Origin of the sequence: Klebsiella sp. BIGb0138 (assembly GCF_004342285.1) — a bacterium.
In the GTDB taxonomy this organism is placed as follows: domain Bacteria; phylum Pseudomonadota; class Gammaproteobacteria; order Enterobacterales; family Enterobacteriaceae; genus Klebsiella.
Genome location: NZ_SMCV01000013.1, coordinates 1 through 111,938, shown reverse-complemented (window position 1 = coordinate 111,938; position 111,938 = coordinate 1). Strand labels below are relative to the sequence as shown.

The 111,938-nt window shown below is 56.6% G+C and carries 116 protein-coding genes, 2 tRNA genes, 3 other RNA genes and 2 pseudogenes; 84 read left to right on the top strand and 39 right to left on the bottom strand.

Going from position 1 to position 111,938, the window contains the following annotated elements; genetic code table 11:
- The first annotated feature begins 75 nt into the window (after positions 1-75).
- Together ghoS and EDF73_RS23690 are read left to right on the top strand one after the other, a co-directional pair.
- On the top strand, positions 76-360 hold the full coding sequence (ghoS, locus tag EDF73_RS23695; RefSeq protein WP_132731453.1) for a type V toxin-antitoxin system endoribonuclease antitoxin GhoS: 285 nt from the start codon (positions 76-78) through the stop codon (positions 358-360).
- Between the two features lie 105 nt (positions 361-465).
- The gene (locus EDF73_RS23690; RefSeq protein WP_132731452.1) at positions 466-1,338 is read left to right on the top strand and encodes a fructosamine kinase family protein; all 873 of its coding nucleotides are present in this window, start codon (positions 466-468) and stop codon (positions 1,336-1,338) included.
- Positions 1,339-1,356: 18 nt separating this feature from the next.
- Here the strand turns inward: EDF73_RS23690 and tonB are convergent, their stop codons facing one another.
- The gene (tonB, locus tag EDF73_RS23685) at positions 1,357-2,100 is read right to left on the bottom strand and encodes a TonB system transport protein TonB (protein WP_132731451.1); all 744 of its coding nucleotides are present in this window, start codon (positions 2,098-2,100) and stop codon (positions 1,357-1,359) included.
- A 210-nt stretch (positions 2,101-2,310) separates the two neighbouring features.
- Here tonB and EDF73_RS23680 point away from each other — a divergent pair, with 210 nt between their 5' ends.
- Positions 2,311-2,607 carry a YciI family protein gene (locus EDF73_RS23680; RefSeq protein ID WP_132731450.1) on the top strand — a complete coding sequence of 99 codons (297 nt, stop codon included), beginning with the start codon at positions 2,311-2,313 and terminating at the stop codon, positions 2,605-2,607.
- Between the two features lie 50 nt (positions 2,608-2,657).
- On the opposite strand, the gene EDF73_RS23675 is transcribed toward EDF73_RS23680, so the two are convergent.
- The gene (locus tag EDF73_RS23675) at positions 2,658-2,831 is read right to left on the bottom strand and encodes a YciY family protein (protein WP_004863385.1); all 174 of its coding nucleotides are present in this window, start codon (positions 2,829-2,831) and stop codon (positions 2,658-2,660) included.
- A gap of 143 nt (positions 2,832-2,974) precedes the next feature.
- Here EDF73_RS23675 and cls point away from each other — a divergent pair, with 143 nt between their 5' ends.
- Positions 2,975-4,435 carry a cardiolipin synthase gene (gene cls, locus EDF73_RS23670; RefSeq protein ID WP_132731449.1) on the top strand — a complete coding sequence of 487 codons (1,461 nt, stop codon included), beginning with the start codon at positions 2,975-2,977 and terminating at the stop codon, positions 4,433-4,435.
- A gap of 34 nt (positions 4,436-4,469) precedes the next feature.
- Positions 4,470-4,799, top strand: coding sequence for an HI1450 family dsDNA-mimic protein (locus EDF73_RS23665; protein ID WP_132731448.1), 330 nt, complete (start codon positions 4,470-4,472; stop codon positions 4,797-4,799).
- Between the two features lie 173 nt (positions 4,800-4,972).
- Here the strand turns inward: EDF73_RS23665 and oppF are convergent, their stop codons facing one another.
- The 6 genes from oppF to EDF73_RS23635 form a co-directional block, all read right to left on the bottom strand.
- Positions 4,973-5,977 carry a murein tripeptide/oligopeptide ABC transporter ATP-binding protein OppF gene (oppF, locus tag EDF73_RS23660; protein WP_132731447.1) on the bottom strand — a complete coding sequence of 335 codons (1,005 nt, stop codon included), beginning with the start codon at positions 5,975-5,977 and terminating at the stop codon, positions 4,973-4,975.
- On the bottom strand, positions 5,974-6,987 hold the full coding sequence (locus EDF73_RS23655) for an ABC transporter ATP-binding protein (protein WP_132731446.1): 1,014 nt from the start codon (positions 6,985-6,987) through the stop codon (positions 5,974-5,976). Before EDF73_RS23655 ends, oppF begins: the two co-directional genes overlap by 4 nt.
- Positions 6,988-6,998: 11 nt before the next feature.
- Complete coding sequence (gene oppC, locus EDF73_RS23650) at positions 6,999-7,907, bottom strand: oligopeptide ABC transporter permease OppC (RefSeq protein WP_132731445.1); 909 nt, start codon at positions 7,905-7,907, stop codon at positions 6,999-7,001.
- Positions 7,908-7,921: 14 nt separating this feature from the next.
- The gene (oppB, locus tag EDF73_RS23645) at positions 7,922-8,842 is read right to left on the bottom strand and encodes an oligopeptide ABC transporter permease OppB (RefSeq protein WP_132731444.1); all 921 of its coding nucleotides are present in this window, start codon (positions 8,840-8,842) and stop codon (positions 7,922-7,924) included.
- A gap of 84 nt (positions 8,843-8,926) precedes the next feature.
- On the bottom strand, positions 8,927-10,558 hold the full coding sequence (gene oppA / locus EDF73_RS23640; protein WP_132731443.1) for an oligopeptide ABC transporter substrate-binding protein OppA: 1,632 nt from the start codon (positions 10,556-10,558) through the stop codon (positions 8,927-8,929).
- 750 nt (positions 10,559-11,308) lie between these two features.
- A complete protein-coding gene (locus tag EDF73_RS23635) occupies positions 11,309-11,956 on the bottom strand; it encodes a YchE family NAAT transporter (RefSeq protein ID WP_132731442.1) in 648 nt (215 codons plus the stop codon).
- A 475-nt stretch (positions 11,957-12,431) separates the two neighbouring features.
- Between EDF73_RS23635 and adhE the strand changes: the two genes are divergently transcribed.
- Entirely contained in the window at positions 12,432-15,110 is a 2,679-nt protein-coding gene (gene adhE / locus EDF73_RS23630; RefSeq protein WP_132731441.1) for a bifunctional acetaldehyde-CoA/alcohol dehydrogenase, read from the top strand.
- 306 nt (positions 15,111-15,416) lie between these two features.
- On the opposite strand, the gene tdk is transcribed toward adhE, so the two are convergent.
- Complete coding sequence (tdk, locus tag EDF73_RS23625) at positions 15,417-16,034, bottom strand: thymidine kinase (protein WP_132731495.1); 618 nt, start codon at positions 16,032-16,034, stop codon at positions 15,417-15,419.
- Positions 16,035-16,719: 685 nt separating this feature from the next.
- On the opposite strand from tdk, the gene hns reads away from it, so the two are divergent.
- A complete protein-coding gene (hns, locus tag EDF73_RS23620) occupies positions 16,720-17,127 on the top strand; it encodes a histone-like nucleoid-structuring protein H-NS (protein ID WP_004863421.1) in 408 nt (135 codons plus the stop codon).
- 116 nt (positions 17,128-17,243) lie between these two features.
- Here the strand turns inward: hns and galU are convergent, their stop codons facing one another.
- The 3 genes from galU to rssA all read right to left on the bottom strand — a co-directional run bounded on the left by galU (position 17,244) and on the right by rssA (position 20,345).
- Positions 17,244-18,146, bottom strand: coding sequence for a UTP--glucose-1-phosphate uridylyltransferase GalU (galU, locus tag EDF73_RS23615; RefSeq protein WP_132731440.1), 903 nt, complete (start codon positions 18,144-18,146; stop codon positions 17,244-17,246).
- Between the two features lie 198 nt (positions 18,147-18,344).
- A complete protein-coding gene (rssB, locus tag EDF73_RS23610) occupies positions 18,345-19,358 on the bottom strand; it encodes a two-component system response regulator RssB (RefSeq protein WP_132731439.1) in 1,014 nt (337 codons plus the stop codon).
- A gap of 90 nt (positions 19,359-19,448) precedes the next feature.
- Positions 19,449-20,345, bottom strand: coding sequence for a patatin-like phospholipase RssA (gene rssA, locus EDF73_RS23605; RefSeq protein ID WP_132731438.1), 897 nt, complete (start codon positions 20,343-20,345; stop codon positions 19,449-19,451).
- A 111-nt stretch (positions 20,346-20,456) separates the two neighbouring features.
- On the opposite strand from rssA, the gene EDF73_RS23600 reads away from it, so the two are divergent.
- The 7 genes from EDF73_RS23600 to EDF73_RS23570 all read left to right on the top strand — a co-directional run bounded on the left by EDF73_RS23600 (position 20,457) and on the right by EDF73_RS23570 (position 22,700).
- Complete coding sequence (locus EDF73_RS23600; RefSeq protein WP_132731437.1) at positions 20,457-20,915, top strand: YchJ family protein; 459 nt, start codon at positions 20,457-20,459, stop codon at positions 20,913-20,915.
- Positions 20,916-20,957: 42 nt separating this feature from the next.
- Positions 20,958-21,800: a formyltetrahydrofolate deformylase gene (gene purU / locus EDF73_RS23595; RefSeq protein WP_132731436.1), complete on the top strand. Its 843-nt coding sequence runs from the start codon at positions 20,958-20,960 to the stop codon at positions 21,798-21,800.
- Between the two features lie 159 nt (positions 21,801-21,959).
- Positions 21,960-22,044 (top strand) — tRNA-Tyr (locus EDF73_RS23590).
- Positions 22,045-22,087: 43 nt separating this feature from the next.
- Positions 22,088-22,219, top strand: a non-coding RNA gene (locus tag EDF73_RS23585) — RtT sRNA.
- Between the two features lie 39 nt (positions 22,220-22,258).
- A tRNA-Tyr gene (locus EDF73_RS23580) sits at positions 22,259-22,343 on the top strand.
- A 46-nt stretch (positions 22,344-22,389) separates the two neighbouring features.
- Positions 22,390-22,522, top strand: a non-coding RNA gene (locus tag EDF73_RS23575) — RtT sRNA.
- Positions 22,523-22,568: 46 nt separating this feature from the next.
- Positions 22,569-22,700, top strand: a non-coding RNA gene (locus tag EDF73_RS23570) — RtT sRNA.
- Between the two features lie 126 nt (positions 22,701-22,826).
- On the opposite strand, the gene EDF73_RS23565 is transcribed toward EDF73_RS23570, so the two are convergent.
- Positions 22,827-23,270: an Lrp/AsnC family transcriptional regulator gene (locus tag EDF73_RS23565; RefSeq protein ID WP_132731435.1), complete on the bottom strand. Its 444-nt coding sequence runs from the start codon at positions 23,268-23,270 to the stop codon at positions 22,827-22,829.
- Positions 23,271-23,378: 108 nt separating this feature from the next.
- On the opposite strand from EDF73_RS23565, the gene EDF73_RS23560 reads away from it, so the two are divergent.
- Positions 23,379-24,275 (top strand): DMT family transporter, encoded by an 897-nt coding sequence (locus EDF73_RS23560; RefSeq protein ID WP_132731434.1) that lies wholly within the window; start codon positions 23,379-23,381, stop codon positions 24,273-24,275.
- A gap of 19 nt (positions 24,276-24,294) precedes the next feature.
- Here EDF73_RS23560 and narI read toward each other — a convergent pair whose 3' ends face one another.
- The 5 genes from narI to EDF73_RS23535 form a co-directional block, all read right to left on the bottom strand.
- The gene (gene narI, locus EDF73_RS23555; RefSeq protein WP_132731433.1) at positions 24,295-24,972 is read right to left on the bottom strand and encodes a respiratory nitrate reductase subunit gamma; all 678 of its coding nucleotides are present in this window, start codon (positions 24,970-24,972) and stop codon (positions 24,295-24,297) included.
- Entirely contained in the window at positions 24,972-25,682 is a 711-nt protein-coding gene (gene narJ / locus EDF73_RS23550) for a nitrate reductase molybdenum cofactor assembly chaperone (protein WP_132731432.1), read from the bottom strand. Before narJ ends, narI begins: the two co-directional genes overlap by 1 nt.
- Entirely contained in the window at positions 25,679-27,214 is a 1,536-nt protein-coding gene (gene narH / locus EDF73_RS23545; protein ID WP_132731431.1) for a nitrate reductase subunit beta, read from the bottom strand. Before narH ends, narJ begins: the two co-directional genes overlap by 4 nt.
- Positions 27,211-30,954: a nitrate reductase subunit alpha gene (locus EDF73_RS23540; RefSeq protein WP_132731430.1), complete on the bottom strand. Its 3,744-nt coding sequence runs from the start codon at positions 30,952-30,954 to the stop codon at positions 27,211-27,213. Before EDF73_RS23540 ends, narH begins: the two co-directional genes overlap by 4 nt.
- A 412-nt stretch (positions 30,955-31,366) precedes the next feature.
- A complete protein-coding gene (locus tag EDF73_RS23535; RefSeq protein ID WP_132731429.1) occupies positions 31,367-32,758 on the bottom strand; it encodes a NarK family nitrate/nitrite MFS transporter in 1,392 nt (463 codons plus the stop codon).
- A gap of 311 nt (positions 32,759-33,069) precedes the next feature.
- On the opposite strand from EDF73_RS23535, the gene narX reads away from it, so the two are divergent.
- Together narX and narL are read left to right on the top strand one after the other, a co-directional pair.
- Positions 33,070-34,848: a nitrate/nitrite two-component system sensor histidine kinase NarX gene (narX, locus tag EDF73_RS23530; protein WP_132731428.1), complete on the top strand. Its 1,779-nt coding sequence runs from the start codon at positions 33,070-33,072 to the stop codon at positions 34,846-34,848.
- A 10-nt stretch (positions 34,849-34,858) separates the two neighbouring features.
- On the top strand, positions 34,859-35,509 hold the full coding sequence (narL, locus tag EDF73_RS23525) for a two-component system response regulator NarL (protein ID WP_132731427.1): 651 nt from the start codon (positions 34,859-34,861) through the stop codon (positions 35,507-35,509).
- Here the strand turns inward: narL and EDF73_RS23520 are convergent.
- The 7 genes from EDF73_RS23520 to nasR all read right to left on the bottom strand — a co-directional run bounded on the left by EDF73_RS23520 (position 35,506) and on the right by nasR (position 48,065).
- Complete coding sequence (locus tag EDF73_RS23520) at positions 35,506-36,882, bottom strand: YchO/YchP family invasin (RefSeq protein ID WP_132731426.1); 1,377 nt, start codon at positions 36,880-36,882, stop codon at positions 35,506-35,508. The genes narL and EDF73_RS23520 overlap by 4 nt on opposite strands.
- 104 nt (positions 36,883-36,986) lie before the next feature.
- Positions 36,987-39,587 carry a nitrate reductase gene (locus EDF73_RS23515; protein ID WP_132731425.1) on the bottom strand — a complete coding sequence of 867 codons (2,601 nt, stop codon included), beginning with the start codon at positions 39,585-39,587 and terminating at the stop codon, positions 36,987-36,989.
- Positions 39,587-43,648: a nitrite reductase large subunit NirB gene (nirB, locus tag EDF73_RS23510; protein WP_132731424.1), complete on the bottom strand. Its 4,062-nt coding sequence runs from the start codon at positions 43,646-43,648 to the stop codon at positions 39,587-39,589. The genes EDF73_RS23515 and nirB overlap by 1 nt, the downstream gene beginning before the upstream one ends.
- 9 nt (positions 43,649-43,657) lie before the next feature.
- On the bottom strand, positions 43,658-44,446 hold the full coding sequence (locus EDF73_RS23505) for an ABC transporter ATP-binding protein (protein WP_132731423.1): 789 nt from the start codon (positions 44,444-44,446) through the stop codon (positions 43,658-43,660).
- Between the two features lie 9 nt (positions 44,447-44,455).
- Positions 44,456-45,340 (bottom strand): nitrate ABC transporter permease, encoded by an 885-nt coding sequence (gene ntrB, locus EDF73_RS23500; RefSeq protein ID WP_132731422.1) that lies wholly within the window; start codon positions 45,338-45,340, stop codon positions 44,456-44,458.
- 1 nt (position 45,341) lies between these two features.
- A complete protein-coding gene (locus tag EDF73_RS23495) occupies positions 45,342-46,598 on the bottom strand; it encodes an ABC transporter substrate-binding protein (protein WP_132731421.1) in 1,257 nt (418 codons plus the stop codon).
- Between the two features lie 270 nt (positions 46,599-46,868).
- The gene (gene nasR / locus EDF73_RS23490) at positions 46,869-48,065 is read right to left on the bottom strand and encodes a nitrate regulatory protein NasR (protein ID WP_132731420.1); all 1,197 of its coding nucleotides are present in this window, start codon (positions 48,063-48,065) and stop codon (positions 46,869-46,871) included.
- Between the two features lie 68 nt (positions 48,066-48,133).
- Here nasR and EDF73_RS23485 point away from each other — a divergent pair, with 68 nt between their 5' ends.
- On the top strand, positions 48,134-48,487 hold the full coding sequence (locus EDF73_RS23485) for a DsrE/DsrF/TusD sulfur relay family protein (protein WP_132731419.1): 354 nt from the start codon (positions 48,134-48,136) through the stop codon (positions 48,485-48,487).
- Positions 48,488-48,725: 238 nt separating this feature from the next.
- Positions 48,726-48,968 carry a DUF1883 domain-containing protein gene (locus tag EDF73_RS23480; protein ID WP_132731418.1) on the top strand — a complete coding sequence of 81 codons (243 nt, stop codon included), beginning with the start codon at positions 48,726-48,728 and terminating at the stop codon, positions 48,966-48,968.
- Between the two features lie 37 nt (positions 48,969-49,005).
- On the opposite strand, the gene EDF73_RS23475 is transcribed toward EDF73_RS23480, so the two are convergent.
- Positions 49,006-49,686: a gamma-glutamylcyclotransferase gene (locus EDF73_RS23475; protein WP_132731417.1), complete on the bottom strand. Its 681-nt coding sequence runs from the start codon at positions 49,684-49,686 to the stop codon at positions 49,006-49,008.
- A 150-nt stretch (positions 49,687-49,836) separates the two neighbouring features.
- Complete coding sequence (gene chaB, locus EDF73_RS23470) at positions 49,837-50,067, bottom strand: putative cation transport regulator ChaB (protein WP_132731416.1); 231 nt, start codon at positions 50,065-50,067, stop codon at positions 49,837-49,839.
- A 264-nt stretch (positions 50,068-50,331) separates the two neighbouring features.
- Between chaB and chaA the strand changes: the two genes are divergently transcribed.
- Positions 50,332-51,432 carry a sodium-potassium/proton antiporter ChaA gene (chaA, locus tag EDF73_RS23465; RefSeq protein WP_132731415.1) on the top strand — a complete coding sequence of 367 codons (1,101 nt, stop codon included), beginning with the start codon at positions 50,332-50,334 and terminating at the stop codon, positions 51,430-51,432.
- A 129-nt stretch (positions 51,433-51,561) separates the two neighbouring features.
- On the opposite strand, the gene kdsA is transcribed toward chaA, so the two are convergent.
- From kdsA to hemA, 6 genes are read right to left on the bottom strand one after another with little or no spacing between them, the layout of a single operon-like run.
- Complete coding sequence (kdsA, locus tag EDF73_RS23460; protein ID WP_132731414.1) at positions 51,562-52,416, bottom strand: 3-deoxy-8-phosphooctulonate synthase; 855 nt, start codon at positions 52,414-52,416, stop codon at positions 51,562-51,564.
- 39 nt (positions 52,417-52,455) lie between these two features.
- Positions 52,456-53,268, bottom strand: coding sequence for an invasion regulator SirB1 (sirB1, locus tag EDF73_RS23455; protein ID WP_132731413.1), 813 nt, complete (start codon positions 53,266-53,268; stop codon positions 52,456-52,458).
- A gap of 3 nt (positions 53,269-53,271) precedes the next feature.
- On the bottom strand, positions 53,272-53,664 hold the full coding sequence (gene sirB2 / locus EDF73_RS23450; protein WP_132731412.1) for an invasion regulator SirB2: 393 nt from the start codon (positions 53,662-53,664) through the stop codon (positions 53,272-53,274).
- The gene (prmC, locus tag EDF73_RS23445; protein WP_132731494.1) at positions 53,661-54,512 is read right to left on the bottom strand and encodes a peptide chain release factor N(5)-glutamine methyltransferase; all 852 of its coding nucleotides are present in this window, start codon (positions 54,510-54,512) and stop codon (positions 53,661-53,663) included. The genes sirB2 and prmC overlap by 4 nt, the downstream gene beginning before the upstream one ends.
- Entirely contained in the window at positions 54,512-55,594 is a 1,083-nt protein-coding gene (gene prfA, locus EDF73_RS23440) for a peptide chain release factor 1 (RefSeq protein WP_132731411.1), read from the bottom strand. The genes prmC and prfA overlap by 1 nt, the downstream gene beginning before the upstream one ends.
- 43 nt (positions 55,595-55,637) lie before the next feature.
- Entirely contained in the window at positions 55,638-56,894 is a 1,257-nt protein-coding gene (gene hemA / locus EDF73_RS23435; RefSeq protein WP_132731410.1) for a glutamyl-tRNA reductase, read from the bottom strand.
- 272 nt (positions 56,895-57,166) lie between these two features.
- Between hemA and lolB the strand changes: the two genes are divergently transcribed.
- The 4 genes from lolB (at position 57,167) to dauA (ending at position 61,564) form a co-directional block, all read left to right on the top strand.
- Complete coding sequence (lolB, locus tag EDF73_RS23430; RefSeq protein WP_132731409.1) at positions 57,167-57,778, top strand: lipoprotein insertase outer membrane protein LolB; 612 nt, start codon at positions 57,167-57,169, stop codon at positions 57,776-57,778.
- Complete coding sequence (ispE, locus tag EDF73_RS23425; protein ID WP_165905789.1) at positions 57,778-58,629, top strand: 4-(cytidine 5'-diphospho)-2-C-methyl-D-erythritol kinase; 852 nt, start codon at positions 57,778-57,780, stop codon at positions 58,627-58,629. Before lolB ends, ispE begins: the two co-directional genes overlap by 1 nt.
- Positions 58,630-58,812: 183 nt before the next feature.
- Entirely contained in the window at positions 58,813-59,760 is a 948-nt protein-coding gene (gene prs, locus EDF73_RS23420) for a ribose-phosphate diphosphokinase (protein ID WP_002910407.1), read from the top strand.
- Positions 59,761-59,884: 124 nt separating this feature from the next.
- A complete protein-coding gene (gene dauA / locus EDF73_RS23415) occupies positions 59,885-61,564 on the top strand; it encodes a C4-dicarboxylic acid transporter DauA (RefSeq protein ID WP_132731407.1) in 1,680 nt (559 codons plus the stop codon).
- A gap of 20 nt (positions 61,565-61,584) precedes the next feature.
- Here dauA and EDF73_RS23410 read toward each other — a convergent pair whose 3' ends face one another.
- Both EDF73_RS23410 and ychH read right to left on the bottom strand, forming a co-directional pair.
- Positions 61,585-62,610: a MerR family transcriptional regulator gene (locus tag EDF73_RS23410; protein WP_132731406.1), complete on the bottom strand. Its 1,026-nt coding sequence runs from the start codon at positions 62,608-62,610 to the stop codon at positions 61,585-61,587.
- A gap of 227 nt (positions 62,611-62,837) precedes the next feature.
- Positions 62,838-63,113: a stress-induced protein YchH gene (ychH, locus tag EDF73_RS23405; RefSeq protein WP_132731405.1), complete on the bottom strand. Its 276-nt coding sequence runs from the start codon at positions 63,111-63,113 to the stop codon at positions 62,838-62,840.
- Positions 63,114-63,386: 273 nt separating this feature from the next.
- Between ychH and pth the strand changes: the two genes are divergently transcribed.
- The gene (gene pth, locus EDF73_RS23400) at positions 63,387-63,971 is read left to right on the top strand and encodes an aminoacyl-tRNA hydrolase (RefSeq protein WP_132731404.1); all 585 of its coding nucleotides are present in this window, start codon (positions 63,387-63,389) and stop codon (positions 63,969-63,971) included.
- A gap of 117 nt (positions 63,972-64,088) precedes the next feature.
- Positions 64,089-65,183: a redox-regulated ATPase YchF gene (ychF, locus tag EDF73_RS23395; protein ID WP_049113556.1), complete on the top strand. Its 1,095-nt coding sequence runs from the start codon at positions 64,089-64,091 to the stop codon at positions 65,181-65,183.
- Positions 65,184-65,312: 129 nt separating this feature from the next.
- On the opposite strand, the gene EDF73_RS23390 is transcribed toward ychF, so the two are convergent.
- Positions 65,313-66,146 (bottom strand): SDR family oxidoreductase, encoded by an 834-nt coding sequence (locus tag EDF73_RS23390; RefSeq protein WP_132731403.1) that lies wholly within the window; start codon positions 66,144-66,146, stop codon positions 65,313-65,315.
- A gap of 93 nt (positions 66,147-66,239) precedes the next feature.
- Between EDF73_RS23390 and EDF73_RS23385 the strand changes: the two genes are divergently transcribed.
- Positions 66,240-67,202 (top strand): LysR family transcriptional regulator, encoded by a 963-nt coding sequence (locus tag EDF73_RS23385; RefSeq protein ID WP_132731402.1) that lies wholly within the window; start codon positions 66,240-66,242, stop codon positions 67,200-67,202.
- Here the strand turns inward: EDF73_RS23385 and EDF73_RS23380 are convergent.
- Positions 67,146-67,547, bottom strand: coding sequence for a RidA family protein (locus EDF73_RS23380; protein WP_132731401.1), 402 nt, complete (start codon positions 67,545-67,547; stop codon positions 67,146-67,148). The genes EDF73_RS23385 and EDF73_RS23380 overlap by 57 nt on opposite strands.
- A gap of 372 nt (positions 67,548-67,919) precedes the next feature.
- Between EDF73_RS23380 and EDF73_RS23375 the strand changes: the two genes are divergently transcribed.
- The 15 genes from EDF73_RS23375 to EDF73_RS23305 all read left to right on the top strand — a co-directional run bounded on the left by EDF73_RS23375 (position 67,920) and on the right by EDF73_RS23305 (position 81,201).
- The gene (locus EDF73_RS23375; protein WP_132731400.1) at positions 67,920-69,035 is read left to right on the top strand and encodes a 1-propanol dehydrogenase PduQ; all 1,116 of its coding nucleotides are present in this window, start codon (positions 67,920-67,922) and stop codon (positions 69,033-69,035) included.
- A gap of 125 nt (positions 69,036-69,160) precedes the next feature.
- On the top strand, positions 69,161-69,853 hold the full coding sequence (locus EDF73_RS23370) for a phosphate propanoyltransferase (RefSeq protein ID WP_132731399.1): 693 nt from the start codon (positions 69,161-69,163) through the stop codon (positions 69,851-69,853).
- A complete protein-coding gene (locus EDF73_RS23365) occupies positions 69,846-70,112 on the top strand; it encodes a hypothetical protein (RefSeq protein ID WP_132731398.1) in 267 nt (88 codons plus the stop codon). The genes EDF73_RS23370 and EDF73_RS23365 overlap by 8 nt, the downstream gene beginning before the upstream one ends.
- On the top strand, positions 70,109-70,864 hold the full coding sequence (locus tag EDF73_RS23360; RefSeq protein WP_132731397.1) for a flavoprotein: 756 nt from the start codon (positions 70,109-70,111) through the stop codon (positions 70,862-70,864). Before EDF73_RS23365 ends, EDF73_RS23360 begins: the two co-directional genes overlap by 4 nt.
- Positions 70,846-71,118, top strand: a complete 273-nt coding sequence (locus EDF73_RS23355) for a EutN/CcmL family microcompartment protein (RefSeq protein ID WP_132731396.1) — start codon at positions 70,846-70,848, stop codon at positions 71,116-71,118. The genes EDF73_RS23360 and EDF73_RS23355 overlap by 19 nt, the downstream gene beginning before the upstream one ends.
- Before the next feature lie 19 nt (positions 71,119-71,137).
- The gene (locus tag EDF73_RS23350; RefSeq protein ID WP_132731395.1) at positions 71,138-71,647 is read left to right on the top strand and encodes a heme-binding protein; all 510 of its coding nucleotides are present in this window, start codon (positions 71,138-71,140) and stop codon (positions 71,645-71,647) included.
- Positions 71,648-71,673: 26 nt separating this feature from the next.
- Positions 71,674-72,885, top strand: a complete 1,212-nt coding sequence (gene tdcD / locus EDF73_RS23345) for a propionate kinase (protein WP_132731394.1) — start codon at positions 71,674-71,676, stop codon at positions 72,883-72,885.
- Between the two features lie 202 nt (positions 72,886-73,087).
- Entirely contained in the window at positions 73,088-73,369 is a 282-nt protein-coding gene (grpH, locus tag EDF73_RS23340) for a propanediol utilization system shell hexameric protein GrpH (protein WP_004863596.1), read from the top strand.
- 21 nt (positions 73,370-73,390) lie between these two features.
- Complete coding sequence (gene pduB, locus EDF73_RS23335) at positions 73,391-74,176, top strand: propanediol utilization microcompartment protein PduB (RefSeq protein WP_132731393.1); 786 nt, start codon at positions 73,391-73,393, stop codon at positions 74,174-74,176.
- 44 nt (positions 74,177-74,220) lie between these two features.
- Positions 74,221-75,729 (top strand): aldehyde dehydrogenase family protein, encoded by a 1,509-nt coding sequence (locus tag EDF73_RS23330; RefSeq protein ID WP_132731392.1) that lies wholly within the window; start codon positions 74,221-74,223, stop codon positions 75,727-75,729.
- 25 nt (positions 75,730-75,754) lie between these two features.
- Entirely contained in the window at positions 75,755-76,054 is a 300-nt protein-coding gene (locus EDF73_RS23325; protein ID WP_132731391.1) for a hypothetical protein, read from the top strand.
- A 10-nt stretch (positions 76,055-76,064) separates the two neighbouring features.
- Positions 76,065-76,640 carry a DJ-1/PfpI family protein gene (locus tag EDF73_RS23320; protein WP_132731390.1) on the top strand — a complete coding sequence of 192 codons (576 nt, stop codon included), beginning with the start codon at positions 76,065-76,067 and terminating at the stop codon, positions 76,638-76,640.
- A gap of 79 nt (positions 76,641-76,719) precedes the next feature.
- Positions 76,720-79,263: a glycyl radical diol dehydratase GrpM gene (gene grpM, locus EDF73_RS23315; RefSeq protein ID WP_132731389.1), complete on the top strand. Its 2,544-nt coding sequence runs from the start codon at positions 76,720-76,722 to the stop codon at positions 79,261-79,263.
- A gap of 109 nt (positions 79,264-79,372) precedes the next feature.
- Complete coding sequence (locus EDF73_RS23310) at positions 79,373-80,290, top strand: glycyl-radical enzyme activating protein (protein WP_132731388.1); 918 nt, start codon at positions 79,373-79,375, stop codon at positions 80,288-80,290.
- Positions 80,291-80,376: 86 nt separating this feature from the next.
- Positions 80,377-81,201, top strand: coding sequence for an MIP/aquaporin family protein (locus tag EDF73_RS23305; RefSeq protein ID WP_132731387.1), 825 nt, complete (start codon positions 80,377-80,379; stop codon positions 81,199-81,201).
- A 511-nt stretch (positions 81,202-81,712) separates the two neighbouring features.
- Here the strand turns inward: EDF73_RS23305 and EDF73_RS27860 are convergent.
- Together EDF73_RS27860 and EDF73_RS23295 are read right to left on the bottom strand one after the other, a co-directional pair.
- Positions 81,713-81,976 (bottom strand): annotated as a pseudogene (locus EDF73_RS27860) (BMC domain-containing protein); the annotation flags it as partial.
- A 226-nt stretch (positions 81,977-82,202) separates the two neighbouring features.
- Positions 82,203-82,838, bottom strand: a complete 636-nt coding sequence (locus tag EDF73_RS23295) for a helix-turn-helix domain-containing protein (protein WP_132731385.1) — start codon at positions 82,836-82,838, stop codon at positions 82,203-82,205.
- 181 nt (positions 82,839-83,019) lie between these two features.
- Here EDF73_RS23295 and EDF73_RS23290 point away from each other — a divergent pair, with 181 nt between their 5' ends.
- The 42 genes and pseudogenes from EDF73_RS23290 to EDF73_RS27845 form a co-directional block, all read left to right on the top strand.
- The gene (locus EDF73_RS23290) at positions 83,020-83,244 is read left to right on the top strand and encodes a helix-turn-helix domain-containing protein (RefSeq protein ID WP_023301751.1); all 225 of its coding nucleotides are present in this window, start codon (positions 83,020-83,022) and stop codon (positions 83,242-83,244) included.
- A gap of 2 nt (positions 83,245-83,246) precedes the next feature.
- The gene (locus tag EDF73_RS23285; protein ID WP_132731384.1) at positions 83,247-85,325 is read left to right on the top strand and encodes a Mu transposase C-terminal domain-containing protein; all 2,079 of its coding nucleotides are present in this window, start codon (positions 83,247-83,249) and stop codon (positions 85,323-85,325) included.
- 28 nt (positions 85,326-85,353) lie between these two features.
- Positions 85,354-86,301: an AAA family ATPase gene (locus EDF73_RS23280; RefSeq protein ID WP_132731383.1), complete on the top strand. Its 948-nt coding sequence runs from the start codon at positions 85,354-85,356 to the stop codon at positions 86,299-86,301.
- A 4-nt stretch (positions 86,302-86,305) separates the two neighbouring features.
- A complete protein-coding gene (locus EDF73_RS23275) occupies positions 86,306-86,545 on the top strand; it encodes a hypothetical protein (protein WP_004114539.1) in 240 nt (79 codons plus the stop codon).
- Positions 86,546-86,547: 2 nt separating this feature from the next.
- Complete coding sequence (locus EDF73_RS23270) at positions 86,548-86,805, top strand: host nuclease inhibitor protein (RefSeq protein WP_132731382.1); 258 nt, start codon at positions 86,548-86,550, stop codon at positions 86,803-86,805.
- Positions 86,806-86,814: 9 nt separating this feature from the next.
- Positions 86,815-87,102, top strand: coding sequence for a hypothetical protein (locus tag EDF73_RS23265; protein ID WP_117052104.1), 288 nt, complete (start codon positions 86,815-86,817; stop codon positions 87,100-87,102).
- Positions 87,103-87,117: 15 nt separating this feature from the next.
- Positions 87,118-87,735 carry a DUF3164 family protein gene (locus EDF73_RS23260; RefSeq protein ID WP_064793984.1) on the top strand — a complete coding sequence of 206 codons (618 nt, stop codon included), beginning with the start codon at positions 87,118-87,120 and terminating at the stop codon, positions 87,733-87,735.
- Positions 87,736-87,815: 80 nt separating this feature from the next.
- Entirely contained in the window at positions 87,816-88,313 is a 498-nt protein-coding gene (locus tag EDF73_RS23255) for a hypothetical protein (RefSeq protein ID WP_132731381.1), read from the top strand.
- Complete coding sequence (locus tag EDF73_RS27855) at positions 88,306-88,719, top strand: ead/Ea22-like family protein (RefSeq protein WP_243655256.1); 414 nt, start codon at positions 88,306-88,308, stop codon at positions 88,717-88,719. Before EDF73_RS23255 ends, EDF73_RS27855 begins: the two co-directional genes overlap by 8 nt.
- A 117-nt stretch (positions 88,720-88,836) precedes the next feature.
- Entirely contained in the window at positions 88,837-89,391 is a 555-nt protein-coding gene (locus EDF73_RS23245) for a regulatory protein GemA (protein WP_132731380.1), read from the top strand.
- Positions 89,388-89,780: a Mor transcription activator family protein gene (locus EDF73_RS23240; protein ID WP_047720499.1), complete on the top strand. Its 393-nt coding sequence runs from the start codon at positions 89,388-89,390 to the stop codon at positions 89,778-89,780. The genes EDF73_RS23245 and EDF73_RS23240 overlap by 4 nt, the downstream gene beginning before the upstream one ends.
- A gap of 5 nt (positions 89,781-89,785) precedes the next feature.
- Positions 89,786-90,109, top strand: coding sequence for a hypothetical protein (locus tag EDF73_RS23235; RefSeq protein ID WP_064793990.1), 324 nt, complete (start codon positions 89,786-89,788; stop codon positions 90,107-90,109).
- Positions 90,110-90,212: 103 nt separating this feature from the next.
- Positions 90,213-90,791, top strand: coding sequence for an N-acetylmuramidase (locus EDF73_RS23230; protein WP_132731379.1), 579 nt, complete (start codon positions 90,213-90,215; stop codon positions 90,789-90,791).
- A gap of 2 nt (positions 90,792-90,793) precedes the next feature.
- Positions 90,794-91,012 (top strand): hypothetical protein, encoded by a 219-nt coding sequence (locus EDF73_RS27850; RefSeq protein ID WP_016807470.1) that lies wholly within the window; start codon positions 90,794-90,796, stop codon positions 91,010-91,012.
- A complete protein-coding gene (locus EDF73_RS23220; RefSeq protein WP_016807469.1) occupies positions 91,005-91,409 on the top strand; it encodes a hypothetical protein in 405 nt (134 codons plus the stop codon). Before EDF73_RS27850 ends, EDF73_RS23220 begins: the two co-directional genes overlap by 8 nt.
- On the top strand, positions 91,397-92,008 hold the full coding sequence (locus EDF73_RS23215; RefSeq protein ID WP_064342238.1) for a hypothetical protein: 612 nt from the start codon (positions 91,397-91,399) through the stop codon (positions 92,006-92,008). Before EDF73_RS23220 ends, EDF73_RS23215 begins: the two co-directional genes overlap by 13 nt.
- Positions 92,005-92,235: a TraR/DksA family transcriptional regulator gene (locus EDF73_RS23210; protein ID WP_064793995.1), complete on the top strand. Its 231-nt coding sequence runs from the start codon at positions 92,005-92,007 to the stop codon at positions 92,233-92,235. Before EDF73_RS23215 ends, EDF73_RS23210 begins: the two co-directional genes overlap by 4 nt.
- Entirely contained in the window at positions 92,216-92,518 is a 303-nt protein-coding gene (locus tag EDF73_RS23205; protein WP_016807466.1) for a DUF2730 domain-containing protein, read from the top strand. Before EDF73_RS23210 ends, EDF73_RS23205 begins: the two co-directional genes overlap by 20 nt.
- 12 nt (positions 92,519-92,530) lie before the next feature.
- The gene (locus EDF73_RS23200) at positions 92,531-92,818 is read left to right on the top strand and encodes an ArsR family transcriptional regulator (RefSeq protein WP_132731493.1); all 288 of its coding nucleotides are present in this window, start codon (positions 92,531-92,533) and stop codon (positions 92,816-92,818) included.
- A gap of 2 nt (positions 92,819-92,820) precedes the next feature.
- Complete coding sequence (locus EDF73_RS23195) at positions 92,821-93,105, top strand: hypothetical protein (protein WP_044348586.1); 285 nt, start codon at positions 92,821-92,823, stop codon at positions 93,103-93,105.
- A complete protein-coding gene (locus EDF73_RS23190; RefSeq protein ID WP_044348588.1) occupies positions 93,095-93,670 on the top strand; it encodes a DUF3486 family protein in 576 nt (191 codons plus the stop codon). Before EDF73_RS23195 ends, EDF73_RS23190 begins: the two co-directional genes overlap by 11 nt.
- On the top strand, positions 93,670-95,256 hold the full coding sequence (locus EDF73_RS23185) for a terminase family protein (protein WP_207896679.1): 1,587 nt from the start codon (positions 93,670-93,672) through the stop codon (positions 95,254-95,256). Before EDF73_RS23190 ends, EDF73_RS23185 begins: the two co-directional genes overlap by 1 nt.
- Entirely contained in the window at positions 95,256-96,827 is a 1,572-nt protein-coding gene (locus tag EDF73_RS23180; protein ID WP_132731377.1) for a DUF935 domain-containing protein, read from the top strand. Before EDF73_RS23185 ends, EDF73_RS23180 begins: the two co-directional genes overlap by 1 nt.
- On the top strand, positions 96,820-97,662 hold the full coding sequence (locus EDF73_RS23175) for a phage minor head protein (RefSeq protein ID WP_132731376.1): 843 nt from the start codon (positions 96,820-96,822) through the stop codon (positions 97,660-97,662). Before EDF73_RS23180 ends, EDF73_RS23175 begins: the two co-directional genes overlap by 8 nt.
- 233 nt (positions 97,663-97,895) lie before the next feature.
- On the top strand, positions 97,896-98,867 hold the full coding sequence (locus EDF73_RS23170) for a phage protease (RefSeq protein ID WP_207896676.1): 972 nt from the start codon (positions 97,896-97,898) through the stop codon (positions 98,865-98,867).
- A 2-nt stretch (positions 98,868-98,869) separates the two neighbouring features.
- Positions 98,870-99,772: a Mu-like prophage major head subunit gpT family protein gene (locus tag EDF73_RS23165; RefSeq protein ID WP_049103040.1), complete on the top strand. Its 903-nt coding sequence runs from the start codon at positions 98,870-98,872 to the stop codon at positions 99,770-99,772.
- A gap of 75 nt (positions 99,773-99,847) precedes the next feature.
- Positions 99,848-100,477: a hypothetical protein gene (locus EDF73_RS23160; RefSeq protein WP_049103043.1), complete on the top strand. Its 630-nt coding sequence runs from the start codon at positions 99,848-99,850 to the stop codon at positions 100,475-100,477.
- On the top strand, positions 100,477-100,917 hold the full coding sequence (locus EDF73_RS23155; protein WP_016807456.1) for a DUF1320 domain-containing protein: 441 nt from the start codon (positions 100,477-100,479) through the stop codon (positions 100,915-100,917). The genes EDF73_RS23160 and EDF73_RS23155 overlap by 1 nt, the downstream gene beginning before the upstream one ends.
- Positions 100,917-101,459 (top strand): phage virion morphogenesis protein, encoded by a 543-nt coding sequence (locus tag EDF73_RS23150; RefSeq protein ID WP_117044397.1) that lies wholly within the window; start codon positions 100,917-100,919, stop codon positions 101,457-101,459. The genes EDF73_RS23155 and EDF73_RS23150 overlap by 1 nt, the downstream gene beginning before the upstream one ends.
- The gene (locus EDF73_RS23145; protein ID WP_132731374.1) at positions 101,456-102,067 is read left to right on the top strand and encodes a hypothetical protein; all 612 of its coding nucleotides are present in this window, start codon (positions 101,456-101,458) and stop codon (positions 102,065-102,067) included. The genes EDF73_RS23150 and EDF73_RS23145 overlap by 4 nt, the downstream gene beginning before the upstream one ends.
- Before the next feature lie 2 nt (positions 102,068-102,069).
- Positions 102,070-102,258, top strand: a complete 189-nt coding sequence (locus EDF73_RS23140; RefSeq protein WP_132731373.1) for a DUF2635 domain-containing protein — start codon at positions 102,070-102,072, stop codon at positions 102,256-102,258.
- A gap of 1 nt (position 102,259) precedes the next feature.
- Positions 102,260-103,738: a phage tail sheath subtilisin-like domain-containing protein gene (locus tag EDF73_RS23135; protein ID WP_132731372.1), complete on the top strand. Its 1,479-nt coding sequence runs from the start codon at positions 102,260-102,262 to the stop codon at positions 103,736-103,738.
- A 9-nt stretch (positions 103,739-103,747) separates the two neighbouring features.
- Positions 103,748-104,101, top strand: coding sequence for a phage tail tube protein (locus tag EDF73_RS23130; protein ID WP_132731371.1), 354 nt, complete (start codon positions 103,748-103,750; stop codon positions 104,099-104,101).
- A 3-nt stretch (positions 104,102-104,104) separates the two neighbouring features.
- Positions 104,105-104,488 carry a phage tail assembly protein gene (locus EDF73_RS23125; RefSeq protein ID WP_132731370.1) on the top strand — a complete coding sequence of 128 codons (384 nt, stop codon included), beginning with the start codon at positions 104,105-104,107 and terminating at the stop codon, positions 104,486-104,488.
- A 98-nt stretch (positions 104,489-104,586) separates the two neighbouring features.
- Positions 104,587-106,383: a phage tail tape measure protein gene (locus EDF73_RS23120; protein WP_004114593.1), complete on the top strand. Its 1,797-nt coding sequence runs from the start codon at positions 104,587-104,589 to the stop codon at positions 106,381-106,383.
- Positions 106,383-107,639, top strand: a complete 1,257-nt coding sequence (locus EDF73_RS23115; RefSeq protein WP_132731369.1) for a DNA circularization N-terminal domain-containing protein — start codon at positions 106,383-106,385, stop codon at positions 107,637-107,639. Before EDF73_RS23120 ends, EDF73_RS23115 begins: the two co-directional genes overlap by 1 nt.
- Entirely contained in the window at positions 107,632-108,723 is a 1,092-nt protein-coding gene (locus tag EDF73_RS23110; RefSeq protein WP_132731368.1) for a phage baseplate assembly protein, read from the top strand. Before EDF73_RS23115 ends, EDF73_RS23110 begins: the two co-directional genes overlap by 8 nt.
- A complete protein-coding gene (locus EDF73_RS23105) occupies positions 108,714-109,253 on the top strand; it encodes a phage baseplate assembly protein V (RefSeq protein WP_132731367.1) in 540 nt (179 codons plus the stop codon). The genes EDF73_RS23110 and EDF73_RS23105 overlap by 10 nt, the downstream gene beginning before the upstream one ends.
- Complete coding sequence (locus tag EDF73_RS23100) at positions 109,250-109,699, top strand: phage GP46 family protein (RefSeq protein WP_132731366.1); 450 nt, start codon at positions 109,250-109,252, stop codon at positions 109,697-109,699. Before EDF73_RS23105 ends, EDF73_RS23100 begins: the two co-directional genes overlap by 4 nt.
- Positions 109,689-110,762: a baseplate J/gp47 family protein gene (locus EDF73_RS23095; RefSeq protein WP_132731365.1), complete on the top strand. Its 1,074-nt coding sequence runs from the start codon at positions 109,689-109,691 to the stop codon at positions 110,760-110,762. The genes EDF73_RS23100 and EDF73_RS23095 overlap by 11 nt, the downstream gene beginning before the upstream one ends.
- Complete coding sequence (locus tag EDF73_RS23090) at positions 110,747-111,331, top strand: putative phage tail protein (protein WP_132731364.1); 585 nt, start codon at positions 110,747-110,749, stop codon at positions 111,329-111,331. Before EDF73_RS23095 ends, EDF73_RS23090 begins: the two co-directional genes overlap by 16 nt.
- A gap of 248 nt (positions 111,332-111,579) precedes the next feature.
- Positions 111,580-111,825, top strand: a pseudogene (locus EDF73_RS27845) (phage tail protein); the annotation flags it as partial.
- Positions 111,826-111,938 lie beyond the last annotated feature (113 nt).

Genomic DNA, 111,938 nt, shown 5'->3' with positions numbered 1-111,938 from the left:
GTTAACGCAGAGGGAGTCGCCAAATCATCACCATGGTCTATGCTAAAAATTCCATGGATAACAACGGGGTGAAAAATGAGTACAGAAATTGTTACCCACGTCGTGACGGTTCACTTTCAGGAGGAGACGCTGACCGAAATTAACGAACTCAGTAATCACCTCACCCGGGTCGGATTCACGCTGGTGCTGAATGACGATCAAGGAAAGGTCCATGAGCTGGGGACCAATACCTTTGGCCTGCTCTCCCCGCAAAGCGCGGACGAGGTCCAGGCGCTATGCGCTGGGCTGGCGGAAACCGCGCTAGGTCGCCCGGTTGACGTCACCGTCAGCACATTCGCGGAGTGGCTGGAAGCTCAATAAGTGCGATTAGCGCAGCGGAAGGCGTCAGTTGTGCGTCAGTTCGAATTTTACACCGGGGTTATGGGCTAACCTTATGAAATGGTGGAAAACAAGGGGAGAGACAGCATGTGGCAAGCTATCAGCACTTTGTTAAGCGATTGGCACACTGAAGCAGCTGAAATCGAACTGCGCAACGAACTGCCCGGCGGAGAAATTCACGCGGCCTGGCATTTACGCTTCGGTGGGCGGGACTACTTTGTCAAATGTGATGAACGTGAGCTTCTGCCTGTCTTCACCGCTGAAGCGGATCAACTTGAGCTTCTTTCGCGGAGTAAAACCGTCAGCGTGCCGCAGGTTTACGCCGTCGGCAGCGATCGCGACTACAGTTTCCTGGTCGTGGAATACCTGCCGCCTCGCCCGCTGGACGCGCACAACGCCTTCTTACTTGGCCAGCACATCGCGCATCTGCATCAGTGGAGCGATCAGCCGCAGTTCGGGCTGGATTTTGATAACCACCTTTCCACCACGCCGCAGCCTAATGCCTGGCAACGCCGCTGGTCGACCTTCTTTGCCGAGCAGCGTATCGGCTGGCAGCTGGAGCTGGCGGCCGAAAAAGGGCTAAACTTCGGCAACATCGACAGCATTGTCGATAATGTGCAGCAGCGCCTCAGCAGCCACCAGCCTCAGCCATCCTTACTGCACGGTGATTTGTGGTCCGGCAACTGCGCGCTGGGGCCAAACGGGCCCTATATCTTCGATCCCGCCTGTTACTGGGGAGACAGAGAGTGCGATCTCGCCATGCTGCCGCTGCATCCGGAGCAGCCGCCGCAAATATACGACGGTTATCAGTCCGTCTCGCCGCTCCCGTCCGGATTCCTCGAGCGCCAGCCGGTTTATCAGCTGTACACGTTGTTGAACCGGGCTATTTTGTTCGGCGGCCAGCATCTGGTGACGGCGCAGAAAGCGCTGGATGAGGTCTTAATGGAAAAGGCTCCCTGAGGAGCCTTTTGTTAGCAATTAGCTAATCTGTACGCCTTTCAGGCGGAACTGAATATTCATGGTGATACCGTTCCCCGGTTTGCCGGGTTCGTAGCGCCATTTGCGCAGCGCGTTTTTCACTTCCCGCTCAAACATGTTGGCCGGCTGGGCAGAGAGAATCACCACGTTGTCCACCCGGCCATCCGGCGTCACATCAAATTTGACGCGCACATTCCCTTCGATACGCAGCGCCTGAGCGCGAGGCGGGTAGCTCGGCTCACCGCGGCTCAGCGCCCGCGGGCCGCTCGGCGCGGTTACCGTTGGCTTCGCGGTAGCCGTTGAGGTGCTGGGTGCCGTCCGCGCAGGCTGCGTATTGGTCGTTTCAAACGGCGAGGCCGGCCGCGGTTCCGCCGGTCTGACTTCACGTTTCGGCTGTTCGACCTTTTTCTCCGGCTTCGGTTTCGGTTTGGGCTTCGGCTTCGGTTTGGGCTCGGGTTTATGAATCACGACCGGCGCTTCTTTTGGCGGCTCCGGTTCGGGTACCACTTCCGGCTCAGGCTCCGGCTCAACAACGGGTTCAACGACCGGCTGCGCCGCCTGAGGAGGTTCCAGATCTGCCGGGGCCACCATGGTAACCTCGATAGGCTGAGAGGGAGACGGTCGTTCAATAACCTGATGTACCGAGGTATAAAGCAACCCCGCCACAACGGCACCGTGGATAGCCACGGACAGCAGCGTCGGCCACGGGAAGCGGCGAGGTAAATCAAGGGTCATTGCGCTCATAGTCGTTTCTGTTGAAAAATGATGCCCCGATTTTAAATGCAAATAGCAATCATATTCAATAAGCCTTGTTCGCTTGCAGCAAAATTTGCTGCGTTTTGTGGGAAAAACTCCCCAAAACAGGGCATTTTAAGCCGATGAGCATCTTTGCGTTGCAGTCCACGGCGGATTCACTTAACGTGATTCGCCTGTTTATTGATAAGGAGCCTTGCCGTGCTTTACGTTATCTACGCTGAAGACATCGCCGATTCCCTGGAAAAGCGCTTGTCGGTACGCCCCGCCCACCTGGCACGTTTACAACTATTACATGATGAAGGCCGTCTGCTGACCGCCGGGCCCATGCCTGCCGTCGACAGCAATGAGCCTGGCGCTGCAGGATTTACCGGTTCAACGGTGATTGCGGAGTTCGAATCACTGGAAGTGGCGCAGGCATGGGCAAATGATGACCCTTACATTGCCGCGGGCGTTTATCAGAACGTCTCCGTGAAGCCTTACAAAAAGGTATTCTGAGGCCACCCGGCAGCAAAATAACAGAGGCACCATAGACGGTGCCTTTTATATCAGTACTCAGTGAAGACAAACAGCAGGGAACCACGTTGTCGTTTCACCAGTTCCTTCCGGATGGAAAGGATGCGCATATTGCGGCGCGACTGGGCTTCCAGCCAGCGCGATTTACGGCGACTCACCTGTCTTAGCATGCGCCAGCGCCCTACTTCCGTTCTACTACGCTTCATTGCTACTACTCTACGAGTGAAAACAGACCACATTATAAACCGATGCATCTGGCTGACCAACGCTTTCGCTGCGTTTTTATTTGCCAGATGAATGTTGATGCGTAAACTCATGACATAAAGTCATTCAAAAGGATTTTTCATTTATGACAACCTTTTACACGGTGGTGAACTGGCTGGTCATCCTCGGTTACTGGTTACTCATCGCCGGTGTAACGTTACGCATACTCATGAAACGGCGCGCCGTCCCCTCAGCAATGGCATGGCTGCTGATTATCTATATTCTCCCGCTGGTCGGTATTATTGCCTATCTCTCCTTTGGCGAACTGCACCTCGGCAAACGCCGGGCGGAACGAGCCCGCGCGATGTGGCCTTCGACGGCCAAATGGCTCAATGACCTCAAAGCCTGCAAACATATTTTTGCCGATGACAACAGCCCGGTAGCCGAGTCGCTGTTCAAACTTTGTGAACTTCGCCAGGGGATAGCCGGCGTCAAAGGCAACCAGCTGCAGCTGCTCACCGAATCTGACGACGTCATGCAGGCGCTGATTCGCGATATCCAGCTGGCCCGCCACAATATCGAGATGGTGTTTTACATCTGGCAGCCGGGCGGAATGGCCGATCAGGTCGCAGAGTCACTGATGGCCGCGGCGCGGCGCGGCGTCCACTGCCGCCTGATGCTGGACTCCGCCGGCAGCGTCGCCTTTTTCCGCAGCCCGTGGGCGGCGATGATGCGTAACGCCGGCATCGAAGTCGTCGAAGCGCTGAAGGTCAATCTGATGCGTGTTTTCCTGCGCCGGATGGACCTGCGCCAGCATCGTAAAATGGTGATGATTGATAACTATATTGCCTATACCGGCAGTATGAACCTGGTTGACCCACGCTTCTTTAAGCAGGATTCTGGCGTGGGCCAGTGGATTGATTTGATGGCGCGGATGGAAGGCCCGGTCGCGACCGCGATGGGTATCGTTTACTCCTGCGACTGGGAAATTGAAACCGGTAAGCGTATTTTACCGCCGCCGCCGGATGTCAATATTATGCCCTTTGAGGAAGCCAGCGGACACACCATCCACACGATCGCCTCCGGCCCCGGTTTCCCGGAAGACCTGATTCATCAGGCGCTGCTGACCGCAGCCTATTCGGCCAAAGAATATCTGATCATGACCACCCCCTACTTCGTGCCCAGCGACGATCTGCTCCATGCGATTTGTACTGCGGCCCAGCGCGGTGTCGACGTCAGCATTATTTTACCGCGTAAGAATGACTCGCTGCTGGTCGGCTGGGCCAGCCGCGCCTTCTTTACCGAACTGCTGGCCGCCGGGGTGAAAATTTACCAGTTCGAAGGCGGCCTGCTTCATACCAAAAGCGTACTGGTGGACGGCGAGCTTAGCCTGGTCGGTACCGTGAATCTCGATATGCGCAGCCTGTGGCTCAATTTCGAAATCACCCTGGTGATCGACGATGTCGGGTTCGGCGGCGATCTGGCGGCCGTGCAGGATGATTATATTTCCCGTTCGCGCCTGCTGGATGCCCGCCTGTGGTTAAAACGTCCGCTCTGGCAGCGGATCACCGAGCGACTGTTTTACTTCTTCAGTCCGTTGCTGTAAAACGTGCCAATCAGATGTTTAATGGGTAGCAATCATGGATATGGATTTAAACAATCGCCTGACCGAAGATGAAACGCTTGAGCAGGCTTACGATATCTTTCTCGAGCTGGCGGCGGATAACCTCGACCCGGCCGATATCATTCTTTTCAACCTGCAGTTTGAAGAACGCGGCGGCGCCGAGCTGTTTGACCCGGCGGCGGACTGGCAAGAACATGTCGACTATGACCTCAACCCGGACTTTTTCGCTGAAGTGGTGATTGGCCTGGCCGATACCGATGGCGGCGAGATTAACGATATCTTTGCTCGCGTGCTGCTGTGCCGTGAAAAAGATCATAAGCTGTGCCACATTCTGTGGCGTGAATAAGCTTCCGCTTCAGTATCGCTGCATATAAACAATGGCTGCCGCTCATCTCCCCGGCAGCCATTTTATTTTCCTTCTCGCGCCGGCTTCGACAATTCACCGCCGCGGGCGTTGCCAAAAGTGACAACCACGTTAATCTCGCAGAAAAAAGGGCCGACCTACGTCAGCCCCGGAGATTATAACGGGTCTACCTTGAGGCAGGAAACCGCATGACGGAAACTGCCCTCCAGCACCGGCCGCGTTTTAGCGCATTCCGGCCCGGCTATCGGGCAGCGCGTGCGGAAAACGCATCCCGACGGCGGGTTAATCGGCGAAGGCAACTCGCCTTCCAGCAGCTGGATGGTTTTGTTTTTTTCCAGATCCGGGTCCGGCACCGGCACCGCGGACATCAGCGCTTTGGTATAAGGGTGCAGCGGGTTGTGGTACACCTCATCGTAGGTGCCCAGCTCCACGGCGTGGCCCAGATACATCACCAGAACACGATCGGAAATGTGCTTCACCACCGCCAGGTCGTGGGCGATGAAAATCAGCGACAGCCCCATTTCGCGTTGCAGCTGTTGCAGCAGGTTGACCACCTGAGCCTGAATCGAGACGTCCAGCGCCGAGACCGGCTCATCACAGATAATCAGCTTCGGCTCAAGGATCAGCGCGCGGGCAATCCCGATACGCTGACATTGCCCGCCGGAGAACTCGTGCGGATAGCGGTTAATCAGGTTCGGCAGCAGGCCGACTTTCATCATCATCGCTTTGACCCGGTCACGGACCTCCTGACGCGCCATTTTCGGATGATAGGTGCGCAGCGGCTCGGCAATAATTTCACCGATGGTCATTCGTGGATTCAGCGAGGCCAGAGGATCCTGGAAGATCATCTGGATATCGCTGCGCACGGCGCGCCACTCTTCCTGCTTCATACCTAACAGATCTTTACCAAGCCAGGCCACTTTGCCGTCGGTCGCTTTGACCAGACCAATAATCGCGCGGGCAAAGGTCGATTTACCACAGCCGGATTCCCCAACCACGCCCAGGGTTTCCCCTTCGTAGAGGCGCAGCGTCACCCCATCCACCGCTTTCAGCGTTTTAGCAGGCTGCCAGAACCACTGTTTACCGTCCTTGATATCGAAATGGACTTTCAAATCGGCGATTTCGAGCAGGACTTTTCTTTGTTCCGTTACGGCGTTCATAGCAGATCCCCTACTGGTTGAAAGCAGGCGCGCAAGCGGCCCGGTGCAAACTCCTCAAGAGGTGGAGCGCTATGACAAATCTCCATCGCATGCGGACAACGCGGCTGGAACGGGCAGCCTTTTGGCAAACGCAGCAGGTTTGGCGGGTTGCCGGGAATGGTCAACAGCGACTCACCTTCCGCATCCAGACGCGGAACCGCATTCAGCAGGCCGATAGAATACGGATGCGAAGGATGATAAAAGACATCCCGCGCCAGGCCGTATTCCATGGTGCGCCCGGCGTACATCACCAGTACCTTGTCGCAGATCCCGGCCACCACGCCGAGATCGTGGGTAATCATCACGATCGCGGTATTGAATTCGCGTTTTAGCTCGTTCAACAACGTCATGATTTGCGCCTGGACCGTGACATCCAGGGCGGTGGTCGGTTCATCGGCAATCAGCAACTTAGGCCGGCACAACAAGGCCATGGCGATCATCACACGCTGGCGCATGCCGCCGGAAAACTCGTGCGGGTACATTTTCATACGCTTCCGCGCTTCCGGCATTTTCACCGCATCCAGCATCTTCACCGACTCTTCAAACGCTTCGGCTTTGCCCAGATTTTTATGCAGCATCAGGACCTCCATGAGCTGCTCGCCGACTCGCATATACGGGTTCAGGGAGGTCATCGGATCCTGGAATATCATTGAAATTTGCTCGGCGCGCAGCTTATTCAGCTCATGTTCCGGCAGATTGAGGATCTGGCGGCCGTTAAACAGAGCCGACCCGCCGATATGGCCGTTGGAGGCCAGCAGCCCCATCAGGGCGAAAGCGGTCTGCGACTTGCCGGATCCCGACTCGCCGACGATACCCAGCGTTTCTCCCGCCCGCAGGCTAAAGTTGAGATCGTTTACCGCCGTGACATCGCCATCTGGCGTGGTAAAGGTTACGCGCAGATCTTTGACATCCAGCAGCAGCCCGGATTGTTGCTGCGCCTGCGGCGCTTTTGCCGTTTCAATTATGCTCATGACGGCGCTCCTTAGCGATCTTTCGGGTCGAGGGCATCACGCAGGCCATCGCCGATAAAGTTAAAACAAAATAGCGTCACCACCAGGAACCCCGCGGGAAATAGCAGCAGCCACGGCGAGACTTCCATCGAGTTCGCGCCATCGCTGAGTAACGCCCCCCAGCTGCTCAGCGGTTCCTGAGTCCCCAGGCCAAGGAAGCTTAAGAAGGATTCGAACAGGATCATGCTCGGCACCAGCAGCGAGGCGTAGACCACCACCACACCCAGTACGTTAGGCACGATATGGCGCACCACAATACTGAACGTTGACACCCCACCGACCTGCGCCGCTTCAATAAACTCTTTGCGCTTCAGGCTCAGCGTCTGGCCACGAACAATACGCGCCATATCGAGCCAGGAGACCATCCCGATAGCGACGAAAATCAGCAGGATATTCTGCCCAAAGAAGGTGACAAGGAGGATGACGAAGAACATGAACGGGAAGGAGTTGAGGATCTCCAGCAGACGCATCATCACCGAATCCACTTTGCCGCCCAGATAGCCGGAGAGCGAACCGTAGAGCGTACCGAGAATCACCGCCACCAGCGCGGCGGCGACGCCGACCATCAGCGAGATACGTCCGCCGATAGCCACACGGACCAGCAGGTCGCGGCCGGAAGAGTCGGTACCAAAGTAGTGACCGGACTCCATATCCGGCGCGCTGGACATCATGCCCCAGTCGGTATCGAAATAGGAAAACTGCGACACCATGGGCGCAATGGTCACGAACAGCGCGATAATCACCAGCACAATCAGGCTGGCAACGGCGGCGCGGTTATGCATAAAGCGACGGCGGGCATCCTGCCACAGGCTACGTCCTTCAACTTCCAGTTTTTCACTGAAGTTCTCCAGCGCCTCGTTGTTTTTCTTACTTAACATCATGGCGAACCCCAGCTTCAATAGCGAATCTTCGGATCGATAACGGCATACAGCACGTCGACGATCGCGTTAAACAGAATAGTCAGCGCGCCGACCAGGATAGTCAGACTCAGCACCAGTGAATAGTCGCGGTTAAGCGCGCCATTGACGAACAGCTGACCGATACCTGGAAGACCGTAGATGGTTTCGATGACCATTGAGCCGGTGATGATCCCCACAAATGCCGGGCCCATATAAGACAGGACGGGCAGCAGCGCCGGTTTCAGCGCATGACGGAAAATAATGCGCCGCATCGGCAACCCTTTTGCCCGCGCGGTGCGGATAAAGTTGGAATGCAGGACTTCAATCATCGAGCCGCGGGTAATACGCGCGATGCTGGCGATATAGGCGAGCGACAGCGCCACCATCGGCAGAATCATAAATTTCAGCGCCCCGCCGTTCCAGCCGCCACCGGGTAACCAGTGCAGGGTGATGGCGAATATCAGCACCAGCAGCGGTGCGACGACAAAGCTGGGTATCACCACCCCGGTCATCGCCACCCCCATCACCGCATAATCCCATTTCGTGTTTTGCTTCAGCGCCGCAATTACCCCGGCAGTAACGCCGAAAATCACCGCCAGAAAAAATGCCGCGGCGCCTAATTTTGCCGAAACGGGAAAGCTCCCCGCCACCAGATCATTAACGGAATAATCTTTGTATTTAAACGACGGTCCAAAATCACCATGCGCAAGCTGTTTCAGATAGCTGAAATATTGCGTGGAAATAGGATCGTTCAGATGATATTTCGCTTCGATGTTCGCCATCACTTCCGGCGGGAGCTGCCGCTCTCCGGTAAACGGACTTCCCGGAGCCAGGCGCATCATAAAGAAGGAAATCGTAATAAGAATAAATAGCGTCGGAATCGCTTCCAGACAACGACGTAGAATAAATTTTAACATTGCCCGTACCTTCTGGCGTGTGCCTTTGCACTGCTCTCAAATAAGACACTGTGGGGCAGTCACTGACTGCCCCACCTGTTGCCATTAATGCTTAATAATATAAAGATCTTTGGTATAGACGTTATCCATCGGATCTTTACCGGTGTAGCCGCCAACCCACGGTTTCACCAGACGGGCGTTCACGTAGTAATAAACTGGAACGATGGCTGAATCTTTATCCAACTGCTGCTCGGCTTTATCATACAGGGCCGTACGCTGAGCCTCGTCCGTTGCCTTAGTGCTTTCTGTCATGATCTTATCGAACGCCGGGCTCTTATAGTGCGCGGTGTTCATCGAGCTGTCGGACAGCATGGTATTCAGGAAGGAGGTTGGTTCGTTATAGTCTGCACACCAGCCCGCGCGCGCCACGTCATAGGTCCCCTGATGACGCGTGTCGAGGAAGGTTTTCCATTCCTGGTTTTCCAGCTTGACGTCTACACCAAGATTTTTCTTCCAGATGGAGGCGGCGGCGATCGCCAGCTTTTTGTGCAGATCGGACGTGTTGTACAGCAGGTTGAAGGACAACGGTTTGTCAGCCGTGTAGCCAGCTTCAGCCAGCAGCTTTTTCGCCTCTTCGTTGCGTTTTTCCTGCGACCATTTAAACCACTCAGGAACGGTCAGCTTCGCGCTGTCGGTATACGGCGGCGTATAGCCATAGGCCGGAATATCCCCCTGACCTTTTACTTTATTCGCAATAATATCGCGGTCGAGTCCCATCTTGAGCGCGGTACGCACGCGCGGATCGGTAAATGGCGCTTTCTGGTTATTAATCTCGTAATAGTAGGTGCACAGATACGGATCCACGTGCAGTTCATTTGGAATTTCTTTTTTCAGCTTCTGGAACAGCTCAATAGGCAGCTGGTTATAAGTCATATCCAGTTCGCCACTGCGGTAGCGGTTAACGTAGGTCACTTCGGAAGAGGTCGGCAGCCAGGTCACTTCATCAATAACCGTTTTGCTGTTGTTCCAGTAGTGAGTATTACGTTCCATAACGATACGTTCGTTAACGACCCAATCTTTCAGTTTATAAGCGCCGTTGGATACAATATTGGCAGGCTGAGTCCACTTCTCGCCAAACTTCTCGATGGCAGGTTTATAAACCGGAGACATGGATGAGTTGACCAGCAGCTTATAGAAATAAGGGACGGCTTCGCTGAGGGTGACCTCCAGCGTGTGATCGTCAATAGCCTTCACGCCCAGTTCGGTCGGTGCCTTTTTACCGTCGATAATCTCATCGACGTTGACAATATGGCCATACTGCGGATAGCTCGCATACGGAGAGGCGGTTTTCGGATCCACCAGACGTTGCCAGCTATAAACAAAATCCTGCGCCGTTACCGGCTCGCCGTTGGACCATTTCGCGTCTTTACGCAGATGGAAGGTCCACACTTTAAAATCTTTATTGTCCCAGCTCTCAGCGACGCCCGGAACCGGATGTCCATCGACTGGCGACGTTACCAGCAGACCTTCAAACAGGTCGCGGCTAATATTGGATTCCGGCACCCCTTCGATTTTATCGGGGTCCAGCGACTGCGGCTCTGCGCCGCTGTTACGCACAATGGTCTGCTTTGCTGCTAACGAGACACCTGCTGGCACATCTGCCGCCGCTGCGTTTCCTGCAATAAATGCAGCGAGAACACCTGCTGCAATAAGGCTTTTTCTTGTGATGATGGTCATTGCGTTGTTACTCCATTCATTATAATTACTGGCTATATAACCAGCCTGTTTTTTCCCCTTGCGGGATTCTGTACAGTGCAGGAGTTTATGCTGCTGTCAGACTTTAGTGCTTGCTATCACCGACTTATTTATTACGGCTGCTCAAACGGCAACCTTGACGTCGATTCTTTCTCCCCGCGGTCGGGGTTTTTTATTCGCAACGAGTTATTTAATAATAATTCTCATTTACGCGTATTATTCGGTTATCGAACACGCCGGAAAGTACCAAAAGGCTTTCGCCTCCGCCAATGCAATTTGCAAATATGTTACCGGATTCTCTTTTATGGCGCTTTCCGCGCCGGGATTTTGTCCACTTCTGACGCGGAAAAATCTTTAAAATCGATATTTTTCATGCAGATACGATTACCCTGTCGTTCTACATCCCGCGATATGGCATTAAGATGCTTTTTTGTACGAAAATTTAACAATAGGTTATTTTTTAGCACATTCATCTACACCGATAGTGAAATTACTAATATCATTTCAATTATCCAACGGCAAGCGCCAGAGAATGATGTGAAGAAAATAACAATGGCTGGGATGTGAGGCGCAGACAGCAGAAAGCAGGAAAACGACATAAAGAATTGATTAATAATGTTTTTTAAAACCATTACCAAAAGTTATCTTTCGCGGCTATATCACCTTTGTTAATATCTTTTGCTAATAATGAAGCAAACGCGGAGCGCTAAGCTCCGCATCGTATTCATTGGTTTAAGCCAGCAGACCAGGAAACAGCGCTTTTATTCCGGTGACGATAAACTCAATCCCCAGCGCCATCAGCAGAAGCCCCATAATACGCGTAATGACGTTGATTCCCGTTTGCCCCAGCAGACGGACCAGCCATGGCGCGATGCGGAAAATCCCCCAGCAGCACAAGGCAAAAAGAGCGATCGCCACTGAGAAGCCCAAAAGATTCGCGACCGTGTGGTAACGCGTCCCCCAGACGATAGTTGAACTGATCGCTCCCGGCCCCGCCATTAAAGGCAGCGCCAGGGGAACCACGCCAATACTTTCACGAATCGCCGTTTCTGATTTCTCCTGCTTATTTTGCTTATCTTCCCCCAGCTTGCCGCTAATCATCGACATCGCGATGGTAACCACCAGGATCCCGCCGGCAATGCGGAATGAATCAATAGAAATGCCGAAGATTTGCAAAATCGCATCACCCAGAAAGAGGGAAGTCAGCAGAATGATCGCCACCGAGAGATTGGCAGTCAGGTTAGTCTTATTGCGGATCGCTGCCGTCTGGTAGCTGGTCATACTAATGAAGACGGGTATGATGCCCACCGGGTTAACCAGCGCAAATAACCCAATGAAAAACTTGAAATAAGCTGAAAAATCAAACAACGGTTGAGTCACAGTGCGCTCCGCAGCATCATTAAAAATGGCTGTTGACAGTTAATAGCATAAAATATTCGCGCAGAAGATACGCTTTTTAATAGCATAATTCATCTCAAATATGCATATCGCTGTGACAAAATCGCATGTTATAGCGTTGCTTAACGATCGCTACCTATTCACTTATTTTGCATATCTATCGCCACACTTGATTTGATCGGTTAAAAAATAGACTGCTGAAAGGTGTCAGCTTCACGCAAACTTGATCTAAATCAGTAAATCGTACTCAGAAGTGAGTAATCTTGTTCACACCAAGAGAGTGCAATACAGCGGTACCTGAGAATTACAGATCTCAAGCTTAGTTAGTAAATCAATGAAGTCAGCGGGGCCAAAATCGATACGTTAACATTAAGATGCAAGCTGTTAACACCCTGTCTATACTGACAAATCGAGCTACTGATTTACTAAAAAAGTTTAACATTATCAGGAGAGCATTATGGCTGTTACTAATGTCGCTGAACTTAACGCACTTGTAGAGCGCGTAAAAAAAGCCCAGCGTGAATATGCCAGTTTCACTCAAGAACAAGTTGATAAGATCTTCCGTGCCGCCGCTTTGGCCGCCGCAGATGCTCGAATCCCTCTCGCAAAAATGGCCGTTGCCGAATCTGGCATGGGCATTGTCGAAGACAAAGTGATCAAAAACCACTTCGCTTCCGAATACATTTACAACGCTTATAAAGATGAAAAAACCTGCGGTGTTCTCTCTGAAGACGACACTTTCGGTACCATTACCATCGCTGAACCTATCGGTATTATTTGCGGTATCGTACCGACAACCAACCCGACTTCTACAGCAATCTTTAAATCACTGATCAGCCTGAAGACCCGCAACGCGATCATCTTCTCCCCACACCCGCGTGCGAAAGATGCAACGAATAAAGCGGCTGATATCGTTCTGCAGGCGGCGATCGCTGCCGGTGCGCCGAAAGATCTGATCGGCTGGATCGACCAACCGTCCGTTGAGCTGTCCAACGCGCTGATGCATCACCCGGATATTAACCTGATCCTTGCGACCGGTGGTCCAGGCATGGTTAAAGCGGCCTATAGCTCCGGTAAACCGGCCATCGGCGTTGGCGCAGGTAATACTCCGGTGGTGATCGACGAAACCGCGGACGTTAAACGAGCGGTCGCTTCCGTGCTGATGTCTAAAACCTTCGATAACGGCGTTATCTGTGCTTCCGAGCAGTCCGTGGTCGTTGTTGACTCGGTTTATGACGCGGTTCGCGAGCGTTTCGCCAGCCACGGCGGCTACCTGCTGCAGGGTAAAGAGCTGAAAGCGGTTCAGGACATCATTCTGAAGAACGGCGCGCTGAACGCCGCGATCGTGGGTCAGCCGGCATACAAAATTGCTGAACTGGCAGGCTTCACCGTCCCGGCTACCACCAAGATCCTGATTGGCGAAGTCACCGACGTTGACGAAAGCGAGCCGTTTGCTCACGAAAAACTGTCTCCGACCCTGGCGATGTACCGTGCGAAGAACTTCGAAGACGCAGTGGATAAAGCGGAAAAACTGGTGGCGATGGGCGGGATCGGCCATACCTCTTGCCTGTACACCGACCAGGACAACCAGCCGGCTCGCGTCGCGTACTTCGGCCAGATGATGAAAACCGCACGTATCCTGATTAACACCCCGGCTTCTCAGGGTGGTATCGGTGACCTGTACAACTTTAAACTCGCGCCTTCCCTGACTCTGGGTTGTGGTTCCTGGGGTGGTAACTCCATCTCTGAAAACGTTGGTCCAAAACACCTGATCAACAAGAAAACCGTTGCTAAGCGAGCTGAAAACATGTTGTGGCACAAACTTCCGAAATCTATCTACTTCCGTCGTGGCTCACTGCCAATCGCACTGGATGAAGTGATTACTGATGGTCACAAACGTGCGCTGATTGTGACTGACCGCTTCCTGTTCAACAACGGTTACGCTGACCAGATCACCTCGGTGCTGAAAGCATCCGGTGTTGAAACCGAAGTCTTCTTTGAAGTTGAAGCGGACCCGACGCTGACCGTTGTGCGTAAAGGCGCAGACCTGGCGAACTCCTTCAAGCCGGACGTTATCATCGCCCTGGGCGGTGGTTCCCCGATGGATGCTGCGAAAATCATGTGGGTGATGTACGAACATCCGGAAACCCACTTCGAGGACCTGGCGCTGCGCTTTATGGACATCCGTAAACGTATCTACAAGTTCCCGAAAATGGGCGTGAAAGCGAAAATGATCGCCGTCACCACCACTTCCGGTACCGGTTCTGAAGTGACTCCGTTCGCGGTCGTCACCGACGACGCGACTGGGCAGAAATATCCGCTGGCAGACTACGCGCTGACTCCGGATGTCGCAATTGTCGATGCGAACCTCGTCATGGATATGCCGAAGTCCCTGTGTGCTTTCGGTGGTCTTGATGCGGTTACTCACGCCCTGGAAGCCTATGTTTCGGTACTGGCATCTGAGTTCTCCGATGGGCAGGCCCTGCAGGCACTGAAACTGCTGAAAGAGTACCTGCCAGCGTCCTACCACGAAGGTTCGAAGAACCCGGTAGCACGTGAACGCGTGCACAGTGCAGCGACTATTGCCGGTATCGCGTTTGCTAACGCCTTCCTCGGGGTATGTCACTCCATGGCGCACAAGCTGGGTTCTCAGTTCCACATTCCGCATGGTCTGGCCAACGCCCTGCTGATTTGTAACGTTATTCGTTACAACGCGAACGATAACCCGACGAAACAGACTGCATTCAGCCAGTATGACCGTCCGCAGGCTCGCCGTCGTTACGCTGAGATTGCCGACCACCTGGGGCTGAGCGCGCCGGGCGACCGTACCGCAGCGAAAATTGAAAAACTGCTGGCATGGCTGGAAAGCCTGAAAGCTGAACTGGGTATTCCTAAATCTATCCGTGAAGCTGGCGTACAGGAAGCTGACTTCCTGGCCCACGTTGACAAGCTGTCTGAAGATGCATTCGATGACCAGTGCACCGGCGCTAACCCGCGCTACCCGCTGATCTCCGAGCTGAAACAGATTCTGCTGGATACCTTCTACGGTAACGAGTTCAGCGAAGGCGAAGCTGCCGCGAAAAAAGAAACGATAGCAGCACCGAAAGCCGATAAAAAAGCGAAAAAATCCGCTTAATCGACCCAGGTAACCACCATAAAAGCCTCATCTCCGGATGGGGCTTTTTTTATTCATCGTCTGCTGACGTGAATTTGTTTCCAGCGTTATCCCGGAGAAAAACGGGCGACGCTTTAAACACCCCATACCATTCATCCGCGATGGCGATGAGCCGATTCACCGTGGAAAGAGCCTTATGCGGCACCGGCAGCAAGAGCGCGGCATAAACGCCACAGAGAGGTGTGTCGATTGAGGAAGTGTGGGGAGTGCTACCCGGGCCTCAACAGGCGCCGTGAATGCGCCTGAGAGCCGCTGAACGGGAAGAATTCAGCCCAGGCGGTGCTTACTCTGCACGCGCGTTAAAGAGCCTTCACTTAGCGCTTCTTTATAATGCTTACGACAGACGGACACATAGCGCTCATTACCGCCAATCACCACCTGTTCGCCTTCATTGTAAGGCCGACCTTCCTGATCGAGACGCAAAACCATACTGGCTTTACGGCCGCAGAAGCAGATGGTTTTTAATTCAACCAGCTTATCGGACCACGCCAATAAATACTGGCTGCCGCTAAACAATTCCCCGCGGAAATCCGTTCGCAGACCGTAACACAACACCGGAATATCCAGCTGGTCGACAACCTCTGACAATTCGTGCACCTGCTCACGAGTCAGAAACTGGCTTTCATCCACCAGAACGCAATGCACAGGCTGCTGCGCATGCTCAGCCGCAATATCGGTAAACAGTGCTGTTTGAGGGTTAAACAGTCTCGCCGGCGATGAGAGGCCGATTCGTGAACTGACCTTGCCGGAGCCAAAGCGATCGTCAATTTCAGCGGTATAAACCAAGGCACGCATGCCGCGCTCTTGATAATTGTACGAAGACTGCAACAAGGCGGTCGACTTGCCTGCGTTCATTGCAGAATAGTAGAAATAAAGTTGAGCCATCGGCTGCATAACCCCAATCAATGTGTTTTATCGCGGCAAAATTGTAGCATATTTTCTGTTGTTATCCGCGCTTTCAAAGGGGAGATCGCGCTGAATGTTAGCCCACCGGTGGGGCGATAGATTAAGGTTCTTTATTGAATGGCGGTGGCTGCAATTTGTCCAGCTGACATATCCTCGCCACCGGCGCTGATTGTCCTTTTGTGCGAATCATGGCATTTTTCCGGCGGCTATAACGGTTGTGGCTCCGTGCGTTATATTAAACATCATCGTAACGCTACCCTAAATAATTCGAGTTGCCGTAAGCCGACAAGTGCGCGAGCGTCGATGAGTTTACTCTGGTCAGTGATTCGGGTGAACGAAGGTAGTCAACGCAGTGGTAACCTGAAGTATGACGGGTATAATACGCTAATACTGAAGGGGGATATTTATCCCTGCAAAGTATAATTTTACTCCCGCCCCGCATAGAAAAGCATACTATCTCAGGGTTTTAGCTTAAGGTTGCCACTCATCTATAAGCGAAAAAGATGTGAGGTCGCACGAAAAATTTAACTTAAATTAATTAATTGCCGCGACAAATAACAAGTAATTTTGAATTCCTTACATTCTACCCTATTGCACATCTGATTATATCGCTCTATTATTAGTTCAACAAACCACCCCACAATATAAGTTTGAGATTACTACAATGAGCGAAGCACTTAAAATTTTGAACAACATCCGTACTCTTCGTGCGCAGGCAAGAGAATGCACCCTTGAAACGCTAGAAGAAATGCTGGAAAAATTAGAAGTTGTCGTTAACGAACGTCGCGAAGAAGAAAGCGCTGCGGCTGCTGAAATTGAAGAGCGTACCCGTAAACTGCAACAATACCGTGAAATGCTGATTGCTGATGGCATCGATCCAAATGAACTGCTGAGCACAATGGCGGCAGTAAAAGCGGGTACCAAAGCTAAACGCGCTGCGCGTCCGGCTAAATACAGCTACGTTGATGAAAACGGCGAAACCAAAACCTGGACGGGTCAAGGCCGCACTCCGGCAGTGATCAAAAAAGCAATGGACGAGCAGGGTAAAACCCTCGACGATTTCCTGCTTTAATCGATCTGTATTTGAAAAAAATCCCGCCGCGGCGGGATTTTTTTTATCTACGACTCAGGCATAAAAAAACCGGGAAACGATACTCGCTCCCCGGCTATCATGGCTATTGAAAACGATTACTTCGCTACCGCTTTTTCCAGCCAGGCTTTAAAATCCGGGCCGAGGGATTTATGACGAATGCCATATTCCACGAAAGCCTGCATATAACCCAGTTTATTACCGCAGTCATGGCTCTTGCCTTTCATATGATAGGCTTCAACCGTTTCCTTCTCGATCAGCATATCGATAGCGTCGGTCAGCTGGATTTCATCACCGGCTCCCGGAGGCGTTTTTGCCAGCAGCGGCCAAATATCCGCGCTCAGCACATAGCGGCCAACGACGGCAAGATTAGACGGCGCAACATCCGCTTTCGGCTTCTCGACCACGCCAACCATCGGCACGCTTTCACCCGGCTGCAGTGACTCGCCTTTGCAGTCAACCACGCCATACGCGGTCACGTCAGCGACAGGCTCAACCATGATCTGGCTGGATCCCGTTTCATCAAAGCGCGCGATCATTTCCGCCAGGTTATCGCGGGAAAGATCGGATTCGAATTCATCCAGAATAACGTCTGGCAGAATAACCGCAACCGGCTCATCGCCCACCACCGGATGCGCGCAGAGAACCGCGTGGCCGAGACCTTTCGCCAGCCCCTGACGAACCTGCATAATGGTGACATGCGGCGGGCAAATAGATTGTACTTCTTCCAGCAGCTGGCGTTTAACACGTTTTTCCAGCATCGCTTCCAGTTCAAAACTGGTATCAAAATGGTTTTCGATAGAGTTTTTTGAAGAGTGGGTCACCAGGACAATTTCAGTAATCCCGGCCGCAATACATTCGTTAACAACGTACTGAATTAAAGGCTTATCTACCAGTGGCAGCATTTCTTTCGGAATAGCCTTGGTGGCGGGTAGCATCCTGGTGCCTAATCCCGCAACCGGGATAACAGCTTTTCTTACTTTAGAATTAAGGGCAGCCATTGAAATCTCCTGGACTGTTCGTTTTTTAAACTTTCCGTTAATATTAACGCATCGAGTATATCAGCCCACTCAGGCAAACCTGGTCTGAAAAGGTTTGGATGCCCGCGAATTAGGACTTTTACTTATAAATCTCAACGATAGTACCACTGCAAAACAGAGGCTGGTAATCCTACCAGCGTAAAAATAACCCCCAACTGTTCATTCCGCAGACAACATCAGGCGTAAACGCCCGCCTCCCCCCCAAATTTGGCACTGCCATGATGCGCAGCGTTGACTAATTTGATTGAGATAGGCATTACCCAATGTGCCTAACGGAACGCCATTGCTAATCTGCACCTGATGTTCCCCGGTATTGAGGGTGCCATTCAGGCCCGCAGAAACCAATATCAAATTTTTCAAACCGCTATGGTAATAGCCCACCAGCAACGGAAATTGCCCGGGTAAATTCGCCTGGCGCAGTAATTGGTTGACCTGTTTTAACAGGTTGCCCATTTCAGGTAAACGCTGCCCCTGATGGGCGAGCTGTTCTTGCAACAAACCATTAAACAGCGCCCGCAGCAATAACGCGGCAAGCACCCCATTATCACCGGCGCGTGTGACATCCAGACAATAAAAGGCCAGATCGTTTTCTGATAATGGCGCAATATCCAGCACCAGGCCGGGCTTATCGGCTGACACCAGCTGGCGATAATGAATCCGGCACTTCGATATTTCCTGCTGTACCGGGGGCTGTAGTTCCTGCAGCAGTCTCGACGCGGCCTTCGGGTCGCTCACCAGCGCATCCCAGTCCTCAAACAACCGCTCTTCTTCTTCTACCCGCGAATTGAACATATTGGGGTACAAACAGGCATACACCGTTTCGCGCAGGCGATTAAAATCCTTTACCGGTTTTAACAGCACATCCTGAACGCCAAGACGCAGCGCTTTGGCGATGTCCGCCATATTTTCCGTCGCCGAAATCATCAGAATCGGCAGCTGTTCGCCCTGGCTACGCAGATACTCCACCAGCTGGAGGCCATTCATTCGCGGCATCGATATGTCGCAGATCATCAGGTCGGGTTTTGACTCGGCCATCTTCTGGAGAGCTTCAACGCCGTCCTCCGCCTGCACGGTTGTCGCACCCAGCGAAGTGAGCCAGGAGTGCAAGAGCGAGCGGAAAACGGCTTCGTCTTCAACTATCAGAATCTGTTTTCCCGCCAATGGCTGCGTCATGGTCTCTCCTCTGGCTGACGATAATTAAATAGTGGCATGCAATTCACACTATCGCCCGTCAGAATTTACTTAAGTCTCAGACAAAGGGTGTCACACCGCGGTGCGCACCAGAGGTAATAGTTCATCCATTTTCTTTTCAACCGCCAGATGCCCGGCAGCAATGGCCTCACCGGCCCGATGAAAATCAAGCGTGGAGATCTGTGGGCAAAAGGGTTGTAGCAGAATGTCGGGGGGATCGCCCGCCATGCGATTGCGTTTCAGGCGATTTTCCAGGACCTGAATAGAGGTCGACATAATCTCCATCGCCGTCGGCGTCGCCGCACGCCGGGAGGTCATGCCGGTCAGGCGCGCGCGAATTCGCGAATGCCAGGAGAAATCTTTGTCCTCTTCGGGCTGTGGCTTTTCAATGGACCACATATCCTGCTGCATCAGATGCGCGTCATGCTGCAGGTCTACGGCGATGACGATATCCGCGCCCAGCGCACGCGCCAGAGAAACCGGAACGGGATTCACCACCGCGCCGTCAACCAACCAGTAGCCATTGTGCATCACCGGCGACATCAGTCCGGGCATACTGCAGGAAGCGCGTACGGCCTGGTGCAAATCGCCCTCGGTAAACCACAGCTCCCGGCCGGTACTTAAATTGGTTGCCACCGCGGCAAAGCGCCGGTCGCAGTGTTCAATCCCGGAGATGGGTAATACCTGCCGGTACTGATTGAAGACGCGCTCACCGCGCAGCAAACCACCGCGACGCCAGGAGAGATCCATCAATCGCAGTACATCCCAGTTACTAAAAGAGGAGACCCATTTCTCAAGAACCGGAAGACGATTACAGGCAAAAGCGGCGCCAACCAGCGCCCCAATAGAACATCCGGCGACGATATCAACTTCAATCCCCGCGCGTTGTAGCGCTTTGATCGCACCGATATGCGACCACCCGCGGGCGGCGCCCGCACCTAACGCCAGGCCAATCTTAAGCTTTCTCATTATTACCGATATACTTCCTTCCACTGCGAACATAGCATCATTGCCACAGCTCAGTTAACATAAAACACTTTGGCGCCAAGGCGCCGTGATACATTTTCCATGGAGGCCAACTTGTCGCCATTATGCCCCTGTGGCAGCGCTCTGGAGTATAGCTCATGTTGCCAGCGATATCTGAACGGCTCGCTGCTTGCGCCGGATCCGTCACACCTGATGCGCTCCCGCTACAGCGCGTTTGTCATGAAAGACGCCGATTACCTGATCAAAACCTGGCACCCCTCTTGCCAGGCGCAGCAGTTTCGTGCCGATCTGGAAAAGGGTTTCGTGAAAACGCAATGGCAAGGCTTAACCGTATTTGCCGCCGATACGGGCAGCCATCCAGACGAGGGCTTTGTCGGTTTCGTCGCGCGATTTAGCGACGATAACCGCCCCGGCGTGATTATTGAACGTTCCAGATTCTTAAAAGAAAACGGACGGTGGTACTATATCGACGGCACGCGACCGACAATCGGTCGTAACGACCCCTGCCCTTGCGGCTCAGGTAAAAAATTTAAAAAATGCTGCGGCCAATAAAACGGCGCCAGCAACTGCAAACACTACAGGATTTTCCTCGCGATGCATTCATTACAACGTAAAGTACTACGCACCATTTGCCCTGACCAAAAAGGACTCATCGCGCGTATCACCAATATTTGTTACAAGCACGAACTGAATATTGTGCAAAACAACGAGTTCGTCGACCATCGAACCGGCCGCTTCTTTATGCGTACCGAGCTCGAAGGTATTTTCAATGACGCCATCCTGCTGGCCGACCTTGATAGCGCCCTCCCCGAGGGTTCCATTCGCGAACTGACGCCAGCCGGTCGCCGTCGGGTGGTTATTCTGGTGACGAAAGAAGCGCACTGCCTTGGCGATCTGCTGATGAAAGCCAACTACGGCGGCCTGGATGTCGAGATTGCTGCCGTCATCGGCAACCATGAAACGCTGCGTTCGCTGGTTGAGCGTTTTGATATTCCGTTCCAGCTGGTCAGTCACGAAGGGTTAACGCGCGAAGAGCACGATAAACAGATGGCCGATGCGATTGAATCCTATACGCCGGATTATGTGGTACTGGCGAAGTACATGCGCGTGCTGACGCCGGAGTTTGTTTCCCGCTTCCCGAATCAAATCATCAATATTCACCACTCATTCCTGCCGGCCTTTATTGGCGCCCGCCCTTATCATCAGGCCTACGAACGCGGCGTAAAGATTATCGGTGCGACCGCCCACTACGTTAACGATAACCTGGATGAAGGTCCGATCATTATGCAGGATGTGATTCATGTCGATCACACCTACACCGCGGAAGATATGATGCGGGCGGGTCGTGACGTTGAGAAAAATGTACTGAGCCGCGCGCTGTATCAGGTCCTCGCCCAGCGGGTATTCGTCTACGGCAACCGGACGATTATTCTTTAATCGATAGAGAAATGAACTGGTTAGGTTTACGCCTTTACGCGTAAAATTCAGGCAACCAGTTTATTTTTATCAACTGAATGCTTTACAGGGGCGCGTCATTTGATATGATGCGCCCCGCTTCCCCAGAAGGAAGCAGGCCAGTACGAAGCATTGCCCCGTGGTGGGGTTCCCGAGCGGCCAAAGGGAGCAGACTGTAAATCTGCCGTCATCGACTTCGAAGGTTCGAATCCTTCCCCCACCACCATTATTTACCACTGCACGGTGGTTACCCCGATGAGTGTTAATGATATTTGCACATATCGGGAAGGGTAAGAACCTTCGCTTAAGGTTCGACTCGAGCGACAGCGAGAGAACGTTGCCACCGGCAACGTCCCGAAGGGTGAGGAGCGAAGCGACGAATAATCCTTCCCCCACCACCATTCATTTTACTGAATGACCTACAATTTGATTCTACCCCTGGTGGGGTTCCCGAGCGGCCAAAGGGAGCAGACTGTAAATCTGCCGTCATCGACTTCGAAGGTTCGAATCCTTCCCCCACCACCATCCTTTTTTGATTACCCGTTACTCCCCAAAAATTCCGCCATCTTATACTCTGCCCATACGGGGAAGGATGAGAAGCTTCGACCAGGGTTCGGCTCGAGCGACAGCGAGAGAACGTTGCCGCAGGCAACGGCCCGAAGGGTGAGGAGCTTTAGCTCCGAATAATCCTTCCCCCACCACCATCCTTTTTTGATTACCCGTTACTCCCCAAAAATTCCGCCATCTTATATTCTGCCCATACGGGGAAGGATGAGAAGCTTCGACCGGGTTCGGCTCGAGCAACAGCGAGAGAACGTTGCCGCAGGCAACGGCCCGAAGGGTGAGGAGCTTCAGCTCCGAATAATCCTTCCCCCACCACCATCCTTTTTTGATTACCTATTATTCCTCAAAAATTCCGCCATCTTATACTCTGCCCATACAGGGAAGGATGAGAAGCTTCGACCAGGGGTAGCCCGGATAAGGCGTTTACGCCGCCATCCGGGGCAGTTACATCGGCGGCAGGCGCCGCGCTACCGGCGAGCTTTTGACCACCGAGGTATTACACTGGGCATGTTCCGCCAGACCATCCAGCAGCGTATCGAGCTGGGCGATATCGCGCACCACCAGCCGCATCACGAAGCAATCCTCCCCCGTGACCTTGTCACATTCAATGCATTCCGGCAGCGCCTGAATATATTTATCGACCTTCTGCAGCAGTCCCGGCAAGGGTTTGACGCGCACCAGCGCCTGCAGGGTATAGCCCAGCGCCGCCAGATTAACCCGGGCGCCGTATCCCTGAATGACCCCACGTTCCTCCAGCCGTTTCACCCGCTCGGCGGTACCCGGAGAGCTCAATCCCACCCGCGCGCTCAGCACCTTGAGCGAAATCCGCGCGTCTTCCGTCAGACAGGCCAGAATGGCGCGGTCGATATTGTCAATTAAGCATTCCATCCTCTTTACCTTATAAATAAAAGCAATATAGCCACTTTACCTTAGATCATGCATTTAAACCTGTCATCTGATTAACGACAATATCGGCATAACACTGGAGGGGGAAAAATGACACACAAGCTGACAGGCGTCTGGCAAATGAGCCTGGCGATGATCATTTCCGGTTCGGTTGGCGTATTCGTCTTACTTTCCGGTTTGCCGGTTATCGATGTGGTATTCTGGCGCTGCCTGATTGGCGCCCTGAGTTTATTCGGCTTTATCTCTCTCGGCCGGCGGCCTTTCCCCCCGTTAACCCGCCTGACGTTGCTGCTGGCGGTACTGGGCGGGATGGCCCTGGTCATCAACTGGCTGCTGCTGTTTGCGGCCTACGCGCGCATCTCCATCGGCATGGCTACCGTGGTCTACAACACGCAGCCGTTTATGCTGGTATTAATGGGCATATTAACTGGCGAACGGGTCAAGCCAATCAAATGGGCGTGGCTGGGGTTAGCGTTTATCGGCGTGGTGGTTCTGTTGTCGAGCGAGCTGGCGCAGCCGCACGGCGCTCAGCTGCTGGCGGGGATTGTTTTAGCCCTCGGCGCCGCCTTTTTCTATGCGTTGACGGCGATAATCACCCGGAAGCTGCACCCTCTTCCACCGCAGCATATTGCCTTTATTCAGGTGGTCGTCGGGACGATAATGCTGCTGCCGCTAGCGCACGTCCCGGATTTTTCTACCGCCTTCCCCTGGCACTATCTGTTGATTCTCGGCGTGGTCCATACCGGTATCATGTACCAGCTGCTGTATAGCGCGATTCAGAAACTCCCCACGCCCGTGACCGGCTCGCTCTCATTTATCTATCCGATAGTGGCGATTGTCGTCGATTATCTGCTCTTTGACCATGCGCTGGCGCCGGTGCAGTTCGCCGGCGGCGCGTTGATCCTGTTGGCGGCGGCGGGAAATAACCTGGGCTGGGGGGAAACGCTCTCGTTAAGTCACAAAAAACCCCGCCGTAGCGGGGTTTGATCGCCTGCAAGCGGCACCATTAGCGGCGGGCGCGCGCAATCTGGTATTTACGCGTCAGGTATTCTACCGGCGCGCTCCAGATGTGGACCAGGCGGGAGAACGGGAACAACAGAAACAGCGTCATCCCCAGCACCAGGTGCACGCGGAAGATAAACGCCACGCCATCCAGATGCTGCGACGCCCCGCCGTGGAAGGTCACCACAGATTGCGCCCAGCCGACAAGTTTCATCATTTCACTGCCGTCCATATGCTGGGCAGAGAACGGAATCGTCAACAGGCCCAGCGCACACTGCACCATCAGCAGAGAGAGGATCAGGATATCCGCGCCGGTGGTCGTTGCGCGAACGCGCGGGCTGAACAGACGGCGTTTCAGCAGCAGCAAACCGCCCACCAGCGTCATCACGCCGCAGGCGCCGCCGGCAAACATCGCCATCTTCTGCTTAACATCGATCGGCAGGAACGATTCATACATCCAGTGCGGCGTCAGCATCCCAAGGAAGTGGCCGGCGAAAATACCCAAAATCCCGATGTGGAACAGATTAGACGCCAGGTTCATCCCTTTGCGGTCCAGCATCTGGCTGGAGGCCGCGCGCCAGGTATACTGGCCGTAGTCATACCGCAGCCAGCTGCCAATCAGGAACACCGACCCGGCAATGTACGGATAGATGTCAAAGAAGAACATATTCAGGAAGTGCATTATTGCTGTCCTCCGTTAGAGATATCTAAATATTGCGGGGCAACGGCTCCGGCAAAACGACGCTGGTGAGCGGCGATTTCTGACTCGCCGCAGCCCTTATCGGCAAAGAATTTCACCTGTTCTTCTTCCCACACCGCATCCAGCGCCTGCGGCGTATCGTCGCGGACCTCGTCGGCGATTTTTTCCGCCACTTTCTGGCTGTCGACCTGCGTCCTCGCCAGCTTCAGCAGCAGCTCAAACAGCACCGCATAGCGGCTGGCACGCTGCTGCAAACGCGCGCTGAGCAGACCGAGGATCGGCGCCACATCCTGCAGCCCGGCGATGGCTTCGCCCTCCGGCAGCTGCGCCAGATATTCCAGATACAGCGGCAGATGGTCCGGCAGTTCGCGGCTGTCGAGTTCTAAACCGTGGCGCTGGTATTGCGCCATCAGATCCACCATCGCCTGGCCGCGATCGCGAGATTCACCGTGGACGTGTTCAAACAGCAGCAGCGAGGTGGCGCGTCCGCGATCGAACAGTTCGCTGTAGGATGACTGGGCGTCGAGAATGTCCAGAGCGGTCAAATCGCGCAGGAAAACGCCCAGGCTCTGGGCATCTTCTTTGCTCAGCCTTTCCGATGTTGCCAGCGCCTCGAACATCTCCTGTTGATGCTGCCATAAGGCAGCATCAGGATACTCAAGCAGGCGCGACACGATGACGAGTTCAATCATGGGTGCGGCTCCGTTTTGCTGGTGACGTCGATAGCATCGATACGACGGCTGTTGAACAGGTTGAACTGGCTATCCGACCCGTGGCACCCATCGCCAAAGGTAAAGCCGCAACCGCTTTTTTCCGGGAAGGCGTCGCGGGCCTGTTCGCGATGGCTGCTCGGTACCACGAAACGATCTTCGTAGTTGGCAATCGCCAGGTAGCGGTACATCTCCTGCGCCTGGGCTTCGGTCAGACCGACCTCCTCCAGCGCGCGGGTATCCACGACGCCATCAACGGTTTCCGCACGCTTAAAGTGACGCATCGCCAGCATACGTTTCAGCGCCAGCAGTACCGGCTGGGTATCCCCTGCGGTCAGCAGGTTCGCCAGGTACTGTACCGGAATACGCAGGCTTTCCACGTCCGGCAGGATCCCGTTGCTCCCCAGTTCCCCGGCATCCGCGGCCGACTGAATCGGTGACAGCGGCGGCACATACCAGACCATCGGCAGCGTGCGGTATTCCGGGTGCAGCGGCAGCGCCAGCTTCCAGTCCATCGCCATTTTGTAAACCGGCGACTGCTGGGCGGCTTCGATAACCCCCTGCGGAACGCCGTCTTTCAGCGCCTGCTCGATAACTTTCGGATCATGCGGGTCAAGGAACACATCCAGCTGACGCTGGTACAGGTCTTTCTCATTTTCGGTACTTGCCGCATGTTCAATCGCATCCGCGTCATACAGCAGGACGCCGAGGTAACGAATACGACCGACGCAGGTTTCAGAGCAGACGGTCGGCATCCCGGACTCGATGCGCGGGTAGCAGAAAATGCACTTCTCGGACTTGCCGCTCTTCCAGTTGAAGTAGATCTTTTTGTACGGACAGCCGGTAATACACATCCGCCAGCCGCGGCACTTATCCTGGTCAATCAGGACGATCCCGTCTTCTTCCCGCTTGTAGATCGCCCCGCTTGGGCAGGTGGCGACACACGCCGGGTTCAGGCAATGTTCACACAGCCGCGGCAGATACATCATGAAGGTGTTTTCGAACTGGCCGTACATCGCTTTCTGCATGTTTTCGAAGTTCTGGTCTTTGGCGCGTTTTTCAAACTCGCCGCCCAGAATCTCTTCCCAGTTCGGACCGCTGGTGATCTTATTCATGCGCTGGCCGGTGATCAGCGATCGCGGACGGGCGATCGGCTGATGCTTGCTTTCCGGCGCGGTGTGCAGGTTCTGGTAGTCGTAGTCAAACGGCTCGTAGTAATCATCGATCCCCGGCAGATGCGGGTTGGCGAAGATTTTACCCAGCAGCATCGCCCGGTTCCCCATGCGCGGCTGCAGCTTGCCGTTGATTTTACGGATCCAGCCGCCCTTCCATTTTTGCTGGTTTTCCCAGTCGTTCGGGAACCCCACGCCGGGCTTACTTTCAACGTTGTTGAACCAGGCGTATTCCATCCCTTCACGACTGGTCCAGACGTTTTTACAGGTGACTGAGCAGGTGTGACAGCCGATGCATTTATCGAGATTCAGCACCATGCCGACTTGTGAACGAATTTTCATTTTACGCTCTCCTGTACCTGGTCATTACCTTCGCCGTCTAACCAGTTAATGTTCTTCATCTTCCGCACCACCACGAACTCATCACGGTTAGAGCCGACGGTGCCGTAATAGTTAAAGCCGTAAGCCAGCTGCGCATAGCCGCCGATCATATGCGTCGGTTTCGGCGTAATGCGGGTGACCGAGTTATGGATCCCGCCGCGCTGGCCGGTAATTTCCGATCCCGGCAGGTTCACGATACGTTCCTGGGCGTGGTACATCATGGTCATACCGGCCGGAACGCGCTGGCTGACGACGGCACGCGCGGTCAGGGCGCCGTTGCTGTTAAAGACCTCGATCCAGTCGTTATCCTCAATCCCCAGATCGTTAGCATCGGCTTCGCTCATCCAGACAATCGGCCCGCCGCGCGACAGCGTCAGCATCAGCAGGTTATCGCTGTAGGTCGAGTGGATCCCCCATTTCTGGTGCGGCGTCAGGAAGTTCAGCGCCTTCTCCGGGTTGCCGTTGGACTTCTCGCCCATGACCGCTTTCACCGAACGGGTATCGATCGGCGGACGGTAAACCAGCAGGCTTTCACCGAAGTCGCGCATCCACTGGTGATCCTGATACAGCGACTGGCGACCGGACAGGGTGCGCCACGGGATCAGCTCATGTACGTTGGTATAACCGGCGTTATAGGAGACGTGCTCATCTTCGAGGCCAGACCAGGTCGGGCTGGAGATGATTTTGCGCGGCTGAGCCTGAATATCGCGGAAGCGGATTTTTTCCTCTTCTTTGTTTTTCGCCAGATGGGTGTGATCGCGGCCGGTAAACTCGCTCAACGCCGCCCAGGCTTTCACCGCCACCTTACCGTTGGTTTCCGGCGCCAGGGTCAGGATCATCTCGGCGGCATCAATCGCCGTATTCAGCATCGGCTGGCCTTTCGCCGGGCCGTCCGCTTTGGTGTAGTTGAGCTTACGCAGCAGATCCATTTCGCTCTGGGTATTCCAGGCGATGCCTTTACCGCCGTTGCCGATGGTGTCCAGCAGCGGGCCAATCGAGGTAAAGCGTTCCCAGGTTGCCGGGTAGTCACGTTCAACCGGAATGATGTGCGGCGCGGTTTTCCCTGGGATCAGGTCGCATTCGCCTTTCTTCCAGTCGACAACGCCCATCGGCTGCGCCAGCTCTGCCGCCGAGTCGTGCTGAATCGGCAGCGTCACGACATCGGTCTCTTTACCCAAATGACCGACACAGACTTCGGAGAATTTCTTCGCGATGTCTTTATAGATTTCCCAGTCGCTTTTCGAATCCCACGCCGGGTCTACGGCAGCAGACAGCGGATGAATAAACGGATGCATATCCGAGGTATTCATGTCGTCTTTTTCATACCAGGTGGCGGTCGGCAGCACGATGTCGGAATAGAGGCAGGTGCTCGACAGACGGAAGTCCAGGGTCACCACCAGATCCAGTTTGCCTTCCAGGCCATTATCGCGCCATTCCACCTCTTCCGGCTTCAGGCCGCCCTGCTCGCCCAGATCTTTGCCCTGAATACCGTGCTCGGTACCCAACAGGTACTTCAGCATGTATTCGTGACCTTTACCGGAAGAGCCCAGCAGGTTGGAGCGCCAGATAAACAGGTTACGCGGATGGTTTTTGCCGTTCTCCGGCTGTTCGGCCGCAAAACGAATCGCGCCTTCTTTCAGCGCTTTGACGGTGTAATCCACCACGCTCATGCCCGCTTTCTTCGCCTCTTGTGCAATCCGCAGCGGGTTGGTCCCCAGCTGCGGCGCAGACGGCAGCCAGCCCATTCGTTCAGCACGGACGTTGAAGTCCAGCATATGGCCGCTGTAGCGCGATTTATCGGCCATCGGCGACAGCAGCTCCTGCGCGGTCACGGTCTCGTAACGCCACTGGCTGGAGTGGTTATAGAAGTAGGAGGTGCTGTTCATGTGGCGCGCCGGGCGCTGCCAGTCAAGGGCAAACGCCAGCGGCTGCCAGCCGGTCTGCGGACGCAGTTTTTCCTGGCCGACATAGTGCGCCCAGCCGCCGCCGCTCTGCCCCACGCAGCCGCAGAAGATCAGCATGTTGATCAGGCCGCGGTAGTTCATGTCCATGTGATACCAGTGGTTCAGACCGGCGCCGACGATGATCATCGAACGACCGTGGGTCTTATCGGCGTTATCGGCAAATTCACGCGCGGTACGGATGATGTGGGCGCGGGAAACGCCGGTAATCTGCTCCGCCCAGGCCGGCGTGTAGGCTTTCACATCATCGTAGCTGGCGGCGCAGTTCTCATCACCCAGGCCACGATCCAGGCCGTAGTTAGCCATGGTCAGATCGTAAATGGTGGTCACCAGGGCGGAAGACCCGTCGGCCAGCTGCAGGCGTTTGACCGGCAGTTTGTGCAGCAGAACATTTTCCAGCTCGACCTTATTGAAGTGCTCGCTACCGTCGCCGCCAAAGTATGGGAAGCCGACGTTGGCGATATCATCATGGCTGCCCAGCAGGCTCAGACGCAGCTCGATATCTTCGCCGGTTTTACCGTCGCGCTGCTCGAGGTTCCACTTACCTTTATCGCCCCAGCGGAAACCAATCGACCCGTTCGGTACGGTCATTGCGCCCTGCTCATCAAAGGCGACGGTTTTCCATTCCGGATTCTGCTCCTGGCCCAGCGCATCCACCAGATCGGCGGCGCGCACCATGCGGCCGGCGGCATAATAGCCGTCACGTTCTTCGAGCATAACCAGCATCGGCATGTCGGTGTAGCGGCGTACGTAGTCGGTAAAATAGTGGCTCGGTTTGTCGAGGTGGAACTCGCGCAGCATCACGTGGCCCATCGCCAGCGCCATCGCCGAGTCGGTCCCCTGCTTCGGCGCCAGCCACAGATCGCACAGCTTGGCGATTTCCGCGTAATCCGGCGTTACGGCCACGGTTTTGGTGCCTTTGTAGCGCACCTCGGTAAAGAAGTGGGCGTCCGGCGTACGGGTTTGCGGGACGTTGGAACCCCAGGCGATGATGTAGCTGGAGTTATACCAGTCGGCCGATTCCGGCACGTCGGTCTGCTCGCCCCAGGTCATCGGCGAGGCCGGCGGCAGATCGCAATACCAGTCGTAGAAGCTCAGGCAGGTGCCGCCAATCAGCGACAGGTAGCGCGCGCCGGAAGCGTAGGACACCATCGACATCGCCGGGATCGGCGAGAAGCCGGCAACGCGGTCCGGGCCATAGGTTTTCACGGTATAGACGTTGGATGCCGCAATCAGCTCATTGACTTCCTGCCAGGAAGAACGCACGAAGCCGCCGCGGCCACGCGCCTGCTTAAAGCTTTTGGCTTTATCGGCATCTTCAATAATGGAGGCCCATGCGGCAACCGGATCGCGATGCTGGACTTTCGCTTCACGCCACATTTTCATCAGGCGTTTACGCATCAGCGGATACTTGAGGCGGTTAGCGCTGTACAGGTACCAGGAGTAGCTGGCGCCGCGCGGGCAGCCGCGCGGTTCGTGATTGGGCATATCCGGGCGCGTACGCGGGTAGTCCGTCTGCTGGGTTTCCCAGGTGACGAGACCATTCTTAACATAAATTTTCCAGCTGCATGAGCCGGTGCAGTTTACACCGTGAGTGGAGCGCACAACTTTGTCGTGCTGCCAACGCTGGCGGTATCCATCCTCCCAGTCCCGGTTGGTTTTTAGAAGCTGGCCGTGCCCATCGGCAAAGGTTTCACCCTTCTGTTTGAAGTAGCGAAACCGGTCCAGGAATTTACTCATCGGGTTTCTCCTGTGTGGAGCCTGACGGCTCTCTGATAAATCGACATTGCTGGATTTGCAGCGAAGGTAACGCTATGAAAGAGGGCGAGAATTGATAACGATCAATGCGCTATGGCTTATAAAAAGCGGGAGAAATAGCAAATACCACCGAAGTGGTAGTGATTTCTATTTTTTATCATTTTGTTTTTAAAGAAATTTTATAAATTACCGGCAAATAAGATGCGTCTTAGAGGCTCACCAAGGTATTAAGGGGTAGATATCCTTGTCGGTAGATAATTTCGCTACATGTCGGCGGCTGCCCGCTGAGCCTGCGGTGACTGATTAATGGGGCAAAACGTTTATCGCATTCAGCGCTAAAGCGATAAAAAAGGGCGCAATAAAAATTGCGCCCTGATATGGCTAAGGGTGCTGCTTAAGCGTTCTGTTTACGCCCGTAAACCGCCCAGGTAATGATCACGCAGGCGACGTAAAAAACGAAGAAAACCTTCATCGCGCCGGCCGGAGAACCGGTCAGATCCAGCGAAATACCGAACGCTTTCGGGATAAAGAAGCCGCCGATGGCGCCAATCGCCGAGATAAAGCCCAGCGCTGCCGCCGTATCGGTCGCCGCTTCACGCATCGCCTGCTCTTCGCTCCCTCCCTGCGCCTTGACGCGATCCAGCGTCATTTTACGGAAGATGACGGAAATCATCTGGAAGGTTGAAGCGCTCCCCAGACCGGCGGTCAGGAACAGCACCATAAACACGCCGAAGAAGGCGGTAAAATTCCCCCCCACGCCATGCGTCGGCAGGGTCAGGAACAGCAGGCCGCTGAAGATAGCCATGACCACGAAGTTCACCAGCGTCACGCGGGTGCCGCCCAGACGGTCGGAGATAGCGCCGCCCATGGAACGCGCCAGCGCGCCGATAAACGGGCCGAAGAAGGCGAAATGCAGGATCTGGACGTCCGGGAACTGGGTTTTCGACAGCATGGCGAAGCCCGCGGAGAAACCAATAAACGAACCAAAGGTCGCCAGATACAGCAGGGCCATGATCCACAGGTGCGCGCGTTTCAGGACCGGCAGCTGTTCGCTCAGCGAGGCTTTAGAGGCCGAGAGATCGTTCATAAAGAACCACGCGGCCAGCGTCAGAACAACCAGGAACGGTACCCAAATCCAGGCGGCGTTTTCCAGATACAGAACGGAGCCGTCCGGCTGCACGGTGCCGGTGCCGCCGAAGACGGCAAAAATTGACAGCGAAACCACCAGCGGCGCAACCAGCTGCATCACGCTGACGCCCATGTTGCCGAGGCCGCCGTTAATGCCCAGAGCGCCCCCCTGCTTCTGCTTAGGGAAGAAGAAGCTGATGTTGGCCATGCTGGAGGCAAAATTGGCCCCGGCAAAGCCGCAAAGCAAAGAGATAATGACAAAGGTGCTAAACGGCGTCGAGGTATCCTGCACCGCGAAGCCCAGCCATACGCAAGGTACGATCATGATGCCGGTACTGAATGCGGTCCAGCGACGGCCGCCAAACAGCGGTACCATAAAGGCATAAGGAACGCGCAATAACGCCCCCGACAGCGCCGGGAGCGCCGTCAGCATAAACAGCTGGTCAGTGGTAAACTGAAAGCCGACCTTATTCAGGTTAACCGCCACCGCACTGAACAACATCCAGACGCAGAACGCCAGCAAAAGACAGGGAACGGAGATCCACAGATTTCGGCTCGCCACGCGGTGGCCGCGCTGTTGCCAAAACTCGGGATCTTCAGGACGCCAGTCGGTAATGACTGAAGTACTGGCCTTCTCCGGTAGGGAAGATTGACGCATAAATACCTCTGATTATTCATATATCCTGCCGCTACATTAGGGGTTACCGGTGGCGGTAAGTTGATATAAATCAAAGGAAAAGGGGTCATTAAATTGCTTAAAAAAAAATCATTATCCGAAGTGAGTAGTCTTTTTCGCCAAAAAAAGTGTGGTTTTTCACATGGCTGCCGGGTTTAGACGATCGCCGCCTGCTCAACTACCCACCACCGACAATTAAGGGGTAATCCCTTATGGGTATGGGTATACTCCATGGGATATCCGAGAATAGTCGCCACTCCCGGATGGTTTGCCGGTCAGGAGCCACGCATTGTATGTTAAAACGTCTTTTTACCCCGCTTACGTTGGTCAATCAACTGGCGTTAATCGTGCTGCTATCGACGGCGATTGGCGTAGCAGGCATCGGTATCTCCGCCCGCCTGGTGCACGGCGTGCAGGGCAGCGCCCATGCGATCAATAAAGCCGGGTCGCTAAGGATGCAAAGCTATCGTCTGCTGGCAGCCGTCCCCCTTAACGCGGGCGACAGCAGATTACTCGATGAGATGACCGCCACCGTATTCAGCGAAGAGCTGCAAAATGCCGCCCTGAGGGACGGCCAGCAGAACCAGCTTAAATCCCTGCAGCAATACTGGCAGCAGGAGCTGGCTCCGGGCATGAAGCGCGCGCAGAATCAGGCCAGCGTGGCGACCGATGTCGCCGGTTTTGTCAATCGGATAGACCACCTGGTCACCTCTTTTGACCATACCACCGAGCAGCGCATCCGCTACGTCGTCTGGCTGCAGAGGGTGATGGCTATCGGCATGGCGCTGCTGTTCCTGTTTACCATCGTCTGGCTGCGAGCGCGGCTGTTGCGCCCGTGGAAACAGCTGCTGGCGATGGCTCGGGCGGTCAGCCATCGTGATTTTACCCAGCGCGTCCATATCAGCGGCCGCAATGAGATGGCCAGCCTCGGTATGGCGCTGAATAACATGTCGGAAGAGCTGGCGGAAAGCTATTCCGTGCTCGAACGGCGGGTGCAGGAGAAAACCGCCGGGCTGGAGCAGAAAAACGAAATCCTCGCCTTTTTGTGGCAGGCTAACCGTCGCCTGCACTCCAGCGCGCCGCTGTGCGAGCGCATTTCGCCGGTGCTCAACGGCCTGCAGGGATTGACCCTGCTGCGTGATATCGAAGTTCGGGTTTATGACTGCGAAGATGAAGACAATCACCAGGAGTTTGCCTGTCATTCGGACATCCAGTGCGATGACAAAGGCTGCTATCTCTGCCCGCGCGATCTGCCGCCGCTGCCGGACGCCGGCGCCACGCTGAAATGGCGGCTGTCCGATGCCCACAATCAGTATGGGATCCTGCTGGCCACGCTGCCGGCGGGTCGCCACCTGAGCCACGATCAGCAGCAGCTGGTCGATACCCTGGTCGAACAGCTGACCTCCACGCTCGCGCTGGACAGACATCAGGAGCATCAGCAGCAGCTGATCGTGATGGAGGAACGCGCGACCATCGCCCGCGAACTGCACGATTCCATCGCCCAGTCGCTCTCCTGCATGAAGATGCAGGTCAGCTGTCTGCAGATGCAGGGCGAAAATCTGCCGCCGGAGAGCCGCGAACTGCTGGGCCAGATCCGCAACGAGCTGAACACCTCCTGGGCGCAGCTGCGGGAGCTGCTGACCACCTTCCGGCTGCAGTTAACCGAAGCGGGGCTGCGCCCGGCGCTGGAAGCCAGCTGCCAGGAATATAGCGCGCATTTCGGCTTTACGGTACAGCTGGATTACCAGCTGCCGCCGCGTTTTGTCCCGTCTCATCAGGCGATCCACGTGCTGCAAATCGCCCGTGAGGCGCTGAGCAATGCGTTAAAGCATGCGCAGGCAACGGAAGTCACCGTCACCGTCTCGCTGCGGGATAATCAGGTCCGGCTGGTGGTGGCGGATAACGGCCGCGGCGTGCCGGACCATGCTGAACGCAGTAACCATTACGGCTTAATCATTATGCGGGATCGCGCCCAGAGTTTGCGCGGAGACTGCCAGGTCCGTCGCCGGGAAACGGGCGGCAGCGAAGTGGTCGTCACCTTTATCCCGGAAAAAACGTTTTCAATCCAATAAGGAGAACCCTATGAGTCAACAGGAACGGGCAACCATCCTTCTCATTGACGATCACCCGATGCTGCGCACCGGCGTCAAACAGCTCGTTAGCATGGCCAATGATATTCAGGTCATTGGCGAGGCCAGCAATGGCGAACAAGGCATCGCGCTGGCGGAGACGCTGGATCCCGACCTGATCCTGCTGGATCTCAACATGCCGGGGATGAACGGGCTGGAGACCCTCGATAAGCTGCGGGAGAAATCACTCTCTGGCCGGGTGGTCGTCTTCAGCGTCTCCAACCACGAAGAGGACGTGGTTACGGCGTTAAAACGCGGCGCCGACGGCTACCTGCTGAAGGATATGGAGCCGGAAGATCTGTTAAAAGCGCTGCAGCAGGCGGCCGCGGGCGAGATGGTGCTCAGCGAAGCCTTAACGCCGGTGCTGGCGGCCAGCCTGCGCGCCAACCGCGCCACCTCCGATCGCGATATCAGCCAGCTAACGCCGCGCGAGCGCGATATTCTCAAGCTGATTGCCCAGGGGCTGCCGAACAAAATGATCGCCCGTCGTCTGGAGATCACCGAAAGTACCGTGAAGGTGCACGTGAAGCATATGCTGAAGAAAATGAAGCTCAAATCGCGGGTTGAAGCCGCGGTATGGGTACATCAGGAGCGGATTTTCTAAGGCGTCCCCTGCCAGGTGACGCCGTCGGCCGAGAATTTTACCAGCGGCTCGGTCAGCGCCAGGGCGATCTCATTGGATGAGACGCGCTGACCCGTTTTATCTTCCACCACCACCGACAGATGCCACACGTTGCTTGCGCCCGGCTCGCTGTTCCACACCGGTAGAATCACGCTCCAGCCGTCCGGGCTATTGGCATCCACCGGCGATGTTAAGCTCAGCTGCCGGGTATCGCCCTGCCATTTCAGCGACTTTATGCCATGCAGACTGCGAATTTGCAGCTTCAGCTGTACCGTTTCCCCTGACTGCAAATCCCACGGCGGCGTCGCCAGGTAGACCGAGAGCGATTTACGCTGACGATATTCGACCACCGGCAGATTATCGCGTTCCGGGCTGTCGTAACGGCTGCCGCGCAGAGAGCGGCTGATCGCCACCTCATCGGCCGCCAGCTGCTGCTTGAGCGGCACGCCAAAGCGGTAATTCAAATTCAGACCGACGTTGTTCTGACTCAGCCCGCTTTCACCCTGCTTATGCTTGGCCGTGACCGTCACCAGCGGGACCGGCGTGTAGTTCAGCCCTACCGAGACCGCAACCGGGTTATGGTAGCCGGTACCCGAGTGGAACAGATCGACGCTATCGCCAAAATATTGCTCAACGCTGACGCTGGTATTGATATGCTGGTAGAACGGCAGTCGCGCCTGGGCGGTGACATCGTAACCGGTCGCCATACGCTGCTCCTGGGTCAGGCTATCGCCGCGTTGCCAGCTCCCCAGAGGATGGTAATAGTTGGCCGACAGACGCAAATACTCGCCCCACGCCTCGGCGCCGAGACTACCCCGCGCCAGGCTCTCGTCCAGCACTTTGTCGTAGAACGAGTTGTAGCCAAGCAGCCACTCCCCCATTCGCCAGCGCTGCCCCAGGCCGATATTCCCCACCAGGTCTTTTTCCCGCTGGGTCACCGAATACTGATTCCAGGTCAGATAATCGCCGTTATCCTGTAACGGGACAAACCAGCTGCCTTTGCTGCCGGTAAAGTTACCCGCTTTATCGACCAGCAGATCGACATTGGCGTTGCCCCACGGCGATAGCCAGCTTTCCAGCTGGTGGCTCACCTCGCTGCCAAGCTTGCCAATCGCCAACATCCGCGCCTGTTCACCGGTGGTCAGGCCATTATCGCTCATACTGGCCTCACCAAATTTTTTGGCCATTTCGGCAAAATGCCGGGCGTCGTCGTCAACCTGCGGAGCGATACCGAGATCCGGCAGCGCCGCCTGTTTTTCACTGAACGCATTGCTGTCCTGCAGGGCGCGTACGGGTCCCCCTGCCAGCAGCAAGAGGAGGGGAAGGGTTGGAATAACGCGGGACGACAAAAACATTAAATGGGTTACGTTAACTCACGACGAATGGTCACAAACGCTAAGTTTACCGTTTTTTGCCCGCCCCCGCAGTCCTTGGGCCAATTCCAGGAATATACCGAACGTTACACCCGCGCGTTGTTCTCCGCCAGCAGCGCCTTCAGTTCCGGGATACAGGAGCCGCAGTTGGTCCCGCATTTGAGCGCTGCCCCCAGCTCGCCTGGCGTGCGACAGCCGCCGGCGATAGCCTCGCTGATGGCCCGTTCACCGATGCTAAAGCAGCTACAGATAATCCGCCCGGCCGGGACGACGTCGCCGCCCTTCCTGCCGCTCAGCAGCGCGTGACGAAGCGCCGGGTTTGGCGGCGGCGTACGAAACGCGTCGGCGATCCACTCCGCGTCGATCGTCGGTGCGCAGGCGTCGCTCCACCAGCCCAGCATCAGCGTCCCCTGGCGCCAGGCCAGCAGGTTCCACACCGCTCCAGCCTGCGCGACCTGAAGTTGCCACCCCTGCTGCTGACACCAGGCGGTGAGCCATTCGCGTGGATTTTTCTCTCCGGCTAAAGAGAGATGGCTCACTCCCGCCGCCGCCCGACGCCGCCAGTGGACCGAGGCGGACAGCGGAACCGGCTGGCGACAAAACAGCTCCCCCTGCCAGGCGGGGCGCCACGGCGCGATCGCCACCGCCACCTGTTTGCTCTCCGGCTGCCCGGACCAGGGATCGGTCACCGCGGTCAGCAGGTCGTTTACCCGCCCCTGGCGAGCAAACTGATTATTCCAGTGCATCGGTACAAACAGCGAACCGGGACGCTGTCCGCTGGCAACGATCACTTTAGCCACCATCACCCCGTTAGGCGACCAGATCCGCGCCAGCGCCCCCTCCTGCAGCTGCAGGCGCCGGGCGTCCGTGGGGGCGACTTCCACCACCGGTTCGGCGATATGCTGCATCAGACGCGGAACGGCGCCGGTACGGGTCATGGTGTGCCATTGATCGCGGATGCGGCCGCTGTTGAGGATCAGCGGGTAAAAAGCATCGGGTACGGCCCGCGTCCCCTGCGGGGTTACCGGCACCATGCGTAATTGGCCATCGCCATGCCAGCCTCGCTGTAAATTGAGCTCCGCGCCGCTGCGGCTGACCGGCCAGCGTACCGGCGCCAGCCGATCCCACGCCTCGCGGCTGAGCTCCGCCAGCCCGCCGATATCAAACGCCCGCTGGCCGTGGTTTTCAAACCCCGAGAGCGCCGCATGTTCGCTGAACACATCGTGCGGGTGCTGCCAGGCAAAGGCCGCGCCGAAGCCCAGCTGTCGGGCGACGCGGGAGATAATCCACCAGTCGGCTTTCGCCTCCCCCGGCGGCGGTAGAAAGCTGCGCTGGCGGGAGATACGTCGCTCGGAATTGGTCACGGTGCCGTTTTTTTCGCCCCACGCCAGCGCCGGAAAGCGAATATGCGCGAAACGCCCGGTATCCGTTGCGGCGGTAACATCGGAGACCATCACCAGCGGGCAGGCGGCCAGCGCCTGGCTCACCGCGTGGCTGTCCGGCAGAGAGACCACCGGATTGGTCCCCATTATCCATACCGCTTTCACCTCGCCGCGACCGATGGCGGCAAACAGATCCACCGCCGTCAGCCCCGGCGTCTGCGCCAGCCGTTCGGTACCCCAGAAACGCGCGAGGCGCTGCAGATCCTGCGGCTCAAAATTCATATGGGCGGCGAGCATCGTCGCCAGCCCCCCCACCTCACGGCCGCCCATGGCATTTGGCTGTCCGGTCAGCGAAAACGGCCCGCAGCCCGCGCGGCCATATTTGCCGCTGGCAAGATGGACATTAATGATGGCATTGCACTTGTCGCTGCCGCTGGCCGACTGATTGATCCCCATGGTGTACAGGGTGATGGCGCGCGGCGCGGCGATAAAGTCGCGGTAGAACGCCGCAACCTGATGCGCCTCAAGGCCGCAAAACTCCGCCACTTTGTCGATGCTCCATTCCCCCGCCGCCGCCAGCGCCTGCTGCTGGTCGCGAAAGCCGCGGGTCAGCTCGCCCGCGCCGGCGATAGCGTGGAGTAAGCCGACAAACAGCCCGCCATCGCTGCCGGGCGCCAGCGCCAGATGGGTATCGGCAATATCGCAGGTGGCGGTCCGCCGGGGGTCAATCACCACCACCTTCAGCTGCGGATTATCCCGCTTTGCCTGCACCAGCCGCTGGTAGAGCACCGGATGGGCCCAGGCGGCGTTCGACCCCACCAGCACCACCAGATCGCTGTTTTCCACATCCTCATAGCTGCACGGCACCACATCGGCGCCGAAGGCGCGCTTGTAGCCGGTGACCGCCGAGGACATACACAGTCGAGAGTTGGTATCGATATTGGCCGCGCCGATAAACCCCTTCATCAGCTTATTCGCCGCGTAATAGTCCTCGGTTAACAGCTGACCGGAGGCATAAAACGCCACCGCCTGCGGCCCGTACCGATCGATAATCTCCCGCAGCCGCGAACCGGCAGCCGCCAGCGCCTGCGGCCAGCTGACCGCCACGCCATCCAGCTCAGGCGTCAGCAGGCGTCCTTCCAGAGCGGTGGTTTCCCCGAGCGCCGCGCCTTTAACGCACAGGCGACCAAGGTTCGCCGGATGCTGCTCATCGCCCCGAACGCTGACCTGACCGTCGGCCTCCACGCGCGCCAGCACGCCACAGCCCACCCCACAGTAGGGGCACGTGGTCCGGGTTTCCGTCATCAGGAAGCCTCCGCCCGCGCCAGCAGCGCCTGGTTGCCGACCCACACCTTGCCGTTTTCCACCTTCACCGGCCAGGCGCGTACCGCCGGTTCACCGCCGTCACACGGGCGGCCATCGCGCAGGCGGATGCGGTGTTTATACAGCGGGGAGATCACAATCGGCTCGCCGCCGGCATCGCCCAGAATACCGCGCGACAGCACGTTGGCCTCGCTGCCCGGCTCCAGGTTATCGAGGGCGTAGACCTGCTCGCCAAAGCGAAACAGCGCAATCTGGCGTTCGCCGAGCCGGGCGCCGATCCCTGCCTGCGCGGGAATCGACTCAAGATCGCAAATGGCCTGCCACGGGCGATTTGATGGTGCGGCATCATGATTCGGGGACGCGGCGATGAGCTGCGGCTGACCGCGTAAGGTTTGCCGCTGCACCGCTTCGTCCGGCTGCTCGCTGTTGACATAGGAGCGGAACAGCGCCAGCCGCTGCGGATCGTTAAGAGTGGTCTGCCATTCGCACTGGTAGCTCGCCACCACCCGCGCCATCTCCTGCTCCAGCTCCTCGCCGATCCCGAGGCGGTCTTCAAGGATCACCTCACGCAGATAGTCGAGCCCGCCTTCGAGATTATCCATCCAGGTGCTGGTGCGCTGCAGACGGTCGGCGGTGCGGATATAAAACATCAGCAGGCGGTCGACGGTGCGGATCAGCGTCGCCTCATCCAGATCGCTGGCGAACAGATCGGCATGTCGCGGCTTCATGCCGCCGTTGCCGCAAACGTAGAGATTCCAGCCTTTTTCGGTGGCAATCACCCCGATATCCTTCCCCTGAGCCTCGGCGCATTCGCGGGTACAGCCGGAGACCGCCATTTTGATCTTATGCGGAGCCCGCAGCCCCTTGTAGCGATGCTCGAGGGTAACCGCCAGCCCCGTCGAATCCTGGACGCCATAGCGACACCAGGTCGACCCGACGCAGGATTTCACCGTGCGCAGCGATTTGCCGTAGGCGTGACCGGTTTCAAAACCGGCTTCCGCCAGTTCGCGCCAGATAGCCGGCAGCGTCTCCAGCCGGGCGCCAAACAGATCGATACGCTGACCGCCGGTAATTTTACTGTACAGCTGATAGCGTTTAGCAATCTGTCCGATGGCGATCAGCCCGTCCGGGGTCACCTCCCCGGCCGCCATCCGCGGGACGACCGAATAGGTGCCGTCTTTCTGGATATTGGCGAAGTAGCGATCGTTGGTATCCTGCAGCGGCAAATGCGCCGGTTTGAGCAGATATTCATTCCAGCAGGAGGCCAGCACTGAGGCCACCAGCGGCTTACAGATTTCGCAGCCGTGCCCCTGTCCATAGCGGCTAATCAGCTGTTCAAAGCTGCGGATATGGTTCACCCGCACCAGGTGATAAATCTCCTGGCGCGACCACGGGAAGTGTTCGCAGATATCTTTTTTGACCTCCACGCCCTGCGCCGCAAGTTGATACTCCATGACCTGTTTGACCAGGGCGCTGCATCCCCCGCAGCCGGTCGCGGCTTTGGTGCCGCTTTTTATCGCCGCGATATCGCCGGCGCCCGCGCTGACCGCCTGACAGATATCGCCTTTGCTGACGTTGTGGCACGAGCAGATCTGCGCGCTGTCCGGCAGCGCCGCCACCCCCAGCGTTTTCGGCGCGCTCCCCTCCAGGGCGGGCAGTATCAGGCTTTCCGGGCGCGCAGGCAGCGCCATCGCGTTAAGCATCATCTGCAGCAGCGTGGCATAATCGCTGGCGTCGCCCACCAGGACGCCGCCCAGCAGCGTTTTACCATCCTGGCTGACGACGATTTTCTTGTAGATTTGTTCCGGGCCATGGGTCCATTGATAGCTCTGGCAGCCGGGCGTACGCCCCTGCGCATCGCCGAAGGAGGCCACATCGATACCCAGCAGCTTCAGCCTGGTACTCATATCGGCCCCGCTGAAACTCGCCTCATCCCCGGCCAGTTCCGCCGCCGCCGTTCTCGCCATCTGGTAGCCCGGGGCCACCAGGCCATAGATTTTGTTCTCCCACAGCGCGCACTCGCCAATCGCCAGCACGTCCGGATCAGAGGTCCGACACTGATTATCGATGCGGATCCCGCCGCGCTCGCCAAGCGCCAGCCCGCTGGCGCGCGCCAGCGTATCCTGCGGGCGAATGCCGGCGGAGAACACCACCATATCGGTAGCCAGCGATTCGCCATCGGCAAAATTCAGCACCAGGCCGTCAGCCTGGCGCACGATAGCCTGCGTCGATTTGCTGGTGTGCACCCCGACGCCAATATCGTTGATTTTTTCCCGCAGCATCGCCGCCCCCGGTCCGTCGAGCTGAACCGCCATCAGGTTCGGCGCAAATTCCACCACATGGGTTTCGAGCCCCAGCTGCCTGAGCGCATTAGCGGCCTCCAGTCCCAGCAGACCGCCGCCAATCACCACCCCGCGTTTTGCCGTGCTGGCACAGGCGGCAATGCGGTCGAGGTCGTCCAGCGTGCGGTAGACAAAGCAGCCGTCCAGGTCATGGCCCGGCACCGGCGGCACGAAGGGGTATGACCCGGTCGCCAGCACCAGCTTGTCCCAGTGCGTCTCATGCCCATAAGCATCACGGACGACCCGCGCCTCGCGGTCAATGGCGGCGACGGGTGCAGACAGACGCAGTTCAATCCCGTGCTGGCTGAAGAAATCGCCCTCCACCAGCGACAGCGAGGCTGCGCTGCGGCCGGCAAAATATTCCGATAAATGCACCCGGTCGTAGGCGGCATAGCGCTCTTCGCCAAACACCACGATCCGAAACTGTTGATGCAGGTTCCGGCTGACGCATTGCTCAAGAAAATGGTGGCCGACCATGCCGTGGCCGACCAGCACCAAAGTAGGTTTTGTCATAGTGGGTTGTCCTGCAGCGCGTGGCTGCGTTGAAGAAGGGTCGAAAAGCCAGTCTGTCGGCGCATTGGCCCCCAGCTGAGCCGTTAGCGGCGCCGCGTTTGCGCAGTCGCCAAACAGTAAAACGCCGCGCAGTTTGCCGTCGCGGACCAGCAAGCGACGGTAGTGGTGAGCCAGCGGATCCCAGCTGGTCCACAGTTCATCCCGCTCCGTCGCCTGCAGCTCACCGGCGCTGAACAGCGCAATGCCGGTGACCTTCAGGCGGGTACCGCTGTCCTGCCAGCTAAAATCCTCGTCCGGCGTGCCGCATAGCCGCCCGGCCAGTACCTCGGCCTGACGCAGGCAGGGGGCGACCAGTCCCCAGGTCTGGCCGTCAATTTCGCAACATTCGCCAATGGCGCTGATTCCCGGCAGCGCGGTCGCCATCTGGCGATCGACGACGATGCCGCGGCGGCACGCTATGCCGCTGCGCTGCGCCAGCTGAATATGGGGGCGTACCCCGGTCGCCAGCACGACGCGACGGGCGGCAAACGTCCGGCCGTCCTCCAGCACGACGTCATGCTCGCGGATGGCGGCGATAGCGCAGCCCGTCACGCACTCAATCCCCCGCTCTGCCAGCTGCTGCCGGAGCTGCTGCCCGGCAAACTCATCGGTTTGCTGTTCCATCAGCCAGCCGCCGCGATGAAGTAACGTCACCTTGTCACCCTGGCGCTGTAATGCCGCCGCCGCCTCGACGCCCAGCACCCCGCCGCCGATCACCACCGCCGGCCCGCCGGTCGCCAGAATGGCGGCCACGTCGCTAAAGGTACGAAAGCCATAGACGTGCGGCAGCTCAGCTCCGGGTAGCGGCGGAATGAAGGCCTGCGAGCCGGTGGCGAAGATCAGCTCGTCCCAGCGCAGTTCGCCCCGGGTCGTGCGCAGAGTGCGTTCCTCGACATCAACCTCCCGCGCCGACTCCCCAAGCCGCACCGTCACGTCGTGCTGCTGATACCACCGGGCGGGCAGCAGCAGCGTCTGGTCCAGCGTTTTTTCCCCGCCTAACACCGGCGACAGCTGGATACGGTTATAGGCCGGGTACGGTTCATCGCCGATGATGGTTATCTGAAATCGCCCCTCCCCCCGCGCCACCAGCGTTTCCGCCAGCCGGGTAGCCGCCATACCGTTGCCGATAATCACCAGGTGCCGCTTCATCCCTGCCCCCTACGCCGCTTTCGGCTGCTTTTCGTAGAGGAAATGCAGGATCTGCTGGCGCAGCTGGTGATAACGACTATCGTCCGCCAGCTGGACGCGATTGCGCGGCCGGGGGAGATTGACGCCGAGGATTTCCCCTACCGTCGCCGCCGGACCGTTAGTCATCATCATGACGCGGTCGGAGAGCAGCACCGCTTCATCGACGTCATGGGTAATCATCACAATGGTGGTATTCAGCGCCTGCTGAATCTGCATCACCGCGTCCTGCAAATGGGCGCGGGTCAAGGCGTCGAGCGCGCCAAAAGGCTCGTCCAGCAGCAGCACCTTTGGCTTCATCGCCAGCGCCCTGGCAATCCCCACCCGCTGCTTCATCCCGCCGGAGATCTCCCCCGGGCGTTTATGCAAGGCGTGGCCCATCTGTACCCGTTCAAGGTTGTGCTCGATCCACTCTTTACGCTCAGCTTTACTCATGGTGCGGCGAAACACCCGATCGACCGCCAGCGCCACGTTGTCAAAACAGGTCAGCCACGGCAGCAGCGAGTGGTTCTGGAAGACCACCGCCCGCTCCGGCCCCGGCCCGGCGATCTCCCGGTTATCGCACAGTAGCCCCCCTTCGCTGGGTAAGGTGATCCCGGCGATCAGGTTCAACAGCGTCGATTTGCCGCAGCCGGAGTGGCCGATCAGGCTGACGGTTTCCCCTTCATAGATGTCGAAAGAGACGTTTTGCAGCGCCAGAAACTCGCCGCTGGCGGTATTGAAACGCTGGCTGACGGCCTGGACCTGAATTAATGGTTTCATAGCGACTCCCTATTTTTCCTGCCAGCTAAAGCGGCGAGCGATCAGCATCAGTCCCTGCTCAAGCAGCAGGCCGACGACGCCGATAATGACGATGGCGATGATGATGTTTTCCACGTTGAGGTTGTTCCATTCGTTCCAGATCCAGAAACCGATCCCCAGCCCCCCGGTCAGCATTTCGGCGGCGACGATCACCAGCCAGGCAATACCGATGGAGAGGCGTACGCCGGTCAGCACCGCGGGCAGTACGGCCGGGAAGAGGATGCGGCGCATCACCGTCCATTCAGAAAGCTGTAAGACGCGGGCGACGTTGAGATAGTCCTGCGGAATACGCCGTACCCCTTCGGCGGTGTTGATCACCATCGGCCAGATGGAACAGATAAAAATGGTCCAGCTCGAGGCGGGTTCCGCCTTCTGGAACAGCAGCAGGCCGATAGGCAGCCATGCCAGCGGGCTGACCGGGCGCAGTAGCGCAATCAGCGGATTGAACATCCGGGCGAAAAACAGCGAGCGGCCGATCAAAAAGCCCAGCGGAATGCCGGCCAGCGCCGCGAGACCGAAGCCTACCGCCACCCGCTGCAGCGAGGCCAGCACGTTCCAGCCGATGCCCATATCGTTCGGCCCGTCCCGGTAAAAAGGATCGGCAAACAGGGTCAGCGCCGAATCGAGCGTGCTCAGCGGCGTCGGGAAGCCTTTACCGTTGATCGCCGCCAGCTGCCAGCAGAGCAGCAGCAGACCCAGCCCCAGCATGGGCGGCAGCAGGCGCTGCACGCCGTCGCGCAGCCAGCGCCTGACGGGCGGCACCGAACGCCGGACCTGCACCGGCGGTAGAATAATCACTTCACCCGGCGTCTTTTCTGCCCTGACGGCAGGTTGCGTATTGTGCGCGTGTTTCATTTCATGCCCCCTTACGTTGAATCGCGAAGCCGCGGGCGTAACCTTCCGGATCGGCCCCCGTCCAGACCGTACCGTCAATCAATGTGCTGCTGCGCAGCGCCTGGGTCGGGACGGCGATCCCGCCGACGGCCTGCGCCGCCTCTTTCCAGACGTCAATGCGGTTGATGCGCCGGGCCACCGCCTGATAATCCGGCACCGTTTTCAACAGGCCCCAGCGGCGAAACTGGGTTAAAAACCACATCCCGTCCGACAGCCATGGGAAGCTCACCTCCCCCTGGTCGTAAAAGCGAATCGGGTGCGCATCCTGCCAGCGGCGTCCCAGTCCGTTGTCGTACTCACCGAGCATCCGCCCGGTGAGGTACTGTTCTTTGGTATTCAGCCAGGCGCGTTTTGCCAGAATGCGCGCCGTTTCGCGTTTGTTCTCTGCTGAAGCCTCAATCCAGCGCGCGGCGTCCAGTACCGCCGCTACCAGCGCTCGCGCAGTGTTAGGGTTGCGCTCGACCCATTCGCTGCGGGTGCCGAGAATTTTTTCCGGATGTTCCGGCCAGATATCCTGTGAAGTGGCGGCGGTAAAACCAATGCGATCGTTAATGGCCCTTGCGTTCCACGGTTCGCCGACGCAAAAACCGACCATGTTGCCGATGCGCATGTTCATCACCATTTGCGGGGGCGGGACCACCACGGTACGCACATCTTCGAACGGGTTAATGCCGCCGCTGGCCAGCCAGTAATAGAGCCACATGGCATGGGTCCCGGTGGGAAAGGTATGAGCGAAGGTATAGCTGCCCGGCGCGCTCTGGCCAATCAGCCGTTTCAGCCCGGAAAGATCGCTCACCCCCTGACTTTGCAGATCCTGCGATAAGGTGATGGCCTGGCCGTTACGGTTGAGCGTCATCAGGTTCGCCATCGACTGCGGTTTACTGGCTATCCCCAGCTCCAGTCCGTACAGCAGGCCATACAGAATATGTGCCGCATCGAGCTCACCGGCGATTAGCTTGTCGCGCACCGCCGCCCAGCTGGCCTCTTTCGTCGGCACGAGGGTAATGCCGTATTTTTTATCGAACCCTTTCAGCGACGCGATCGCTATTGGCGCGCAGTCCGTTAGCGGAATAAAACCCACCCGCACGGTGGTTTGCTCCGGCTTATCGGAGCCTGCTGCCCACGCGCTTTGCATCACGCCAGGCAACAGCATCGCGCCGCCCAGCGCGGCGCCTGCCTGCAGAAAATGCCGCCGTGAAATCGAAAATTTATCGCCCATACCCGCTCCAGAACGCGCAAAAAAAAAAGCGCCCGACAGTGCTTATGCACTGCAGGACGCCTTTATCCATGGGCCATCAGACCGCCGTTGGCCTGTTGCCCAAAATTGTCTACTGACCCGAACTTGCGCTTTCGCGCTGATATATTGAATATTGCAAAACGGATGCCAATATTCAGAAAGGCCTTTTACCGCCCTTTTCCTCGCGCAATGAACGCTGGCTATGCCGAAATTGCACCGTCGACAGGCAGCAAATGCCCACACATCGTGCAACTACTCCTTTGGGGTTACTGACCACAGCGACTTCACCGTCAGCAGCGCGCGGGCGATCTCCACCATCCGCTGATTCTTATCCATCGCCATTTTGCGCAAGGTCTGCCAGGCCTGCTCCTCCTGCATTCCCTGATGGGTCATCAGCACGCTTTTCGCTTTATCAATCAGCGTGCGCTCTTCAAGCGTATCTTTTAGCGATGCCAGCTGGCCGGAGAGCTGTTGCAGCTCGAACGCCTGCTGGCGGACCAGCGGCAGCAGCTGTTTATCCAGCCGATGTGCGAGGCTATCATCCGCCTCTTCCTGCGGCCAGCTGGCGGGCGGCATCGGCGGCTCTTCTCCGCTGAGCAGCCGATCGGCGGCGTTCAGCAGATCGCCGATCAACCGCTCTTCCAGTCCCCGCATCTGCTCCAGGCGCGCAGTCTGGGCGCAGAACCAACGCAGCGCCGCCTCACCCTCGTCCGCCGGGGGTTGCCGGGTACAGGCGATCCGCCGCAGCTGCTCGATATCGAGACTGGCCTGACACTGCGCTGTAAACAGCGCGCTCTGCGCCGCGTCAGCCAGGGCGATGAAGCTATCAAAACAGGACTGTTGGCCATCAATCCGATCCACCAGCTGCTGGCGTAGCTCAGCGCTGAACTGGCCGCGAGCAAACCCCAGCGCCCCCAGCGCGCGCTCCTGTCCCACCAGCTCTTTCCCCTGCATAAAGCTGTAGAGCGCCACCATCCGCCCGGCAATTTGCGGATCGTCGATGCTGTCATTAAGCTGCGGGACGATATTCAGCAGGTGGCGGATAATGCGGCTGAACTGATCCGTGGCCGCTTCTGCGGCAATAGCGCGACCGCGTACGGCCGCGCGCAGCGCCGGGATCTGCCCCAGATACCAGACTGCGCTGGCAATCCGCCAGCACAGGGCGCTGCTGGCGCTATCGCGTGCCGGGGCCAACGCCGTGCGAAACGCGATCAGCTGTTCGTCGACCAGCGCGCCGCCCGCACGGCATTCCGCGGCGTAGAGCCGCCCGCTGGAACATAACCAGATGTTGGACGCGCCGCGTTCGCACTGTAGCATATGCACCAGAGCGCTAATCTGGTTTGCCAACGCCCCCAGCTGAGCCAGCTGGCGAAGCTGCTGTCTCTGGCGCTGATGGGCATGGTGAAACCACTCATTCGCCTCAGGCGTTGTGCCAGCCGTATTATTCATACCCCCTCCCGGGTTAACGCTTTATACTTCAGCTAAGCAATAACCGTGCCTTATACCAAGGAGTTCTTATGCAAAGTATTGTGATTGTCGCTAACGGGGCTGCCTACGGCAGTGAATCGCTGTTTAACAGTCTGCGCCTGGCGATTGCGCTGCGCGAGCAGCAGTCGGCGCTCGACCTAAAGATTTTTTTAATGTCGGATGCGGTAACGGCCGGGCTGCGCGGGCAAAAGCCGGCGGAAGGATATAATATTCAGCAGATGCTGGAGATCCTCACCGCGCAGAACGTCCCGGTGAAGTTGTGTAAAACCTGTACCGACGGTCGCGGCATCACCGCGCTGCCGCTGATTGACGGCGTGGAAATTGGGACCCTGGTCGAGCTGGCGCAGTGGACGCTGGCGGCAGAAAAAGTCCTGACCTTCTGAATTCCCCCCTTCTGACGGGATTAAATATCAAGCTGGCAGCGTTTCTTAACGTAAAAATATGCCAGCTGAATGCTTTCAGGAACAACATCATTTTTGTTTAATCTTTATTCCTTTTGTTGATCAATATCAGCATCCGCACGTCCCCCATTTGGTGTTATGCCATGAGCAAAGTGTGAACGATATCACGCACGGGATTGAGCTGGCAGGACGCTGTGGACAGACAACAACGGGGTACAAAATGGCAATGGTAAAAGCAAGTTTGATGTTGTTTGGCGGTGATACGCTGGTGGTTCGGTGTTCCGAACGCTGCCATATTCACCTGATGAGCGCCAGGGCTGCGGGTGATAGCCGCGCGGATATTCTGAGCGTGCAGGATCGCGATAGCGCCTATTTGACCGTGCCCTACAACGGCACGTGGAATGTCCTGATCGACAGCCACAGTCAATCTCTGGAGCACTCCATCAGCTACGTTCCCGCCTGATATCATCGCCCGGGTGACCCCGGGCGCTTTTCCGTTCTCAGGCCAGCCCTGGCTGGCTGTTTTCCCCGAGCAGGTTACGCACTTTGCCGACCAGATCGTCAAGGCAAGCATCATGCATTCCCAGCTTGCGCAGCTCCTGGTCGAGCGAGAACAGATACTGGGCGTTGGTGCCCAGCGGCCCGCTGGCTCGGGCGATCAGCGGCGCAATCACCTGGGCGCTGGTATCTGACTCAAAGAGCGGGTGGCGCGGATCCATAATAAACACTAGCGCATTGACCGTCCGCCCGTCGTCAAGCTCAAGCTTGCACCAGGTCGGCAGATAGCAGCCGGTGATCATTTCCCGCTTCCACAGCAGGGTCAGCTCCTCTTCCAGGGTATCGTCGGGGAGACGGTAGGCCACACCGGTAGTGCGCCCGCCCTCTTTAAGGGCCAGCATTCGGCCAGGCTGATGCGCGCTGCCTCGCCCGGCGGTCAGCCGCAGACAAAAAGCGCGGTGCCAGCCCGGGAGCGTACCGGTACAGGATTCACGGTACTCCAGCGCCGGGTTCCACATTAGCGAACCGTAGCCAAAAATCCATACTGAGCCGGCATCCGGACGACAGGCCAGGGTGGCAGCCAATGAGGCCGCCCGTTGCTCTGCCGACCAGAGTAGCGATTCCTCAATAGCACCAAACGCCGTCTTACAATCCGCATTGATTAAGAAATCACGAGTTAACACTTTCTACTACCTCCGCCACTGCCTGCTTCCCGGCGATTATCTGATGCCATCCGTGAAATATTGCCGAATTATTATCCAGCTTTCATCGACAATAAGCAATTAACGCCACCCTGGCAAGGCGCGGGGCAGCAGATGAGGCAGCCGGAACGATTATTTTTTCTTATGCCACTTATCATCGCCTCCTTTTTGATAGTCATTCTTGACCGCAGCCCAGGCGACCTTATGCGCCGTCTCTTCACGGCTGGCGTCGTCCCGCCGGTCCTCCTGGTGCTTATACTGCTCCCAGGCGCTATTAAACGCTTCTTTATAGATCTCCTGTGCATGCGCCGGCAACACGCGCTGGACGCTATCGGGTAACTCTTGTTTACTGCGATAAGGCATATTCACCTCCGGATGGTGGTAAAAATATAAGTCTGGGACACGAATTCAGGCTTTTCAAGGCGGGATATAATCCAGAAGCGTTTTTAGTAATCATCTGAATAATAAATATAAAATCGCAATAACGATAAGTTTTGGCAATCTTAAGTAATTAGTTAACAATAGCCGTAAATTTAAGTAAAAAAACAATTCAGATAGCAAAATGTCTGTTATTTTATCTACTTACGGTATCTATAATTATAACACCTGCATCAATGGAGATGGTTCATGACACATGCACATGAGGCGGTGAAAACCCGCCACAAGGAGACGTCGCTTGTTTTTCCGATTCTGGCGCTGGCGGTGCTTATCTTCTTCGGAAGTAGTCAGTCGCTGCCAGCGGTTATCGGTATCAACATTCTGGCCTTAGTCGGTATTCTGTGTAGCGCCTTTAGCGTCGTCCGCCACGCGGACGTTCTGGCGCACCGCCTGGGCGAACCGTACGGATCGTTAATTTTAAGCCTTTCGGTGGTCATTCTTGAAGTCAGCCTGATTTCGGCACTCATGGCGACCGGCGACGCCGCGCCCACGCTGATGCGCGACACGCTCTATTCAATTATTATGATCGTTACCGGCGGTCTGGTCGGCTTCTCTCTGCTGCTGGGCGGGCGCAAATTTGCCACCCAGTACATGAATCTATTTGGCATCAAACAGTACCTGATCGCCCTGTTCCCGCTGGCGATTATCGTGCTGGTCTTCCCGATGGCGCTGCCGGGGGCGAATTTCACTACCGGCCAGGCGCTGCTGGTGGCGTTAATTTCCGCGGCGATGTACGGCGTGTTTCTGTTGATTCAGACCAAAACCCACCAGAGCCTGTTTATTTATGAGCATGAAGATGACGGCGACGACGATGACCCGCATCACGGTAAACCCTCCGCGCACAGCAGCGCCTGGCACACCGCGTGGCTGTTAATCCACCTGGTTGCGGTTATCGCGGTGACGAAGATGAACGCCAACCCTCTGGAGACGCTGCTGACCAGCATGAACGCCCCGGTGGCCTTCACCGGTTTCCTGGTGGCGCTGCTGATTCTGTCGCCGGAAGGTCTCGGCGCCCTGAAGGCGGTGTTGAACAATCAGGTGCAGCGCGCCATGAATCTGTTCTTCGGTTCGGTGCTGGCGACGATTTCACTGACCGTGCCGGTGGTCACCTTAATCGCCTTCTTAACCGGCAATGAGCTGCATTTCGGTCTTGGCGCGCCGGAAATGGTCGTGATGGTCACCTCGCTGCTGTTGTGCCAGATTTCCTTCTCTACCGGGCGCACCAATGTGCTTAACGGCGCGGCGCACCTGGCGCTTTTCGCCGCCTATCTGATGACCATTTTTGCCTGAGTCCCTTCCCCCGGCGGCGCTGCGCTGGCCGGGGAGCGCTCCCCACGCCGGCCTGGCGCATCGTGCCCGCGATAAAAAAAGCCTGCCGGTTTCACAACCGGCAGGCTTTTCGCATCACAGAACCTGTGTTTAGTGGCTGGTATCCAGCTCTTCAAAGCTCTTCACCAGATCGTCAATCGCTTTGATCTGCTTGAGGAACGGCTCCAGCTTCGCCAGCGGCAGCGCGGACGGACCGTCGCATTTCGCATGTTCCGGGTCCGGGTGCGCTTCGAGGAACAGACCGGCCAGACCGGTAGCCATACCGGCTCGCGCCAGTTCGGTCACCTGGGCACGACGACCGCTGGACGCCGCGCCAAACGGGTCGCGGCACTGCAGGGCGTGGGTCACATCGAAGATAACCGGCGAGTTGTTGGACACTTTCTTCATCACGCCGAAGCCCAGCATATCGACAACCAGGTTGTCGTAACCAAAGTTAGCCCCGCGGTCGCACAGAATCACCTTGTCGTTACCGCCTTCAATAAACTTGTCGACGATATTGCCCATCTGGCCCGGGCTGACGAACTGCGGTTTTTTAACGTTGATCACCGCGCCGGTTTTCGCCATCGCTTCCACCAGATCGGTCTGACGCGCGAGGAACGCCGGCAGCTGAATCACGTCAACCACGTCGGCAATCGGCTGCGCCTGGCTTGCTTCATGAACGTCAGTGATGATTTTCACGCCGAAGGTCTGCTTCAGTTCCTGGAAAATCTTCATCCCTTCTTCCAGACCCGGCCCGCGATAGGAGTGGATGGAAGAACGGTTAGCTTTATCAAAAGAGGCTTTGAACACATAAGGAATGCCCAGCTTCTGTGTTACGGTCACGTAGTGTTCGCAGATACGCATCGCAAGATCGCGGGATTCCAGCACGTTCATCCCGCCAAACAGGACGAAAGGCAGGTCGTTTGCTACGTTGATATCACCAATGCTAACCACTTTTTGTTTCATAAGATCGCCTTATCAGGGTGTAACCGGAATCATTCCAGATTAGTGAAGAGTAATTTGTTTATGCGAAATCGTGTTAATTTGCGCGCGGATCATTTCGCTGATCGGGTCCTCAGGACACTGCTCAACAAAATAGTTCAGATCCAGCAGCGCAACATGGTCGCACTCAAGCTGGGCGTAGATCAGCCCGCGGTCGCGAATCTCATACGGATCTTCCGGATTGAACTGCAGCAGCGCTTCGCTGGCGCGCAGGGCCAGCTCCATCTGCCGCTCTTCCATCAGCGCCGATTTCAGGGTGTCGAGCAGTTTGTGGATCACCTCGGCGTTATCCGCCTCATCGAGGTCCTCGTTGAACAGCTCGGCAACCGGACTAATATTGCCCTTCAGCCAGACTTCAAGCGTGTGCTCGTTGAGCGTTTCGCCGTTGAACGGGTTAATCAACCACATCTCTTCGCTGGTCTCAGGGTCGGCGCGCAGCAGCATCTGCGTCGGGAAGATAACCGGGACCAGCGGCAGCGACATGCGCTGGGCAATCCACAGCACGATAGCCCCTAAAGAGGCGGCGCTGCCCTGACGATTGATCAGAACTTTGTCGACCCACAGGGCATCGGACAGCCGGTAGACGCCGTGGGAATCGCGAAAGCCCCACTCGTGATAGAACAGCTCCAGCAGCCGTTCCAGCTGACGTTCCTGATCCCACGAGGAGGCAATCTCCTCCTGCGCCAGGCTCAGCAGCCGCTCCAGTTCATCCTGCACGTAGTGCGTCGGAAAATCGTCGCGGATTAATTCAGAAATGAGGACCATTCCATCGCACAATGGCGCTTTATTAAATTCGAAATCAGCTAATGACCTCATGACTTACCCCAGTAACGGTGTTCTTGTGATGGCGAGTTGTATGATGATGAACAACACCACCAAAGCCAACAGAAAAGCGATAAATCTGCTCTGCTGGCTGCGCGGACGACGACGGCCCAGCGCGATAAAACCCAATGCAATATAAATGATAACGCCAAACAGCTTTTCAGTCAGCCACGAGCCATCGTCCGTAAACGGCAGATAGCGCGTTATGGCCATTAATCCGGCGCCGCTGAGGAATAACAAAGTGTCGCTGCAGTGCGGCGCGATACGCACCCAGCGCCGGTTAAGCCGCGCGTCACCGCTGTAGCTCCACCAGTAGCGTAAGGCGAACAGGCTGACCGACACCACGACACAAGCGATATGCAGGTACAGTACCGCGCTAAACAGATTCATTCGCCAACGTCCTCCAGGCCGGGGAACCGCCCGACGGTCAGGCGGTCGTTATCGCCGTAATCACGGCAGGTGGCGATCTCAAGATAACCGGCGTCACGGAACAGCGCGCGCACCGCTTCTCCCTGCTTCCAGCCGTGCTCCAGCAGCAACATCCCGTCGGGCGTCAGGAAATGACGGCCTGCGCGGATAATATGCGCCAGGTCGGCCAGACCGTTATCGGCGGCAACCAGCGCCGTTTTCGGCTCGAAGCGCACGTCGCCCTGCGCAAGATGCGGGTCGGTTTCATCAATATAAGGCGGGTTGCTGACGATCATCGCAAACTGCTGCCCCGCCAGCGCGGCGAACCAGTTGCTTTGCAGCACGGTGACGTTGCCGATAGCGAGCCGTTCGGCATTGCGCGCGGCCAATGCCGCCGCATCGGGCATGACATCAACAGCCGTCACCTGGCAGTCCGGGCGTTCGCTGGCTAAGGCCAGGGCGATAGCGCCGGTGCCGGTACCTAAATCCAGAATCCGGCACGGCGCGGCAGGCAGACGGGCCAGCGCCTGCTCGACGAGGCACTCGGTGTCCGGACGCGGGATCAGCGTCGCCGCTGACACCAGCAGCGGCAACGACCAGAACTCCCGCTCGCCCACCAGATGGGCCACCGGTTCGCCGCGCTGGCGGCGGCTGAGCAGCGGCGCCAGCTGCGCCAGCTGTTCCTCCGTCAGGAGCGTTTCACCGAAGGCGAGAAGGTAGGTCCGCGCCTTACCGGTCACGTGCCCTAACAGGATCTCGGCGTCGCGACGCGGACTTTCGCTCTCACTCAGCCGGCTTATCGCCTGCGCCAGCCACTGTTGAAAGGTCATCATTCCTGCTCGGAAAGCGCAGCCAGCTGATCGGCCTGGTATTCCTGAACAATCGGCTCAATCAGCATATCCAGTTTCCCCTCCATCGCTTCATCCAGACGGTAGAGGGTCAGGTTAATGCGGTGGTCGGTCACCCGCCCCTGCGGGAAGTTATAGGTGCGGTTGCGATCGCTGCGATCGCCGCTGCCCAGCAGGTTACGCCGGGTTGAGGCTTCCGCCTGCTGGCGTTTAGCCACTTCCGCCGCGCGAATACGCGCGCCGAGCACCGACAGCGCTTTGGCTTTGTTTTTGTGCTGCGAACGCTCGTCCTGGCACTCCACGACGATCCCGGTCGGTAAGTGGGTAATCCGGATCGCCGAATCGGTGGTGTTAACGTGCTGACCGCCCGCCCCTGAGGAACGGAAGGTATCGATACGCAGATCGCCCGGGTTGATATCCGGCATTTCGGCTTCCGGCAGCTCCGGCATCACCGCCACGGTACAGGCGGAAGTGTGAATACGGCCCTGGGATTCGGTTGCCGGCACGCGCTGGACGCGGTGACCGCCGGACTCAAATTTCAGACGACCATACACGCCATCGCCGCTGATTTTAGCGATCACCTCTTTAAAGCCGCCATGTTCGCCTTCGTTGGCGCTCATGATCTCCACCCGCCAGCGGCGGGCTTCGGCATAGCGGCTGTACATACGGAACAGATCGCCGGCAAACAGCGCCGCTTCATCCCCGCCGGTACCGGCGCGGACTTCGACAAAGGCGTTGCGTTCGTCATCCGGGTCCTGCGGCAGCAGCAGCACCTGCAGCTGTTGCTCCATCTCTTCGCTTTTGGCTTTCGCGTCGCGCAGCTCTTCCTGCGCCATTTCGCGCATTTCCGCATCGTCGAGCATCATCTGTGCGGTTTCAATATCATCCTGCACCTGACGCCACTCGGTATAGCAGCGCGCCACGTCGCTAAGCTGCGCGTATTCACGCGACAGCGCGCGGAATCGATCCTGATCGGCGATGGTCGCAGCATCACCCAGCAGCGCCTGAACTTCCTCATGGCGTTCGTACAGAGCTTCCAGTTTGGCAACAATAGAAGGCTTCATAGGCGTGAATTCACCCTGTCCTGAAAATAGAGAGAAATGTGCGCTATTCCAGCCCGAGGCTGTTGCGCAGAATATGCAGGCGTTCATCATCCCCGTCACGGGCAGCCTGCTGAAGAGATTTGGTTGGTGCGTGGATCAGGCGATTGGTCAGCTTACGCGCCAGATCCTGCATAATTTCCTGCGCATCGCCGCCCTGCTCCAGCGCAGCCAGCGCCTTCGCCGTCAGCTCCTCGCGGACCTGCTCGGACTGGGAACGATATTCGCGGATAGTCTCGCTGGCGCTCTGGGCGCGCAGCCAGGCCATAAATTCGCTGGTTTCCTGCTCGACGATCGATTCCGCCTGTACCGCCGCGGCTTTGCGCTGCGCCAGATTGTGCTGAATGATGTTCTGCAGATCGTCCACGCTGTACAAATAGGCGTTCGCCAGCTTGCCGACTTCCGGTTCGACATCGCGAGGGACCGCGATATCCACCAGCAGCATCGGCTGATTACGCCGCGCCTTCAGCGCGCGCTCCACCATCCCTTTGCCAATAATCGGCAGCGGACTGGCGGTGGAACTGATAATAATATCGGCCTCTTTCAGCCGCTCGTCGATGTCACTCAGGGCGATAACCTCAGCGCCGACTTCCCCGGCCAGGACCTGAGCGCGCTCGCGGGTACGATTAGCTATCACCATTTTTCGCACGTTGTGTTCGCGCAGATGGCGCGCGACCAGTTCGATGGTTTCCCCGGCGCCGACCAGCAGTACCGTCACGCTGGAGAGCGATTCAAAGATTTGTCGCGCCAGCGTACAGGCGGCGAACGCGACGGAGACCGCGCTGGCGCCGATATCGGTTTCGGTACGCACGCGTTTAGCGACGGAGAAGGATTTCTGGAACATCCGCTCCAGTTCACTGACGTTGAGATGCCCCCGGCTGGAGTCGGCAAAGGCTTTTTTCACCTGCCCCAGAATCTGCGGCTCGCCAAGCACCAGCGAATCGAGACCGCTGGCGACGCGCATCAGATGGCTGACCGCATCATTGTCCTGATGCCAGTACAGGCTTTTACGCAGGTCTTCTTCATTAAGATGGTGGTAATCACACAGCCAGCGAATGAGCGCTTCCTGCAGATTATCCTGTTCCTCAACGCTGAGATACAGCTCCGTGCGGTTACAGGTCGACAGCACCACACCTCCCTGCACCATTGGCTGAGCCAGCAAGCTCTCCAGCGCCTTATCGAGCGTGTCCGGCGAAAACGTTACGCGTTCTCGCAGCGCTACCGGGGCTGTTTTGTGATTAATGCCAAGAGCTAAAAGGGTCATTGTGAGGGAGTAGTACCAGCGTTGCTAAGGTTAGTCTGCACGCATCATACAGGATGCGCGGAATCAATAAAAGAGACGCTCCCCTTTTGGAGTAATAGGCATCGGTGTAAAAGCCATTAACGGTAATTTTTTGATTTCAGACAATTTGAACGTAGACGCTATCGCCGGGCAACGCTAGCATTAAGGGTTATAATTGTAACCCGCTACACAAATCGTGTGCGTACTCCTCCGTCGCCGGATTTCACTGTAGACATCAAGGATTTGTCATCATTATGAATCGACTGCTCCGCCTGTTGCCGCTGGCCAGCCTGGTCCTGACCGCCTGTACTCTTAACGCGCCGCAAGGCCCTGGCAAAAGCCCTGATTCGCCGCAATGGCGTCAGCACCAGCAGGATGTCCGCAATCTGAACCAGTTCCAGACCCGCGGCGCCTTCGCTTACCTTTCCGACGAGCAAAAAGTTTATGCCCGCTTCTTCTGGCAACAAACCGGCCAGGATCGCTATCGCCTGCTGCTGACCAACCCGTTAGGCAGTACGGAACTGTCGCTGACCGCTCAGCCGGGCAGCGTGACGCTGATCGATAACAAAGGCCAGACCTACACCGCAAGCGACGCCGAAGAGATGATTGGCCGCCTGACCGGGATGCCCATCCCGCTGAACAGCCTGCGCCAGTGGATTATCGGCCTGCCGGGCGAGGCCACCGACTATACGCTTGACGATCAATACCGCCTCAGCGCCCTGAACTACACGCAAAACGGCAAAACCTGGCATGTTACCTACGGCGGTTATACCAGCGATACCCAACCTTCACTGCCGGCTAATATGGAACTGAATAACGGCAGTCAGCGCATCAAGCTCAAAATGGATAACTGGATTGTGAAATGATGACCCGCTGGCCTTCTCCTGCAAAGCTGAACCTGTTTTTGTACATTACCGGGCAACGCGCCGACGGTTACCATACCTTGCAGACGCTGTTTCAGTTTCTCGACTACGGCGATACCTTAACCATCGAACCTCGTGATGACGGGGCGCTGCGTCTGCTGACGCCGGTGGCCGGGGTGCCGGACGAAGAGAATCTGATCGTTCGCGCCGCCAGGCTTTTGATGCAGGCGGCATCGGCGCGCGGGCAGCTGCCGGCAGGCAGCGGCGTGGATATCAGTATCGACAAACGCCTGCCGATGGGCGGCGGCCTCGGGGGCGGCTCTTCCAACGCCGCGACGGTGCTGGTGGCGCTGAATCATCTGTGGCGCTGTGGATTGTCGGCAGAAGAGCTGGCGACGCTGGGGCTGCAGCTTGGCGCCGATGTGCCGGTCTTCGTGCGCGGTCACGCGGCCTTTGCCGAAGGTATTGGCGAGATTCTGACCCCGGTCGAGCCGCAGGAAAAGTGGTATCTGGTCGCCCATCCGGGGGTCAGTATTCCAACGCCGCTCATCTTTCGCGACCCCGAGCTACCACGAGACACCCCGATCAGGTCAATAGATACGTTGCTAAAATGTGAATTTCGCAATGATTGCGAGGTTATCGCAAGAAAACGTTTTCGCGAGGTTGATGCGGCGCTTTCCTGGCTGTTAGAATATGCGCCGTCGCGCCTGACTGGCACAGGAGCGTGTGTCTTTGCTGAATTTGACACCGAATCTGCCGCTCGTCAGGTGCTGGAGAAAGCCCCGGAATGGCTACAAGGCTTTGTGGCGCGAGGTGTTAACATCTCACCGCTCAAGCTAGCCCTACCTCAGTAATTCTGCTTATTGCACGAATTATGGTCGATACGCCGGGCAAATTGAGTAACGGTGACAACGTCACCCTGTTCCAGACGTTGCATCGTTCTCTTTAAATACACCGCCTGGATGGAATGGCGCCAGCCCGCACCGTTTTTTTGGCCCCTTTCATCCACCACTGGACGCATGCCTGAGGTTCTTCTCGTGCCTGATATGAAGCTTTTTGCTGGTAACGCCACCCCGGAACTAGCACAACGTATTGCCAACCGCCTGTACACTTCTCTTGGCGACGCCGCTGTAGGTCGTTTTAGCGACGGCGAAGTCAGCGTACAAATCAATGAAAACGTACGCGGTGGTGATATTTTCATCATCCAGTCCACTTGTGCTCCCACCAACGACAACCTGATGGAACTGGTTGTTATGGTTGATGCTCTGCGTCGCGCTTCGGCGGGTCGTATCACCGCCGTTATCCCTTACTTCGGCTATGCTCGTCAGGACCGTCGTGTGCGTTCCGCCCGTGTGCCTATCACCGCGAAAGTCGTGGCTGACTTCCTGTCCAGCGTCGGCGTTGACCGCGTCCTGACCGTTGACCTGCATGCAGAACAGATCCAGGGCTTCTTCGACGTTCCGGTTGATAACGTCTTCGGCAGCCCAATCCTGCTGGAAGACATGCTGCAGCTGAATCTGGACAACCCGATCGTGGTTTCTCCGGACATCGGCGGCGTGGTACGTGCTCGTGCTATCGCCAAGCTGCTGAACGATACCGATATGGCGATCATCGACAAGCGTCGTCCGCGCGCTAACGTTTCCCAGGTGATGCACATCATCGGCGACGTTGCCGGCCGCGACTGTGTGATGGTTGACGACATGATCGATACCGGCGGCACGCTGTGTAAAGCGGCTGAAGCGCTGAAAGAACGTGGCGCCAAACGCGTATTCGCCTACGCCACCCACCCGATCTTCTCGGGCAATGCTATCCAGAACATTAAAAACTCTGTGATTGATGAATTCGTCGTCTGCGATACCATCCCGCTGGCGCCGGAAATCAAAGCGCTGGATAAAGTGCGTACGCTGACGCTTTCTGGCATGCTGGCAGAAGCGATTCGTCGTATCAGCAACGAAGAATCCATCTCTGCTATGTTCGAACATTAATCGAGCCCGGCCAAAAAACCCGCTGCGGCGGGTTTTTTTGTCCCCGACATTTATTTGTATGATCAATGCCTCCTTCACCTGCCATTTAGTTGACAGATGATGCGCCTATGGACGAAACATTATTGTGAACAGATTATTTTCCTCACATGTGATGCCTTTCCGCGCCCTCATCGATGCTTGCTGGAAAGAAAAATATACCCTCCCACGCTTCACCCGCGATCTGATCGCCGGGATAACGGTAGGGATTATCGCCATTCCGCTGGCAATGGCGTTGGCGATTGGCAGCGGCGTGGCCCCGCAGTACGGGCTCTACACTTCGGCCGTCGCCGGTATCATTATCGCGCTGACCGGCGGTTCGCGTTTCAGCGTCTCCGGCCCCACCGCCGCCTTCGTGGTGATCCTCTATCCGGTCTCGCAACAGTTTGGCCTGGCAGGGCTGCTGGTGGCGACGTTGATGTCCGGGATCTTTTTAATTCTTTTCGGCCTGGCACGCTTTGGCCGGCTGATCGAATATATCCCGCTTTCCGTGACCCTCGGATTTACTTCAGGTATCGGTATTACTATCGGTACCATGCAGATTAAAGATTTTCTTGGTCTGCAGATGGCCCACGTTCCGGAGCACTATCTGCAGAAAGTTGCCGCCCTGGTCATGGCGCTGCCGACGGTCAACCTCGGCGATGCGGCGATCGGCATCGTCACTCTCGGCACCCTGATTATGTGGCCGCGTCTCGGGATCCGCCTGCCCGGCCACCTGCCCGCGCTGCTGGCGGGCTGCGCGGTGATGGCGATCGTCAATCTGCTGGGCGACCAGGTCGCTACCATCGGCTCCCAGTTCCACTACCTTCTCGCCGATGGCAGTCAGGGCAACGGTATTCCGCAGCTGCTGCCGCAGCTGGTGCTACCGTGGGATATGCCGGGTTCCAACTTTACGCTCAGCTGGGCCTCTTTGCAGGCGCTGCTGCCGGCGGCCTTCTCGATGGCGATGCTTGGCGCGATTGAGTCGCTGCTGTGCGCGGTGGTCCTCGATGGCATGACCGGTACCAAGCACAAGGCCAACAGCGAACTGATTGGCCAGGGGCTTGGCAACATCGTCGCCCCGTTCTTCGGCGGGATTACCGCCACGGCCGCCATTGCCCGTTCGGCAGCCAACGTCCGCGCAGGAGCCACCTCGCCCGTCTCCGCCGTTATCCACGCCCTGCTGGTGATCATGGCGCTGCTGGTGCTGGCGCCGCTGCTCTCCTGGCTGCCGCTTTCGGCGATGGCGGCGCTGCTGCTGATGGTGGCGTGGAACATGAGCGAAGCGCACAAGGTGGTGAATTTGCTGCGCTATGCGCCGAAGGACGACATTATCGTGATGCTGCTGTGCATGTCGCTGACGGTGCTGTTTGATATGGTCATTGCGATTAGCGTCGGCATCGTGCTGGCTTCGCTGCTGTTTATGCGCCGTATCGCCCGCATGACGCGCCTGGCTCCGGTCAACGTCGACGTCCCCGACGACGTGCTGGTGCTGCGGGTTATCGGCCCGCTGTTCTTCGCCGCCGCCGAGGGGCTGTTTAACGATCTGGAAACGCGGATTGAGGGTAAGCGGATCGTGGTGCTGAAATGGGATGCGGTGCCGGTGCTGGACGCCGGCGGCCTGGATGCCTTCCAGCGTTTTGTGAAAAAGCTGCCGGAAGGCTGTGAGCTACGGGTGTCTAATCTGGAATTTCAGCCGCTGCGCACTCTGGCGCGCGCCGGAGTCCAGCCCATTGCCGGACGCCTGAGCTTCTACCCCGATCGCAACGCCGCGCTGGCGAATATTTAACCACAGCGGGATGCGGGCGTTCACGCCCGCATCATCACTCCTATCGCCTGCTGGAGCCAGCTGAGCACCGGCGGCGTCATCCACGTCCCTTTCATCAGATGCGGTTCGCGCTCCATCGCGTGGCGAAACTTTTGCTGGGTCTGCGGGCTGGTTCCGGCATACGACTGGAACAGCGCCAGCCACTGCCGCGCCAGCTTTTGCCCGGCCTCGGATGCCGGATCGGTCTGCTCAGCGCAGGCCTGATGCAGCGCCGATACCAGCCCCGGCCACTCCATCAGCCGATCGAAATAGTGCTCACGGGTAAACGCCAGCTCGTCGGCGTTCAAATAGCGCGCCCAGATCGCCAGCTTGCTTTGCGCAAAGGCGTGGGTAATGTAGTCCACCACCTCGGGCGTAATCCCGGTTTGCGCGCGCATTTGCGGTTCCGCTGCGTGCATCTCATTGAGGCGGGTGAGAAACTCAGGCCGCCCGGCGGTATCAAGCTCCAGGCGCTCCATCCAGCGGGTGGCCAGCGCCATCGCCGACGGCGAGTCTGGCGGGCTGCGCTCCTCCATCAGCCGCTGCGCCTCAATGACCAGCGCCTGCCAGATTTGATTGCGCTGCTCGTCCTGTTCTGCGAACGGCAGCGCCTGTAGTTCCTGCGGACTAAACCAACGATCGTACATATTCATAAGCTCCAGGGTCTGTAGCCAGGACTCCAGATCGGGTTCATTCCCGCGACCCAACTCGTCGCGCAGCAGAGCCAGTCTTTCGCGCAGCGTTGAAATCGTGCGCAGCTGCGTATCAAGGGTGGCAATTTGCTGCACCAGCAGATCGGATAACGAAAGCGAACCGCGATCGAGATGCTCCTTAATAGCGGCGAGTTCCAGCCCGGCCTGTGCCAGCGCCTTAATCATATGCAGCCGCTGAACGGCCGCCAGATCGTACAGCCGATAACCCGCCGCGCTTCTGGCCGAAGGCGTCAGCAGCCCGGTTTGTTCATAGTGATGCAGCGTACGGACGGTTATTCCGGCGCGTTTCGCCAGTTCCCCCACCTGAATTAACATGACTGCTCCTTTTGTCTGCCAGTGGCACAACTCTGCCGCCTGACGTTACGTTAGGGTCAAGCGCATATTTATCAACGGGGGCAACAATATCAGCGGGACGGCCGTTGCGGGAGTAAAATAAGCAGGAGTAACATAGTCAGCCAGCCGATTAGATCGCGGCTGGCGGCAGTGCGGATGAATTCACAAAATTGCACCCGCCTGGCGACAGGTGCAGGCAATGGACTGGCCTAGCTGTGGCGATGCTGGTCACGACGGCAGCGTTTATCGTAGTGGCGTACCCACCAGTATTTGTCGCTGACCTGTTCATGCCCGCCGACGCGCGCCCCGGCGAGCCAAAGTACGGCGCCGACAAAAATACTTAACACCGCGCCATGAGCGAAGAACTGCGGCAGGTCAAGCTGCGGAAGCTGGTTTAAAATAGAATAACCGACGCCCACAACCATGACGACCAATCCTAAACCCATCAGTACATTACCGAGTAACGAAGCGTTTCTGCGTTTCATATGTCACCTCCGGAACCTTGGGTCATCTGGGAATATCCCCAAAACTTATAGGATTAGTATAGACAACGGGGATAAGGTTGATTGCGTCGGCGATCACATTAGTTAATATCAAACCAACAAAAACTTACAAATAACTTACTGAACAACATCAAATTCTAATGGTTCAGCAGGGAAATTATCGCCCCCTGCGCCGCTACGCTGGCAGAATTTTGTCAAGCGCCTCAGCAACCAGTACACTACGCGCCAGAGAACGACCCAAGCAGGATAGAAAACGTGACGATAAAACTGATTGTCGGCCTGGCGAACCCCGGCGCCGAATACGCGGCGACACGACACAACGCTGGCGCCTGGTACGTAGATTTACTGGCCGATCGCCATCGCGCCCCGCTGCGTGAAGAGAGCAAATTCTTTGGCTATACCGCGCGGATTAACGTTGCCGGCGCAGATGTACGTCTGCTGGTTCCAACCACCTTTATGAACCTCAGCGGTAAAGCCGTGGCGGCGATGGCGACCTTCTACCGTATTAACCCGGATGAAATTCTGGTGGCGCACGATGAGCTTGATTTACCGCCGGGCGTGGCTAAATTTAAGCTCGGTGGCGGCCACGGCGGGCACAACGGGCTGAAAGATATCATCAGCAGGTTGGGAAATAACCCTAACTTTCACCGCTTACGGGTCGGGATCGGCCATCCGGGCGATAAAAATAAAGTTGTCGGTTTTGTGTTGGGTAAACCGCCGATGAGCGAACAGAAACTGATTGACGAAGCCGTTGACGAAGCGGCGCGCTGCACCGAGGTCTGGCTGAAAGAGGGCCTCACCAAAGCGACCAACCGTTTACACGCTTTTAAAGCGCAATAACCGCTCGACGTGCGGAATTTTTAGCGCGCACCGTGTATAATGGGCGAAGCTATTTACTTTTCTGCAATCTGCTCACTGTAACAGATTGATTATCCAAAGATTAAGGTGATTTAAATCATGGGATTCAAATGCGGTATCGTCGGTTTGCCCAACGTCGGCAAATCCACCCTGTTCAATGCGCTCACCAAAGCGGGTATTGAAGCGGCCAACTTCCCCTTCTGTACCATTGAGCCGAACACCGGTGTCGTGCCGATGCCCGATCCGCGTCTGGACAAGCTGGCTGAAATCGTCAAACCGCAGCGTATTCTGCCGACCACCATGGAATTCGTCGATATCGCCGGCCTGGTGAAAGGCGCGTCCAAAGGCGAAGGTCTGGGCAACCAGTTCCTGACCAACATCCGTGAAACCGAAGCTATCGGTCACGTGGTGCGCTGCTTTGAGAACGACAACATCATCCACGTCAACAATAAAGTGGATCCGGCGGATGATATCGAGGTAATCAACACCGAACTTGCGCTGTCCGACCTCGACACCTGCGAGCGTGCGATTCACCGCGTGCAGAAGAAGGCGAAAGGCGGCGATAAAGACGCCAAAGCCGAACTGGCGGCGCTGGAAAAATGTCTGCCGCAGCTGGAAAATGCCGGTATGCTGCGCGCGCTGAAAAACCTGACCGATGAAGATAAAGCGGCCATCAAATACCTGAGCTTCCTCACCCTGAAGCCTACCATGTACATTGCCAACGTGAACGAAGACGGCTTCGAGAACAATCCGTACCTCGACAAAGTCCGTGAAATCGCCGCGGCTGAAGGCTCGGTGGTTGTCGCCGTGTGCGCCGCGGTAGAATCAGATATCGCCGAGCTGGACGATGCCGACCGTGATGAGTTCATGGCCGAGCTCGGTCTGGAAGAGCCGGGGCTGAACCGCGTGATCCGTGCCGGGTATGAACTGCTGAACCTGCAGACCTACTTTACCGCTGGGGTAAAAGAAGTTCGCGCATGGACTATCCCCGTCGGTGCTACCGCTCCGCAGGCGGCGGGTAAAATCCACACCGACTTCGAAAAAGGCTTTATCCGTGCGCAGACCATCGCCTACGAAGACTTTATCACCTACAAAGGTGAACAAGGGGCGAAAGAAGCCGGCAAGATGCGCGCGGAAGGGAAAGACTACATCGTTAAAGATGGCGATGTGATGAACTTCCTGTTCAACGTCTAATTCGTTTCTGGCCGTGCGATGGGCCCCGCGCGGGCCTCATCGCCGCTGTAACGCCGCTAAAATCCACGCCCCCGCGTGGATTTTTTTCATCCTGTCACCGTTGATCTCGCGTTTACTAATACCGCCTCATCACACCTTCTTATCCACGCTCAGCGCCACGGCGCGGGTCTCCTCCAGCACCTGCAACCGACTGTGCAGCGCCTCGCGGATAGAATGATAGGCCTTACCGCCCAGCGCCAGACGAAACGGCGGCGCGTCCTCGTCCGAAGCGGCAACGATCGCGGCGACGGTTTTTAACGCATCGCCGTTAATGGCGATTGTTCCCTGCGCCAGCCCGCGGCGAACTTCGCCGGCGGGGGTGCTGTCATAGCAGGCCATCGGCGGAGCCGTATCCAGTCCGCTCGCAAAATTCGTCGCGGTCGGACCGGGTTCAGCAATAATAAAATCGATGCCAAAAGGCGCCACCTCCTGCGCAACGGACTCAATAAATCCTTCAATCCCCCATTTGGTGGCGTGATAAAGGCTGAAATTCGGCCAGGCAATCTGCCCGCCTTCTGACGATATCTGCACAATGCGCCCGCCTCCCTGCTGACGCAGGGCAGGTAATGCCGCCCGAATCAGCTGAATCGGTCCGGTGAGATTGGTGGCAATCTGACGCTCAATCTGGCTATCGGTCACCTCTTCCGCCGCGCCGAAGAGCCCGTATCCCGCGTTACTGACCAGCACATCGATACGCCCGGCGAAGTCGAACGCCTGCCGCACCACCCGGCGTACCGCATCAGCGTCCGTCACGTCCAGCAGCAGGACATGAAGCTGCCCGCCATATTGGGCCAGCAGATCATCCAGCGCGCCGGAGCGGCGCAGGGTGGCGATCACTCTGTCGCCTCGCGCCAGCAGACGCTCGGTCATCAGGCGCCCGAGGCCGGTTGAGGTACCGGTAATAAACCAGGTTTTACTGCTCATCGTGATTCTCCTGAAAAGTTATTAACCCACCGACACAGGATATGGCATGATAATTGGTATGATAAGACTCAACAAATAGCATGAAGAGGTGAAATGAAATCACCAGTTAAAACGCCGACGCTTTCCGATCTGAAAGCCTTTATCGCCGTAGCGGAACAGCGTAGTTTTCGTCGCGCAGCGGATTTTTCCGGCGTGACCCGTTCTACGTTAAGCCATGCGATCCGCGGGCTGGAAGCGCGTCTGGGCGTTCGCCTGTTACATCGCACCACGCGCAGCGTCGCGTTAACCGAAGCCGGAGAGGCGCTGCTGCGGCGTATTTCGCCGCACCTGAACGGGCTGGAGCAGGCGCTGGAAGAGGTCGCGGAGACCCAGGGGCAGATTGTGGGCACACTGCGTATTAATGGTGGCGAAGAGGCTATTCACCTGCTGCTGCAGACGGTCGTGCCGGATTATATGGCGCGCTATCCCGGCGTGTCGCTGGATCTGGTGGTGGATGGCCGACTGGTGGATATCGTCGCCGACGGTTTTGATGCGGGGATCCGGCTGGCGGAGGATGTCCCTGCCGATATGGTGGCAGTACGTTTTGGCGAAGATGTGCGTTTCCTGGCGGTGGCGTCGCCGTCGTACCTGGCGCAGCGCCCTGCTCTCGTGACCCCGGACGATCTGGCGCACCATCAGTGCATTCGCCAGCGTTTGCCCAGCGGTAAGCGCTACCGCTGGGAGTTTTCCCGCCACGGTCAAAGCATCATGCTGGATGTCCCCGGGACGTTGACGCTCAACAGTTCGCCGCTGATGGTGGATGCGGCGATGAAAGGTCTGGGGATCGCCTATGTCCCGGACCTACACGCCCGCGCGGCGCTGGCGGATGGCCGGCTGGTCACGGTGCTGGAACCGTGGTGCCCCCCGGTTCCCGGTTTGTGCCTCTGGTTCCCGGCCAACCGGCATATGCCCGCCAGCCTGCGCGCACTGATCGATATCATTAAAGAACGGAGTCGAGACTCATCGACAAGTGGGCAGCCGGGCGGTGACCTTGATTTCAAAACGGAAGCCATATAGCCAGCTCACGCCGACGCCCGTCAGCGTCGGCCAGGGGGCTTCCCCCCAGAATTCCGGCAGCACCTTCCAGACCGTGTCGATAGTCGATTGGGCATCGACCAGATACACGGTGACATCGACCACATCCGCAAAGGTACATTCTGCGGCAGCCAGCACCGCATTAAGGTTTTCAAATGCCCGGCGGACCTCCTGCTCCAGCCCGGGTTCCGCTGAACCATCCTCGCGGCTTCCCACCTGACCGGAAACAAACAGAAAGCCCCCGGATTTGACGGCCGGGGAGTAGCGGTTTTGCTCATACAGCGCCTGGCGTCCTGCGGGGAATATCACATCTTCTGGCGTTCTCATCTTTTCTCCTGTTCTGGCCGCGGGGTGTTTACAGGGATGATAGGCGTCCGCATCTGCTGCCGCTATGCCCGCCGACTGGCATGAGCTGGTGAATATTATTCACGTAGCGAAGGTAAATTGCGCGGGATGACGGCGTCCCTTGCCGCCACTGAGGGGGGAAACCGCCATCATCTCATTAAGAGAGGATGGCGGCGGCATCGTTATCACGGCTCTGCACTTTTTTGTCAATGCGCAAAGACGACCGCAACCAAATCCTCACAGAGCACAAGCATTGCCAGCTTCTTCTCCCTCCCCTCATGACACAATACGTTCTCTTTTTACATCCGGAGTTTGCATCCCCGCAATCCGCTCACGGGATAAGGTAATCGAAAGATGGCGAGCTATTTTTTCTCTATTCCTGACGTCTATTTTGGTGAAGACGCCATTCAGGCATTGCGTCGACTGAACAATAAAAAGGTGGCCATTGTTACCGATAGTTTTATGGTGACTTCAGGTAAAACGCGCTACCTGATTAACGAAATGCCTCAGGCCTCGGTGTCTATTTTCAGCGAGGTCAAACCCGACCCGAGCGTGGAAATTCTGCATGCCGGTGCGGCGCAGTTTAAACGTTTCAGGCCGGATGCCATTATCGCGCTGGGCGGCGGATCGTCGCTTGACGCCGCAAAGGGGATCAAGGTCACGCTGGAAGAGTATTTCGCCGGTCATGCCATTGAGCTAATCGCGATTCCGACCACCAGCGGATCCGGCTCCGAAGTCACCGCTTACGCTATCATCGCCGATCCGCAAAACGGGCGAAAATACCCCCTGATTGCTGACGAACTGGTTCCGGACTGCGCCATCCTCGATCCGCAGCTGGTTTTATCCGTGCCTCGCCAGGTCGCGGTGGATACCGGTATGGATGTGCTGACCCACGCGATTGAGGCGCTGGTCTCCACGGGGGCAAATGATTTTAGCGACGCGCTCGCCGAGAAAGCCATCACGTTGACCTGGCGAAACCTGCCAGACATTTTCCACGATGAGAAGAATATTCAGGCACGCACGCATATGCACAACGCCTCCTGCATGGCCGGCATGGCGTTTAACTCGGCGGGACTGGGCCTGGTACACGGCATGGCACACGCCATCGGCGGTATGCTGCATATTCCGCACGGCAAAATTAACGCCATGCTGCTGCCCTTCATTATTGAATACAACGCCGGTCATGCCCCTCATGCCAGAGCGCGATATCTGCAATGCGCCGCCCTGATGGGCATCCGCGCCGCCACGCCTGACCAGACTTTGGATGCGCTGATAAGCGCCATCCGCGATATCAATCGCCATTTTGGTATTCCCGCCACGCTACGGGCGCTGGGCACAGACCTTGCGGAATTAACCTCCCTGCGTCAGCCGCTGATCGACGCGGCCCTAGCAGATGGCTGCACGGCCTCGAATCCCTGCCAGCCGCGCGCCGCGGATATAGACCAGTTGCTGACCGCCGTTGCCGGGTAACTCTGGACAAGTTTGTCCTCCCCCCGGCGGACGGTCAAAAAAGTCCTGCGTCACGGCAAAAAGCCCGACGCGGGAGTGAATATGCTGAATATCGCTTCTTTCATCACTTTCAGGTCGTTGACGTTATGTATGATAACCAGCAGCAAGCCGAATTGATCACCCGTCAGATTCTTCAGGAACTCGCCGCCCGTGGCCCGGGAGCCATAACCTCCCGGCCGGAGGGGACGCAGACGCTGGACATCCCCGTGGGCATCTCCAATCGCCATGTTCATCTCAGCCGGGAGGATATGGACATTCTGTTTGGCTATGGCTCCACCCTCACCCGGATGAAGGCGGTAAAACAGCCGGGTCAGTACGCCGCCGAAGAGACGGTAACCCTCCGCGGGCCGAAGGGAGAGCTCACCAGGGTGCGCGTTCTTGGCCCTCTGCGTAGCGCCACCCAGATTGAAATCTCCGTCTCCGACAGTTTTGTTCTGGGCGTGAAGGCTCCTCTCAGAATGTCGGGCGACCTGCAGCATTCGCCGGGGATAGAGATCATCGGCCCGCGCGGACGGGTCAGCAAAAGCGACGGCGCGATTGTTGCCTGGCGGCATATTCATATTTCGCCAGCGGAAGCCGAGCGGCATGCCCTGCGTGACGGCATGGAGATCGATGTGCGTATTGAAGGCCTGCGCGGCGGTATTCTCAGCCACGTGGTGGTTCGCGTCAGCGCTGACGCGGTACTGGAAATGCATGTCGATGTCGAAGAAGCCAATGGTTTTGGTCTACGTAACGGCGACTGTGTCAGGCGCGTGATGGCGGAATGCCGCTATGGCTGACAGTGCGGCAATCCGGCGGTTACCGATTCTGGCAGCGCGGCGCAGCGGCGAGGCGTTGCCAGCCGGCGTGGTCCCTGGCCAGGCCCATATCGCATTAGCCGTAGCGGATGAAAAAGGAAACCCGGTCGGCGGCGCAAACAGCTTGCGCCACTTTGCCGATGTTTCCCGGCACGCCGGCACATGCGTCATTCCGGCGATACCATCGCTGCTGGTGGCGCCGGTCGTTGCCATACACCGCCGCCGGGGAGGAGAGCGATGAACTCACAACGACTCTCTCAGCTGCTCGATACCATCATTGATAACGTGCTGGCCCAGCGCCAGCGGGCCCTCCAGTCACGCAGCCGGGTGATGCGCGTGGTGTTAAGCGGGGAGGATCTCACCACCTTGCCCACCACACTGGATTGCCTCACCGCCCTGGACCGGAGCGGCTACCTGCTGGTCATCGCCTCTTCCCACAGCGCAACGCAGTCGCCATTGCACGCTGCCTGTCTGGAAGCGCTGGCACGCCGCGGGGTGGATGTCCTGTGCGATAACCAGGCGCCCGCGCAAACGGCCGCCGCATTCAATGCGCTGTTCCTGCCCGCGCTGTCCACTAACAGCCTGAGCAAAATCGCATTGGGCCTGTGCGATAACCTGGTGTGCCGCTGGGCATTTCATGCGCTCAGCCTGAATAAACCGACGATCGTGACGCTCAACGCCGAATGCCGGGAAGACTCAGCCCACCGGCTCCCGCCGGCGTTTCGGGCACGGCAGGCCAATTACCTTGCCACCCTCGCGGAGTATGGCGTCACCGTCATCGGCCAACCCAGGGCAAACCCGCCCCCCTCGCCGTCGCCCCGCGCCGGCAGGCCGCTGATGACCCTTCGCGATGTACGCCAGCAGCCGAAAGGCGCCGTTTTACGTATCGCTCAGCGTACGCTCATCACCCCCGCCGCACGCGACGAGCTGCGCGACCGGGGTATCACCCTCGTTGAGGGGCACCAGGAGGAAATATGTATCTGGCAAAAGTAACCGGGGCTCTGGTGTCGACCACTAAACACGCCTCGCTCAATGGCGCGAAACTGCTGATTGTCGCCCGCCTGGATGAACACTATCAGCCCACGGGGACAGCGCAGGTCGCCGTGGATTTCGTCGGGGCGGGGAATGGCGAAACGGTGATTATCACCACCGGCAGCTCCGCGCGAATGAGCACCAGTAAAGAACACTCCGTTATCGATGCCGCCGTGGTCGGCATTGTCGATTCACTCGACCTGAATGGTCAGTAGGTCACCGCGAGGAAACACCATGCTCCCGACGCCGAATAACGAACTGGAACACCGTATCGACAAAGCGATTGCGCGCCAGCTCGCCCCGCGCCATGGCTCGCTGAGCCTGACGAATGCCGCATCGCTGGCAAAATATGCCGCGGATGCCGCAGAGACCGCCAATGTGCCCATCGTGTTCAGTCTGGTGGATGCCTGCGGTCAGCAGCGTTACTTCTTTAGTATGGAAAACGCCCTGCTTATCAGCCATACGCTCGCAACGCAAAAGGCCTGGACGGCGGTGGCGCTGAAGATGCCGACCCATCAGCTCGCCGCGCACGTACAGCCTGGCGCCAGCCTTTACGGCCTGCAAAGCGCGCCGGGCATCTGCTGCTTTGGCGGCGGGCTCCCCTGCTGGTCCGCGGGCGTACTGCTCGGCGCGATTGGCATCAGCGGCGGGAGCGTCGAGGAAGACATCGCCATTGCGCGTTTGACTCTCGAACGTTTCAGCCGTGAACAGTTTTCACTCACACCATGCAATGGGTCTTTTTAAAAAGACTGCTACAGACAGGGGTTATCATGTCGTCAGCTTCACTGGTTCTGGTTATTAATTGTGGTTCATCTTCTCTTAAATTCTCAGTCATGCCACGCGGCCAGGACGCACCGCTGCTTTCCGGGATTGCGGAAAAGCTGGGGCTGGAAGATGCCTGCATGACGTTTAAAGACGCGGAGGGTAACAAAACGACCGGGCGGCTTGACGATGCCAGCCATCACTGCGCGTTAACCACCCTCTTTGCGACACTCGAAAGTCAGGCATTGCTCGCCCACGTGTGCGCCATCGGCCATCGGGTGGCCCACGGCGGCAGTGACTTCAAACAATCGGTACGCCTTACCGCGGCGGTGATTAGCCGCATTCGGGAACTTTCGGCGCTGGCGCCTTTGCATAATCCCGCCAACCTGATCGGCATTGAGGCGGCCATGACGCTGCTGCCAGATCTGCCGCAGGTTGCCGTGTTTGATACCGCCTTTCATCAGACGCTACCGCCAGAAGCCTATACCTACGCCATCCCGCTTGAGTATCTGCAGCAGCATCAGGTCAGACGCTATGGTTTTCATGGCACATCTCATCGTTTTATCGCCGCCGAGGCCGTGACGCGTCTGAAACTCGATCCCGCTAACCACGGCATTTTGATTGCGCACCTGGGTAACGGCGCCTCGGTATGCGCAGTCAAAAATGGGCAAAGCGTGGATACCTCGATGGGTATGACCCCGCTGGAGGGGCTGGTGATGGGAACGCGCTGCGGCGATCTGGATTTTGGCGCCGCGGCCTATATCGCCCGCTGTACCGGGCAGACCATCGAATCGCTCTACCGCATGGTCAATAACGATGCGGGGCTGTTCGGTCTCTCCGGCCTTTCCAGCGACTGTCGCACGCTACAGGAAGCGCGCAGCACCGGCAATCCTCGGGCCACGCTGGCGATTGATGTCATGGTTCACCGGCTTGCCCGCCATCTTGGCGCCCATCTGGCCTCGTTACACCGCTTTGACGCGCTGATCTTCACCGGTGGCATCGGCGAAAACTCGGCGCTGGTGAGGGAGCTCACCGCTAAACGGCTGGCGATATTTGGGGTCCATCTCGACAGCGTGAAGAATGGGCAAATATTTGCCGGCCGGGAGGGGGTTATCTCATTGCCCGGCCATCCCATTGTCGCCGTGATACCCACCAATGAAGAACAGATGATTGCGCAAGATGCGGCCGCGCTCGCTGCCCGGTTAGAGAGCGTGGCCTGAGCAACTCGCCGCTCCGATCTTGCCGGGGAGGATTTTATTGTCCGGGTTAATAGCGAAAAACAAGAAAGTCTCTCTGGCGGGCAAAACATTTTGTCCTGAGCGCAATAACATCGTAGTGCATGAATTTATTAAGTACATGAATGCAACCCGCGCGGTTATTTCATGACTTGCTTTTACTCTCACCTGGAATATTGAGGTCGTTATGCAACAAGAAGCATTAGGTATGGTTGAAACAAAAGGTCTGGTTTCCGCAATTGAAGCCGCAGATACCATGGTTAAATCTGCTAACGTCACCCTGGTTGGCTATGAAAAAATTGGCTCAGGGTTAGTAACCGTCATGGTTCGCGGCGATGTGGGTGCGGTAAAAGCGGCCACGGATGCCGGTTCGGCGGCGGCAGGCAAAGTCGGGGAACTGGTCTCCGTACACGTTATTCCGCGCCCGCATATTGAAGTGGAAAAAATCCTGCCGAAAGCCGTCAGTTAATACAGCCAGAGGATACTGACCATGAGAGATAATCTTGTTGAACAGATTATATCTGAAGTAATGAATAAACAGACTGATGCGAGCACAAATAATAAAACGGTGGCCAGTGTTATCGGCTGCGGTTTAACAGAATTTGTCGGTACCGCCCTCGGGCATACTATCGGATTGGTTATTGCCAATGTCGACCATCAATTACATGAAGTCATGAATATCGACAAGAAATATCGCTCAATCGGTATTCTTGGCGCCCGCACCGGGGCCGGCCCGCATATCTTTGCCGCGGATGAAGCGATTAAAGCCACCAACAGCGAAATTCTCTCTATTGAGCTGGCTCGCGATACCGAAGGCGGCGGCGGCCATGGCTGCTTGATTATTTTCGGCGCTTCCGATGTGTCCGATGTTCGCCGCGCGGTGGAAGTAGCGCTGGGCGAAATTCAACGCACCATGGGCGATGTCTATGGCTCGCCGGCAGGTCATCTGGAGTTCCAGTACACCGCGCGCGCCAGCAGCGCCCTTAATAAGGCATTTGGCGCGCCGCTGGGTAAATCCTTCGGTCTGACCTGCGCCTCTCCGGCGGCGATTGGCGTCGTGGTGGCTGATGCCGCCGCCAAGGCCGCCGTCATCGAGCCGGTGGGATACGCCAGCCCGGCGCACGGCACCAGCTTTAGTAATGAGGTGATCTTCACTTTTGCCGGCGATTCCGGTGCGGTGCGGCAAGCGGTCATTGCCGCCAGGGACGTCGGGAAGCAGCTGCTGGCGACCCTCGATCCGGCCCCGCTCAAATCGACCACCACGCCGTACATTTGATGATGGGTAAAAACGCGTGCCTAGCGCAGTAAGGAATATACAGCATGAACGATCTTGAAATTACTCAGGCCGTCTCCCGCGTGCTGAGTAAATACAGCAAAACGACGGCGCCAGCGCCCGAGCAGAGCGCCCCGATCGCCGCCTCGCCTCTCGACCGGGAGAGCATCGAAGCGATTGTCGCCAGCGTGCTGGCAAGCCATGCCGGGCCCGCAACCGCCGGCGACAGCGCATCCGCGGAGGGCGTTTTTGCGACGATGGACGAAGCCATTACGGCAGCGCAGCAGGCGCAAATCCAGTATCGCCACTGTTCAATGCAGGATCGCGCCCGTTTTGTTGGCGGCATTCGCCAGTTTTTCCTGCAGGAGGACATCTTACAAACCCTTTCCACCATGGCCGTGGAAGAGACCGGGATGGGTAATTATGCCGACAAGCTGGTGAAAAACCGCGTTGCCGCGCAAAAAACGCCGGGGGTCGAAGATTTGGTCACCTCCGCACAGAGCGGCGACGGCGGCCTGACGCTGAGCGAATACTCCGCCTATGGCGTCATTGGCTCGATCACCCCCACCACCAATCCGACGGAGACCATTATCTGCAACACCATCGGCATGCTGGCGGCGGGCAACTCGGTGGTGTTCAGCCCGCATCCCCGTTCACGCCATGTTTCGCTGCACTGCGTCACCCTCATCAACCAGCAGCTGGCCCGCCTGGGCGCCCCTGACAATCTGGTGGTGACGGTCGCCAGCCCGTCGATTGCCAACACCAACGCATTAATCAGCGATCCGCGGATCAATATGCTGGTGGCGACAGGCGGACCGGCGATTGTGAAAACCGTGATGTCGTCCGGTAAGAAGGCGATCGGCGCGGGCGCGGGCAACCCTCCGGTGGTGGTGGATGAGACCGCGAATATTGAGAAAGCCGCCCGGGATATCATCAACGGCTGCAGCTTCGATAACAACCTCCCCTGCGTGGCGGAAAAAGAGGTCATTGTCGTCAATGAAGCGGCTGACTACCTGATCCATTGCATGAAAAAAAGCGGCGCCTGGCTGCTGTGCGACCGGCAGCAGATTCAGCAACTGCAGGCGCTGGTGCTGAATGAAAAAGGGACCGGCCCGAACACCGCGTTTGTGGGCAAAGACGCCCGCTACATTCTGCAGCAAATTGGCATTAGCGTGCCGGAAGAGATCAAAGTGGTGCTGATTGAAACCGAACGCGACCATCCCTTCGTGGTACACGAATTGATGATGCCGATTCTGCCGGTGGTCCGGGTAGAGAATGTCGATGAAGCGATCGATCTGGCGGTAAAGGTCGAGCATGGCAATCGCCACACCGCCATGATGCACTCTACCAACGTCGAAAAACTCACCAAAATGGCGCGACAGATCCAGACCACGATTTTTGTAAAAAACGGTCCCTCATATGCCGGACTTGGCGTCGGGGGCGAGGGGCACGCCACGTTTACTATTGCCGGCCCGACCGGTGAAGGGCTGACGTCGGCGCGCAATTTCGCCAGACATCGCCGGTGCGTGATGGTTGAAGCGCTCAATATTCGTTGACAGCAGCACAGTGGGTGGCCCAGCCATGAAAAAACGCATTATCAACGCGCCGATGCCGGAAACGCTGGCCATGCTAAAACGGCGGATGCCTTCAGAATCGCGCAACCGGCTGGAAAGCATCCGCATTGACGCGATCGGGTTGGTGATGCTGCCGGTAGCGGATCTGTACTTTTACGCCGATCTGGCAAGTAAAAGCGCGCACGTTGCGGTATCGGAGATCTTCGGTAGCTGCCCGCAGCATATCACGACGCTGGCCATCTTTGGCGAGATCGCCGCGGTGCATGAGGCCATGCGTATTATTGAGGATGATGACAGTACATTCTGAGAGTTCGCTTATGAAAAGAATTTTGCTGCTCGCAGGCGATTTCTCTGAAGACTATGAAGTCATGGTGCCATGGCAGGCATTAAGCATGTTAGGTTTCAGAGTTGATGTCGTTTGCCCCGGGAAACGCAGCGGGGAATATATTAAGACCGCGATTCATGACTTTGAAGGCGATCAAACCTATACCGAAAAACCGGGTCACTTATTCCGCTTAACCGCTTCGTTTGATGAAATCAGGATGCAGGAATATTGTGGCATTTATATAACCGGCGGTCGTGCGCCAGAATATTTACGTCTCAACAGAACGGTATTAAATATTATTCACTATGCGGATAATATTGCGCTACCTATTGCGGCAATTTGTCATGGGCCGCAAATTCTGGTGGCCGCCGGCGTATTAAAAGAAAAGAAGCTGACGGGATATTTCACCTTAAAGCCTGAAGTTGAACTGGCCGGTGGCATCTGGATCAACGCGGCGAATCATGAAGCCGTCCAGGACGGTAACCTGGTCACCGCCGCCACCTGGATGGGGCACCCGGAAATATTACGTCAATTTATTCGTTTAATCGGCAGCAACATTATTAGCTAGCGTACCCGTCACTGCCGTCAGGTAACACAACTCAGGTGTGGTTAATGAATCACGCTTATATTATTTCGGGAGTTATTGTATGTTAGAGAAAGGCTTTACTCATCCGACCGATCGTGTGGTAAGACTGAAAAATATGATTCTGCAGGCTAAACCTTATGTGGAATCTGAACGTGCGGTACTGGCAACCGAAGCTTATAAAGAGAATGAACACCTTCCCGCGATTATGCGGCGGGCAAAAGTCGTTGAGAAAATATTCAATGAACTGCCGGTGACCATCCGTCCTGATGAATTAATTGTCGGCGCGGTCACCATCAACCCGCGTTCGACGGAAATTTGCCCTGAATTTTCCTACGACTGGGTCGAAAAAGAGTTCGAAACCATGGCGCAACGGGTTGCCGACCCGTTTATCATTGAGAAGAAAACGGCCGACGAGCTGCGCCAGGCCTTTCAATACTGGCCGGGTAAAACCACCAGTTCGCTGGCGGCGTCCTATATGTCCGCAGGGACAAAAGAGAGTATGGGCAACGGCGTGTTCACCGTGGGTAACTACTTCTTCGGCGGAGTCGGACACGTCAGCGTTGACTATGGCAAAGTGCTGAAAATCGGCTTTCGCGGAATCATCGATGAAGCGACCCGCGCGCTGGAAAACCTCGATCGCGGCACCTCGGATTACATCAAAAAAGAGCAGTTTTATCACGCCGTTATTCTGAGCTATCACGCGGCAATCAATTTTGCTCACCGCTATGCCCAGGAAGCCGCTCGTCTTGCCCGCGAAGAGCGCGACCCTGCACGCCAGCGCGAGCTGGAGCTCATTGCGCAAAACTGTACCCGCGTGCCGGAATACGGCGCGACGACGTTCTGGGAGGCCTGCCAGACGTTCTGGTTTATACAGAGCATGCTGCAGATTGAATCCAGCGGCCACTCTATTTCTCCCGGCCGTTTCGATCAGTATATGTATCCCTATCTGGCGGCGGATAAATCCATCAGCAGCGAATTTGCCCAGGAGCTGGTGGACTGCTGCTGGATCAAACTGAATGATATCAACAAAACGCGCGATGAGATTTCCGCCCAGGCCTTCGCCGGCTATGCCGTGTTCCAGAACCTGTGCGTTGGCGGTCAGACCGAGGACGGTCGCGATGCCACCAACCCATTGACCTATATGTGCATGGAAGCGACGGCCCACGTCCGTTTGCCGCAGCCCTCCTTCTCCATTCGCGTCTGGCAGGGCACGCCGGATGAGTTTCTCTATCGCGCCTGCGAACTGGTGCGGCTTGGTCTTGGCGTTCCGGCGATGTACAACGACGAGGTGATCATTCCGGCGCTGCAAAACCGCGGAGTATCGCTGCATGACGCCCGCGACTACTGCATTATCGGCTGCGTGGAGCCGCAGGCGCCGCATCGTACCGAAGGCTGGCATGACGCGGCCTTTTTCAACGTGGCGAAGGTACTGGAAATCACCCTCAACAACGGCCGTTCTGGTCGTCAACAACTCGGCCCGGTCACCGGCGAGATGACGCAGTACACCAGCATCGACGACTTCTACGCCGCCTTCAAACAACAGATGGCGCACTTCGTCCACCAGCTGGTGGAAGCGTGCAACAGCGTCGATATCGCCCACGGCGAACGCTGCCCGCTACCGTTCCTGTCGGCGCTGGTCGATGACTGTATTGGTCGCGGCAAATCCCTGCAGGAAGGCGGCGCGATTTATAACTTTACCGGTCCGCAGGCCTTCGGCATCGCAGATACCGGCGACTCCGTCTATGCCATACAGAAACAGGTCTTCGAAGATCGGCGTCTGACGCTGCAGGAGCTGAAAGGGGCGCTGGATGCTAACTTCGGCTATCCGTCAGGAGGGAACCCTCATGCCGGGTCGGCGAAAGCCTCTTTGGACGAGCAGGATATCTACGACGTGGTCAAACGTATTATCGACCAGCACGGCTCGCTCAATCCGGCAGCGATTAAAAATGAAGTTTACCGCCAGCTCTCCAGCGCCGGCTCAGCGCCGGCCACGGACAGCTCCCGCTATCAAGAGATCCGTCATATTCTGGAAAACACCCCGAGCTTCGGTAACGACATCGACGACGTGGACCTCGTCGCCCGTCATTGCGCGCTGATTTATTGCCAGGAAGTGGAGAAGTATACCAACCCACGCGGCGGCCGTTTCCAGGCCGGGATCTACCCGGTATCCGCTAACGTTCTGTTTGGTAAGGACGTCGGCGCCCTCCCGGATGGCCGTCTGGCGAAAGAACCGCTGGCCGACGGCGTCTCTCCGCGTCAGGGGAAAGATACCCTTGGCCCTACCGCAGCGGCCAACTCGGTGGCGAAACTGGATCACTTCATCGCCTCGAACGGCACCCTCTATAACCAGAAATTCCTGCCCTCCTCTCTGGCGGGCGAAAAGGGTCTGCGTAACTTCGGCGGGCTGGTGCGCAACTACTTCGATAAGAAAGGGATGCACGTTCAGTTCAACGTGATTGACCGCAACACGTTGCTGGAAGCGCAGAAAAACCCGCAGCAGCATCAGGACCTGGTAGTACGCGTCGCCGGCTATAGCGCTCAGTTCGTGGTGCTGGCTAAAGAAGTTCAGGATGACATTATCAGTCGTACCGAGCAGCAATTCTGATTTTGCCCTACCGATCGGGGCCGTACTGGTACGCATGGCCCCTTATCAGACCCGATTTTAGCGGCTGACTTGCTGTTGCCTGATGGTCGCTTTTTTGACGAGTGATGTTATGAACAGAGTCGAATACGATACCGAAGGCGTTTTATTTAATATTCAACGCTATTCCCTGCATGATGGTCCCGGCATCCGCACCATCCCTTTTTTTAAAGGCTGCCCGCTGGCCTGCAGGTGGTGCAGCAATCCGGAATCGCAGCGCCCGCAACCTGAGTTAATTTATAAAAAGAGCGATTGTATCCGCTGTGGAAAATGCGTCGATGTTTGTCAGCAGCATGCGCTCTCCCCCGGCAATCCCTTTTTCATCGACCGCGAGCGCTGCATTCAGTGCGGTAAATGCACGCAAGTCTGCCCGACTCGGGCGTTGGAAATGAAAGGGAAACGCATGACCGTCAGCGAGGTGATGCGTGAATTACAGAAAGAGGAGAACCTGTTTCGTCGTTCAGGCGGGGGAATTACCCTGTCAGGCGGCGAACCGCTGGCACAAGCGGAATTTGCCCGTGAGCTTTTAAAAGCCTGTAAAGCAAAAGGGTGGCACACGGCGATGGAAACCACCGGGATGGCCAGCAAAGAGGTGATTGAGGAGGTCTTTCCGTGGGTTGACCTGGCGCTGACGGATATTAAAGCCATTAACCCGGTGGTTCATGAACAAAATACCGGCGTCAATAACGAGCGGATTCTGGAAAACCTTATCCGTATTTCCTTTATCACCCACGTTATTGTTCGCATTCCCGTCATTCCCGGCGTCAACGATAGCGCAGATGAGATTCGCAGCATTGCCGAATTTGCCCGGCTCATGTCCGGCGTTGATACCCTTCATCTGCTGCCTTATCACACCTTTGGTGAAAATAAATATAACCTGCTGGGCCGCATTTATCCCATGGGCGAGGCAAAGTCGCATCCCGAGGACAAAATGGCCAGCCTGAAAAAAGTCGTCGAATCGATGGGGTTTCACTGCCATATCGGCGGTTAACCAGCAGCATGATTTAGCTCTCTTATCCTTTGTCCCCAGCAGCGTTAAGAGATGAAACCACGCATCGCTTAATACAGGAAAAAACTATGAGTGAATCTCGTGAAGCAGTTACCGGGCCTTGTCTTGCGGAATTTCTGGGCACCGGCTTATTTATATTTTTCGGTACCAGCGTGCTGTGCGCGGCAAAACTCGCCGGCGCCAGCTTTGGTCTTTGGGAAATCTGCATCGTGTGGGGCCTGGGTATCGCTCTGGCGGTCTATCTGACGGCGGGCATCTCGGGCGCGCACCTTAACCCGGCGGTCACTATCGCGCTATGGATGTTCGCCAGCTTTGACGCCAAAAAAGTGGTGCCCTATATTCTGGCCCAGATGGCCGGGGCGTTTTGCGGCGCCGCGCTCACCTATCTCCTTTACCACAATATGTTCGCCGACTATGAACAAGCCCACCAAATGGTACGCGGCAGTCAGGACAGCCTGTATCTGGCCAGCATATTCTCCACCTATCCGGCGGCGAATATCAGCGTCTGGCTGGCGGCGCTCGTGGAAATCGTCATTACCTCAATGCTGATCGGTCTTATTATGGCACTGACCGATGATGGCAACGGTGTGCCGAAAGGGCCGCTTGCACCGCTGTTAATCGGTTTACTGGTGGCGGTGATCGGCGCCGCGACCGCGCCGCTCACCGGATTTGCTATGAACCCGGCCCGCGACTTCGGTCCGAAACTGTTTACCTTTCTGAACGGCTGGGGATCGATGGCGATGACGGGCGGTAGAGAGATTCCCTACTTCCTTGTCCCGCTGATTGCGCCGGTGGTGGGCGGGATCGTCGGGGCGGCCATTTACCGCTTTGGCATCGGATGCCATCTGCCCGCCGCCAAAGCCGGCAAGACGGTGAATAACCCCACGCCTTGATGATGCTCCCGGGACCCACAACTCCGCCAGCCCCTGCTGGCCGCGGCGGAGTTTGCCCCACGGCGGGCCTCCGATAATCCTTCCCATCGACCGTTCTTCCCTTCCCACCGCCCATTCTCATCGCGGGGTCATCCTTCCGTCGTAAAAAAGCCACCCGCAGGTGGCTCGTCAGGCAATTATCACGTTAGCGTCGGGGGCTTTTGGGACGAGGACGCGCGGGTTTGGGCGCCGCCTTTTCCGCCGGCGTACTGATGATGCGATCGCCGCCATTTTCCGTCTCATCACCCTGCTCGCTACGCTGCGGCGATTCGCTTGCCTGGGTGGCGGACTCTCCGCTTAGCGGTGCCTCAGCGCACACGCTGTCGCTTAGCTCACCGCAAGAGGCCGCCGTCATATCAGATTCGACATTAACCACCGGAATGGCGACCGCTTTCTGTTCCGCCGCCGGGGGTTGCACTGTCGCGGCGGCCGCCACAGGGTCGGGAGCAATACCGCAGGTTTCCGTGGAGGCAATCAGGCTATCGATGCCGGTTGCGGTACGGGCGATGATTTTCCACGCGTAGACGCTCCCCACCCGGCTGGCCGCAGCCACACCGGCAGCGACGGCGGCGTTCATGGCGCCAACCTCACCGCTAAACTTTACCGTCACCAGTCCCCCGCCTTTCGTCAGCTCGTATCCGATCAGGCCGACATTAGCCGATTTCATTGCGGCATCGGCGGCTTCTACCGCCACCGTTATGTGAAGAACGAATAGATTTGATACTTCCGGGAACATGAGGAATTAAGCGGAAACTCGCGGGATTGTAGGGGTCGGCTCAAAATTGGATTTGATACCGGTTTGAAGAAAATGAAGCCGATCGGCAAATCATTTGATACTGCTACTTTCTGGACTTTAAAACTACAAAACCATCGTTCAAAATCAATTCTAACATACTTCTAAAAAACAGGCCGGTTAAATGCGGCTGGTGTATACCGCGATAAAATGAAGGTGGAGAACCGCATTAACTGGCCTTCTTGCTGGAACTTGACGGGCCTGGCTTGGCTACGTCTTCACCAGTCTCAGATGACCCTTTTTTGATTTGCTCATTCATGTGCATTAAGCGTCTTTGCTCCTCTGGTGAAAGGTTAAGTAATTCTGTGGTAGAACCATTGACGTTACTAAGCAATGCCAAAACGCCTTTAGCTCCAATTTTTGCGTAAATATCAATTAGATGTGATTTCTCCTCATGGTTCAATGCCTCGAAAAACATTGACCATGTAAGGGACATAAACTTGTCATCTTTCAGCGGGGTTGCTGTTGCCCCAGCAAGGATTTCATTATCCTCTGCATATCTAGCCATATCCGTTCGTATGCGACAGTCTTGGGTACTATCGGACTCATCTAGGGCTAGGGTGTCCTCGCGACCTGTTGCAAGCCAGTTTAGGCTCACATTCTCAATATCAGAAATTTTAACTAACACGTCCACGCTTGGAGTCGCTGAGCGTGCAAAGTAATTATTGAGCGTGGAGTATGGGAGGTCCCAATCGAGAGATACTCGCCTTAAGCTTCTTCCCTTAAAAAGACTCTTTATCCTATCGCGAATACTTTCCTTTCCATATTGAGTAAAAGAAACTTCTATTTCTTTTGCTTTATTCATTTTCCTTTCCGCCTAACAAATTGAAATTCATGATAAAAATAACTCACTCGCGCCAAGTATCTCAATTGAGAAAAGAAAGCTGGTCTTTTGCTTTACATTAACTCACATTGGATCAATACTTACTCCAACGGATAACCCCGCAGGATTATTCCGGCGGATAACTTTTAAGAGTAAACGAACTATGGAAAGAAATGAAGTGCGTGACTGGCATCGCATTGACATTGTCGCCGAGCTTCACAAGCGCGGCGTGACAATGCGCAGCCTTTCCACCAGTGCGGGGTTAAGTCCCGACACACTGAAAAATGCGCTGGCTCGTTCATACCCTAAAGGTGAGCGCATCATCGCGAATGCTCTCAATCTGGAGCCGTCATCCATCTGGCCCAGCCGCTACAGCAAGGACTTGTGATCATGTTTGCCACGGTGAATGAATTAGCGGGCCTGCCGGGTTTACCGGGAACGCCACAGGGCATCAGAGCCATGATGGGCAAACTGGTCAAACAGAATCAGACTCTGGTCCGTAAGCGTCAGGGAAGTAAGGCGTTTGAGTATCACATTGACAGCCTTCCTCTGGTTGCTCAGAAAGCGCTGCGTGACCGTCAGGTTAAAGAGCTGATGAACAATCAGGATGCAGCGTTGCCTGCTCCTGAACGTTCAGCGGTGACGGAAAAGAGTGATACCCGGTTATCGCTTTACCGTGATCACCCCGTGCTGATGGAGCAAAAGCTTACTGGCTTAACCAGCGACCAGCAAAAGATTGCTGATGCCCGTATTGCGCTGGTATCGGAAGTCATGAAACTGGGGGAAATACCGGGATTCAGCTGCGCCAAAGCCATCAGGGAAATCGTCCGACGGTCCCGCAGCGGCGAGTTACCTGAGCATCTGGCCACACAGGTGACGTTAGCCAATGCCAAAAAAGGTTCATCACGCACCCTGAGCGAGATCTCCCTTAAGCGCTGGATGGCTGATTTCAAAAAAGCCAGAACATCGACTGAGCGTCTGGTGCTCCTTGCACCTGGCAAGCGCCAGCGCGTGGAGCCTGAGGAAATTGCGTGGTTGCCTGATTTTCTGGCGTATTACCGTAATCCCAATGGTGTAACGATGGCTGAGGCATACGAGGATTTTATTCATGGCTGGTATTCGCGATATTCGGATCAGCCGGAGATGCTTTTCTCTGCTCCGACCTATAACACAGTGCGCTATGCGATGGATAAACTCCCGGAAGTGGTGAAACAGCATCGCCGGATCACCGGCAGTGAAGCCCGTCAGATTGAGGGATTTGTACGCCGTGACTGGCTTTGCCTGCCGGTTAATTACGTCTGGATCGGGGATGGCCACGGCATGAAGATGAAAGTCGCCTCTCCTGAACATGGTAACCCTATCACACCAGAAGTGACGTTCATTCTGGACGGGAGTTGCCGATATATTGTGGGCTGGAGTCTGGCTCTGTCAGAAAGCGTTATTGCCGTTGCTGATGCCCTGCGTCACGGCATTAAGAATAACGGGGTGCCTTATATCTATTATTCCGATAACGGTGGCGGTGAGACCAATAGCACGCTTGACGCTAATATCACCGGTATTTTACCGCGTCTCGGGGTTGACCACCGTCTGGGTATTCCTGAGAACCCGCAAGGGCGCGGCATCATTGAGATCCTTAACAAAACGCTGGGGATGCGTATATCCCGCCAATTTGCTACCTACTACGGAACTGGCGCGGATAAAAGCACCACACGTAAGGTATCAAAATCCCTCATCGCCGCGCTGAACGCGGTGGATAAAGGGCGTGAGCTGACAGCTAAGCAGGAGCAGACCCTTCGCGATTTCCCGTCATGGAATGAGCTTATTGGGGAAATTGAAGCCGGGGTTCACTGGTACAACAACCGCGCGCACGAGTCACTGCCACTGAAAGCTAATGGCGAGCATTTCACTCCAGCGCAATTTCGTAAGTACAAGCTGGAAAAAGAAAAAACTGAAATTGAATGGCTCTCCGATATTGAACTTCGTCATATGTTTATGCCGGAGACTGAGTGCTCAGTCAGGCGTTGCGAAATCCAGCTTTTCAATAACCTTTATTATTCCGAAGCGCTTCGCGAAGAGCATGGCCGCAAGGTCCGTGTTAGTTACGACATTCACGATGCTACGAAGGTTATCGTTCGTCGTATGGATGGTTCACTGATATGTGAAGCCATCTGGGATGGCAACAAGAAAGCAGCATTCCCTGTTACGGCAGAATACTGGCAGAAACAGAAACGTATCAAAGGTATGCGCGAGCGTGGTGAGAAAAAAGTCCGTCTGGCCGAGGCCGAAAATGTGCTCACCCTCTCTGAACCAGCAGGGCCGGACTGGCTGGACAGCAATGTCTATCGCCCTGTCAGCCGGGCGGTTCCCGCTATGCAGGTTGTGTCTGAAGAAGAGGAATACAGCGAGGATGAATTTCTGAATAACTCGCTGGATATGCTGGAATCAAATAAACGTAAAAACGCTATTTAAGGCCGTTTATCAAATAATGGAGTGAATTATGTCTGAGGTGAATATTTCCGATATTCGCGAGGTTCTGCGCAACCTTGTTGATGGTGCCCGTTTTACTTTTGCTCAGGTTGCCCGTGAAACCGGCTTATCAACCGGTGTGGTCAGTGGCTTCATGAACAATAAATATGCCGGTGATAACGACCGCGTCGAGAAAGCTCTGCAGCGCTGGGTCAATAAACAGCATTCTGCCGCAGAACTGCCGGAGCCCCCGCGCTTTATTGAAACCCCGACCGTTAAACAAATCTGGACAGCCTTTCGCTATGCCCACCTGACGGAGTGCATCGGCGTGGTTTGTGGTAACCCTGGCGTCGGGAAGTCAGAGGCGGCACGTGAATATCGCCGCAGTAACGATAACGTCTGGCTGATAACGATCACCCCGTCTTGCGCCAGTGTGCTGGAGTGCCTGACCGAACTGGCCTATGAGCTGGGGATGAATGATGCGCCGCGCCGTAAAGGACCGCTTGCCCGCGCTCTGCGCCGCCGTCTTGATGGTACTCAGGGACTTGTCATCATTGATGAAGCTGACCATCTGGGCGCGGAAACTCTCGAAGAGCTGCGCCTGCTGCAGGAGGCCACCCGCGTCGGGCTGGTGCTGATGGGTAACCACCGCGTCTACAGCAACATGACCGGCGGTAACCGCACCGTCGAGTTCGCCCGCCTGTTCTCACGTATTGCCAAACGTGTGGCGATTAACAAGACCAAAAAGGCGGATGTGGAAGCGATTGCTGACGCCTGGCATATCGACGGCGAAAAAGAGCGCGATCTGCTTCAGAAGATTGCGCAGAAGCCCGGCGCACTGCGCATCCTCAGTCATTCCCTGCGGCTTGCAGCAATGACGGCTCACGGCGCAGGTCAGGCTGTCAGCGAGAGCTACATCCTCAAGGCACTGCGTGATCTGGATCTGGATGTTGATGTTTCAACGTTACTGAGGGGTTAGCACCATGATTACTGAACGTATTGCTGAACATGTTGGTATGGCCACCGCTGCGCAGGCATGGCTGCAGGCGCGCGGTAGTCGTGTTACGGAGATGCGGGTGTGGATGCGCCGCCCGTGTCTGGAAATCACCTGTCCGCCGACTGAACTGGTGAACAGGGCTAATCATCTGATTGAACGCTGCCCCACCGGGACACGCTCCGTGTGGATGGCCACGCTCGAAGGTTGTCATGTTATCTGGAGGTAATCATGGAAACAAAAATTACAGCTTATGCCTGGGCTTCGGGATTAATCGAGTTTGGCGAAACTTTCCCTGATGGTGCTTTACCCATTATCACCGGTGAAGAAAAAAGAGTTCGGGAAATAATTGATGTGCGGGCGAGGCACTCCCGGACACATGAGCAATTGCTTGTTCCTGGTGTTCCCGAAGCTGATAACCAACATGATGCCTGTGATGCATTAATTCGCTTCACAGAAATTATTACTAAAGAGTACGTGGAAAAATAAGGGGTAATCATGGAAAAGCGTCGTAAGTGGACCAAGTACGAAATTCAGTTTGTCTGTGAGAATGCCGGGAAAATGACGGCGGCGGAAATGGGCGAGAAACTCAACCGCACCCGTCAGGCCATTCAGTCTCAGGCTAACCGCTGGGGCTTGTCCGTTCTGGTTAAACCATCGGATGATCATGATATCTACCTTTGCCGTGAGCTTTATAAAGAGGGCCTGACCATTCCTGTTATTGCCGAAAAAATGGAATTAAGTCGCCGTGTTGTTTCGAATATTGTTTATTCAGATTGCTATTAATTCAGTGAGGACTTTATGAATACTGCAAATACCATTCCGGACGGTTACCGGATTAACGCTCAGGGTCATTTAGTTCCTGAGTCACAGATTAAACCGCTGGATAAACTGCGTGATGAAGTGGTGCTCGGCATCGTTGAGGCAGCTCGTCTGCAGCGTCAGTCTCTGGTCGAGTTCAAGCTCGGTTCTATGGCTAAAATCGGTGATTTTATCGACCTTTCAGCAGCGGAATACGGCGTGGAATATGGCGGTGCCAAGGGCAATGTCACGCTGGTCAGCTTTGATGGCCGTTATAAGCTGGTTCGCGCCGTGGGCGAGCATCGCATCTTTGATGAGCGTATTCAGGCGGCAAAGAAGCTGATTGACGACTGCATCAGAGAATGGTCTGCCGGGGCTAACGAAAAGATTATGGCGATGGTCGATCATGCCTTCCGTGTCAATAAACAGGGCCGGATTGATATCAATCAGGTTCTGGGTCTCCGCTCACTGAATATTGACGATGCCAAATGGAATGAAGCGATGGACGCCGTGGCCGATGCTATCCAGGTCACGGGAACCAGCCAGTATCTGCGTTTATATGAGCGTCAGGATGATGGCACTTATAAACAGATATCGCTGGATTTAGCCAAACTCTGAATATTCGTTAATTAACTTTGTTTTATTTCCGGCGTCAGCGCCGTGGGGTTGCTCACGCCGAAAATCAGTAAGGACATATTATGAATCCGAAAACGAAAGGTATTTTTGAGGCTGCGTTTGCTAAATGGGGATTTGAATCTCAGGTGCTGGTTCTTTCCGAAGAAGCCAGCGAATTATCAGCCGCCTGCTCGCGTTTTCTTAACCACAAAACCGACAGCAGCAAAGTGGCCGAAGAGGCGGCGGACGTCGAGATCATGATTGAGCAACTGCGTCATAACGGGATGGGCCCCATGATAGACCATGAAAAGAATCGCAAGATGGCACGGCTGGCGCAGATTGTAGGCGTGGAGTCACAGCCTCTCAGCCCCTTTGGTCCGTCAGTTATGGGGCTTCTAGAGGAAGCGACCGAACAACTGGGCCTTGCCGAAACGCTCTATCGCGACACCAAAACCAGTAACCGCTATGCCGCTGCCCGCGCCCGCATGGCCGTCAGTCTGTTGATGCAGGCCGCGCAGAAGATGATGCGCGAGCAGCAGTATGCCGAACGTATGCGGGCTGAGGATAAAGCTCATGATTAATTTAGAGCAGATTAAAGCTGATATTGCGGCCCGCAAGGCGATGCCAGCATGGGGGCCTCAGACGTCTATCGAGCGCATCAAGACTATCAATGCCACGCTTCCCAGCTTTTCGCTGAAAACGGTCGAGGCGCTGGTAGAGGTGCTGGATAAGACCCAGAGTGCTAATGCCGCTCAAAACGACCATATCAATCAGCAGCAAGACCGCATTGATCAGTTGGAGAAGAAAAACGCCGAACTTGGTAAATACGCCAAGGAGCTGGAGTCCAGGACCGTGAAGCTGTCGCAGCCTATTAGCGTTTTGCATCGCCGTGATTTCATTGATTCGCACCGCGCGATATATGCATATCCGGAAGCAGAGGTTAACGCAGCATTAGCCAGAGCTGGCATCAAGTTGGAGGCTGAGTAAATGATTGCAATAATCGGCACATTTCTGTTCTGGGGCGTTGTCATCGTTGTGGGCGCTGTCGCTGTGATTTGCGCGTTTATCGGCTTTATGTTCCTCGTCAACTACAGGAGGTAACCAATGACCCGCTCAAACGCAATCCAGATTATCCATATCGCCAAAAGCCAGCTGGCGCTTGACGATGACACTTACCGCTCCCTGCTGGGGGCGGTAGTTCCGGGCAAGTCGAGCTGCCGCGAGATGACCATCATCGAGCTGCAGAATGTTATCCAGGCACTGGAGGCTAAGGGGTTCAAAAGCAAACCTGTGCGCCGTTCTAAGCGCCGCATGTCTGCCCCGTCAGATGTGAGCCTGAAAATCCGTGCAATATGGAAAACGATGTTTAAAGAGGGGTTTATCCGGGACGGTAGCGATATTGCGCTCGACCATTTTGTCCAGCGCCAGACTCGCATCCGTAATGGCGGTGCTGGCGTCTCCAGCCTTGAATGGTTACGAGCCGACGCCGAGGACAACCTGCTAGAGAGCCTGAAGCAATGGCATATCCGGGAGATGAAAAAAGCCATGCTGGCACACCATGCCCGACTCCCCGAAAACCCGGTCACCGGTGACGAAAGCCGGGACTATGACACAATCTGCAGCGCTTACGCTGTCGCAGCCAGAAGGTGGAAAAAATGAGTGACGATCTCTTTGGTGATGTTCAGGACGACAGCATTCTGGACCATATTGATGATGAGATGGAGAGTTCCCGCTTTCCGTCGTTGTTGGCCGAACTGAATGCTTTATTGCGTAAGGAGCTTGAGCGCTTTGGTTATGACCCGCGTCACTCCATTGAACTGGTCGCAGCCATCAGCAGTAAAATCGGCGGGATGCAGGTTTACTTTCCACGCGGTCAGGTGCTTGAGCAGCTCGTCAGGGATATGCGTATCTGGCGTGATTTTCAGGGTAACAACATCCCGGAACTGGTTGAGCGCTACCAGGTGACCTATAAAACAGTGTATAAAGCTATCAGGCGTATGCGCAGGCTGGAAGTAAGTAAACGCCAGTATTCTCTGGACATGGAGTGATAATAATGGTCGGTGGTATTTTAATAAACCTAGTGGTTGTTGTATGTTGCTTCTGGGTGTTTTTTGATGCAGCAAACAACCATATTGGAATGCATACAGTTAAAGATGGTATTAACAAAGGTTACAGAAGTGGTTTATCCCCTATTGTTTGGGGGGCTGGTTCTTTATTGATTTTTCCATTCATTATCTATCTTTACAGGCGAAAAACACTGCTTTCTATTGCTAAGGAATACCCTGTGCAAACGGATAAAAGCACTGGCTTTATAATTGTTTTTTTGATTGTATCTGCGGTGATGATTTACTCATTCAAAGATATTTTATTTATCTAGTAGAATCAAACTTAAAGGAAGCCGGTTAATCCGGCTTTTTTTATGCCTGCCACAAAATGAGAAGGAACCCACATTTACCTTCTTCCTTGTAAAAGGTGCAGGCATGACAACAGCATTCTCCCCCGCGTTTTTACACGCACTCTCTTTCATTCGCGCCCGCGAAGGTGGTTACGTTAATGACCCCACCGACAAAGGCGGCGAAACCAAATACGGTATTTCCGACAAGCGCGATGGTCTTGCCGATGGCAAAACCGACGTTGATGGCGACGGTAAACCCGATACCCGCATTAAGGACCTGACCGAAGAACAGGCCGGGCAGATCTATTTCCGCGATTACTGGTATCCGGCTTATTGCACTGACTGGCCGGACGGTATCTCACTCTTTGTCTTTGATTCCTCCGTTCAGCATGGCGCTAAAAAAGCGATCCAGCTCCTGCAGGATGCGGTCGGTGTCACCGCTGACGGCATTGTCGGCCCTAAAACCACTAAAGCGGTTATCGGCGCTGATGCTGAATGGCTGCTGACTCGCTGCTTCCTGCGCCGCTCCCGCTATTACGCCGACATCATCAAATCCAATTCTTCTCAGGGTAAATACCTTAACGGCTGGTTTAACCGTCTCGATGAGCTGGCGAACGCCTGTCAGGAGGTCATTGGCGGTCAGGTCTCGGTTCCCCGGAGTTGAGCATGGGTAAAGGCTGGGATTCATCGTTACGCGCGGGGCGGCGCGATCGCCTCCGTCAGGAGGTGCTTCACCGGGTTGCCGGTGGCCCTCCACCCGTTCCTCGCGATTACAAAGGCTGCGACGGCACTCATGCCAGTTATTACCGCAGGGGCTGGGACTCCGTCGATACACGAGACATCGTCTGGCAGTGCCAGCGATATAAGGAAAAGCATAATGTTTAAATTAAATACCGACGGGCTGATTCAGGCGTTGATCCGGGTATTTCAGTCCGGCTGGTCTGTGGTCGTTCTCGCCGGTTTATCGCTGCTGCTCTGTTGTTTCTATGGCCGTCAGGCATTTGTTGTCTGGTGGCTGACGTTCTCCGGTGCCCTGTTAATAGCGGCAAGTATCTGGCTCGGCAACCTGCCTTATCGTTTACGTCAGCCTGACCGCCCGGCCCGAAAGTGGGTACGTTGTGTCTCGTGGCTGATCTGGGCTTTCGGCGCTTTTCTGCTGGCCTTTGCCCCCGTCTTTGCAACCAGTCCGGTCGTCATGCTGCTTAACCCTCTCGCCGGTCTGACCGTGGTCATTCTGTATGCCTGGCTGGTTCGTAAGGAGGTAATAAATTGGATCCTGTAACGCTTTCCACTATTGCCTCCGTCCTGCTGAAGGCCGGACCTTCTCTGGTTCGTACCGTCGGCGGCTGGTTCGGCAGCGACAGTACCACGGCGAAAGCCGCTGATTCGGTGGCCAGCATTGTCGAGACTGTCAACGGTGCGATTAATCCCGCCGACCAGCAGCGCGTGCTGGAGCAGAAGCTGGCGCAGCTGCCGCCCGAGCAGCTAGTCCAACTGGAGGGCCTCAAGGTACAGCTGCAGCAGTTCCAGCTGGAGCGGGACAAGGCGCAGATGGCCGACCAGCAGGCTGCGCACCACGAACAACAGGAAACCATCCGCAACGGCGACAACGCCACGGACGAATATGTCCGCCAGACCCGTCCGCTGATGGCCCGATTATCCCTCTACAGCAGCATTGCTTACGTGATGATCATGTCTCTGGGCCAGCAGGCTGGCGCGGTGGCCGGTGCTTTTGGCCATGCTTTTTCCATGCCCGCCCCTGACTGGGATATTTCGCTGATGCTGGCGACTCCTGCGCTGGGTTATCTGGGTTTCAGGACGCTGGACGGCTTCGCCCGGTACAGTAAATCCAGCAAACACAAGGTCATGGTGGGTAAATGACGAAAGCATTTGATCGCGCCAGCGACCTCGAAATGGAAGAGCGCGAACGGGCTTTAAACAACCATTTAAACCGGGTTAAAGAGCTGCCGGAGAATTACGGATTTTGTAACGACTGCGGTGCGGCTATTCCCGTAGCCCGACTTCAGGCGCTGCCGTATGTCGCGACCTGTTTCACCTGTCAGTCCATCAGAGATATCAGGGGGACGCATGGGCTGGGAAATTATTAAGGGAAACTGGGCGATCATCTGGGCGTTGTTTATGTCTGCCGTGAACGTCATTCAGCTCCTCCTGGCCAAAACCTATGTCAAACGCGAAGAACTGGAGCTGATGCGCACCCGACTGCAGAGCATTGAGAACACTATCGCCGGGCTACCTAGTCAGAAAGACCTGCACCAGCTGCAGCTGGAAATGAGTAATTTGCGGGGTGACCTCCGCGAACTGGGCCCGGCGATTCGCCAGGTGAAACATGTCAGCGATCTGCTTCTGGAAAATGAGCTGAAGGAAAAATAAGAGGTGACGACTATGCGTGACATTCTCGACCAGGACCAGCGACTGGTTATTCTGCGATCCCTTGTCGAATGCGGCGACAGTGCCAACGAGTCGATTTTGCAGACCTGCCTGCACACGTATGGCCATCGCGTTTCCCGCGATACGGTGCGCACGCATCTGGCGTGGCTGCGTGAGCAGGGTCTGGTCAGTCTGACGGATGTTTCCGGCTGTTATGTGGCTGAAATCACCGGTCGCGGTGATGACGTCGCCAGCGGTCTCGCCACAGTTCCGGGGGTGAAAAAGCCCCGCGCGAGGGGGTAACGATGGCTAAAACTAAACCTTACACCGAGGCACAGCGGCGTATTTTTTATCAACTGGCCGCAGTGATGGTTTGCTCAGAGATTGAGTCTCAGGTTATCGCGCCGTTTAGTGAGAAAGAGACCGGAAAACCTTATGACCGCAGCGCCCCTGATAGTTTTACCAACACGTTTCTGAACAAGAATCCTGAGTTCAGACGTGCATTCGAAACGCTGGGCCGTGCCATCACCAGAGAGCGGAAAAACCAGCTGCAGCTGGCAAAGGCGACAAGGAGCAAACATGGCAGTTGAGAAACCGACCCGAGGGCGCCCGTCGAAAATTGACCTGCTGCCGGATGGCGTCCGCGACCAGCTGCATCAGATGCTGCGTGAGAAACGTCATACCCAGGAAGAAATCCGCGAGGCCATCAACGAACTGATTGACGGCCATAACCTGCCTGATGATATGAAGCTCAGCCGTACCGGCCTGAACCGTTACGCCAGCAAAATGGAAGAGTTCGGCGCAAAAATCCGGGCTTCCCGTGAGATGGCGGAAATCTGGGCGGCAAAGCTGGGTTCTGCGCCATCTTCTGACGTGGGTAAGCTGCTGCTTGAGTTCGTCAAAACGATGGCCTTTGAAACCTCCATGTCCCTTGCAGACGGTGCGGACCCTGTAGAGCCGAAGGCCCTCGGCCAGCTGGCACTGGTTGCTCAGCGTCTGGAAGCGGCAGCGATGGCCAGCCACAAACGCGAGAAAGAAATCCGCCGGGCATTCGCCGAAGAAGCCGCCGCGCAGGCGGAGAAAATCACAAAAAGCGCCGGGCTTTCTGCGGAAACCGCCGCTGATATCCGTCGCCAGATTCTGGGGATCGTGTGATGGGTGAACATCTTTCAGCGCCGGAAAAGTTACGTAATCAGTCCGCCAGCGCCATTCTTTCGGGCGAATTTGACGAAGAACAGGTGCTGCTGCCATATCAGCGCCGGTGGATTGCCGATAAATCTCAGCTCAAAATTGCCGAGAAATCCCGCCGTACCGGTCTGACGTGGGCGGAAGCGGCTGAGTCTGCGCTCAATGGTGCAATGTCTGTCGCTGCCGGTGGTTGCGACACCTTCTATGTCGGCACCACCAAAGATATGGCGCGTGAGTTTATTGACGCCGTGGCTATGTGGTCTAAGGCCTATGGACTGGCGGCAGGCGAAGTCGGCGAAGAAGTTCTGAAAGATGAAGACAAAGATATCCTTGTCTATGTCGTCAACTTTGCCAGCGGCTTTAAAACAAAAGCTCTGTCATCCAATCCGTCAAACATGCGTGGTATGGACGGCAATATTGTTATCGATGAGTCGGGCTTCCAGAGCGATCTGGCCGCCGTTCTCAAGGCCGCTCTGGCGCAAACCATGTGGGGGCATAAGGTTCGTCTTATTTCCACCCATAACGGCATTGAGAATCTGTTCAATACCATCATCACCGACAGCCGTGCGGGCAAAAAACGGTACTCCGTTCACCGTATTGATATTGAGCTGGCCATCAGCGAGGGGTTGTATCGTCGTATCTGCCAGGTGACGAAAAAGCCGTGGTCACCAGATGCCGAAGCGGAGTGGCTGGCGAATCTGCTGAGCGATACCGCCACTGAAGAAGACGCCCGCGAGGAATACTATTGCGAGCCGAAGAACGGCGGCGGCACCTATCTGGCCCGCTCCATCCGCGAGCGTGCCGCGCGGGGCTCCGGTCCCGTTCTGCGTTTCACCGGCACGGCAGAATTCAATGCCATGCCGGAAATCATCCGCGCACTGGATATGCAGGAGTGGCTGGATAAGGTGGTGCTGCCTGTGCTGAACACGCTCCCGCAGAACCTCCGCCACTGTCTCGGCGAGGACTTCGCGCGGTCGGGTCACCTGACGGTCTTTGCGCCGATGACCGTCAACGACGACACCACGCGTACCGTACCGTTCCTTGTCGAGTTGGCCAACGTTCCCTACAAGCAGCAGGAGCAGGCGCTGTTCTTTATCTGCGACAGGCTACCGCGCCGCGACGGTATCAAGTTGGATGGACGGGGGAACGGTAACTATCTTGCCGAACAGGCGGCGGAGAAGTACGGCGCAGAGGTGGAGGTTGTCATGCCTTCCGTCGCCCACTACCGCGAGAACATGCCGCGCTTCAAGGCTGCGTTCGAAGACGATGAGCTGGTCCTGCCGAAGCATGAAGATGTCATCAGCGACCTCGGGCAGATTGTCGTTCAGCGCGGGGTGCCTGGAATTGATGACCGGGAGAATACCGGCAGCGATGGCCACAAGCGTCACGGCGACAGCGCGTATGCGATCTTCCTTGCCTTTCTCGCCAGCAAAGAAGACTGCCAGCGCTATGAGCTGCATCGGCTTAACAAATCCCAACAGCAGCGCAATAGCGACAGTCGCCGCCAGTTGCGCATCACACGTGGCCTTAAAAATCAGCGAGGACTGCTTTGATGCTGAAGAAACTCTCCGGTGCGATCCGACGCCTGCTTAACCCGGCAACCGATGAAACCGTCTCCGTTAATGAAACCGATATGACCCAGCCCGAAGCGCGGGCCAGAAGCGCCAGCGTCAGGTCGCCCTCTGCGGGCATCAGCGTGGCGAGCACCTTATCCCCGGCGAGATTAGCCGGGGTTCTGCGCAATGTGACCGAGGGAAACGCACGGGACTACTTCATCCTTGCGGAAGAGATGGAAGAGCGTGACCTACACTACGCAAGCGTACTGCGTACCCGCAAGCTGACTGTGGCCGGTATCCCTCCTGCAGTAGAGGCGGCCAGCGACGATGAGCATGACGTATTGCTGGCTGATGCTGTTCGCGATCTTGTCGAGCAGCCGCAAATCCCGGAGCTGTTATTTGATCTGCTCGATGGCCTCGGTAAAGGTGTTGGGGTCTGCGAAATCCTGTGGAGTACCCGTGATGGCTGGATGCCGCGTGATTATGAGTGGGTTGACCCGCGGTTCCTGAAACCCGATAGCGACACACTTCGTGAGTTCCGTCTGCTGACGGACGAGCAGCCAGTAGACGGTATCCCCCTGACGCCGGGAAAATATGTGATGCATTATCCCCGCCTGAAGTCTGGTTTGCCGCTGCGTAATGGTCTGGCCCGTCTGGTCGCGGTGATGTATATGCTCAAGTCCTTTACCGTCCGTGACTGGTGGGCGTTCGCCGAGAAGTTTGGCCTCCCCATCGTCGTCGGTAAGTACGGGAATAATGCCACCGATGAGCAGATTGGGACCCTCATCGATGCTATCGCCTCCATTGCATCGGATGCAGGCTGCGCCATCCCGCAAAGTATGCAGCTGGAGATGCAGGAAACTGCCAGCCGCAACGGTGGCGGCGCATTGTTCAAGGAAATGGCGGAATGGTGCGACGCCCAGACCAGTAAGGCCGTACTGGGGCAGACCATGACCACCGACGACGGCAGCTCGCGATCTCAGGCCGACGTGCATGACCGGGTGCGCATGGATATTGCCCGCTGGGATGCCCGTCAACTGGAGAACACTCTAAATGAGTTTCTGGTACGCCCGTTTATCCAGTTCAACTATGGGCCGCAGGAAAAGTACCCGCGTGTGAAGCTGACAATCAGCGAACCGGAGGACCTCAAAGCTTTTGTCGATGCGCTTATCCCCCTGGTAGATCGTGGTCTGCGGGTGCAGGAGTCTGAAGTCCGGGACAGGTTCGGTCTGGCTGAGCCGGAGAACGGCGCGGCGGTACTCTCACCCTCTAACAGCTTCTCTGCCTTCAGCCCTGCACCGGCACTCAACCGTGCGCAGCTTGCGCTCAACCGTTCGCAGGAAGATGAGATTGATGTGATGGCCAGCGAGGCGCTGAAAGACTGGGAGCTGACCGGTGATGCGTTCACCAGTCCGGTGCTGCAGCTGGCGAAAGACGCAGGCAGTTTTGAAGAATTTCTGGCACGTCTGCCGGACCTGCAGACGACGCTGGAGCCAGCCGCGTTCGTCGAGCAGCTGGCGATGTTGAGCTTTAAGGCGCGGACGCTGGGAGATGCGAACGATGGCTAAGGCTCCCGATATTATCCCCAAAGAGGCGCTGGCCTGGCTGAAGTCGAAAAAGCTGGCGCCGGGCTTCGATTACCGTGATGTGTGGAAGCAGGAGCACAGCATCGGTTTCACTGTGGCGAAGATGACGCAGCTCGATCTGCTCTCTGACGTCAAAGCATTGGTCGAAGACGCAATGGGCAGCGGCCAGTCGTTCGCCGAATTCCGCGAGGTGCTGAAGCCCCTGCTGGTGAAGCGTGGATGGTGGGGTCAGCAGCTGATGGATGACCCGCTGACAGGTGAGACAAAGCCGGTGCAGCTCGGCAGCGATCGTCGTCTGCGTACCATCTACGATACCAACATGCGTACTGCCCGCAGCGCCGGTCAGTGGGACCGCATCCAGCGCACTAAGCGCGCGATGCCCTATCTGCTCTATACGCTGGGTCCGTCACGCGAGCACCGCGCCGAGCACCTGAAATGGGCTGACCTCTGTTTGCCCGTTGACGCCCCGTTCTGGCTGACTCATTTCTGCCCCAACGGCTGGGGCTGTAAATGTATGCTCCGTCAGGTCAGCAAATATGAGTACGATCAGTTGCTGAAAAATGGCGTCCCGCGCAACGTGCAGCAGCTCGACGACAACGGCCAGCCTACCGGCCACGTTATCCGCCAGACCGTACCGGTCCGTACCGAAGCCCCGCCCGTCAAACGGGTGAAGTGGGTTAACAAGCGCACCGGCGAAGAGGAGATGGTGCCGGAGGGGATTGATCCGGGCTGGGACTACAACCCCGGCATGCGCCGTCAGGCCGAACTTGAGCGCCAGCTGGCCGCGAAGCAGAGCGCCTTCGACAGTGATAACTAAACAAGGCGGTAATCCGCCTCAAACGCGCTCAGGGACTTTACCGGCATTTATGGTACGATGATTCGCTGAAAAATTCTTAAACGCGCCACGGCGTTTTTGAACGGGGTTTGAACGCGGTTCCCCGCTGCGTTTCCCGCAACTCTTCCTTTATATACAGGGAAAGCGGTTAATCTACTTTCTTCTCCCGCATCGCCGACACTGTCCGTCAGTTACCTTTAACGACGGACAGCACCATGCCAAAGCCTGCAACACAACTCGAATTTCTGGCCCTGTGCTTTGAGCTTCCCGACCTGTCGGATGCCAGCATGCCGCTGCCGGAATGGTTGCCGATGATCCCTGCGGGTACATTCACTGGCCGGGATGGCCGTTCCTGGGTAAACGACAATCCGCAGGCCTTCATTGCCACGTCCTTTCGTTACCCGACGTTGCCGTTTGATGCCGAGCATTCCACCGAACTGCTTGGCCCTAAAGGTGAAGAAGCTCCGGCCTATGCCTGGATTGATGCCATGCGCGTCAACGCTGACGGCAGCATTGACGGTCATATCGAGTGGACGCCTGACGGCGAAGCGCTCGTTCGCGGTAAGAAGTACCGCTATTACAGCCCGGCTTTCCGTCATTTCCCTACCGGTCAGGTCTCGCATCTGTCCAGCGCTGGCCTGACCAACAAACCCAACCTGTATTTACCCGCACTTAACTCGGAGAACACCATGACTGTACCTGTGCAAATTGCCACGGTGCTGGGACTGGCTGCAACTGCGTCGATTGATGACGCTGTATCAGCTATCCAGACCATCAAAAACAGTGAATCGCTTGCGCTGAACCGTGCTCAAAACCCGGACCTGTCGAAGTTTATTCCGCAGGAGACGTACCAGTTGGCGCTGAACCGCGCTCAGACAGCAGAGGACCGCCTGAAGACGCTGGATGAGAAAACGGCTACCGCGCTGGTTGATGATGCCGTGACCGCCGGGAAAGTCGCGCCCGCTAACCGCGATATGTACCTGGCCCTTTGCCGCACTGAAGATGGTCGCCAGAAGTTTGAAGCGTTCGTAAAAACTGCGCAGCCACTGGTTAATCTGGACCCGTCCAAAGGCAAAGAGAACAACGGTCAGCAGACCACGCTTAACGAAACTGAGCTGGCGATGTGCCGCAGCATGGGTATTTCGCAGGAAGAGTTTCTCGCCGCTAAACCGAAACAGGAGCAATAACAATGCCAGCACCGTCAGCTGAAATTCTGCACGCGCTCTCAACGTCCCTGAGCGCCGCCTTTACCAAAGGTCTTGCGGGCGTCAAGTCGCAGTACCTGCGCATCGCTACTGAAGTGCCGAGCGGCTCTGCATCCAATACGTATGGCTGGCTCTCGGACCTGCCGACCATCAAAGAGTGGGTCAGCGCCCGCCAGTTCGCGCAGTTGTCTCAGTACGGCTACACCATCTTCAACAAAACCTGGGAAAACTCGATCAAGGTCAAGCGTGAAAATATCGAAGACGACCAGATTGGTCAGTACAGCGTGATTGCGCAGGCATTCGGTCAGCAGGTCGCCGAGTTCCCGGATACGCTGAGCTTCCCGCTACTGGTTGCCGGTTTCAAAACCCTGTGCTTTGACGGCCAGAACTTCTTTGATACTGACCATCCGATGGCGGGCGGCACCTACAGCAACGTTGTAGGCGATATCGCGACCGACACCGGCGAGCCGTGGTTCCTGATTGATGAGAGCCAGGTACTCAAGCCGATCCTTTATCAGAACCGCCGTCCCTTCAATTTCCAGGCACTGGATGACCTCAGCAATGACCACACCTTCAAGAACAATGAGTTCCTGTATGGCGTGGATGGCCGCTGCAACGTCGGTTTTGGCTTCTGGCAAACCGCCTGCGGGTCCCGCGCACCACTGACTGTCGCCAACTATGAGGCGGCGGTGAAGGTTCTGCAGGGGATGAAACGTGATTCCGGTAACCCGCTGGGTATCCGCCCGACCACGCTGGTCGTCGGTCCGAACAACCGCGCAGCAGCGAAGAAGATCATCGACGCGATGCTGGTCGATGGCGGTAATTCCAACATCTATTACAAGGATGTGGAAATCGTCGACAGCCCGTTCATCACCACCCCGGCGTAATAGTCAGTCTCCGTTTTAATACCGTTACAGCGGGCTTTAAACCCGCTGTGACCCACCTTTAAAGAGGATGGAACAGTGAGTGGAACGAAAGAAAAAACAGCGGGTAAGCAAAGCACTAAAGGTCGCGCTGGCAAGGTTTCAGCGCAGGAAGTGGCACAGACTGATGCATTTGACCTGCCGGGAGCTGAACGGTCAGTCACATTGCCAGGGCATTACGTTGCGGTGGGTGCGTCCCCCATCCGTGTAACCCTGGGTGAAGCCGATGAATCACTGACGCCTGAAGGTCTGGCCGCCGGTGACGGCAGTGAGAATCTTATCGTAGCAACCCAGCTACAGACAGAATCTCTGAATACCAGTCAGGGCGAAATGCGGTCTGCGCTAACTGCAGAAGGGCTGGCTTCAGGTGCTGATTTATCGCCTCTCAGCATGAACATTACACCCAATCCTGCTACCGACGATGTTGTGGTGCTGGAGGTTCGTGCCCGGTCTGAGCGTGGGTTCTGGCGCTGCGGTCGCTTCTGGCCGCGCGAGCCCGTCCATGTGTTTGTCAGCGACGACCCCGATGGCGATAACGAGGCCAATGCGCTGGAGGGTGATGTGGTGGTGGAATGTTTCATCAGCCATGAAACCGCCGAACGCCTGAAAGCTGAGCCTCATCTGGTGGTGGCGATAGTGCCGGTTCTGCAGGTGGCGGAGAAAGACTGATGGGAATTTACGTTACCCGTGATGACCTGCTGGCTGCGGACGGGTCGCTGGTCTGGACTATGGCCATCGACAAAGCGACTAACCAGCTCGACGAGACGAAGATAGCCACGGCCATCGAGGATGCCGACGCGGAGATCAACTCGTTTCTGTCAAAGCGTTATCAGCTGCCGCTGAACATCACCACCGTTCCGCGCCCGCTGCACCGGGTAGCCGTATCCATCGCCATTTACTGGCTGTCCGAGCGTGACAATCAGATCACTGACCTGATTCAGAAACGCTACGACAGCGCGATCCAGACCCTGAAAGAGATGGCGAACGGCACCCGTGACCTCGGCCTGCCGACCGACACGCCAGCCCCGGAGACCGATAACGGCAGGATGATTGTTGTCTCCGATAACAAACGCCTGTTCACCCGTAACAACCTCAAAGGGGTGTTGTGATGGGGATTTCGGTTGAGGTTATCGGCGCTGAGAAGCTGCAGCAGATGCGACTGGCCATCGAGAAACTCTCTGACAGCTCGCTGCAGCAGGAACTGCTGGAGAGTATCGGCGCTGTCGTTGAATCGCAGACCCGCCGCCGCATCAGCGACGAGAAAACCTCACCGGCTGGCGAGCGCTGGGAGGAATGGTCCGAAGGTTACCGCAAGACCCGCAGCGGGAATCAGAGCCTGCTGCAGGGGAATGGCGATCTGCTCGACAGCATCCAGTACATCGTCGAGCGTGGCCGCGTTCGTGTGGGTTCGCCGCTCAGCTACAGCGGCGTTCATCAGGACGGCTTTGCAGGCAGCGTCCCGGTCAGCGCTCATAAGCGTCTCATTCATCAGGCGTTTGGCCGGGCGCTGAAGCATCCGGTCTGGCAGACCGTCGGCTCCCATAATCGCATGATGGATATTCCACAGCGCGAGTATCTCGGGCTGTCCACCGCAAACAGTGATGAGCTGATGCACGTCATCGGCGACTTCTGGAAAGAGGTATTACCGTGACTAACGAACGTCCATCCTTGTTGACCACCGGCTCCACGGTCTCCGCCGCTGAGAACATTGTGGCGTGGCTGAAACCGGAGCTGCTGAACGAACCTCAGCAAAACAAGCCTGACCGCGTCAGTGTTATCGAGCGCCACATCGGCCAGTTCAGCACCCCGGTAGAGGTCAAAACCTACCTGACGGATCGTGATGGTTGCATCCGTCTGGCCGCACTCCGCGTGCGCAATGTCCGCGCTCAGGCAGGCGGCACCGTCGGCGATATCACCTGGGCGGCGTATGTCATGGCCACCGATGCATGGGGCTATACGCGCGATACCCGCTGCGAGGTGCTGGTCGGGAAGCTGGTGCGCCGTATTGTCCAGCGCGGAGCCGCTAACGGGATGAAAGCTGAGCGTCTGGCCACCTCCGTCAGCGCCGACAATATCTATTCCGGCGGGCTGAACGATCTGGGGCTGACCATGTGGGCCGTGACGTGGGAACAGGAGTTCCGCCTGGATGATGAAATCGACCTTGCCACCCTCCCGGACTTCCTGCGACTGGGGGCCACGCTGCAGGTCAGCGACGGCACCGACCCCATTAAAGGCGTTATTAACGTAAGAGAGCCGTAACGATGAAAAAACAGATTAAGCCCGCCCGCGAGGGCCTGAAGGTGCGTAAACCCGGCGGCGAGCACCTGAACCCCAAAGGGGAAGCGCTCCTCATGAGTGCATGGTGGCACCGTCGTGCAGCCGAAGGCGATGTGATCATCGCTGATATTCCGGCTACCTCCCCTCAGACCCGTGCAGTTAAGGAGAAGTGATATGTCACTAGGCAATATCCCTGATGATTTTCGTGTCCCGCTGGTTATTATCGATATCGATAACTCCCAGGCACTCGACAGCGCCCCGGCGCAGTCCCGCAAAATTATTGTGATCGGCCAGCAAAGCGCGACCGGTACAGCAACGGCTCTGACGTCAAACCGCATCACCAGCGACGGCACCGCTGACCAGCTCTACGGCAAAGGCTCCATGCTGGCCGGGATGCTCAAAACCCTGCGTAAGGCCAACAGCTATACCGAAGTGTGGGCGATGGGCCTGGCTGATATCGCTGCCGGTGCTGCCGCAAAAGCAGAGCTGGCCATTACCGGCCCGGCCACCGCTGCAGGTACTCTGGCCCTGTTGGTGAACGGTGTCTCGGTGCAGGTGGGTGTCAGTGCTGACGATACCGCCGATACTATCGCTACAGCCATTATCGCCGCCGTGAATAAACTCCCGGACACGCAGGTCATCGCCGCGCTGAAAGCTGCATCAACAACGTCAGTCACTCTGACCACCAACTGGAAAGGCGTGACCGGCAATGCGATGGACGTTCGTCTCAACTACTACCCCGGCGAGCAGACACCGGCAGGCGTTGCGGTGGCTGTGACTGCGTTCACCGGCGGCACCGGCACCCCGGATATTGCGGCTGTCGTCGCGGCGCTGGGCGATGACTGGTACACCGATATCGTGTTCCCGTATAACGACATGCAGAGCCTGAACGCCATCCGGGATGAGCTGCTCGAACGCTGGGGTCCGCTCCAGATGATAGAGGCGCAGCTCTGGACGGCGCTCCGGGGCACTCATGCCGAGTCGGGAACCTTTGGTGAAACCCGCAACGACTGGCTCATCTCCTGTCTCGGAACCAACATCGCACCGCAACCGCACTGGCTGTGGGCGGCATCCTACGGCGGCATCGCGGCGTACTATCTTGCGAACGATCCGGCCCGACCGCTGCAGACACTGGTGCTGCCAGGTATCCTCCCTCCGGCGAAGGATGTGCGCTGGGATATGCCGGAACGCAACCTGCTGCTGCATGACGGCATCGCCACCCATAACGTCGACGCGGGCGGGAATGTCTGCATCGAGCGCGAAATCACGATGTACCGTGTCAATCAGTACGGTGACGCCGATACGTCGTACCTTAACGTGCAGTCTCCGGCCACGCTGGGGCGTATTCGCTACGTCATCAAAAACCGCTTCAGTAACCGATATCCGCGTCACAAGCTGGCCGGGGATGATGTGCTTGACCTGCTCGATCCGGGTCAGCCGGTGATGGCGCCGAAGATTGCCCGCGCCGAGCTGCTGGATATCGCGCTGACTGAGCTGATCCCGGCGGGTCTGGTTGAGGACTTCGACGACTATAAAGACACGCTGGATGTGTATCTCGACGGTGCCGACAAAGACCGTCTGAACTTCATCTGCCACCCGAACCTGGTTAATCAGCTGCGTGTGCTGGCCGGTCTTATCCAGTTCAAACTTTAAGGAGCCTTTATGAGCATTCTGGGTATGGCGGCCATCCGTATTAATGGCCGCGAAATCAAAACCGAGGGTAAATCCACCCTCAATCCGGGGGGCTATGCCCGCACCCAGCATATGGGGGGCGGAAAGGTCTGGGGGAACTCCCGCAAGATGGCCGGTCCCTCGATCCAGATGACTATCGCGGCCGCGCAGGATATGGACGTTATCGAAATCAGCAACTGGGAAGACGTGACGGTGATGTTCGAAGGAGACAACGGTCTGACCTACATGATGACCGGTGCGGCCACCGACAACCCGGCGACGCTGGATGAAGACGCTGGCACCATCAGCGCCAACTTTATCGGCACCAAACTGGTGAAGGTATAAAGCATGGCGCAGATGACACTGACGTTAATTCACGGCTACGTCACCGGTAAAGGTACTGACGATGAGATGCAGCACCGTACCGTTACCTTTCGCGAGCTGACCTCAAAAGACGTCATCGATGCTCAGCTGGAGGCCGAGCGCGTGGTTATCGGGGAGAACGGCAAGGCCGTAGCGTACTGCTCTGAGGTGCTGATGGGGCTGGGTATGCTGCGGCGTCAAATTGCCTCTGTGGGTGAGATTCCGGGGCCATTGTCCCTCAAGCAAATCTACGCCTTTCACCCGGAGGACCTGGAGTTACTCAGCAGTAAAGCTGCCGCACTCGATGACCTGCTTTCGGAGACCGCATCGCGGGGGCGACCTGGTGCCGCTGGCGACGGCGCTCAGTAATCTCATCGTCAATTTGTCCCAACGTTTTGATATGTCCTACCTGCAGCAGTTGCCACTACGGCAGCTGCTGCGCCTGACAGAGCAGCTGAGGAAGCAACATGGCAAACCGCCTCACCACTGAAATACTCATCAATCTGGCAGGTAACCTGACAGCCAAAGCCCGCCAGTACGGGGCCAACATGTCCGAGTTCGCCCGTACAAATCAGCGGGCAATGTCGGTTGTCAAAGCCACGACGGCGGCGGCTGGTCGTGGTCTGGATGCTCTGGGCAATCGCTATACCACCATGATTGCCGGTTTTGCCGGTGGTGCCATGTTGAGAGACTTTGCCGCGACAGATCGCCGCATCACACGTATGGGACTGGCAGCAGAGAAGACCAAAAAAGAAATGTCCGAGATGTTTGGCGGTATGCAGGATGCTGCGATCAAGTTTCGTGTCGATGACAGCGAAGTGGTCAGCGCGATTGAGAAAGTCGGGACGGTGACTGGTGATATTGATTACGGCTATAAGAACCGAAACATCATAGCACCGTCTATCGCTGCGTCAGGTGCTGATGGTGAAAGTATCGGGGGACTCTTCTCTCAGTTCACAAAGTTTAACCTGAGCAACGAGAAAGACACCCTGCAGGCAATGGATACCCTGAATCAGCTCGGTAAAGAAGGTGCGTTTGAACTGAAGGATATCGCCGAACGCGGCGTAAAAGCGTTCTCAATGTATGCCGCCGCAGGGGGAACAGGTGTACGGGGCGTGAAGGACGTCGGCGTGGCGCTGGAGAGCGCGGTCGATGCTACCGGTGATACGACCACTGCCTCTACTGCAGTCGAGAACCTGATTCGGGATCTGCAGCTTCCGAAGGTTGTGAAGGAGTTGCGCCGGAATGGCATAAATGTTTTCGGTAAAGACGGAAAAATGCGATCACTGCCAACACTGATGGGAGAGATTGCAAAAAAATCAGGGAATAAAGGAGCGGAAACTCAGAGCGCACGCTTACTGGGGGCCGGATTTAATCAGGATAGCATCCTGTTGCTTAGCAGCGTGACGTCCGGTAAAGGTGCGGAGAACCTCAAACGCTATAACGGCGTAGTGGCCGATGGTCAGGGCATTATGAAAGATGCCGAGTATGCATCTAAAGATTTCACATCAGCCGTCACTGCACTAACCACCACCTGGAAAAAATTTGCAAACAGCAATCTCGCTAAACCAGTCCAGGAGCTGGCTGATGCAATTAATTCCGTTGACCAGGAAACCGTCCAGCACTGGCTGGAGATTGGTAAAAATATCGCCATCGCAGTCGGGGGGGTTATTGCAGCCCGCAAAGCGTTTCAGTTTGGTAAAGGTGTCTGGGATGTACTTAATCCAAATAAAGGTAAGGGTATACCTAATGGTATCGCTGATGTGTTTGGTTCAGGTGTAATGCCAGTTTATGTGACCAACTGGCCAGCAGGTGGGCTGGGTGGAACAGGAGAAGATAAGGTTAACGATCTTCTTGATACTACCGCCGACCTTCCAGGTTGGCCTGGAATGCTTGCCCGGGGTGGGTTAATTGCCAGTAAGTTGATGGGGTTAACTGATATGGACCCTTTTTCGGACGAGGGACGCGAAGAACTCCTTAAAAGGGTTCAGCAGAACAATGAGCGTTCAACGATGTGGGAGGACATCAAAAACTTTTTCACGTCTTCCTCGCCGTCACCTGCGGGTTACCAAGACCCGTCGCCGTGGGCGTCTATGCAGCCGCAAAACCAGCCGGGCTACCCGTTCCTGCAGCAGCCTGAGCTAAAAGGCAGTATCGAGGTCTCCGTAAAAGATGATCGGGTACAGGTGACCAGCGTTAAGGTCAATGCCCCCGGTGTCACCATGAGTGCATCCAGCGGTGTTCGTAATATGGAGCAGCAGTAATGGCCACTAAATGGGAAGACCTCCGCGATGCCTCATTCCGGGGCGTCCCGTTCTTTTTCCGCGACGTCGAGGGCGCTGGCGGTCGTCGTGCTATCCCTCACGCCTACCCCAAAAAAGAGGTGGGCTGGACGGAAGACCACGGCGCGGCACTGACTCAACAGCAGATTAACGCGATCCTGCTCGGCAGCGCCTACATCGACCAGATGAACCGTCTGCTGGCGGCGCTCAATACTGCCGGTCCCGGTGAGCTGGTGCATCCGTGGTTCGGCGTGCAGAAGGTTCAGGTTGGCCGCGTCACGCATCGTCTTTCCACCGAGGAAGGCGGTATTGCCTACATTTCCTTTGAGGTGTACGAGGCTGGCGAGAAGCTGTTCCCGTCCGGCACCGAAGACACCAGCGCCACCACGCTCAGCGCGGCGGATAAGGTCAAGGAAGCGCTGGCCAGCGGTGATTATTTCGCGGCGCTCGACGGTGTCGGCAGCATGGTGGATACCCTGCTGGATGATATGCAGAACCTCATCAGCAACCTGCCGACACTCCCCGGAGAGCTGAATGACTGGATGGACAGGCTCAACCGGTTTAAGGATCTGACCGGCATTGCCGCAGCCGCGCCGGGGGAAATTATCCGGGATGTGGTTGACCTCATCAGTGATATGAAAGACCTAGTATCAGAGCCACCGTTTGCCCTGCGTGTTTACGATCAGTTACATGACCAGTGGGAAGGCGACCGCGCCGCGCAGGCAGCAACGAAATCGCTGGCTGATAACGTCAGCGTGAACGCCTCTACCGGTTTTGCAAGCAGTGTTACACCCGTTGCGACGCAGAAAGCGACCGAAGCGATGCAGACCAATATTGAGGACTTCAGACAGCTGGTGCTTGTCTCCACGCTGGTTGCACAGGCAGAAACTGTGGCCACTGCGCTCTTTGAGACCAGTCAGGATGCTCAGACGACGGGCGACCAACTGGCTGAACAGCTCGGTGAAATGGCGACTGATGCCGTCGAGAGCGGCCAACGTGATCTATGGCGTTCCCTGCGTGAGTTGCGATTTGCCGTGGTAAACGATGTTCGTATCCGTAGCGTCCAGTTGCCAGAGCTGCGCCGCGTCACCCCGGCCCGGACAGTGCCGGTGATGCTGCTGGCGTACCGCGAGACAGGCGATGCTGAGAACCGTGACAAGCTGGTGACCCGCAACCGGCTGCGTTATCCCTCGTTTATTACGCCTTCACAGACGATTGAGATCATCAGCAATGACTGAAGAGTTAACCCTGAACGTTAACGGTCAGATCTGGGGTGGCTGGACGGACATGACCATTAATCGCTCGCTGGAATCCGTAGCGGGTGAGTTTGACCTGACCGTCTCCGCCCGATGGTCATCTGCCGCGCCGCGCTCCATCAAACCCGGTCAGTCCTGCACGGTCTCCATCGGCAGCGACCGCGTCATGACCGGCTACATCGACGACTTCATTCCCAGCTATGACGCGGATAACGTCTCCCTGCGCGTTATGGGCCGCGACAAGACCGGCGATCTTGTGGACAGCTCGGTGGTCGATCAATCCGGACAATGGAAAGGTCAGAAGCTGGAGCAGCTTGCCGCCACCATTTGCAAACCCTACGGCATCGAGGTGGTTAACGAGACCGACACCGGCGACGCTTTTGGCAGCATCACCCTCGAACAGGGTGAAACCGGCTTTGAACTGCTCGACCGTCTTGCCAAACAGCGCGGCGTTCTCGTGACCTCAGATGCTTACGGTCGGCTGGTTATCACCCGCGCATCAACCCAACGGGCCGGGGTGGCGCTCACCCTCGGCGACAATATTCTGGCTGCACGTGGACGCTTCAGCTGGCGCGAACGGGCCAGTCAGTACATCGTCAAGGGCTCCGCCAGTGCGGGTGGTTCAACATGGGATGACCAGCCAGTGAAAATGGTCGGCGGTCGCCAGACAGTGGTCAGCGACCCGGAGATCACCCGCTATCGTCCGAAGATTCTGGTCAACGAGGACAGCCTGACGGTCGGCGGTGCCAGCGCCCGTGGTGAGTGGCATAAGGCTTATGTGCTGGGAGAATCCAACACCACCGAAATCACCGTGGCAGGCTGGCGGGAGAACGGCATCAGCAGTCCGCTGTGGCAGACCAACCGGCTGGTGAAGGTAACCGACGCCATCCAACAGCTCGACGTCACCTGGTTGATTAAGGCTGTTTCCTTCATGGAAGGTGACAGCGGCCGTCTGACGGTACTGACCCTGGCCCCGCCTGAGTCGCTGGATATGCCGTCCCAGAAGGCTAAAGCGAAAGGGAAAAAAGCGAAGTCGAAAACGACCGTGGGGGCGACATGGGACTGAAAGACGCGAATATCGGACGCTCGTTTGCTGAACTGGGCCGACGTCTGCGCCTGATGGTGGACCGGGCGCTGGTCCGTATCGTGACGGACAGCCTCGGACGGCAAAACCTGCAGGTGCAGTCGCTGGCCGATGAGACCAATGACGACGTCGAACGCTTCCAGAACTATGGCTTTTCCAGCGTCCCGCCTGCTGGGTCTGAGGCCATTGTTGTTGCTGTGGGTGGCCGTCGCGGCGGTCTGGTGGCCATCGCCGTCGAGGACAAAGGGAGTCGCCCTCGTGGCGGCGAGGAAGGCGACGTTATTCTTTATCATCAGGAAGGTCATATTATTCGTCTGAAAAAGAATGGCGTGATTGAAATAACAGGGAAGACGGTAAATGTGGTTGCCGAAGAGAGCTGTGACATTATCGGTAAACAGATAAATATCACCGGCCCAACTTCTTTTAGTGAAGATATTCAGGTTAAAGGAAAAAGTTTCCTTGACCATATTCATAAGGATGGTGACGGTGAAGACACGACTAAACCCTTATGACCATCAGAATAAACTGGCACCTGCCCGCAGGTGGAGATATAGAGATTGAACACAATGGCCTTTCGTTTGACGAGGGCCTTGTTTCTTTGGTGTATATCTGCCTGTTTACTGATGCGCGGGCCGATACCAGCGACGAGATACCCGATGGCACTGATGACCGTCGCGGCTGGCCCGGCAATACCTTCAGCGATTTTGCGTGGGGTTCAAAACTCTGGCTCATTGACCGCGAAAAACTGACCGAAGAAATCCGCATGAAGGCTGAGAATTACGCTCAGTTAGCGATGCAGCCTTTATTGCGTTATGGCTATGCCAGAAATGCAAAGGTAACTGCGACTATTCCGCGAATGAACTGGCTGGCATTAAATATCATTCTGACCCGGCCGGATAAAACCCAACTCACCGTAGAAATTAAAAAACGCTGGGAGGCGGTCGAGAATGCCATTTAATGTACCCACGTTACGACAGTTAATTAAAACCGGTGAGCAGGATATAGAAATCGGTCTTGATGAAAAGCTCCCGCCTGTAGGGGTTGAGCGTGCGCTGAATACCTCATTCAGTAGCGCAGTACGCGATGTTTACGATTACCAGTCGTGGATTGCGGATCAGGTTGTTCCCACCGTTAAATCCGACGATCAGACCATTATTAATATTGCCAACTCTGAAGGGGTTATTCGTAAAGCAGCGACCTCCGCCGCCGGACTGGTGACCTTTAAAGGCTCCCGGCCCATTCCACTGAACACGGAAATGCAGTTCAGTAACAATGCGGGCTATCACGTGATTAAAGCCGGTGCGCCGGTGAACAATATCCAGACCGTTACCATTCAGGCCGACGACGTCGGCGCATCAGGCAATCTCGATGCAGGGACTGAGCTAACGCTGGTGTCACCGATTCCGGGTGTTGAGAGCGTAGGAACAGTCGCGGCCAGCGGTATTACCGGCGGGACAGATATTGAGCCAATCCACGAACTGCTTGACCGCCTGCTGTTTCGTAAGCGTAACCCGCCAGTGGGCGGCGCGGTTCACGATTACGTTATCTGGGCGCGTGAGATGCCTGGTGTTTCACGTGCGTGGTCGTGGGACTCGTGGCACGGGAGTGCCACTGTCGGGCTGGCGTGGGTCTATGACAGCCGCCCCGATATCACTCCGACCGCGACAGACCGGGAACAGATGAATGAATATCTGTTCCGTCATCCTGACCCCGCCACGGGAAATTTTGTCGGGAAGCCGGGCGGTATTGAGGCCTGGATTATTACCCTGACGCTTAAACCGGTTAATCCTTCGATCCGACTTATACCTGACACGTCGGAGACGCGCCAGGCCACTGAGGCCAACCTGATTGCGTTGCAGCAGACGCTGTCACCGAACGCGACCTTACTGCTGTCGAGCCTGCGAACGGCCATCGGTACGGCGACGGGCGTCACCGATTATACGCTGGACATCAGCGCCGATATCACCAGTGAGAATAACGAACTCATCACTATCGGGGATATCACATGGCTCACAGCGTAACGGAATGGCAGGACGTCCTGCAGCAAAATATGCCCCGAGGTCGCGCATGGCCCCGTGATGAGAACGCGGATTTAACGGCACTTATAAAGGCCCTCAGCCCACGTTTAAACCGCCTTGAAGTAAATGCGGACCTCCTGCTGCAGGAGATGCGCCCGGAGACGACGGTCCAGCTGTTGCCCGAATGGGAAACCTATCTGGGGCTCCCGGAGTGCAATATCCCCAATGATGATTTTCTGGTTCGCCGGGCAGCTGTCGTCGAGAAATATCACCGCAAAGGCGGTCTGGCTCCGTGGCAGATTGAGGGCGTAGCCGCTGCGCTGGGCTTCAACATCGAAGTGAAACAGGTTTTACCTCATCACTGTCTGCGTAATTGCATGGCCAGAATATGGCCTAAACGCTACCGGTTTTTACTGGTTGTGACGGTAAAAGATACGCCGGTTACTCGTTTCACAGTCATTGAGGATGTGCTGACGCCATTAATTGAATATCACACCCAGATGCTGGAATGCGTATTAACGAAATATCGACTCTCCGGAACCGGGTACGAATATATATTTGAGGTGAATTAATGTATCACATCGATAATTTAAGCGCGGCTGCTGAGATGCCGCCAACCCTCCCCGTGATGTTTACCCAGCCCCGGTGGTTTACCGAAGGGGGGGAAGGTATTGAGCCGACGTATCCCGGCGCAGACTGGTACAACATTATTCAGGCTGAGATGTTGAATGTCTTATCTCTCGCCGGTATCACGCCGAATAAAAACGAGCTGGATCAGTTTGCTCAGGCCATTCGTTTAATGTCCACAGACTATATGATGCCGGTCGGCATCCCCTATCCGTGGCCCGGTTCGACAGCACCTGCCGGATTCGGCCTGATGGTCGGCCAGTCGTTTGACGGCGTGACGTACCCTAAACTCGCGGCAGCGTATCCGTCTTTAGTGCTCCCCGATATGCGTGGACAGACCATTAAAGGCTTACCGTCATCCGGTCGTGCGCTGCTGAGTCTTGAAGCGGACAGCGTGAAATCGCACGCACACAACGCCTCTTCGACTGCAACCGACCTCGGCACTAAAGAGACCCAGGAAGCCGGTGACCACGTCCATAACGGCGTTCCAAGTCGCGATAATCCGTGGGAAATCGGCGGGGACATCAGTCAACGATTCAACCCGGCGAATCT

Excerpts from the sequence above, each read along its gene's own strand:
- EDF73_RS23240 (WP_047720499.1), top strand. The coding sequence starts at position 89,388 with ATGAGTGACGATCTCTTTGGTGATGTTCAGGACGACAGCATTCTGGAC.
- EDF73_RS27855 (WP_243655256.1), top strand. The coding sequence starts at position 88,306 with ATGATTAATTTAGAGCAGATTAAAGCTGATATTGCGGCCCGCAAGGCG.
- oppC (WP_132731445.1), bottom strand. The coding sequence starts at position 7,907 with ATGATGTTAAGTAAGAAAAACAACGAGGCGCTGGAGAACTTCAGTGAA.
- chaA (WP_132731415.1), top strand. The coding sequence starts at position 50,332 with ATGACACATGCACATGAGGCGGTGAAAACCCGCCACAAGGAGACGTCG.
- EDF73_RS23280 (WP_132731383.1), top strand. The coding sequence starts at position 85,354 with ATGTCTGAGGTGAATATTTCCGATATTCGCGAGGTTCTGCGCAACCTT.
- EDF73_RS23115 (WP_132731369.1), top strand. The coding sequence starts at position 106,383 with ATGGCCACTAAATGGGAAGACCTCCGCGATGCCTCATTCCGGGGCGTC.
- EDF73_RS23495 (WP_132731421.1), bottom strand. The coding sequence starts at position 46,598 with ATGGGCGATAAATTTTCGATTTCACGGCGGCATTTTCTGCAGGCAGGC.
- grpH (WP_004863596.1), top strand. The coding sequence starts at position 73,088 with ATGCAACAAGAAGCATTAGGTATGGTTGAAACAAAAGGTCTGGTTTCC.
- EDF73_RS23655 (WP_132731446.1), bottom strand. The coding sequence starts at position 6,987 with ATGAGCATAATTGAAACGGCAAAAGCGCCGCAGGCGCAGCAACAATCC.
- EDF73_RS23210 (WP_064793995.1), top strand. The coding sequence starts at position 92,005 with ATGACGAAAGCATTTGATCGCGCCAGCGACCTCGAAATGGAAGAGCGC.
- EDF73_RS23375 (WP_132731400.1), top strand. The coding sequence starts at position 67,920 with ATGGCGAGCTATTTTTTCTCTATTCCTGACGTCTATTTTGGTGAAGAC.
- EDF73_RS23235 (WP_064793990.1), top strand. The coding sequence starts at position 89,786 with ATGGTCGGTGGTATTTTAATAAACCTAGTGGTTGTTGTATGTTGCTTC.
- ghoS (WP_132731453.1), top strand. The coding sequence starts at position 76 with ATGAGTACAGAAATTGTTACCCACGTCGTGACGGTTCACTTTCAGGAG.
- EDF73_RS23560 (WP_132731434.1), top strand. The coding sequence starts at position 23,379 with ATGACACACAAGCTGACAGGCGTCTGGCAAATGAGCCTGGCGATGATC.
- EDF73_RS23120 (WP_004114593.1), top strand. The coding sequence starts at position 104,587 with ATGGCAAACCGCCTCACCACTGAAATACTCATCAATCTGGCAGGTAAC.
- EDF73_RS23385 (WP_132731402.1), top strand. The coding sequence starts at position 66,240 with ATGAAATCACCAGTTAAAACGCCGACGCTTTCCGATCTGAAAGCCTTT.
- EDF73_RS23325 (WP_132731391.1), top strand. The coding sequence starts at position 75,755 with ATGAAAAAACGCATTATCAACGCGCCGATGCCGGAAACGCTGGCCATG.
- EDF73_RS23505 (WP_132731423.1), bottom strand. The coding sequence starts at position 44,446 with ATGAAACCATTAATTCAGGTCCAGGCCGTCAGCCAGCGTTTCAATACC.
- EDF73_RS27850 (WP_016807470.1), top strand. The coding sequence starts at position 90,794 with ATGGGTAAAGGCTGGGATTCATCGTTACGCGCGGGGCGGCGCGATCGC.
- EDF73_RS23675 (WP_004863385.1), bottom strand. The coding sequence starts at position 2,831 with ATGAAGCGTAGTAGAACGGAAGTAGGGCGCTGGCGCATGCTAAGACAG.
- EDF73_RS23665 (WP_132731448.1), top strand. The coding sequence starts at position 4,470 with ATGGATATGGATTTAAACAATCGCCTGACCGAAGATGAAACGCTTGAG.
- EDF73_RS23360 (WP_132731397.1), top strand. The coding sequence starts at position 70,109 with ATGAACTCACAACGACTCTCTCAGCTGCTCGATACCATCATTGATAAC.
- prfA (WP_132731411.1), bottom strand. The coding sequence starts at position 55,594 with ATGAAGCCTTCTATTGTTGCCAAACTGGAAGCTCTGTACGAACGCCAT.
- EDF73_RS23565 (WP_132731435.1), bottom strand. The coding sequence starts at position 23,270 with ATGGAATGCTTAATTGACAATATCGACCGCGCCATTCTGGCCTGTCTG.
- nirB (WP_132731424.1), bottom strand. The coding sequence starts at position 43,648 with ATGAAGCGGCACCTGGTGATTATCGGCAACGGTATGGCGGCTACCCGG.
- kdsA (WP_132731414.1), bottom strand. The coding sequence starts at position 52,416 with ATGAAACAAAAAGTGGTTAGCATTGGTGATATCAACGTAGCAAACGAC.
- EDF73_RS23195 (WP_044348586.1), top strand. The coding sequence starts at position 92,821 with ATGGCTAAAACTAAACCTTACACCGAGGCACAGCGGCGTATTTTTTAT.
- grpM (WP_132731389.1), top strand. The coding sequence starts at position 76,720 with ATGTTAGAGAAAGGCTTTACTCATCCGACCGATCGTGTGGTAAGACTG.
- EDF73_RS23270 (WP_132731382.1), top strand. The coding sequence starts at position 86,548 with ATGGAAACAAAAATTACAGCTTATGCCTGGGCTTCGGGATTAATCGAG.
- EDF73_RS23105 (WP_132731367.1), top strand. The coding sequence starts at position 108,714 with ATGGGACTGAAAGACGCGAATATCGGACGCTCGTTTGCTGAACTGGGC.
- EDF73_RS23155 (WP_016807456.1), top strand. The coding sequence starts at position 100,477 with ATGGGAATTTACGTTACCCGTGATGACCTGCTGGCTGCGGACGGGTCG.
- EDF73_RS23380 (WP_132731401.1), bottom strand. The coding sequence starts at position 67,547 with ATGAGAACGCCAGAAGATGTGATATTCCCCGCAGGACGCCAGGCGCTG.
- EDF73_RS23190 (WP_044348588.1), top strand. The coding sequence starts at position 93,095 with ATGGCAGTTGAGAAACCGACCCGAGGGCGCCCGTCGAAAATTGACCTG.
- narH (WP_132731431.1), bottom strand. The coding sequence starts at position 27,214 with ATGAAAATTCGTTCACAAGTCGGCATGGTGCTGAATCTCGATAAATGC.
- lolB (WP_132731409.1), top strand. The coding sequence starts at position 57,167 with ATGAATCGACTGCTCCGCCTGTTGCCGCTGGCCAGCCTGGTCCTGACC.
- EDF73_RS23370 (WP_132731399.1), top strand. The coding sequence starts at position 69,161 with ATGTATGATAACCAGCAGCAAGCCGAATTGATCACCCGTCAGATTCTT.
- EDF73_RS23100 (WP_132731366.1), top strand. The coding sequence starts at position 109,250 with ATGACCATCAGAATAAACTGGCACCTGCCCGCAGGTGGAGATATAGAG.
- EDF73_RS23320 (WP_132731390.1), top strand. The coding sequence starts at position 76,065 with ATGAAAAGAATTTTGCTGCTCGCAGGCGATTTCTCTGAAGACTATGAA.
- EDF73_RS23520 (WP_132731426.1), bottom strand. The coding sequence starts at position 36,882 with ATGTTTTTGTCGTCCCGCGTTATTCCAACCCTTCCCCTCCTCTTGCTG.
- EDF73_RS23295 (WP_132731385.1), bottom strand. The coding sequence starts at position 82,838 with ATGAATAAAGCAAAAGAAATAGAAGTTTCTTTTACTCAATATGGAAAG.
- EDF73_RS23310 (WP_132731388.1), top strand. The coding sequence starts at position 79,373 with ATGAACAGAGTCGAATACGATACCGAAGGCGTTTTATTTAATATTCAA.
- EDF73_RS23390 (WP_132731403.1), bottom strand. The coding sequence starts at position 66,146 with ATGAGCAGTAAAACCTGGTTTATTACCGGTACCTCAACCGGCCTCGGG.
- ychF (WP_049113556.1), top strand. The coding sequence starts at position 64,089 with ATGGGATTCAAATGCGGTATCGTCGGTTTGCCCAACGTCGGCAAATCC.
- oppB (WP_132731444.1), bottom strand. The coding sequence starts at position 8,842 with ATGTTAAAATTTATTCTACGTCGTTGTCTGGAAGCGATTCCGACGCTA.
- EDF73_RS23090 (WP_132731364.1), top strand. The coding sequence starts at position 110,747 with ATGGCTCACAGCGTAACGGAATGGCAGGACGTCCTGCAGCAAAATATG.
- ntrB (WP_132731422.1), bottom strand. The coding sequence starts at position 45,340 with ATGAAACACGCGCACAATACGCAACCTGCCGTCAGGGCAGAAAAGACG.
- EDF73_RS23130 (WP_132731371.1), top strand. The coding sequence starts at position 103,748 with ATGAGCATTCTGGGTATGGCGGCCATCCGTATTAATGGCCGCGAAATC.
- galU (WP_132731440.1), bottom strand. The coding sequence starts at position 18,146 with ATGGCTGCCCTTAATTCTAAAGTAAGAAAAGCTGTTATCCCGGTTGCG.
- EDF73_RS23350 (WP_132731395.1), top strand. The coding sequence starts at position 71,138 with ATGCTCCCGACGCCGAATAACGAACTGGAACACCGTATCGACAAAGCG.
- rssB (WP_132731439.1), bottom strand. The coding sequence starts at position 19,358 with ATGACGCAGCCATTGGCGGGAAAACAGATTCTGATAGTTGAAGACGAA.
- hemA (WP_132731410.1), bottom strand. The coding sequence starts at position 56,894 with ATGACCCTTTTAGCTCTTGGCATTAATCACAAAACAGCCCCGGTAGCG.
- oppF (WP_132731447.1), bottom strand. The coding sequence starts at position 5,977 with ATGAACGCCGTAACGGAACAAAGAAAAGTCCTGCTCGAAATCGCCGAT.
- EDF73_RS23135 (WP_132731372.1), top strand. The coding sequence starts at position 102,260 with ATGTCACTAGGCAATATCCCTGATGATTTTCGTGTCCCGCTGGTTATT.
- EDF73_RS23245 (WP_132731380.1), top strand. The coding sequence starts at position 88,837 with ATGACCCGCTCAAACGCAATCCAGATTATCCATATCGCCAAAAGCCAG.
- chaB (WP_132731416.1), bottom strand. The coding sequence starts at position 50,067 with ATGCCTTATCGCAGTAAACAAGAGTTACCCGATAGCGTCCAGCGCGTG.
- rssA (WP_132731438.1), bottom strand. The coding sequence starts at position 20,345 with ATGAGAAAGCTTAAGATTGGCCTGGCGTTAGGTGCGGGCGCCGCCCGC.
- prmC (WP_132731494.1), bottom strand. The coding sequence starts at position 54,512 with ATGACCTTTCAACAGTGGCTGGCGCAGGCGATAAGCCGGCTGAGTGAG.
- EDF73_RS23305 (WP_132731387.1), top strand. The coding sequence starts at position 80,377 with ATGAGTGAATCTCGTGAAGCAGTTACCGGGCCTTGTCTTGCGGAATTT.
- EDF73_RS23185 (WP_207896679.1), top strand. The coding sequence starts at position 93,670 with ATGGGTGAACATCTTTCAGCGCCGGAAAAGTTACGTAATCAGTCCGCC.
- EDF73_RS23165 (WP_049103040.1), top strand. The coding sequence starts at position 98,870 with ATGCCAGCACCGTCAGCTGAAATTCTGCACGCGCTCTCAACGTCCCTG.
- EDF73_RS23095 (WP_132731365.1), top strand. The coding sequence starts at position 109,689 with ATGCCATTTAATGTACCCACGTTACGACAGTTAATTAAAACCGGTGAG.
- tdcD (WP_132731394.1), top strand. The coding sequence starts at position 71,674 with ATGTCGTCAGCTTCACTGGTTCTGGTTATTAATTGTGGTTCATCTTCT.
- EDF73_RS23355 (WP_132731396.1), top strand. The coding sequence starts at position 70,846 with ATGTATCTGGCAAAAGTAACCGGGGCTCTGGTGTCGACCACTAAACAC.
- EDF73_RS23265 (WP_117052104.1), top strand. The coding sequence starts at position 86,815 with ATGGAAAAGCGTCGTAAGTGGACCAAGTACGAAATTCAGTTTGTCTGT.
- tonB (WP_132731451.1), bottom strand. The coding sequence starts at position 2,100 with ATGAGCGCAATGACCCTTGATTTACCTCGCCGCTTCCCGTGGCCGACG.
- EDF73_RS23205 (WP_016807466.1), top strand. The coding sequence starts at position 92,216 with ATGGGCTGGGAAATTATTAAGGGAAACTGGGCGATCATCTGGGCGTTG.
- EDF73_RS23140 (WP_132731373.1), top strand. The coding sequence starts at position 102,070 with ATGAAAAAACAGATTAAGCCCGCCCGCGAGGGCCTGAAGGTGCGTAAA.
- EDF73_RS23125 (WP_132731370.1), top strand. The coding sequence starts at position 104,105 with ATGGCGCAGATGACACTGACGTTAATTCACGGCTACGTCACCGGTAAA.
- EDF73_RS23275 (WP_004114539.1), top strand. The coding sequence starts at position 86,306 with ATGATTACTGAACGTATTGCTGAACATGTTGGTATGGCCACCGCTGCG.
- EDF73_RS23255 (WP_132731381.1), top strand. The coding sequence starts at position 87,816 with ATGAATCCGAAAACGAAAGGTATTTTTGAGGCTGCGTTTGCTAAATGG.
- EDF73_RS23690 (WP_132731452.1), top strand. The coding sequence starts at position 466 with ATGTGGCAAGCTATCAGCACTTTGTTAAGCGATTGGCACACTGAAGCA.
- oppA (WP_132731443.1), bottom strand. The coding sequence starts at position 10,558 with ATGACCATCATCACAAGAAAAAGCCTTATTGCAGCAGGTGTTCTCGCT.
- EDF73_RS23285 (WP_132731384.1), top strand. The coding sequence starts at position 83,247 with ATGTTTGCCACGGTGAATGAATTAGCGGGCCTGCCGGGTTTACCGGGA.
- narJ (WP_132731432.1), bottom strand. The coding sequence starts at position 25,682 with ATGATTGAACTCGTCATCGTGTCGCGCCTGCTTGAGTATCCTGATGCT.
- EDF73_RS23330 (WP_132731392.1), top strand. The coding sequence starts at position 74,221 with ATGAACGATCTTGAAATTACTCAGGCCGTCTCCCGCGTGCTGAGTAAA.
- adhE (WP_132731441.1), top strand. The coding sequence starts at position 12,432 with ATGGCTGTTACTAATGTCGCTGAACTTAACGCACTTGTAGAGCGCGTA.
- hns (WP_004863421.1), top strand. The coding sequence starts at position 16,720 with ATGAGCGAAGCACTTAAAATTTTGAACAACATCCGTACTCTTCGTGCG.
- EDF73_RS23175 (WP_132731376.1), top strand. The coding sequence starts at position 96,820 with ATGGCTAAGGCTCCCGATATTATCCCCAAAGAGGCGCTGGCCTGGCTG.
- EDF73_RS23480 (WP_132731418.1), top strand. The coding sequence starts at position 48,726 with ATGGCAATGGTAAAAGCAAGTTTGATGTTGTTTGGCGGTGATACGCTG.
- EDF73_RS23485 (WP_132731419.1), top strand. The coding sequence starts at position 48,134 with ATGCAAAGTATTGTGATTGTCGCTAACGGGGCTGCCTACGGCAGTGAA.
- EDF73_RS23410 (WP_132731406.1), bottom strand. The coding sequence starts at position 62,610 with ATGTTAATTCAGGTGGGGGAACTGGCGAAACGCGCCGGAATAACCGTC.
- EDF73_RS23200 (WP_132731493.1), top strand. The coding sequence starts at position 92,531 with ATGCGTGACATTCTCGACCAGGACCAGCGACTGGTTATTCTGCGATCC.
- EDF73_RS23170 (WP_207896676.1), top strand. The coding sequence starts at position 97,896 with ATGCCAAAGCCTGCAACACAACTCGAATTTCTGGCCCTGTGCTTTGAG.
- narX (WP_132731428.1), top strand. The coding sequence starts at position 33,070 with ATGTTAAAACGTCTTTTTACCCCGCTTACGTTGGTCAATCAACTGGCG.
- narL (WP_132731427.1), top strand. The coding sequence starts at position 34,859 with ATGAGTCAACAGGAACGGGCAACCATCCTTCTCATTGACGATCACCCG.
- EDF73_RS23260 (WP_064793984.1), top strand. The coding sequence starts at position 87,118 with ATGAATACTGCAAATACCATTCCGGACGGTTACCGGATTAACGCTCAG.
- EDF73_RS23535 (WP_132731429.1), bottom strand. The coding sequence starts at position 32,758 with ATGCGTCAATCTTCCCTACCGGAGAAGGCCAGTACTTCAGTCATTACC.
- ispE (WP_165905789.1), top strand. The coding sequence starts at position 57,778 with ATGACCCGCTGGCCTTCTCCTGCAAAGCTGAACCTGTTTTTGTACATT.
- sirB2 (WP_132731412.1), bottom strand. The coding sequence starts at position 53,664 with ATGAATCTGTTTAGCGCGGTACTGTACCTGCATATCGCTTGTGTCGTG.
- sirB1 (WP_132731413.1), bottom strand. The coding sequence starts at position 53,268 with ATGAGGTCATTAGCTGATTTCGAATTTAATAAAGCGCCATTGTGCGAT.
- EDF73_RS23220 (WP_016807469.1), top strand. The coding sequence starts at position 91,005 with ATGTTTAAATTAAATACCGACGGGCTGATTCAGGCGTTGATCCGGGTA.
- pduB (WP_132731393.1), top strand. The coding sequence starts at position 73,391 with ATGAGAGATAATCTTGTTGAACAGATTATATCTGAAGTAATGAATAAA.
- EDF73_RS23515 (WP_132731425.1), bottom strand. The coding sequence starts at position 39,587 with ATGACGGAAACCCGGACCACGTGCCCCTACTGTGGGGTGGGCTGTGGC.
- EDF73_RS23365 (WP_132731398.1), top strand. The coding sequence starts at position 69,846 with ATGGCTGACAGTGCGGCAATCCGGCGGTTACCGATTCTGGCAGCGCGG.
- nasR (WP_132731420.1), bottom strand. The coding sequence starts at position 48,065 with ATGAATAATACGGCTGGCACAACGCCTGAGGCGAATGAGTGGTTTCAC.
- EDF73_RS23180 (WP_132731377.1), top strand. The coding sequence starts at position 95,256 with ATGCTGAAGAAACTCTCCGGTGCGATCCGACGCCTGCTTAACCCGGCA.
- tdk (WP_132731495.1), bottom strand. The coding sequence starts at position 16,034 with ATGGCTCAACTTTATTTCTACTATTCTGCAATGAACGCAGGCAAGTCG.
- EDF73_RS23110 (WP_132731368.1), top strand. The coding sequence starts at position 107,632 with ATGACTGAAGAGTTAACCCTGAACGTTAACGGTCAGATCTGGGGTGGC.
- EDF73_RS23230 (WP_132731379.1), top strand. The coding sequence starts at position 90,213 with ATGACAACAGCATTCTCCCCCGCGTTTTTACACGCACTCTCTTTCATT.
- EDF73_RS23540 (WP_132731430.1), bottom strand. The coding sequence starts at position 30,954 with ATGAGTAAATTCCTGGACCGGTTTCGCTACTTCAAACAGAAGGGTGAA.
- cls (WP_132731449.1), top strand. The coding sequence starts at position 2,975 with ATGACAACCTTTTACACGGTGGTGAACTGGCTGGTCATCCTCGGTTAC.
- narI (WP_132731433.1), bottom strand. The coding sequence starts at position 24,972 with ATGCACTTCCTGAATATGTTCTTCTTTGACATCTATCCGTACATTGCC.
- EDF73_RS23150 (WP_117044397.1), top strand. The coding sequence starts at position 100,917 with ATGGGGATTTCGGTTGAGGTTATCGGCGCTGAGAAGCTGCAGCAGATG.
- EDF73_RS23290 (WP_023301751.1), top strand. The coding sequence starts at position 83,020 with ATGGAAAGAAATGAAGTGCGTGACTGGCATCGCATTGACATTGTCGCC.
- ychH (WP_132731405.1), bottom strand. The coding sequence starts at position 63,113 with ATGAAACGCAGAAACGCTTCGTTACTCGGTAATGTACTGATGGGTTTA.
- purU (WP_132731436.1), top strand. The coding sequence starts at position 20,958 with ATGCATTCATTACAACGTAAAGTACTACGCACCATTTGCCCTGACCAA.